This window comes from Stenotrophomonas maltophilia group sp. RNC7 (assembly GCF_030910085.1).
Lineage (GTDB): Bacteria > Pseudomonadota > Gammaproteobacteria > Xanthomonadales > Xanthomonadaceae > Stenotrophomonas > Stenotrophomonas sepilia.
This window is the reverse complement of sequence record NZ_JAVFVN010000740.1, coordinates 1-111163: the sequence shown is the minus strand read 5'-3', so window position 1 is coordinate 111163 and position 111163 is coordinate 1. Positions and strand designations below refer to the sequence as shown.

At 67.6% G+C, this 111163-nt stretch carries 105 protein-coding genes and 2 riboswitches (1 of these 107 cut by a window edge); of the genes, 45 read left to right on the top strand and 60 right to left on the bottom strand.

All coding sequences use genetic code 11. From position 1 onward, the window contains the following. The 3 genes from RCF13_RS16895 to dtd form a co-directional block, all read right to left on the bottom strand. A protein-coding gene (locus RCF13_RS16895) for a hypothetical protein (protein WP_134968291.1) crosses the window boundary here: on the bottom strand, window positions 1–292 show its 5' portion. Its footprint begins 20 nt before the window's first position; the window shows 292 of its 312 coding nt (coding positions 1–292); the start codon lies at window positions 290–292; its stop codon lies beyond the left edge, outside the window. A 265-nt stretch (window positions 293–557) separates the two neighbouring features. Beyond that, complete coding sequence (gene rpoD / locus RCF13_RS16890) at window positions 558–2411, bottom strand: RNA polymerase sigma factor RpoD (protein ID WP_005419586.1); 1854 nt, start codon at window positions 2409–2411, stop codon at window positions 558–560. 90 nt (window positions 2412–2501) lie between these two features. After that, on the bottom strand, window positions 2502–2942 hold the full coding sequence (gene dtd / locus RCF13_RS16885) for a D-aminoacyl-tRNA deacylase (protein ID WP_005419588.1): 441 nt from the start codon (window positions 2940–2942) through the stop codon (window positions 2502–2504). Window positions 2943–3003: 61 nt separating this feature from the next. Here dtd and RCF13_RS16880 point away from each other — a divergent pair, with 61 nt between their 5' ends. From RCF13_RS16880 to RCF13_RS16865, 4 genes are all read left to right on the top strand, one after another. Then, window positions 3004–3924: a lauroyl acyltransferase gene (locus RCF13_RS16880; RefSeq protein WP_134968290.1), complete on the top strand. Its 921-nt coding sequence runs from the start codon at window positions 3004–3006 to the stop codon at window positions 3922–3924. Window positions 3925–4011: 87 nt separating this feature from the next. Beyond that, complete coding sequence (ribA, locus tag RCF13_RS16875) at window positions 4012–5148, top strand: GTP cyclohydrolase II RibA (protein ID WP_065196859.1); 1137 nt, start codon at window positions 4012–4014, stop codon at window positions 5146–5148. A 72-nt stretch (window positions 5149–5220) separates the two neighbouring features. Next, complete coding sequence (locus RCF13_RS16870; protein ID WP_005419594.1) at window positions 5221–5721, top strand: PH domain-containing protein; 501 nt, start codon at window positions 5221–5223, stop codon at window positions 5719–5721. Continuing rightward, complete coding sequence (locus RCF13_RS16865; RefSeq protein WP_134969197.1) at window positions 5718–7256, top strand: PH domain-containing protein; 1539 nt, start codon at window positions 5718–5720, stop codon at window positions 7254–7256. The genes RCF13_RS16870 and RCF13_RS16865 overlap by 4 nt, the downstream gene beginning before the upstream one ends. 90 nt (window positions 7257–7346) lie before the next feature. Here the strand turns inward: RCF13_RS16865 and RCF13_RS16860 are convergent, their stop codons facing one another. Further along, window positions 7347–8405, bottom strand: a complete 1059-nt coding sequence (locus RCF13_RS16860) for a CDP-glycerol glycerophosphotransferase family protein (protein ID WP_061478125.1) — start codon at window positions 8403–8405, stop codon at window positions 7347–7349. Here RCF13_RS16860 and RCF13_RS16855 point away from each other — a divergent pair. Next, complete coding sequence (locus tag RCF13_RS16855) at window positions 8404–9210, top strand: glycosyltransferase family 2 protein (protein WP_061478126.1); 807 nt, start codon at window positions 8404–8406, stop codon at window positions 9208–9210. The genes RCF13_RS16860 and RCF13_RS16855 overlap by 2 nt on opposite strands. A 30-nt stretch (window positions 9211–9240) precedes the next feature. Here the strand turns inward: RCF13_RS16855 and RCF13_RS16850 are convergent, their stop codons facing one another. The 5 genes from RCF13_RS16850 to def form a co-directional block, all read right to left on the bottom strand. Beyond that, window positions 9241–10497, bottom strand: a complete 1257-nt coding sequence (locus RCF13_RS16850) for an O-antigen ligase (protein WP_061478127.1) — start codon at window positions 10495–10497, stop codon at window positions 9241–9243. Between the two features lie 152 nt (window positions 10498–10649). Beyond that, window positions 10650–12359, bottom strand: coding sequence for a glycosyltransferase family 39 protein (locus tag RCF13_RS16845; protein ID WP_134969198.1), 1710 nt, complete (start codon window positions 12357–12359; stop codon window positions 10650–10652). A gap of 22 nt (window positions 12360–12381) precedes the next feature. Next, on the bottom strand, window positions 12382–13713 hold the full coding sequence (gene rsmB / locus RCF13_RS16840; protein WP_061478129.1) for a 16S rRNA (cytosine(967)-C(5))-methyltransferase RsmB: 1332 nt from the start codon (window positions 13711–13713) through the stop codon (window positions 12382–12384). Between the two features lie 3 nt (window positions 13714–13716). Next, a complete protein-coding gene (fmt, locus tag RCF13_RS16835) occupies window positions 13717–14640 on the bottom strand; it encodes a methionyl-tRNA formyltransferase (RefSeq protein WP_134969449.1) in 924 nt (307 codons plus the stop codon). A 120-nt stretch (window positions 14641–14760) separates the two neighbouring features. Continuing rightward, complete coding sequence (gene def / locus RCF13_RS16830) at window positions 14761–15273, bottom strand: peptide deformylase (RefSeq protein WP_005419619.1); 513 nt, start codon at window positions 15271–15273, stop codon at window positions 14761–14763. Between the two features lie 126 nt (window positions 15274–15399). On the opposite strand from def, the gene RCF13_RS16825 reads away from it, so the two are divergent. From RCF13_RS16825 to RCF13_RS16785, 9 genes are all read left to right on the top strand, one after another. Then, window positions 15400–16530, top strand: a complete 1131-nt coding sequence (locus RCF13_RS16825) for a LysM peptidoglycan-binding domain-containing protein (protein ID WP_072167258.1) — start codon at window positions 15400–15402, stop codon at window positions 16528–16530. A gap of 110 nt (window positions 16531–16640) precedes the next feature. Next, window positions 16641–17768, top strand: a complete 1128-nt coding sequence (gene dprA / locus RCF13_RS16820) for a DNA-processing protein DprA (RefSeq protein WP_154351477.1) — start codon at window positions 16641–16643, stop codon at window positions 17766–17768. 43 nt (window positions 17769–17811) lie between these two features. After that, window positions 17812–18285, top strand: coding sequence for a DUF494 family protein (locus tag RCF13_RS16815; RefSeq protein ID WP_005419622.1), 474 nt, complete (start codon window positions 17812–17814; stop codon window positions 18283–18285). 39 nt (window positions 18286–18324) lie between these two features. Continuing rightward, window positions 18325–19083 (top strand): pilin, encoded by a 759-nt coding sequence (locus RCF13_RS16810; protein ID WP_134969339.1) that lies wholly within the window; start codon window positions 18325–18327, stop codon window positions 19081–19083. 49 nt (window positions 19084–19132) lie between these two features. Beyond that, entirely contained in the window at window positions 19133–20062 is a 930-nt protein-coding gene (locus tag RCF13_RS16805) for an RDD family protein (protein ID WP_308141354.1), read from the top strand. A gap of 193 nt (window positions 20063–20255) precedes the next feature. Beyond that, on the top strand, window positions 20256–22739 hold the full coding sequence (locus tag RCF13_RS16800; RefSeq protein WP_134969340.1) for a DNA topoisomerase I: 2484 nt from the start codon (window positions 20256–20258) through the stop codon (window positions 22737–22739). Window positions 22740–22837: 98 nt separating this feature from the next. Then, entirely contained in the window at window positions 22838–23428 is a 591-nt protein-coding gene (locus tag RCF13_RS16795; protein WP_005419629.1) for a Sua5/YciO/YrdC/YwlC family protein, read from the top strand. A 43-nt stretch (window positions 23429–23471) separates the two neighbouring features. Continuing rightward, complete coding sequence (locus tag RCF13_RS16790) at window positions 23472–24161, top strand: DUF4124 domain-containing protein (protein WP_111175349.1); 690 nt, start codon at window positions 23472–23474, stop codon at window positions 24159–24161. 34 nt (window positions 24162–24195) lie between these two features. Then, window positions 24196–24906, top strand: coding sequence for a hypothetical protein (locus RCF13_RS16785; protein ID WP_231352339.1), 711 nt, complete (start codon window positions 24196–24198; stop codon window positions 24904–24906). Between the two features lie 49 nt (window positions 24907–24955). Here RCF13_RS16785 and RCF13_RS16780 read toward each other — a convergent pair whose 3' ends face one another. Continuing rightward, window positions 24956–25732 (bottom strand): SDR family oxidoreductase, encoded by a 777-nt coding sequence (locus tag RCF13_RS16780; RefSeq protein ID WP_134969305.1) that lies wholly within the window; start codon window positions 25730–25732, stop codon window positions 24956–24958. A gap of 111 nt (window positions 25733–25843) precedes the next feature. On the opposite strand from RCF13_RS16780, the gene RCF13_RS16775 reads away from it, so the two are divergent. Then, window positions 25844–26056 carry a hypothetical protein gene (locus RCF13_RS16775; RefSeq protein WP_134969306.1) on the top strand — a complete coding sequence of 71 codons (213 nt, stop codon included), beginning with the start codon at window positions 25844–25846 and terminating at the stop codon, window positions 26054–26056. A 125-nt stretch (window positions 26057–26181) separates the two neighbouring features. Here RCF13_RS16775 and sppA read toward each other — a convergent pair whose 3' ends face one another. The 4 genes from sppA to RCF13_RS16755 all read right to left on the bottom strand — a co-directional run bounded on the left by sppA (window position 26182) and on the right by RCF13_RS16755 (window position 31376). Beyond that, window positions 26182–28104 carry a signal peptide peptidase SppA gene (gene sppA, locus RCF13_RS16770; RefSeq protein WP_061478137.1) on the bottom strand — a complete coding sequence of 641 codons (1923 nt, stop codon included), beginning with the start codon at window positions 28102–28104 and terminating at the stop codon, window positions 26182–26184. 115 nt (window positions 28105–28219) lie between these two features. Continuing rightward, complete coding sequence (locus tag RCF13_RS16765; protein ID WP_134969307.1) at window positions 28220–29584, bottom strand: MATE family efflux transporter; 1365 nt, start codon at window positions 29582–29584, stop codon at window positions 28220–28222. Window positions 29585–29791: 207 nt separating this feature from the next. After that, on the bottom strand, window positions 29792–30379 hold the full coding sequence (locus RCF13_RS16760; RefSeq protein ID WP_154351482.1) for a DUF3106 domain-containing protein: 588 nt from the start codon (window positions 30377–30379) through the stop codon (window positions 29792–29794). Continuing rightward, window positions 30372–31376, bottom strand: a complete 1005-nt coding sequence (locus RCF13_RS16755; protein ID WP_154351483.1) for a hypothetical protein — start codon at window positions 31374–31376, stop codon at window positions 30372–30374. The genes RCF13_RS16760 and RCF13_RS16755 overlap by 8 nt, the downstream gene beginning before the upstream one ends. Before the next feature lie 412 nt (window positions 31377–31788). Between RCF13_RS16755 and RCF13_RS16750 the strand changes: the two genes are divergently transcribed. Further along, window positions 31789–33966 carry a primosomal protein N' gene (locus tag RCF13_RS16750; protein ID WP_134968664.1) on the top strand — a complete coding sequence of 726 codons (2178 nt, stop codon included), beginning with the start codon at window positions 31789–31791 and terminating at the stop codon, window positions 33964–33966. 82 nt (window positions 33967–34048) lie between these two features. Here the strand turns inward: RCF13_RS16750 and RCF13_RS16745 are convergent, their stop codons facing one another. Together RCF13_RS16745 and RCF13_RS16740 are read right to left on the bottom strand one after the other, a co-directional pair. Continuing rightward, a complete protein-coding gene (locus tag RCF13_RS16745) occupies window positions 34049–34669 on the bottom strand; it encodes a glutathione S-transferase (protein WP_134968663.1) in 621 nt (206 codons plus the stop codon). Window positions 34670–34781: 112 nt separating this feature from the next. After that, entirely contained in the window at window positions 34782–35561 is a 780-nt protein-coding gene (locus tag RCF13_RS16740) for an NYN domain-containing protein (RefSeq protein ID WP_049470953.1), read from the bottom strand. A 122-nt stretch (window positions 35562–35683) separates the two neighbouring features. Here RCF13_RS16740 and RCF13_RS16735 point away from each other — a divergent pair, with 122 nt between their 5' ends. Next, complete coding sequence (locus RCF13_RS16735; protein ID WP_134968662.1) at window positions 35684–36964, top strand: NAD(P)/FAD-dependent oxidoreductase; 1281 nt, start codon at window positions 35684–35686, stop codon at window positions 36962–36964. 82 nt (window positions 36965–37046) lie between these two features. On the opposite strand, the gene RCF13_RS16730 is transcribed toward RCF13_RS16735, so the two are convergent. After that, on the bottom strand, window positions 37047–37478 hold the full coding sequence (locus RCF13_RS16730; RefSeq protein ID WP_061478141.1) for a nuclear transport factor 2 family protein: 432 nt from the start codon (window positions 37476–37478) through the stop codon (window positions 37047–37049). Window positions 37479–37630: 152 nt separating this feature from the next. Continuing rightward, on the bottom strand, window positions 37631–37906 hold the full coding sequence (locus RCF13_RS16725; protein WP_231352340.1) for a GIY-YIG nuclease family protein: 276 nt from the start codon (window positions 37904–37906) through the stop codon (window positions 37631–37633). A gap of 40 nt (window positions 37907–37946) precedes the next feature. Further along, window positions 37947–38036: riboswitch (glycine riboswitch) on the top strand. Between the two features lie 13 nt (window positions 38037–38049). Then, window positions 38050–38153: riboswitch (glycine riboswitch) on the top strand. 84 nt (window positions 38154–38237) lie between these two features. Between RCF13_RS16725 and RCF13_RS16720 the strand changes: the two genes are divergently transcribed. Both RCF13_RS16720 and RCF13_RS16715 read left to right on the top strand, forming a co-directional pair. Next, a complete protein-coding gene (locus tag RCF13_RS16720) occupies window positions 38238–38855 on the top strand; it encodes a trimeric intracellular cation channel family protein (protein WP_308141353.1) in 618 nt (205 codons plus the stop codon). Beyond that, a complete protein-coding gene (locus tag RCF13_RS16715) occupies window positions 38852–39001 on the top strand; it encodes a hypothetical protein (RefSeq protein ID WP_308141352.1) in 150 nt (49 codons plus the stop codon). The genes RCF13_RS16720 and RCF13_RS16715 overlap by 4 nt, the downstream gene beginning before the upstream one ends. A gap of 65 nt (window positions 39002–39066) precedes the next feature. Here the strand turns inward: RCF13_RS16715 and RCF13_RS16710 are convergent, their stop codons facing one another. From RCF13_RS16710 to RCF13_RS16685, 6 genes are all read right to left on the bottom strand, one after another. Then, a complete protein-coding gene (locus RCF13_RS16710; RefSeq protein ID WP_053443579.1) occupies window positions 39067–40140 on the bottom strand; it encodes a 3-deoxy-7-phosphoheptulonate synthase in 1074 nt (357 codons plus the stop codon). 295 nt (window positions 40141–40435) lie between these two features. Next, the gene (locus tag RCF13_RS16705) at window positions 40436–40693 is read right to left on the bottom strand and encodes a hypothetical protein (protein WP_005419663.1); all 258 of its coding nucleotides are present in this window, start codon (window positions 40691–40693) and stop codon (window positions 40436–40438) included. A gap of 185 nt (window positions 40694–40878) precedes the next feature. Then, window positions 40879–41619, bottom strand: coding sequence for a DNA alkylation repair protein (locus RCF13_RS16700; protein WP_134968659.1), 741 nt, complete (start codon window positions 41617–41619; stop codon window positions 40879–40881). Then, window positions 41616–42116 (bottom strand): MarR family transcriptional regulator, encoded by a 501-nt coding sequence (locus RCF13_RS16695; protein ID WP_134968658.1) that lies wholly within the window; start codon window positions 42114–42116, stop codon window positions 41616–41618. Before RCF13_RS16695 ends, RCF13_RS16700 begins: the two co-directional genes overlap by 4 nt. 71 nt (window positions 42117–42187) lie before the next feature. Then, complete coding sequence (locus tag RCF13_RS16690; RefSeq protein WP_231352342.1) at window positions 42188–43486, bottom strand: ATP-binding protein; 1299 nt, start codon at window positions 43484–43486, stop codon at window positions 42188–42190. Between the two features lie 32 nt (window positions 43487–43518). Then, window positions 43519–44226 (bottom strand): response regulator transcription factor, encoded by a 708-nt coding sequence (locus tag RCF13_RS16685; RefSeq protein ID WP_061478145.1) that lies wholly within the window; start codon window positions 44224–44226, stop codon window positions 43519–43521. Window positions 44227–44332: 106 nt separating this feature from the next. On the opposite strand from RCF13_RS16685, the gene RCF13_RS16680 reads away from it, so the two are divergent. Both RCF13_RS16680 and RCF13_RS16675 read left to right on the top strand, forming a co-directional pair. After that, window positions 44333–45256: an aspartyl protease family protein gene (locus RCF13_RS16680; protein ID WP_134968657.1), complete on the top strand. Its 924-nt coding sequence runs from the start codon at window positions 44333–44335 to the stop codon at window positions 45254–45256. Window positions 45257–45324: 68 nt separating this feature from the next. Next, window positions 45325–46485 (top strand): serine hydrolase domain-containing protein, encoded by a 1161-nt coding sequence (locus tag RCF13_RS16675; protein ID WP_061478147.1) that lies wholly within the window; start codon window positions 45325–45327, stop codon window positions 46483–46485. Window positions 46486–46556: 71 nt separating this feature from the next. Here the strand turns inward: RCF13_RS16675 and RCF13_RS16670 are convergent, their stop codons facing one another. The 3 genes from RCF13_RS16670 to RCF13_RS16660 form a co-directional block, all read right to left on the bottom strand. Beyond that, the gene (locus RCF13_RS16670) at window positions 46557–47168 is read right to left on the bottom strand and encodes a DUF6445 family protein (RefSeq protein ID WP_134969294.1); all 612 of its coding nucleotides are present in this window, start codon (window positions 47166–47168) and stop codon (window positions 46557–46559) included. Between the two features lie 137 nt (window positions 47169–47305). Beyond that, complete coding sequence (gene groL / locus RCF13_RS16665) at window positions 47306–48955, bottom strand: chaperonin GroEL (RefSeq protein WP_005411226.1); 1650 nt, start codon at window positions 48953–48955, stop codon at window positions 47306–47308. Window positions 48956–49036: 81 nt separating this feature from the next. Beyond that, the gene (locus RCF13_RS16660) at window positions 49037–49324 is read right to left on the bottom strand and encodes a co-chaperone GroES (protein WP_005411227.1); all 288 of its coding nucleotides are present in this window, start codon (window positions 49322–49324) and stop codon (window positions 49037–49039) included. Between the two features lie 311 nt (window positions 49325–49635). Here RCF13_RS16660 and RCF13_RS16655 point away from each other — a divergent pair, with 311 nt between their 5' ends. The 4 genes from RCF13_RS16655 (at window position 49636) to RCF13_RS16640 (ending at window position 54774) form a co-directional block, all read left to right on the top strand. Beyond that, the gene (locus RCF13_RS16655) at window positions 49636–51426 is read left to right on the top strand and encodes an endonuclease (protein ID WP_061478149.1); all 1791 of its coding nucleotides are present in this window, start codon (window positions 49636–49638) and stop codon (window positions 51424–51426) included. A 68-nt stretch (window positions 51427–51494) separates the two neighbouring features. After that, window positions 51495–51833, top strand: a complete 339-nt coding sequence (gene cutA / locus RCF13_RS16650; RefSeq protein ID WP_005419675.1) for a divalent-cation tolerance protein CutA — start codon at window positions 51495–51497, stop codon at window positions 51831–51833. After that, on the top strand, window positions 51830–54211 hold the full coding sequence (locus RCF13_RS16645; protein WP_231352343.1) for a protein-disulfide reductase DsbD: 2382 nt from the start codon (window positions 51830–51832) through the stop codon (window positions 54209–54211). Before cutA ends, RCF13_RS16645 begins: the two co-directional genes overlap by 4 nt. Continuing rightward, the gene (locus RCF13_RS16640; protein WP_134969249.1) at window positions 54208–54774 is read left to right on the top strand and encodes a TlpA disulfide reductase family protein; all 567 of its coding nucleotides are present in this window, start codon (window positions 54208–54210) and stop codon (window positions 54772–54774) included. The genes RCF13_RS16645 and RCF13_RS16640 overlap by 4 nt, the downstream gene beginning before the upstream one ends. A 99-nt stretch (window positions 54775–54873) precedes the next feature. Here RCF13_RS16640 and RCF13_RS16635 read toward each other — a convergent pair whose 3' ends face one another. Continuing rightward, a complete protein-coding gene (locus RCF13_RS16635; protein WP_134969248.1) occupies window positions 54874–55794 on the bottom strand; it encodes a helix-turn-helix domain-containing GNAT family N-acetyltransferase in 921 nt (306 codons plus the stop codon). Between the two features lie 280 nt (window positions 55795–56074). On the opposite strand from RCF13_RS16635, the gene RCF13_RS16630 reads away from it, so the two are divergent. Both RCF13_RS16630 and RCF13_RS16625 read left to right on the top strand, forming a co-directional pair. Beyond that, the gene (locus RCF13_RS16630; RefSeq protein WP_231352344.1) at window positions 56075–58633 is read left to right on the top strand and encodes a TonB-dependent receptor; all 2559 of its coding nucleotides are present in this window, start codon (window positions 56075–56077) and stop codon (window positions 58631–58633) included. A 205-nt stretch (window positions 58634–58838) separates the two neighbouring features. Then, window positions 58839–61361 (top strand): sulfite reductase flavoprotein subunit alpha, encoded by a 2523-nt coding sequence (locus RCF13_RS16625; protein ID WP_231352345.1) that lies wholly within the window; start codon window positions 58839–58841, stop codon window positions 61359–61361. 44 nt (window positions 61362–61405) lie between these two features. Here RCF13_RS16625 and RCF13_RS16620 read toward each other — a convergent pair whose 3' ends face one another. Further along, a complete protein-coding gene (locus tag RCF13_RS16620) occupies window positions 61406–63994 on the bottom strand; it encodes a methyl-accepting chemotaxis protein (protein ID WP_134969336.1) in 2589 nt (862 codons plus the stop codon). A gap of 202 nt (window positions 63995–64196) precedes the next feature. On the opposite strand from RCF13_RS16620, the gene RCF13_RS16615 reads away from it, so the two are divergent. Beyond that, on the top strand, window positions 64197–65036 hold the full coding sequence (locus tag RCF13_RS16615; protein WP_134969337.1) for an arylamine N-acetyltransferase: 840 nt from the start codon (window positions 64197–64199) through the stop codon (window positions 65034–65036). A 272-nt stretch (window positions 65037–65308) separates the two neighbouring features. Then, window positions 65309–66025, top strand: a complete 717-nt coding sequence (locus tag RCF13_RS16610) for an ABC transporter substrate-binding protein (RefSeq protein ID WP_231352346.1) — start codon at window positions 65309–65311, stop codon at window positions 66023–66025. Here the strand turns inward: RCF13_RS16610 and RCF13_RS16605 are convergent. Further along, window positions 66009–66920 (bottom strand): LysR substrate-binding domain-containing protein, encoded by a 912-nt coding sequence (locus RCF13_RS16605; protein WP_134969488.1) that lies wholly within the window; start codon window positions 66918–66920, stop codon window positions 66009–66011. The two genes, RCF13_RS16610 and RCF13_RS16605, sit on opposite strands and share 17 nt — an antisense overlap. Window positions 66921–67018: 98 nt before the next feature. Between RCF13_RS16605 and RCF13_RS16600 the strand changes: the two genes are divergently transcribed. Further along, window positions 67019–67162, top strand: a complete 144-nt coding sequence (locus RCF13_RS16600) for a hypothetical protein (RefSeq protein WP_181357937.1) — start codon at window positions 67019–67021, stop codon at window positions 67160–67162. A 7-nt stretch (window positions 67163–67169) separates the two neighbouring features. On the opposite strand, the gene RCF13_RS16595 is transcribed toward RCF13_RS16600, so the two are convergent. Then, window positions 67170–67736, bottom strand: a complete 567-nt coding sequence (locus RCF13_RS16595; protein ID WP_061478157.1) for a GIY-YIG nuclease family protein — start codon at window positions 67734–67736, stop codon at window positions 67170–67172. A 123-nt stretch (window positions 67737–67859) separates the two neighbouring features. Here RCF13_RS16595 and RCF13_RS16590 point away from each other — a divergent pair, with 123 nt between their 5' ends. Then, entirely contained in the window at window positions 67860–68642 is a 783-nt protein-coding gene (locus RCF13_RS16590; RefSeq protein ID WP_061478158.1) for a D-alanyl-D-alanine carboxypeptidase family protein, read from the top strand. A gap of 13 nt (window positions 68643–68655) precedes the next feature. Here RCF13_RS16590 and RCF13_RS16585 read toward each other — a convergent pair whose 3' ends face one another. After that, window positions 68656–69249 carry a TetR/AcrR family transcriptional regulator gene (locus RCF13_RS16585; protein WP_065178823.1) on the bottom strand — a complete coding sequence of 198 codons (594 nt, stop codon included), beginning with the start codon at window positions 69247–69249 and terminating at the stop codon, window positions 68656–68658. A gap of 16 nt (window positions 69250–69265) precedes the next feature. After that, window positions 69266–69862 carry an NAD(P)H-dependent oxidoreductase gene (locus RCF13_RS16580; RefSeq protein WP_134969474.1) on the bottom strand — a complete coding sequence of 199 codons (597 nt, stop codon included), beginning with the start codon at window positions 69860–69862 and terminating at the stop codon, window positions 69266–69268. 125 nt (window positions 69863–69987) lie between these two features. On the opposite strand from RCF13_RS16580, the gene RCF13_RS16575 reads away from it, so the two are divergent. Then, window positions 69988–70521: a hypothetical protein gene (locus tag RCF13_RS16575; RefSeq protein WP_005419691.1), complete on the top strand. Its 534-nt coding sequence runs from the start codon at window positions 69988–69990 to the stop codon at window positions 70519–70521. Between the two features lie 33 nt (window positions 70522–70554). Here the strand turns inward: RCF13_RS16575 and RCF13_RS16570 are convergent, their stop codons facing one another. Next, window positions 70555–71382: an isocitrate lyase/phosphoenolpyruvate mutase family protein gene (locus RCF13_RS16570; RefSeq protein ID WP_231352347.1), complete on the bottom strand. Its 828-nt coding sequence runs from the start codon at window positions 71380–71382 to the stop codon at window positions 70555–70557. Window positions 71383–71547: 165 nt separating this feature from the next. Between RCF13_RS16570 and RCF13_RS16565 the strand changes: the two genes are divergently transcribed. The 4 genes from RCF13_RS16565 (at window position 71548) to accC (ending at window position 74928) form a co-directional block, all read left to right on the top strand. Then, window positions 71548–72276 carry a DOPA 4,5-dioxygenase family protein gene (locus tag RCF13_RS16565; protein ID WP_231352348.1) on the top strand — a complete coding sequence of 243 codons (729 nt, stop codon included), beginning with the start codon at window positions 71548–71550 and terminating at the stop codon, window positions 72274–72276. Between the two features lie 291 nt (window positions 72277–72567). Beyond that, complete coding sequence (gene aroQ / locus RCF13_RS16560) at window positions 72568–73011, top strand: type II 3-dehydroquinate dehydratase (protein WP_065186305.1); 444 nt, start codon at window positions 72568–72570, stop codon at window positions 73009–73011. 59 nt (window positions 73012–73070) lie between these two features. Further along, window positions 73071–73550, top strand: a complete 480-nt coding sequence (accB, locus tag RCF13_RS16555) for an acetyl-CoA carboxylase biotin carboxyl carrier protein (protein ID WP_308141351.1) — start codon at window positions 73071–73073, stop codon at window positions 73548–73550. A gap of 10 nt (window positions 73551–73560) precedes the next feature. Beyond that, entirely contained in the window at window positions 73561–74928 is a 1368-nt protein-coding gene (gene accC / locus RCF13_RS16550) for an acetyl-CoA carboxylase biotin carboxylase subunit (protein ID WP_049412937.1), read from the top strand. 130 nt (window positions 74929–75058) lie between these two features. On the opposite strand, the gene RCF13_RS16545 is transcribed toward accC, so the two are convergent. Together RCF13_RS16545 and RCF13_RS16540 are read right to left on the bottom strand one after the other, a co-directional pair. Beyond that, window positions 75059–75433 (bottom strand): hypothetical protein, encoded by a 375-nt coding sequence (locus tag RCF13_RS16545; protein ID WP_134969409.1) that lies wholly within the window; start codon window positions 75431–75433, stop codon window positions 75059–75061. After that, the gene (locus RCF13_RS16540; RefSeq protein ID WP_231352349.1) at window positions 75430–76395 is read right to left on the bottom strand and encodes a hypothetical protein; all 966 of its coding nucleotides are present in this window, start codon (window positions 76393–76395) and stop codon (window positions 75430–75432) included. The genes RCF13_RS16545 and RCF13_RS16540 overlap by 4 nt, the downstream gene beginning before the upstream one ends. Before the next feature lie 164 nt (window positions 76396–76559). On the opposite strand from RCF13_RS16540, the gene prmA reads away from it, so the two are divergent. The 3 genes from prmA to fis all read left to right on the top strand — a co-directional run bounded on the left by prmA (window position 76560) and on the right by fis (window position 78681). After that, entirely contained in the window at window positions 76560–77480 is a 921-nt protein-coding gene (gene prmA / locus RCF13_RS16535; RefSeq protein ID WP_061478211.1) for a 50S ribosomal protein L11 methyltransferase, read from the top strand. Between the two features lie 42 nt (window positions 77481–77522). Continuing rightward, window positions 77523–78290 (top strand): DUF3426 domain-containing protein, encoded by a 768-nt coding sequence (locus RCF13_RS16530; RefSeq protein WP_134968895.1) that lies wholly within the window; start codon window positions 77523–77525, stop codon window positions 78288–78290. Between the two features lie 115 nt (window positions 78291–78405). Then, complete coding sequence (fis, locus tag RCF13_RS16525) at window positions 78406–78681, top strand: DNA-binding transcriptional regulator Fis (protein WP_005419706.1); 276 nt, start codon at window positions 78406–78408, stop codon at window positions 78679–78681. A 95-nt stretch (window positions 78682–78776) separates the two neighbouring features. Here the strand turns inward: fis and RCF13_RS16520 are convergent, their stop codons facing one another. The 6 genes from RCF13_RS16520 to RCF13_RS16495 are packed head-to-tail and all read right to left on the bottom strand — an operon-like array spanning window position 78777 to window position 84577. Continuing rightward, window positions 78777–79772, bottom strand: coding sequence for a phosphatidate cytidylyltransferase (locus tag RCF13_RS16520; RefSeq protein WP_308141350.1), 996 nt, complete (start codon window positions 79770–79772; stop codon window positions 78777–78779). After that, window positions 79769–80398: a lysophospholipid acyltransferase family protein gene (locus RCF13_RS16515; RefSeq protein WP_134968894.1), complete on the bottom strand. Its 630-nt coding sequence runs from the start codon at window positions 80396–80398 to the stop codon at window positions 79769–79771. The genes RCF13_RS16520 and RCF13_RS16515 overlap by 4 nt, the downstream gene beginning before the upstream one ends. Before the next feature lie 13 nt (window positions 80399–80411). Then, entirely contained in the window at window positions 80412–80849 is a 438-nt protein-coding gene (locus RCF13_RS16510; RefSeq protein WP_095378195.1) for a hypothetical protein, read from the bottom strand. Beyond that, window positions 80846–82174 carry a phosphatase PAP2/dual specificity phosphatase family protein gene (locus RCF13_RS16505; protein ID WP_134968893.1) on the bottom strand — a complete coding sequence of 443 codons (1329 nt, stop codon included), beginning with the start codon at window positions 82172–82174 and terminating at the stop codon, window positions 80846–80848. Before RCF13_RS16505 ends, RCF13_RS16510 begins: the two co-directional genes overlap by 4 nt. Next, complete coding sequence (locus RCF13_RS16500; RefSeq protein ID WP_134968892.1) at window positions 82174–83925, bottom strand: bifunctional alpha/beta hydrolase/class I SAM-dependent methyltransferase; 1752 nt, start codon at window positions 83923–83925, stop codon at window positions 82174–82176. Before RCF13_RS16500 ends, RCF13_RS16505 begins: the two co-directional genes overlap by 1 nt. A gap of 34 nt (window positions 83926–83959) precedes the next feature. Continuing rightward, on the bottom strand, window positions 83960–84577 hold the full coding sequence (locus tag RCF13_RS16495) for a CDP-alcohol phosphatidyltransferase family protein (protein WP_065178833.1): 618 nt from the start codon (window positions 84575–84577) through the stop codon (window positions 83960–83962). A 206-nt stretch (window positions 84578–84783) separates the two neighbouring features. On the opposite strand from RCF13_RS16495, the gene purH reads away from it, so the two are divergent. Both purH and purD read left to right on the top strand, forming a co-directional pair. Continuing rightward, entirely contained in the window at window positions 84784–86367 is a 1584-nt protein-coding gene (purH, locus tag RCF13_RS16490; protein WP_134968891.1) for a bifunctional phosphoribosylaminoimidazolecarboxamide formyltransferase/IMP cyclohydrolase, read from the top strand. A gap of 61 nt (window positions 86368–86428) precedes the next feature. Further along, the gene (purD, locus tag RCF13_RS16485) at window positions 86429–87712 is read left to right on the top strand and encodes a phosphoribosylamine--glycine ligase (protein ID WP_134968890.1); all 1284 of its coding nucleotides are present in this window, start codon (window positions 86429–86431) and stop codon (window positions 87710–87712) included. 76 nt (window positions 87713–87788) lie between these two features. Here purD and RCF13_RS16480 read toward each other — a convergent pair whose 3' ends face one another. The 9 genes from RCF13_RS16480 to rhlB all read right to left on the bottom strand — a co-directional run bounded on the left by RCF13_RS16480 (window position 87789) and on the right by rhlB (window position 95748). Beyond that, window positions 87789–88121, bottom strand: a complete 333-nt coding sequence (locus RCF13_RS16480) for a DNA-binding transcriptional regulator (RefSeq protein ID WP_019338970.1) — start codon at window positions 88119–88121, stop codon at window positions 87789–87791. After that, the gene (locus RCF13_RS16475; protein WP_043397589.1) at window positions 88105–88488 is read right to left on the bottom strand and encodes a type II toxin-antitoxin system RelE/ParE family toxin; all 384 of its coding nucleotides are present in this window, start codon (window positions 88486–88488) and stop codon (window positions 88105–88107) included. Before RCF13_RS16475 ends, RCF13_RS16480 begins: the two co-directional genes overlap by 17 nt. 175 nt (window positions 88489–88663) lie before the next feature. After that, window positions 88664–89539: an RNA polymerase sigma factor RpoH gene (rpoH, locus tag RCF13_RS16470; RefSeq protein ID WP_005411269.1), complete on the bottom strand. Its 876-nt coding sequence runs from the start codon at window positions 89537–89539 to the stop codon at window positions 88664–88666. Window positions 89540–89817: 278 nt separating this feature from the next. Then, the gene (gene ung / locus RCF13_RS16465) at window positions 89818–90531 is read right to left on the bottom strand and encodes a uracil-DNA glycosylase (protein ID WP_134968889.1); all 714 of its coding nucleotides are present in this window, start codon (window positions 90529–90531) and stop codon (window positions 89818–89820) included. Beyond that, window positions 90528–91370, bottom strand: coding sequence for a response regulator (locus tag RCF13_RS16460; protein ID WP_005411271.1), 843 nt, complete (start codon window positions 91368–91370; stop codon window positions 90528–90530). The genes ung and RCF13_RS16460 overlap by 4 nt, the downstream gene beginning before the upstream one ends. Before the next feature lie 7 nt (window positions 91371–91377). Then, a complete protein-coding gene (gene ftsX, locus RCF13_RS16455) occupies window positions 91378–92325 on the bottom strand; it encodes a permease-like cell division protein FtsX (protein WP_231352350.1) in 948 nt (315 codons plus the stop codon). A 3-nt stretch (window positions 92326–92328) separates the two neighbouring features. Further along, on the bottom strand, window positions 92329–93015 hold the full coding sequence (gene ftsE / locus RCF13_RS16450; RefSeq protein WP_005419728.1) for a cell division ATP-binding protein FtsE: 687 nt from the start codon (window positions 93013–93015) through the stop codon (window positions 92329–92331). 99 nt (window positions 93016–93114) lie between these two features. Next, window positions 93115–93858 carry a class I SAM-dependent methyltransferase gene (locus tag RCF13_RS16445; protein WP_231352351.1) on the bottom strand — a complete coding sequence of 248 codons (744 nt, stop codon included), beginning with the start codon at window positions 93856–93858 and terminating at the stop codon, window positions 93115–93117. Between the two features lie 165 nt (window positions 93859–94023). Next, window positions 94024–95748 carry an ATP-dependent RNA helicase RhlB gene (gene rhlB, locus RCF13_RS16440; protein WP_231352352.1) on the bottom strand — a complete coding sequence of 575 codons (1725 nt, stop codon included), beginning with the start codon at window positions 95746–95748 and terminating at the stop codon, window positions 94024–94026. 509 nt (window positions 95749–96257) lie between these two features. Between rhlB and trxA the strand changes: the two genes are divergently transcribed. The 3 genes from trxA (at window position 96258) to RCF13_RS16425 (ending at window position 100347) form a co-directional block, all read left to right on the top strand. Continuing rightward, complete coding sequence (trxA, locus tag RCF13_RS16435; protein WP_005411275.1) at window positions 96258–96587, top strand: thioredoxin; 330 nt, start codon at window positions 96258–96260, stop codon at window positions 96585–96587. Between the two features lie 228 nt (window positions 96588–96815). Continuing rightward, window positions 96816–98564: a transcription termination factor Rho gene (gene rho, locus RCF13_RS16430; protein WP_180868798.1), complete on the top strand. Its 1749-nt coding sequence runs from the start codon at window positions 96816–96818 to the stop codon at window positions 98562–98564. A 208-nt stretch (window positions 98565–98772) separates the two neighbouring features. Next, window positions 98773–100347: a sensor domain-containing diguanylate cyclase gene (locus tag RCF13_RS16425; protein ID WP_111178176.1), complete on the top strand. Its 1575-nt coding sequence runs from the start codon at window positions 98773–98775 to the stop codon at window positions 100345–100347. 39 nt (window positions 100348–100386) lie between these two features. On the opposite strand, the gene RCF13_RS16420 is transcribed toward RCF13_RS16425, so the two are convergent. Both RCF13_RS16420 and aceK read right to left on the bottom strand, forming a co-directional pair. After that, window positions 100387–101289 carry an energy transducer TonB gene (locus RCF13_RS16420; protein WP_134968348.1) on the bottom strand — a complete coding sequence of 301 codons (903 nt, stop codon included), beginning with the start codon at window positions 101287–101289 and terminating at the stop codon, window positions 100387–100389. Window positions 101290–101369: 80 nt separating this feature from the next. Continuing rightward, complete coding sequence (gene aceK / locus RCF13_RS16415) at window positions 101370–103100, bottom strand: bifunctional isocitrate dehydrogenase kinase/phosphatase (RefSeq protein ID WP_061478180.1); 1731 nt, start codon at window positions 103098–103100, stop codon at window positions 101370–101372. A gap of 243 nt (window positions 103101–103343) precedes the next feature. On the opposite strand from aceK, the gene RCF13_RS16410 reads away from it, so the two are divergent. Next, window positions 103344–104081 (top strand): KilA-N domain-containing protein, encoded by a 738-nt coding sequence (locus tag RCF13_RS16410; protein WP_231352353.1) that lies wholly within the window; start codon window positions 103344–103346, stop codon window positions 104079–104081. A gap of 75 nt (window positions 104082–104156) precedes the next feature. Here the strand turns inward: RCF13_RS16410 and RCF13_RS16405 are convergent, their stop codons facing one another. The 7 genes from RCF13_RS16405 to RCF13_RS16375 all read right to left on the bottom strand — a co-directional run bounded on the left by RCF13_RS16405 (window position 104157) and on the right by RCF13_RS16375 (window position 110784). After that, complete coding sequence (locus RCF13_RS16405; RefSeq protein ID WP_005419760.1) at window positions 104157–104516, bottom strand: hypothetical protein; 360 nt, start codon at window positions 104514–104516, stop codon at window positions 104157–104159. Between the two features lie 53 nt (window positions 104517–104569). After that, the gene (locus tag RCF13_RS16400; protein ID WP_005419762.1) at window positions 104570–104986 is read right to left on the bottom strand and encodes a roadblock/LC7 domain-containing protein; all 417 of its coding nucleotides are present in this window, start codon (window positions 104984–104986) and stop codon (window positions 104570–104572) included. Then, a complete protein-coding gene (locus tag RCF13_RS16395; protein WP_005419763.1) occupies window positions 104979–105527 on the bottom strand; it encodes a GTPase in 549 nt (182 codons plus the stop codon). The genes RCF13_RS16400 and RCF13_RS16395 overlap by 8 nt, the downstream gene beginning before the upstream one ends. Then, on the bottom strand, window positions 105520–106485 hold the full coding sequence (locus RCF13_RS16390; RefSeq protein WP_061478182.1) for a hypothetical protein: 966 nt from the start codon (window positions 106483–106485) through the stop codon (window positions 105520–105522). The genes RCF13_RS16395 and RCF13_RS16390 overlap by 8 nt, the downstream gene beginning before the upstream one ends. Before the next feature lie 309 nt (window positions 106486–106794). Further along, on the bottom strand, window positions 106795–109017 hold the full coding sequence (locus RCF13_RS16385; RefSeq protein ID WP_154351514.1) for an NADP-dependent isocitrate dehydrogenase: 2223 nt from the start codon (window positions 109015–109017) through the stop codon (window positions 106795–106797). 917 nt (window positions 109018–109934) lie between these two features. Further along, window positions 109935–110447, bottom strand: coding sequence for a hypothetical protein (locus RCF13_RS16380; protein ID WP_134968345.1), 513 nt, complete (start codon window positions 110445–110447; stop codon window positions 109935–109937). A gap of 43 nt (window positions 110448–110490) precedes the next feature. Beyond that, complete coding sequence (locus tag RCF13_RS16375) at window positions 110491–110784, bottom strand: LysM peptidoglycan-binding domain-containing protein (protein WP_049410686.1); 294 nt, start codon at window positions 110782–110784, stop codon at window positions 110491–110493. Between the last annotated feature and the right edge of the window lie 379 nt (window positions 110785–111163).

Below are 111163 nucleotides of genomic sequence, written 5' to 3'. Positions count from 1 at the left end.
CCTCACCAACACGCCCCAACCGCTTCTCCGCCACGTCCGCAAACCACATCTGCCGCCGCAGATGTGCCTGGAACAGCGCCACCGTCCTCCTGGCCTCTTCCAGTGCCTTCTGGTTGCCGCCGTCAAAGCCCTCGACCAGTTCCGCACCAGACAGCGTCAGCAACGCATACGTCGTGCGGCGGGCAAACCCCAGCCGATCCTCACGCTCATCCTGCATCACCTCATCCCAATCAAGCAGCGACGAAAAATCAGTCTGCCGGGAATCAGACAGATCGTGCTCCACATCATTCATGGCGTTACTCCGGATGCATGGCAAATCAGTGCCGCAGGCCGCATGTGATGTACGTGACCTGCTGCGCGCTTGCATCAGCGCCGATGGAGACCGGCCTGCCTACGCGATGTGTTGAGCATCTGCACGGTCAGCGTGCGGCCACCGCAGGAAGTAATCAAATGGCAGACGCGACATCGGCAGGATCCGAGCGGCATGGCCGGGAACGACCAAAGAAAAACCCCGCACCAGGCGGGGTCTCTCTCAACGCTTCAACAGCCGCTGGCTATCAATCGATATCCAGGAAGCTGCGCAGCTGCTCCGAACGGCTCGGGTGACGCAGCTTGCGCAGGGCCTTCGCTTCGATCTGGCGGATGCGCTCGCGGGTCACGTCGAACTGCTTGCCGACCTCTTCCAGCGTGTGGTCGGTGTTCATGTCAATGCCGAAGCGCATGCGCAGCACCTTGGCTTCCCTCGGGGTGAGGCCGGCCAGCACGTCGCGAACGGTTTCAGACAAGTTGATGTTGGTGGTGTTCTCGATCGGGGACTCCACGTTGGTGTCCTCGATGAAGTCGCCCAGATGGGAATCCTCGTCGTCGCCGATCGGGGTTTCCATCGAGATCGGCTCCTTGGCGATCTTCATCACCTTGCGGATCTTGTCTTCCGGCATGTCCATTTCCTTGGCCAGCTCCTCCGGCGTAGCCTCGCGGCCGTACTGCTGGAGCATCTGGCGGGAAATGCGGTTCAACTTGTTGATCGTCTCGATCATGTGCACCGGAATTCGGATGGTGCGCGCCTGGTCGGCGATCGAGCGGGTGATCGCCTGGCGGATCCACCAGGTGGCGTAGGTCGAGAACTTGTAGCCGCGGCGGTACTCGAACTTGTCCACGGCCTTCATCAGGCCGATGTTGCCTTCCTGGATCAGGTCGAGGAACTGCAGGCCACGGTTGGTGTACTTCTTGGCAATCGAGATCACCAGGCGCAGGTTGGCCTCGACCATTTCCTTCTTGGCCTTGCGTGCCTTGGCTTCACCGTAGGCCATGGCACGGCTGATTTCCTTCAGCTCTTCCAGGTCCAGCTGGGTCAGCTTCTCGATGTCGATCGTCGCCTGCTGTTCGGCGATGATCTGGTCCTTCACTTCGCGCAGGGCCGACGACCACTTCTGCTTGCGCTTCAGTGCGTCTTCCACCCACTCCAGGTTGGTCTGGTTGCCTTCCCAGGAACGGATGAAGTCCTTGCGCGGCATGCGCGCGGTGACGGTGGCCAGGTTCAGCACACGGCGCTCATGCGACTTGATGTCGGCCATGGTGTCGCGCAACTGCTTGGTCAGCACGTCGGTCAGCGGCAGCGGCAGCTTCAGGGTGACGAACACCGCCGACATCTCTTCGCGCAGGCGCGGCAGGTTCTTCTTGTCGCCCTTGGTCGCGGCCTTCTTGAAAGCGTTGAAGGCATCGCTCAGTGCCTGCATGCGCGCGGCGACTTCCTCCGGATCCGGACCGGTCGGTGCGGCTTCTTCATCGCCACCGTCGACATCGTCGTCCTCGTCCTCGTCGCCTTCGGCGTCCGCATCGGCGCTGTCATCGGCAACGACCGCCGGCGGTGCCGGCTCTTCGTCGACCAGGTCGTTGAAGCCGACGATCACTTCGGCCAGGCGCTTCTTGCCTTCCTTGTGGGCTTCGTAGTCGTTCAGCAGCGACTCGACCGAAACCGGGAACTGGCCCAGGGCCGCCTGGACCTGCGAAAGGCCTTCCTCGATGCGCTTGGCGATGGCGATTTCGCCTTCGCGGGTCAGCAGCTCGACGGTGCCCATTTCGCGCATGTACATGCGCACCGGGTCGGTGGTACGGCCACCTTCGGTGTCGAGCGCGCTCAGCGCGGCGGCAGCTTCTTCAGCCGCGGTGTCATCGACTTCGCGGTTGCCGGTGTTGCCATCGTTGAGAAGCAGGGTTTCCACATCCGGCGCAACTTCATGGACATCAATGCCCATGCCGTTGATCATGCCGATGATGTCTTCGATCTGTTCCGGGTCGACCATGTCGTCCGGCAGATGGTCATTGACTTCGGCGTAGGTCAGGTAGCCCTGTTCCAGGCCCTTGCTGATCAGTTGCTTGATTTCGGATTGGGCAGGACGTTCGTTGGCCATGTAGTGCTCGCGCCACCGGCTAGGGAGAAATAGGGAACGTAGCATTATACCAGCCCGGGGCCCCGCCTGCCGGGCGGTGGTCCCGCAGGCTCAGGGCCTGAGAAGGAAGGTCACGGGACCGTCATTGACCAGGCTGACGACCATATGGGCACCAAATCGGCCCGTTTCCACCCCGGGCGCGTGATTTTCACGACAGATCTCGACAAATCGATTGAACCCGCGTTCAGCCTCGTCCGGCGGTGCGGCGGTCGTGAAACTGGGGCGCATGCCCGAACGGGTATCGGCGGCCAGGGTGAACTGGCTGACCAGCAGCAGGCCGCCGCCGGTGTCGCGCAGCGACCGGTTCATCTTCCCGGCCTCGTCGGCGAATACCCGGTAGCCCAGCAGGCGCTCGGCCATCCGTCGCAACTGGGCCTCGGTATCGCCCGGTTCCATGCCGACCAGGGCCAGCAGGCCGGGGCCGATCTGCCCCACCACTTCCTGGTCGACATGGACGGCGGCCTGGCTGACGCGCTGGATCAGGACGAGCATCGTGGGCTTCCAATGAACAGGGCCGGCCACGATAGCAGCGCCCTTGGCTAAACTGGCGCCGATGAATCCGCAACGCAAAGCCCGGCTGGTCTACCGCGCCACCACTCTGTTCGCCCGCCTGCCCTGGCCAGTGCTGCGGGGGTTCGCGCATGCCCTGGCGTGGACGTGGGTCCGTCTCAACGCTCGCGAGAGCCGCGTCACCCGGCGCAACCTGGAACTGGCTTACCCGGAACTGGACGGTCCGGCGCGCGACCGCCTGCACCGCGAGCTGCTGCGCTCCACCGCCCTGCAGGCCATCGAGACGCTGCGGCTGTGGAGCCAGAGGCCGGCCGACAACCTGCGCCTGCACCTGAAGCAGCGCCACGGCGAAGCCCTGTACGACGCGGCGCTGGCCGGCGGGAAGGGCGTGATCGTGGCCGCACCCCACTTCGGCAACTGGGAGCTGCTGAACCAGTGGCTGGCCTCGCGCGGGCACATCGCCATCGTCTACAAGCCACCGGAGGACGAGGCCAGCGACGCCTTCCTGCAGCTGGTGCGGGGCGGCCAGAACGTGCAGCAGGTGCGCGCCGAGGGCCCCGCCGTGCGCCAGCTGTTCAAGGTGCTCAAGGACGGCGGTGCCACCGGCATCCTGCCCGACCAGCAACCCAAGGCCGGCGACGGCGTGTTCGTGCCGTTCTTCGGCGTGCAGGCACTGACCATGACCCTGGTCAACCGGCTGGCCGAGCGCACCGGCGCCACCGTGCTGTATGGCTGGTGCGAGCGCATCGGGCCGCACATGGAATTCGCCCTGCACATCGAGCCGACCGACCCCGCCGTGGCCGACCCGGACCCGCAGGTGGCGGCCACCGCGCTCAACGCCGGCATCGAGCGCATCGCCCGCCGCGACCCGACGCAGTACCAGTGGACCTACAAGCGCTATACGCTGCGGCCACCAGGCAGCGGCGAGGAAGACCCGTACGCGACCGAAGAGCATCCACACTGACGGTCGCATCACGCGGGCCCGTCCGGCCCCTGCGACCGGCGGCCGCACCACGTTGAATACGACGCCGTCGCCCCCATAGAGACTGCGATGTCCGCCTCCCCCGGTCCTGCCATGCCTGCTGCCTCTTCCCTGTTCGGCGACCCCGCCGCGATCCGCTGCGAACGCGCGGTGGCCGAACTGCGTGCCGGTCGCCCGGTACTGCTCCACGATGGCCAGGGCCAGCGCCTGGCGGTGATTGCACTGGACAGCGCCACTGCCAGCAGCTTTGCCACGTTCGCCGCTGCCGCGCGCGAGCGCCACTACCTGTTCCTGACCGCGACCCGCGCCCGCGTGCTCGGCGTGGAAGCACCGGAAGGCGCGCGCCTGCCGCTGGCCGGCATTGCCTTCGATACCCTGCCCTCGCTGGGTTACCTGCGCGAGCCCGGCCCCATGCCCGACGGCTGGGCGGCCGGCGACGCCTTCGATGCCGGCGCGGTGGAGCTGGCCCGCCTGGGCCTGCTGCTGCCGGCAATGGTCGCGGTGCGCCTGGACGTGGATGACCACACGTTCGACGGTGCCGCCGAGGTGGCCCTGTGCGACCTGGCCGAAGGCGCAGCACATGCGGCCCACGACTACGAACTGGTGGCGCGTTCGCCGGTACCGCTGCGCGACGTCGGCATGACCACCTTCGCGGTGTTCCGCGGCGGCGTGGCCCAGCGCGACCAGGTCGCGATCATCGTCGGCGAACCGGACCTGTCGTCGGTGGTACCGGTACGCGTGCACTCCTCGTGCCTGACCGGCGACCTGTTCGGCTCGCTCAAGTGCGACTGCGGCGACCAGCTGCGGCGCGGGCTGCGCAAGCTGAAGGAACTGGGCGGTGGCGTGCTGCTGTACCTGGACCAGGAAGGCCGCGGCACCGGCATCGCCGCCAAGATGCGCGCCTACGGCTACCAGCACGACGGCCTGGACACCATCGACGCCGATGCACAGCTGGGCTTCGGTGCCGACGAACGCCGCTACGGCAGTGCGGTGGCGATGCTGCATGGCCTGGGCATTTCGCGCGTGGCTCTGCTCAGCAACAACCCGACCAAGGCACAGCGCCTGCGCAATGCCGGCATCGAGGTGCTGGACTGCATTCCGGTCACCGGCGAGATCACCGCCGAAAACGAACACTACCTGCGCACCAAGGCCGATCGTGCTGGCCACCTGCTGGATGTCGATGCGCTGATCCAGGCTGCCCAGTAACACAGCCGACCTGCTACCGTCTGCGCGGTGCGGCCACCGCCGCCGCTCGCCCTGCCACCTGACGGAGCCCGCGTGACCGACGTCGCCCCCATCGCCCCGACCACCGAAGCCTGGCAATCGCTACCGCAACGTGCCGCCCGCCTGGCCGCACTGGAAGGCGCCTTCGGCGGACTGTTCGTGCCGGGTCTGCCACTGGCCGCAGCTGCCTGGTTCTTCGATCTGCCCGGCGGCCTGTGGACTGCCGCCCTGGGGCTGCTGATCGGCATCCTCTTCGGCGCCTGGCTCGGCCGCCGGCGACTGACCCGCACCCGCTGGCGCCTGGATGACCAGGGCCTGGGCCTGCGCCGCGACCTGATGTGGCAGCTGGAAACCCGGATTCCCATTTCGCGCGTACAGCACCTGGACCTGCGCCGGGGCCCGTTGGAGCGACGCGCCGGCCTGGCCACGCTGATCGTGCACACTGCCGGTACCCGCATGAGCGCGGTCACCGTCAACGGCCTGGATGAAGCCGACGCCGAGCGCCTGCGCGACACCCTCTCGCACCAGCTCGACCAGGACGCCGACGCCCTGTGAGCCTGCCGCCGCCCCTGCCCGCATCGCTGCCTGCCGGTGGCGAGGACCATCGCCTGCACCCGTGGTCGTGGTTGTTCGTGCTGCTGATGCAGCTGCGACACTACTTCCTGCCGCTGGTCGCGCTGCTGGTGTTCGGCCAGCGTGGCGAGCGCGACCCGATGTGGGCGCAGTTGATTCCACTGTCGGCGATCGCGGCACTGGTGCTGGTCTCGGTGCTGCAGTACCTCAGCTACCGCTACCGCATCGGCAGCGATGCCATCACCGTGCGCAGCGGGCTGCTGGCGCGCAACCGCCGCGAGATCCCGTTCGCCCGCATCCACAACGTGGAAGTGCGGCAGAACCCGTTGCACCGGCTGTTCGGTGTGGCCGAGCTGCGCCTGGAATCGGCCGGCGGCGTGCGGCCGGAAGCCGAGATGCGGGTACTGAGGCTGGACCAGGCGCTGGCGCTGGAACGGCTGGTGCGCCAGCGTGGGCAGGCACCGCAGCCCGCCGGCGCCGTTGCCACTCCCTCGATCACCGGGGCCGACACCGAACAGGTGCTGCTGCGCCTGTCGAGCTGGGACGTGGTGCGCATGGGCCTGCTCTCCAACCGCGGATGGGCACTGGCGATCGCCGCCTTCGGCGTGCTGTTCCAGACCGTGCCGCGGCCGGTGATGGACGCGGCCATCCAGCGTGGTGGCAGGGAGGCCTTCGGCTACGCAAGCCACCTGCATCCCGGCGTGGCCGGCGCCTTCCTGCTGCTGGCCGCAGCCCTGCTGCTGGGCTGGATGGCGCTGCGTGCGTTGTCGGTGGTGCTGACCCTGCTGCGCTATCACGGCTTCACTCTCAGCGAGCAGGATCGCCGGCTGACCGTCTCGGCTGGCCTGGTCAGCCGAACCCGCAGCAGTGTCGCGCGTCGCCGCATCCAGGCCTGGACGCTGTACGAGACCACCCTGCATCGCTGGTTCGGCCTGCGCCAGCTGCGCGTCGACAGTGCCGCCGGCGGCCCTTCGCGGGACCAGGACCGCGCTCTGCGCGAGCTGGCACCGCTGGCCCCGGCAATGCGCTGCGAGCAGCTGGTGCAGCACCTGTTGCCTCAACTGCAGTGGCCACCGGCGCAATGGCAGTCCATTCCGCAGCGTGGCTGGTGGCGGCTGTGCCTGGGCGCGCTGCTGCTGGTTCCCCTGCTGGCCGCCGCCGCGTACTGGCGCTGGGGATCATGGGGCCTGATCGTGCTGGCCTGGCTGCCGCTGGCGCTGCTGGTGGCCCACCGGCAGATGGCGCGCATGGGCTGGTATCTGGATGACCACTACGTCGCCGTGCGCGGCGGCTGGTGGAAGCGCTGGTGGCGCTGGGCCGAGCTGGACAAGGTGCAGGGCCTGCGCCTGCTGCGCTCGCCACTGGACAAGCTGCTGGGCACCAGCAGCCTGCAGCTGGATACCGCCGGCGCGCATGGCGATGTGGCATTGATCCTGCACTACCTGCCGCAGGCGCAGGCGCAACAGGTGATGGATCAACTGGCGGCCGCGCTGGCGCGGCGCAAGCTGCGCTGGTAGGCAGTGCCGGCCGCTGGCCGGCACTACCGCGGCCGGGGTCGCGCATCCACGCATGGCGTGGATCTACTTTGAGCCGAGCCCACGCTCGGCTTACCGCTGCGACGGCCCCCAATACCCCAGGTCCTTGCGGATCTGCAGGTCGCGCACCCAGCTGCCGAACGGCTTGCGCCGCAGCACGCCCATCTCGCCGGACAGGAAATCCTCGGTAGCCGCAATCACCCGTTCGCTGGACAGGCCATCGCGGTACGGATGGATGGCGTCGGCGTAGCGCACGATCTCCGCCTGCAGCGCGGCGTCGGGATGCAGCGCGCGCTGCAGCATCGCAGGCAGCTGCACCGGGTCATCGAAGTCGATCATGTGCGGCTTGGGCACCCGGTTGCGGAAGGTGACCACCGGCTTGTGCTGGACGATGAACTCCGAAACGATCGAGGACGTATCGGACACCAGCACATCGGCAGCGCGCTGTGCAGCCATCACCTGCTCAGGCTCGATGAAGCGCGCATTGGCACCGGCCAGCGCGCGGTAGCGTTCGAACAATTCCGGTGGGCACTTCGGGTGCAGGGTCAGCAGCCAGTAGCGGTTGCCCTCTGCGATGTCGGCAGCAATCTGCGCATGCAGGTGCGGGGCTGCGCTCAGGCGTTCGGTGAAGGTCGAACCGAACAGGATCACCGGGCGTCCTCCAGCGGCGGCGCGCAGCGCGGCGCTCTCGCCACCATCGTCGCGGAACAGCGGATCCAGCTTCGGCCAGCCGGTCTCGGCCACCGCGAAGTGGCCCTGCAGGGCCGCGATCTCACGAAACGGCCCGGTGGTGGCCGGCCCCTGCGTGCAGTACAGGTCGAACATGCCGCGCACCCGGAAGTGGCCGCGCGCACTGTCCCGCTTCTCCACGTTGAAGCCATGGAACAGCTGCACCTTGGCTCCCGAAAGGAAGGTCGGCACCCAGTTGGCGGCGCTGAACACCGCCCGCGGCCGCATTGCCAGCGCCTGCTTGAGGCCGATGTTGGGCACGCCCGGCAGCTGGCTGCCGGCCGCGCCGCCCTCGAACCAGGCCGCCACCTCCTGCCCGGAGACGTGCAAGGCCTGCGCCAACGGGGCGAGAATAGGCAGCGCATAGCGCTCCGTCGCAAACAACAGGTACCCGGCCATCATGTCCTCCACGACCGCTCCCATCGAACGGCCTCGCATCTCGGCCTGCATTATCGCGTTCAACGAGGCCGGCCGCATCGGCGACTGCCTGGCCTCGCTGGCCTTCTGCGATGAGATCGTCGTCGTGGACTCCTACTCCACCGATGCCACCGTGGCCATCGCCGAGGCCGCAGGCGCCCGCGTGCTGCAGCGCCCGTTCGACGGCTTCCGCAGCCAGAAGGCGTACTGCGTCGAGCAGGCCGGCCACGACTGGGTGCTGTGCCTGGACGCCGATGAGCGGATCAGCCCGGAACTGCGTGAGGCCATCGAACAGGCCCGCGACGGTGGCTTCGCTGGCCATGCCGGCTATCGCTTCGCACGCCTGTCGGAGTACTTCGGCAAGTTCCTGCGCCATGGCAATGCCTACCCGGACCGGGTGATGCGCCTGTTCGACCGCCGCCGTGGCGGCTGGCGCGGCAAGCGCGAGATCCATGAGGCCGCCAGCGTCGATGGCAGTGTCGGTACCCTGCGCGGCGACCTGGTCCACTACCCCTACCGCTCCTTGCAGCAGCAGCTGGCCAAGACCGAGAAGTACGCGCGGATGATGGCCGAGCACGAGTTCGCGCGCGGCAAGCGGGCCACCCTGGGCAAGCTGGTGCTGGCACCGGCCTGGCGGTTCTGGCGCGGCTTCGTGTTCCGTGGCGGCTTCCGCGACGGCTGGCATGGCCTGGTCTACGCCTACGTACGCGCCAACTACGTGCGGCAGAAGACCATCATGCTGTGGATGCTGGGCAACGGCCAGGCCGTAGCCGACCCGCCGAACCCCTGATCGCCGGGCCCTGCCCGGCGCGCCGATGCATCACGCCCCGGTGACTGCCCGGTGGCGCGCGCCTTCGACGATCGACAGGCCGGTCAGCAGGCCGACCAGGGTCACGTAGAAACTGGCCGTCATCTGGTGCGCGAACATCGACTGGGTCAGGCCGCACAGCGCATAGGTGATCACCAGCATGATGCCGGCTGCGGCCGGCCCCCGGAAGGTCGTCCGTCCGCTGCGGCGATGAAGCCGCACGAACACCCCTAGCGGGATGCCATACACCGCCAGCAACAGCAGCAGGCCCGGTACGCCCTGGGTCGCTGCCCATTCGGCAACATCGTTGTGCGCATGCCCCAGGTGGCAACGCATCTCTTCCGGATTCTCACGGCAGACCGGCACGCGCAGCATCGCGCTGTCGAAATGACCGATGCCAACGCCCACCAGCGGGTGATCGAGGAAGGTCTCCCAGGCCACCTGCAGGCGTTCCACGCGGGCACCGGCAGAAGAATCACTGTCACCCAGTTCCATCCGCTGCACGTCACTGTGAAGCTCGCTCAGGCGCACCTGGTGACGCAGCTCCGGTACCGACAGCAGCAGGGTCGCACCGATCGCCAACATGCCGGCCAGCACCGACAGGCGCGCCGCGCCGGTGCGCCAGCGCAGGCTCAGCGCCAGCACCACCAGCAGTGCCAGCAGGGCGGCAAACACGCCGCGGCTGCCGGTCAGCACGATGGTGCCGCAGCCGGCGGCCATGCCGAGGATCACCAGCGACCAGCGCCGCGACGGGCGACAGAACACCAGCAGCACCATCAACACCATCACGATGTCGGCCAGCACGATGGCGTTGGTGAACAACTCTGCGCGCGGGGCGCCACCCAGCACCTGCCACAGCGACATCGCGAAGGTGGCGAGCAGGCCGGTCAATGATCCGTACCAGAGCCACCGCAGGTTGGGACGCAGCGCGCAGACCCAGAGCGCGATCCACGGGATCACCACGAATCGCGAGCGGTTGTCGACGTCACGCAGGCCCTGCTCGAACAACACCACCGACAGTACGCCGAGCGCCAGCACCGCCAGCATCAGCCAGGCCAGCACTTTCACCGGCTGACCGGCCATGCCGCGCGCGCGCCACAGCAGCTCCGGCGCCAGCAGCGTGCTGAGCAGCAGCAGCAGGCCATACGGCAGCAGGTTGATCGGCACGGTCAGCACCAGTGCCGGCAGGCAGAACAGGCCCAGCTGGGCGAGCGCATGCGCGACCCCATGGCGCCCACCGGCGGGAACGCCCAGCGGGTTTCCGGCCAAGGGGTTCAGGTTGTCCGGTGAAGCTGGCACGTCGGGAAGTATCGCTGCAATCTGAGGGAAGAACGGGACGGGCCAACGCAGGCCGTCCCAGCCTGCTGTTTTACTGCCTTTGGGCCTGCTTGGGCAGACTGGACAAGCCGGAATCGTGGTGGCTAGTCATGTTCCTGCAAACGCCGTTCACGTTCGCGCTCCTCTGCAGTGACCACGCAGGGCACCTTCACCGCTGCTGCCGGCACCAGCCACCAGCGCCGCCGGTTGGCCACGCCGGCCAGTTCAGAACGGTTGCGGTCGACGCACGACAGCATCGCGTATTCGTGCACCAGCAACCAGCGGCGTCCGGGCGCCAGCCGCTGCCAGCGCGTGGCCGCAAACAGCTGCTCGTCCCAATCCGTCTCGAAACCGAAGGTCGCTGCGGGGCGGTCGGCCAACAGCAGATGCTGCTCCTTCCAGGCCACCAGCCCCAATTCGGCATCCGGTCCCAGACGGTCACCAACCGTGCGCATCAGGCCGCGGGCGGAACTGGAATCGTTCAGCAGCGGATAGCCGACCAGGCTGTACAGCACCCAGACCATCGCCAGGGTCGACACCAGCGCCAGATGCCGGCGACCGCCGCAGGCCAGCAGGCTCAATCCGCCCCACACGCCCATCGCCAGGATCGTCCAGGCCAGTGCGTCGACAGCGCCGGGCCCCAGCCCGCGGCTGTGGGTCAGGCGCAGCTCGAAGGCCGGGTCGCCCAGCACCGCCATCGCACCGGCCAGGGCCAGGCCCAGTGACAGCAGGCCGGTGAACACCCCCACCACGGCCTGCACATCGCGCCGCCTCAGCAATCCAGGCAACAGCGGCGCCAGCACCAGGCAGAACATCGGCAGCGCCGGCAGGATGTACACATCGCGCTTGCCGGCGGGAATCGAGAAGAACAGCACCACCATCAGCCACCAGGCCAGCGGCAGCAGGTAGCGCGGGTCGCGGCGGCGCAGCCGGCGGCGCCACGCCGGAATCGCCCAGGGCAGAGCCAGGAACGCCGGAATCCACATCAGCGGCATCGTCGCCAGGAAGTACCAGGCGGGCTGGTGATGGTCCCAGGAATGGGCGTAGCGCCGCGCCGTCTGCTGGAACAGGATGTCGTCCATGTAGGCCCGGTACTCGTCCGAGCCGGTGGCAAAGCCGGCCAGCAGCATCGGCGCCAGCCACAACGACACCGCCAGCAGGAAGGCCAGCGGCGCCAGCCAGAAGCGCGCATCGCGCGCATGCAGTCCCACCCGTGGCCACTGCAGCGCCGCGGCGATCGCCGCAGGCACGAGCATCAGCAGCGCCAGCATCCCCACGCCCTTGGTGATCACGCCGATGCCAGCAAAGAACCAGCCCAGCCACCACCAGCGCCAGCTGGGTCCCAGCAGAAGGTGGCGCAGCAGGCCGTAGTTGGCCAGGGTGATGAACAGCAGCAGCAGTGGGTCGATCTGCGCCTTCTTCGCCTGGAAGGTGAACTGCAGCGCGAACAGCAGCGCCCAGCCGGCGTACAGCCCCACCCGCCGCGTCCACAGGCGCCGCCCCAGGTCGACCACGCACCACAGCGTGCCCAGGGCCGCCAGCAGCGACGGCAGCAGGAAGGCCACGCGCCACTGCCCGACCAGGCTGTACAGCGTGGCCTGCCACCACATCAGCATCGGCGGCTTGTCCGAGTACAGCTCGGTGCCGCGATGCGGGAACAGCCACTGCCCGCTGTCGAACATCTGCTTGGCCACCAGCGCAAAGCGCGGTTCGTCCGACGGCCACGGATCACGAAGGCCCAGCCCGGCCCCCAGCACCAGCAGGGCCATCACCACGAACAACCACGTCTCGCGCGACGCGCGGGATTTCAGCATGGGACTCGGAACGTCAGCGGGGTCAGGCTGTTTTTAGCAGACGCGCGTAAAAGAAACCGTCAGCATCGTTGTCACCCGGCAGGCGCTGGCGCGCAATCCCCTCGCAATCGAGGCCGAATGTGTCATCCAGAGGCTGTGCCGCTGCGTCCGGATGCCACTTCAGGAAGGCTCGCACCTGATCGACGTTCTCGGCGCGCAGGATCGAACAGGTGGCGTACAGCAGCACGCCTCCCGGGCGCAGCATCGACCAGCAGGCCTCCAGCAGGCGGGCCTGCACGCCGACCAGCGCATCGATGTCCTCGGCGCGGCGGTGGAACATCACGTCCGGCTGGCGGCGGATCACGCCGGTGGCCGAGCACGGGGCATCGAGCAGGATGGCGTCGAACGGCGTGCCGTCCCACCAGGCCCCGGGATCGCTGGCATCGGCCACCCGGGTCTGCGCGCCCTCACCCACACCGGTGCGGGTGTAGGTATCGCGGGCGCGCGCGAGGCGACGCGCATCGATATCGAGCGCCAGCAGGCGCAGACTGGGGTCACGTTCCAGCAGGTGCGCCGACTTGCCACCGGGCGCCGCACAGGCGTCCAGCACGCGGGCGCCGGTCGCGGGCGCCAGCGCGTCGGCTGCGCATTGCGCCGACAGGTCCTGCACCGACAGTGCACCGTCGGCAAAACCCGGCAGCTGGTTCACCGCAACGGGGGCTGCCAGGCGCAATGCATCGGCGCAGAGCGCGCTGGGTTCGGCGGCAATGCCCGCCTCGGCCAGTGCCGCCAGTGCCTTGTCACGGCCACCGTGCTGGCGGTTGGCACGCAGCCACAACGGTGCCGGTTGCAGGCTGGCGCTGAAGATCGCCTCGGCCTGTGCCGGCCAATCGCGTTCCACCGCATCGGCCAGCCATTCCGGGAAGGCATCGCGCGCCGGCTGCTCCGGGAAACCTTCGCGCTGCGCGCGGCGCAGGATCGCATTGACCAGGCCGGCCTGGCGCTCACGGCCCAGCGCACGCGCGGCATCGACCGTGGCCGACAGCGCCGCATGCGCCGGCAGTTCCAGCACGTCCAGCTGGGCGAAGCCCACCATCAACAGGGTGCGCAGGTCGGCGTCGCGCGCCGACAGCGGCTTCTGCATCCACGACTGCAAGGCAGCGTCATAGGTACTGCGGCGACGCAGGACCGCAAAGCACAGCGCTTCCAGCAGGGCACGATCGCGGCTGTCGGCCAGCTTCGGCAGCGCCCAGGCCAGTTCGGCCTTCAATGAACGGCCACGGGTGAACACCTGTGCCAGCACACGCGCGGCCAGCATGCGCGTGGCCGCGCCCGGCGCCGCCTTGGCCACGGAGAAATCGTTCTGCTTCGACACCGCTTATGCTCCCACGCGCAGATCACGGCGGGCGTTGAGGTAGTCGGCGGCGGTGATCGCCTTGCCGCCTTCGCGCTGCAGCGTACGCAAGCGCAGTGCACCCTGCCCACAGGCGATGTCGATGCCATCGCGGCTGGCCGCCAGCACCGTGCCCGGCGCTTGGCCGTGGGCCGCATCCAGCGCCACCGCGCCATGGATGCGCACGCGTTCGCCAGCCAGCGTCGCTTCGGCGATCGGCCACGGATTGAAGGCACGCACGGTACGCGCCAGCACATCGGCGCCCTGCGCCCAGTCCAGACGGGCTTCGGCCTTGTCCAGCTTGTGCGCATAGGTCACGCCCTGCTCCGGCTGCGGCCGCGCGATCGGCTTGATGCCGGCCCGCAGCAGGCCCAGGCCGTCGGACAGGACCTGTGCACCCAGCTCGGCCAGCTTGTCATGCAGCTGGCCTCCGGTATCGGTGGCAGCGATCGGCAGTTCCTGGTGCAGCAGCACCGGGCCGGTATCCAGGCCCGCTTCCATCTGCATCAGGCACACACCGGTCTTTGCGTCACCGGCCTGGATCGCGCGCTGGATCGGCGCAGCACCGCGCCAGCGCGGCAGCAGAGAGGCATGCACGTTCCAGCAGCCGTGGGTCGGGATCGCCAGTACCGCCTTGGGCAGGATCAGGCCGTAGGCCACCACCACCATCAGGTCCGGCTGCAGGTCGCGCAGCTGCTGCTGGGCAGCCTCGTCCTTCAGTGATTCGGGCTGGTAGACCGGAATGCCACGGGCCACGGCCTCGAGCTTGACCGGCGACGGTGCCAGGCCACGGCCACGGCCGGCCGGCCGGTCAGGCTGGGTATAGACGGCCACGACCTCGTGGTGGCGCGCCGCGGCGCGCAGCGACGACACCGCGAATTCCGGCGTACCGGCAAAGACAATCCTCATGGCTACCCCACTTGCAGGATGGATTCGTGCAGGAAAGAAAACGGCGCCGTCGGCCGGCGCCGTGCAGCCCGCGCGCGTCGCGCAGGCACGGGCCACCCGAAGGGCGGCCCGGATGGGCGATCACGCCACGTGCTTGCGCTGCTTGGCCAGCTTCTTGCGGACCATCTCGCGCTTGAGCGGCGACAGGTAGTCAATGAACAGCTTGCCGTCCAGGTGGTCCATCTCATGCTGGATGCAGGTGGCCAGCACTTCACCGGCCTCCAGCTGCTGTTCCTGGCCGTTGCGGTCCAGGTACTTCACGGTGATGGTGTCGGCGCGGGTGACGTCGGCGAAGATGCCCGGGACCGACAGGCAGCCCTCCTGGTACACCCGGCCCCCGTCCCTGGCGACGATTTCCGGGTTGATGAACACATGCGGTTCATTCTTTTCTTCGCTGACATCGATGACCATGAAGCGCTTGTGCACGTCCACCTGGGTGGCCGCCAGGCCGATGCCCGGGGCGTCGTACATGGTCTGGAACATGTTGTCGATCAGTTCCTGGAAGGCCGGCGTGGTGACTTCGGCGGCGTCGATCAACGCAGCCTTGGTACGCAGGCGCGGATCGGGGAACTCGAGAATGGGGAGAAGGGCCATGGCTGTTTCCGGATAGGGGGCCGGCACGCCGGCATACGTCGCAGATTCTAGCTCCAACGCTTGCCTTGCGCCCCGGTTTCTGGACTATAGTGCGCGGACCTGTTGGGGAATCAGGGCTTCACACCTATGTTGCTTCGTTTTCGTACGGTCGTCGCCGCGGCGATGCTGACCGTGGCTGCCTATGCTACCGCCGTGGAAGTGAATGGCGGGCACCCGGACACCTATGTGGTCCGAAAAGGGGATACGTTGTGGGATATCGCCGCACGTTTCCTGCAGAAGCCTTGGCTGTGGCCGGAAATCTGGCAAGCCAATCCGCAGATCGCCAACCCGCACCTGATCTATCCAGGTGACGTGCTGAGCCTGGCCTACCTGGACCGGGTGACCGTATCCCAGGCCGGCCCGCGCCAGGAGGCCCCGATCGACGCCATTCCGCTGGCCCAGGTCGAGCCGTTCCTGAAGCAGCTGAGCGTTGTCGACAGCATCAAGCAGCTGCCCTACGTGGTCGGCCTGGAGGACAGCCGCCTGCGCGTGTCCGGCGGTGACACCGTCTATGTGCGCCTGGCCGATGCCCAGGTGGGCCAGCGCTGGGCCGTGGTACGCCCGACCGTGCGGTACGCCCAGCCCAAGCCGACCGAAGACCTGACCGCCAATGGCGACGTGACCCCGGGCAGCGGCAACCTGTGGAAGGCCTACAACGCGCCCAACGCCCGCCGTGGCGTGCTCGGCTACGAGCTGGCCCAGGTCGCTACCGGCACCATCACCCAGATTGCCGGCGGCAAGGTCGAGGCCTCCACGCTGGTGCTGGACAAGAACGACGGCGGCCGCGAAGTGCGCGCCGGTGACCGCCTGGTGCCGGTCGAAGCCAAGCCGTACGACCTGCAGTTCATCCCTCATGTACCCGCTGCCGGTGTCGAGGGTGTGGACGTGCGCGTGCTGGCCGTCACCGACATGTTCAATGCCGGTGGCCCGCGCGACGTGATCGCGATCTCGGCCGGCCGTGCCCAGGGCGTGGACAACGGTACCGTGTTCTCGCTGTGGCGCCCGGGCCGCCATGTGGCGCACCGCATGAAGTACCCGGGCTCCTCGCGCATGGACGACTCGCTCAGCACCGGCGCGGGCCGGGTCTCGTTGCCGGACGAGTATGCCGCGCACGCGATGGTGTTCCGTACCTTCGACAACGTCAGCTACGCGCTGGTGATGCAGGGCGTGAAGCCGGTGCAGGTGGGTTACAACGCGCTGCACCCGGACGCAAAGTAACCGTTGCCGGGCGTGCCGGCCGCTGCCCGGCAGGCGTCTGCGGGAAAACCTGACGATCACATGCGAAGGCGCCCTAGGGCGCCTTTGTTGCGTGCGGCCGATAGTGGGGGATGACCACGCATGCATATGAGGCGCTGCTGCGCCTGTTGATGGCGGGAGGCGCACTGGCGCCACGACGGGCCCTGCTGCAGGCCGCGGGCGGTGCGCAAGCCGCCATCGCGCAAGGCCCGGCGAACTGGCGCGCGCACGGCTGCACGCCGGAGCAATGCGCCGCGCTGGAACGTCCCGACGCCCGGGCGTGTGCATCCGCCCTGCGCTGGCTGGAACAGGACAACCATCACCTGCTGCCCTGCACCGATCCGGCCTTTCCACCCTCGTTGCTGGAGGTGCCCAACCCGCCGCTGGCGCTGTTCGTCGCCGGAGACCCCAGCCTGGCCTGGCGCCCGTCGGTGGCGCTGGTCGGCAGCCGTTCCCCCACCCCGGGCGGGCGCGCACTGGCCGCGCGTTTTGCCGGCTGCTTCGTCGAGGCGGGCCTGGCGGTGACCAGCGGCCTGGCCGCAGGCATCGATGCGGCTGCGCACCAGGCCACGCTGGAGGCCGGTGGCTGCACCGTGGCGGTGATCGGCACGGGCCCTGACCGCGCCTATCCGGACAGCCACGCCCGGCTGCAGGCGCGCATCGCCGCCGAGGGCGTGGTACTCAGTGAGTACCTGCCGGGTACGGCGGCCCGCCCAGGCCACTTCCCCGCGCGCAACCGGCTGGTAGCCGGGCTGGCGCTGGCCACCGTGGTGGTCGAGGCCGCGCAGCGTTCGGGCGCGCTGATCACCGCGCGCCTGGCCGCCGAGGCAGGCCGCGAGGTCTGTGCCCTGCCCGGGTCGGTGCTCAACCCGCGCGCGGCTGGCTGCCACCGCCTGATCCGCGAGGGCGCGGCGCTGGTCGAGCGCCCCGAGGAGGTTCTGGAACTGCTCGCCCCCGCCCTTCGCCAGCAACTGCCGGGCTTGCAATCGCGGCTGGCCACCCCCACTGAACAGGCACTGCCGGCCGTCCTGCCGGCGCGCTGGGCCGACGACCCTGACTACCAGTGCTTGTGGCGAGCCCTGGACCACAACCCAAGCGGTATGGATTCACTGATCACGCGCTGTGGATTGACGGCGTCCCAGGTGTCCTCCATGCTGCTGGCCATGGAACTGGCGGGAATCGTGGTGTGCGTACACGGCCGCTACTGTCGAACTCCCTAGTTTCTTCACCTCCACAGCGTCGCGCGACGCAGGCCGAGGGGCAATGAAAGAGAGCATCCTGGATGTACTGCTGTACCTGTTTGAACACTATTTCAGCGAAGATGCGGACCTGATCCGTGACCGCGATTCGCTGCAGAACGGCCTGATCCAGGCCGGTTTCAGCCCCACCGAGATCAACAAGGCGTTCGACTGGCTCGATGCCCTGGCCGCCCAGCGGCCGAGCGTGGCCCAGGCGAGGGTCGACGGCCCCGTGCGCATCTACCATGGCCCCGAGCTGGACAAGCTGGATGTGGAATGCCGCGGCTTCCTGCTGTACCTGGAACAGCACGGCATCCTCGACGCCGACCAGCGCGAGCTGGTGCTGGACCGGGCGATGGCCCTGGACCAGGACGAACTGGACCTGGACGACCTGAAATGGGTCGTGCTGATGGTGCTGTTCAACCAGCCCGGCTCCGAAGCGGCCTATGCCTGGATGGAGACGCAGATGTTCATGGACGAGCCAGAACCCCTTCACTGACCGTACACTTGGGGGCATAGCGCATTCAGGAGCGTCCCCGTGAGCGAGTGGTTCCATGCAGAAGGCAACCGGCAGCAAGGCCCGCTGCCGGCGGAACAGTTGGTCGAGTTGTTCCGAAACAACCAGATCTCCCTGGACACCCTGGTCTGGCGCGACGGCCTGCCGCAATGGCAGCCCTTGCGCACCGTTGTCGACGAGCTGGGCCTGATCGTGCCGGCGCTGGACGTTGCTGCGCCGGCCCAGCAACCCGAGCCGGAACCGGAACCGGTGGCCCCGCCTCCGCCGCAGCCGCCTGTACTGCCGCCGTCCACGCCCTATGCCACCCAGGCGGCGGCCGGGGTCCTGCCGCCGCCGAAGAAGAAGCTCTCCGGTTGCGCCCTGACCGCGATCATCGGCGGCGGCCTGCTGCTGGTACTGGTACCGATCATGGCCATCCTCGCGGCGATCGCGCTGCCCGCATACAGCGACTACACCGTGCGTGCCAGGATCGCGACCGCGGTCAATGCCCTGCAGCCGCTGAAACAGCAGGTGCAGCACTTCGCCGACGATGAAGGCCGCTGCCCCGGCGCCAACGATGCCGGTTTCCCGGCCCCGGGTGACTTCACCCAGGCCGGCCTGTCGGCGGTGAACATCGGCCGCTTCAACAACGGCCACTGTGGCATCGAAGCAACGCTGGCCGTGCCCGGCAAGAGCCTCGATGGCGACCTGCTGTGGCTGGAATATGATCGCGACAGCGGCCGCTGGGAATGCAGCGGTGAAAGCGACGACAAGTACCTGCCGACGTCATGCCGCGGCTGAGCCACGCGCACGGCAGCACCTCCAAGGACGATCCAACAGGGAACATGCAATGACTGAGTGGTACTACGCCGTAGGACAGCAACACCAGGGCCCGCTGTCGGTCCAGGAGATCCGCCAGCGCTTCCAGCGCGGCGAACTGAACCTGGACACCCTGGTCTGGCGCGAAGGCATGGCCCAGTGGGCTGCACTGCGCCAGGTGGTCGATGAACTGGGCCTGCAGACGCTGGCCGACGCCAGCACCGCCACTGCCAGTGGCGGCTTCGACCTGCGCAGCGACTACGCCGCCATCGACAACGGCACTGCGCCGCTGCCTGGCACGGGCGCGCTCAGCAGCTCGCCCTACAACGCCCCGGCCGCCGCCGCTGCCGGTGGCGCGCGGCCGGTGATCGGCGGCGAGGTGGTCTACGCCGGCTTCTGGAAGCGCGTCGCGGCCTACATGATCGACTACTTCGTGCTGGCCGTGCCGGGCGGCATCATCGGCGCCATCATCGGTGTGGTGCTTGGCGCCAGCATGGGCGCGGTGGGCAGTGGCGAAACCTCCATCGAAATCGTCGCGCAGCTGGCCAGCGCGCTGATCAACATGGCCATCGGCGTGGCCTACTACACCTGGTTCCATTCCTCGCAGGGCGGCGCCACGCTGGGCAAGATGGCGGTCGGCATCAAGGTCGTGCGCAGCAACGGTGACCGCCTGACCCGTGGCCGCGCCTTCGGTCGCTACTGGGCCATGCTGCTGAGCAGCTTCACCCTGGGCATCGGCTTCCTGATGGCCGCCTTCACCGAGCGCAAGCAGGGCCTGCACGACATGATCTGCGACACCCTGGTGGTCGACCGCTGGGCCTACACCGACCAGCCGCAGCTGCAGCGCCATGAGCTGGGTACGGTCACCATCGTGATCCTGGTGCTGACCGGCCTGCTGACGGTGGCGGGCCTGGTGCTGCTGGTGGCTGCGGTCGGCTTCATCGCCAAGATGGCCTCATGAACGGCCATCCTCACGTCTGGCTGCTTGACAGGGGCTGGCCGGGCGTGATTCCTCTAATAAGGTGAAACCTGAACGCCCGGCACACTACCGGGCGTTCAGCGTATTGATTTGTCCGTGGCCGCTTCACTAATGCGGCCGTTTGCTCCACCCTAGCGGCCCCTTCCCTGCGGCTCGCCCCACAGACACTGCTGCCATGCCCAAGCACCTGCTCATCGTCGAATCGCCGGCCAAGGCCAAGACGATCAACAAATACCTCGGCAAGGACTACACCGTCCTGGCCTCGTATGGGCATGTGCGTGACCTGATTCCGAAGGAAGGCGCGGTCGACCCGGACAACGGGTTCGCCATGCACTACGACGTGATCGACAAGAACGAAAAGCATGTCGATGCGATCGCCAAGGCCGCCAAGGGCGCCGACGACATCCTGCTGGCAACCGACCCGGATCGCGAGGGTGAAGCGATCAGCTGGCATATCGCCGAGATCCTGAAGGAGCGCGGGCTGGTCAAGGACAAGCCGATGCAGCGCGTGGTGTTCACCGAGATCACCCCGCGGGCCATCAAGGAAGCGATCAGCCAGCCGCGCGCGATCGCCAGCGACCTCGTCGACGCCCAGCAGGCCCGCCGCGCGCTGGACTACCTGGTCGGCTTCAACCTGTCGCCGGTGCTGTGGCGCAAGGTGCAGCGCGGCCTGTCCGCCGGCCGCGTGCAGAGCCCGGCGCTGCGCATGATCGTCGAGCGCGAGGAAGAGATCGAAGCCTTCATCGCCCGCGAGTACTGGTCGATCGCTGCCGAGTGCGCGCACCCGTCCCAGCACTTCAATGCCAAGCTGGTCAAGCTGGACGGGCAGAAGTTCGAGCAGTTCACCATCACCGATGGCGACACCGCTGAAGCGGCGCGCATGCGCATCCAGCAGGCCGCGCAGGGTTCGCTGCACGTCACCGACGTGGCCAGCAAGGAGCGCAAGCGCCGCCCGGCGCCGCCGTTCACCACCTCCACCCTGCAGCAGGAAGCCTCGCGCAAGCTCGGCTTCACCACCCGCAAGACCATGCAGGTGGCGCAGAAGCTGTATGAGGGCGTGGCCATCGGCGACGAAGGCACCGTCGGCCTGATTTCGTACATGCGTACCGACTCGGTGAACCTGTCGCAGGACGCGCTGGCGGAAATCCGCGACGTGATCGCCCGCGACTACGGCATCGCCTCGCTGCCGGACCAGCCCAACACCTACCAGACCAAGTCGAAGAACGCCCAGGAAGCGCACGAAGCGGTGCGCCCGACCTCGGCCCTGCGCACGCCGTCGCAGGTCGCCCGCTTCCTGACCGACGACGAGCGGCGCCTGTACGAGCTGATCTGGAAGCGTGCGGTGGCCTGCCAGATGATCCCGGCCACGCTCAACACCGTCAGCGTCGACCTGTCGGCCGGCAGCGAACACGTGTTCCGCGCCAGCGGCACCACCGTGGTCGTGCCCGGCTTCCTGGCCGTGTACGAGGAAGGCAAGGACAACAAGAGCGCCGAGGACGAAGATGAGGGCCGCAAGCTGCCCGCGATGAAGCCGGGCGACCGCATCCCGCTGGAACGCATCCTGGCCGAACAGCATTTCACCCAGCCACCGCCGCGCTACACCGAAGCGGCGCTGGTGAAGGCGCTGGAAGAGTACGGCATCGGCCGTCCTTCGACCTACGCCTCGATCATCCAGACCCTGCTGTTCCGCAAGTATGTGGAAATGGAAGGCCGCAGCTTCCGCCCGTCCGACGTGGGCCGCGCGGTGTCCAAGTTCCTGTCCAGCCACTTCACCCAGTACGTGGATTACGACTTCACCGCCAGGCTTGAGGACGAGCTCGATGCCGTCTCGCGCGGTGAGGAAGAATGGATTCCGCTGATGGCCCGTTTCTGGGAGCCGTTCAAGGAACTGGTCGAAGACAAGAAGGAATCGGTCGACCGCGCCGAGGCCAGTGGCGCGCGCGAGCTCGGCACCGACCCCAAGACCGGCAAGCCGGTCAGCGTGCGGCTGGGTCGTTTCGGGCCGTATGCTGCCATCGGCAGCACTGCCGAGGACGCCGAGGAAAAGCCGAAGTTCGCCTCGTTGCGCCCCGGCCAGTCGATGCACACCATCTCGTTGGAAGACGCGCTGGAACTGTTCCTGATGCCGCGCGCGCTGGGCGAGGACAATGGTGAGCCGGTCAGCGTCGGCATCGGCCGCTTCGGCCCGTTCGCCAAGCGCGGCAGCACCTACGCCTCGCTGAAGAAGGAAGATGACCCGTACACCATCGACCTGGCCCGCGCCGTATTCCTGATCGAAGAGAAGGAAGAGATCGCGCGCAACCGGATCATCAAGGAGTTCGAGGGCAGCGACATCCAGGTGCTGAACGGCCGCTTCGGCCCGTACATCAGCGATGGAAAGATGAACGGCAAGATCCCCAAGGATCGCGAGCCGGCCTCGCTGACCCTGGCCGAAGTGCAACAGCTGATGGAAGAAACCGGCAAGCCGGTGCGCAAGGGCTTCGGCGCCAAGAAAGCCGCCGCGAAGAAGGCGCCGGCCAAGAAGGCTGCAGTGAAGAAGGAAGCAGCGCCGAAGAAGGCAGCGGCCAGGAAAGCGCCGGCCAAGAAGGCGGTGAAGAAAGCTGCCGCAAAGAAGGCACCGGCGAAGAAGGCCGTCAAGAAGACCGCCGCAAAGAAGTAGATCCACACCGTGCGTGGATGAGGTGGCAAGGTGTGCGGACCAACGGTCCGCACCTACCGTCCGCGCCGACCACCCCTTCTGCACGCAGCGGAGGGATAATGGAGGCCCACGCCGGGCCGGTCGCCGTCATGAAAGAACTCACCCTGAACTCTGCTGTCGCCACGCTCCGCGCCGGTGGCGTGATCGCCTATCCCACAGAAGCGGTCTGGGGCCTGGGCTGCGATCCGTCACATGAAGCCGCGGTGCACGCGGTGCTGCGGCTGAAGCAGCGCCCGATCGAAAAGGGCATGATCCTGGTCGCCGCCGAACTGTCGCAGCTGGAGGGCTGGGTCCGCCTGCAGGCATTGCCCGACGCCCGCCAGCGCGCGGTGCTGGCCAGCTGGCCGGGCGCCAACACCTGGATCCTGCCGGCCGGTCCGCACGCGCAGCCCTGGGTCACCGGCGAACACAGCGGTATCGCGGTGCGCATCAGCGCCCACCCGCTGGTCGCCGCCCTGTGCCGCGCCTGGGGTGGCCCGCTGGTCTCCACCAGCGCCAACCTGGCCGGTGAACCACCGGCCCGCAGCCGTGCCGAGCTCGATCCGCGCCTGCTGCGCCTGCTCGATGGCCTCCTCGACGGCGAGACCGGCGGCCTGGCCCAGCCAACCCCGATCCGCGACGCGCTCAGCGGCAACGTACTGCGCTCCTGAACCGACGATTGCACTGCCGCGGACAATCACGCACCCTGCCGCCATGAACCTGCTGCGCACCGCCCTGGGCCTGTGCCTGTTGCTGCCATGGACCGCACCCGCCGCCGAGGACGTGCGCGTGTACCGCTGTGTCGCCAGCAACGGCGCCGTGGCCCTGCAGGACAAGCCATGCAGCAGTGGCCGGCAGGAAGTGCGTGACCTGCAGCGCCCGCGCGACCCGGCCCCCCGGGTGGTGCGCAGCGACGCGGCACCCGCCCGGCCGGACGAGGTTCCGGTGATGCGTGATCGTGAGGTCCGCCACGTCTACCTCCAGCCACCACAACCGTTGTACGAGTGCGTAAGCGACGACGGTCGCCGCTACACCAGCGACAACAACGAGGGCAATCCGCGCTGGGTGCCGTTGTGGACCAGCGTCTGGCTCCCGCACGGGCACCACGGCCCGGTCCATCCCGGCCCACGCCCGGCCTTCGGCACGCCGGTCGGCACCCCCATCGGTGAAGGAACCGGCTACCGGCCGCCAGCGGTAGGTGTCGGTGTACAGGTTCCGGCCGGCAGCGTGCTGGTCCGCGACAGCTGCCATGCGCTGCCGCCACAGGAAGTCTGCGCGCGCCTGCGCGACCGCCGCTGGGAACTGGACCGCCGCTACAACAGCGCGCTGCAGAGTGAACGCACCGCCATCAGCAACGAACAGCGTGGCATCGACGCGCGCCTGTCGCGCGACTGCGAACGCTGAGCGCAGCACCTGCCGTGGCATGTACGCTGTGCGCATGAAGAACCTGATCTGGCTGGCCCTGGGCCTGTTCGCCGGCAACGCAGTGGCCGACGACGGGGTGATCTACCGCTGCACCTCCAGCAACAGCGATGTGCCCACCCTGCAACGTACGCCCTGCCCTGCCGGCAGCAAGCAGCAGGTGGTGCGGATTCCGGCCGCTGCCAGTGCGTCGCCCACGCCGGCCCCTGTGCCGTCGCCACCCGCACCGGCGGCGGCGGGTATGCCGCCGGCTTCCGCGCCCAGCCCCCGCCGCCCCGGCGAAGGACGCACGATCATGGAAGCCGGCATGGTCGAACGCGAAGGCGGCGATCTGATACTCGACAGTGCATCGCTGCCACGCCAGGCCGATGCCGCGCCGGACAGCAATGCGCCGCCGAAGCCGCCGCTGCCGCCCATCTTCCAGTGCACCGACAGCCAGGGCGGTGGCTACCTGCACGAATACGAGGCTGCCCCCGGCCGCTGCGAACTGATGACCGTGCAGGGCCTGGGCGGCGCCACACCGGTCAACGCTGCAGGCTGCGAAGTGGTGCGCGACCGCTGCGAGGAACTGCCGGACGCGCAGCGCTGCAGCAGCTGGCAGCAACGCTTCCGCGACGCACGTGGCCGCGAGCGGTTCGCCTCGCCGGAGAACCGCGACAAGGCCCGGGGGGAACGCGAACGGTTGCAGGGCGTGCTGGAGGCCAGCAACTGCCCGGTACCGGGGTGACTGACATGCCGGCAGTGCCGGCCGCTGGCCGGCGCTACCCCTCGGAAGATCAGAACCCGTAGCGCAGGAAACCACCATCCACTGCGATGCACTCGCCGGTGACATAGCTGGCCGCCGGCAGGCACAGGAAGCCTACCGCGGCAGCCACTTCCTCCGGCTCGCCGATACGACGCATCGGCGTGCGGTTGATCACTTCCTCGTAGTAGTCCGGGTCCGACAACGGACCGGACGTGCGCCGCGTGCGGATGTACCAGGGCGCCACCGCGTTGACCCGGATGCCATCCTCCGCCCACTCGACGGCCAGGTTGCGGGTCATCTGGTGCATCGCGGCCTTGGTCATGCCATAGACCACGCCACTGCGTACGTGGGTCAGGCCGGATACGCTGCCGACGTTGACGATGGACGACGACGCATGCCGCGCCAACAGCGGATGCGCGTAGCGCGACAGCTCGAAGGCCGAGAACAGGTTGGTCTCGAAGATCTTGCGCCATTCGTCCTCGGAATACTCCGTGGCCGCCTTGGTGACGTTGCCACCGGCGTTGTTGACCAGGATGTGCAGGCCATCGCTGTGGTCCTCCACCCAGTCCAGGATCTGCCGGCGGTCCTCGTCATCGGAGACATCGGCAGCCAGGGCATGCACCTGGTGCTGCGGATAGACGTCCAGCAGTTCGTCGCGCGTCGTCTCCAGCATATCGATGTCACGGCCCACGATCATCAGGTCGGCGCCGAGGCCGGCCAGTTCGTGCGCGATGGCCAGGCCGATGCCGGCGCTGGCGCCCGTAATCAGGGCAGTCTGGCCGTCCAGGCGCCACCGTTGCTGGGTCATGTGTCCTCCGGGGCCGCGCCCGCTGTGTTTCGATGCCGCAAGGATACGCGCTCACGGCAGGGCGTTGCCGGAGATGCGACACTGCGCGAACGCCCACCGCGGAGTACCGCCATGCGCATCCTGATCCTGTCGTTGTCCCTGCTGGCCATCGTGCTGCTGGTGGCCTGCCAGCGTCCGCCGACGCCGAACCCGGAGAAGCCACCGGTACCCAAGGCGATGTCGCGTGCGATGCAGGAGCCACTGGACCGCGCCAAGGGCGCGCAGAAGGCCGTGGATGAAGCCGCCGCTCGCGAGCGCAAGGCCGAGGTCGACGCGGCGCAATGACGAGTGGCCTATGGGGTCAGAGCCCTTTGCGAAGCCAAGGGATCCGACCCCATGAACGAGAACGCCCGGCCAAGGCCGGGCGTTTCGCTGTCCAGTAGTTCCACGCCCTGCGTGGATGGCTTCCGTCAGAACCCGCAGAAGCAGTAAGCAAGCGCCTTCACCGGTGCGCCATTGCCCTTCTCGCGGGCCGCGTTCTCGACAAAGCGCAGCTGCGTATCCACTTCCGGCATCGTGCGTGCCAGCATCATCCGTGCCATGCCCGAATCGGACAGCATCCAGGCACCGGCGCGGCTGCCGGCGAAACCGCTGACGAACTGTGCGAACGGCGTGGCCGCCTTCTCGATGTAGCGCACGCGATAAGCGTCGGCCTTGCCCAGCTTGGCACGGCTGGCAGCGTCGGCCACGGCATCCTTCAGGCCACCGAAGGCATCGACCAGGCCCCGTTCCTTGGCCTGCGCACCGCTCCACACGCGGCCGCGAGCCACCTCGTCCACCGCCTCGACCGGCTTCTTGCGGGCGTCGGCGACGCGGCCGGTGAAGTCGGCGTAGCCCTTGTTGATCACCGACTGGATGACCTGGCCCACGGCCGGATCCATCGGGCGGGTGACATCGAATGCACCGGCGAAACGGGTGGTGCCGACACCATCGGTGTGCACGCCGATCTTGTCCAGCGCGCGGCTGAAGTTCGGCACCATGCCGAAGATGCCGATCGAACCGGTGATGGTCGACGGATCGGCGTAGATGCGATCGGCATTCATGCTGATCCAGTAGCCGCCGGAGGCAGCCAGGTCGCCCATCGACACCACCACCGGCTTGCCGGCGGCCTGCAGCGCCACCACTTCACGGCGGATCTGCTCGGAGGCGAACACCTCACCGCCCGGCGAATCGACGCGCAGCACCACGGCCTTCACGTTGTCGTCGTCGCGCGCGGCGCGCAACAGCGCTGAGGTCGACTCTCCGCCGATGCGGCCGGCCGGCAGGTCGCCACCGCTGATCTCGCCGGCAGCCACCACCACGGCCACCTGCGGACGCGAGTCCACCGGGTTGCGGCGCGCGTCGAGCAGGGCCAGGTAACGCCCGAAGTCGACGTTGCGGAAACCACCGTCGGCGTCTTCGTCGGCCACGCCGCGCTCGATCATCAGATCCTCGAACTCCTCGCGGGTCTTCAGCGCGGTCACCAGCTTCTGCTGCAGCGCGAACTTGGCCAGGTCGCCACCGGCGGCGGCAATGCCTTCCGGCAGCGTGTCGATGCCGGCAGCCAGCTGCGCCGGATCCAGGCGGCGCGCCTTGGCGATGTCGCCCAGATAGCGCTGCCACACATCGTTCATCCAGAACAGGTCGGCTTCCTTGGAGGCCGGCGACGCGGCGTCGAGCACGTACGGTTCGGCCGCGGACTTGTACTCGCCCACCTTGAACAGGTGCACGTCCACGCCCAGCTTGTCCTGCAGGCCGGTGCGGAAGTACTGGCGGTAGCGGCCGAGGCCTTCGAGCACGACCGAACCCATCGGGTCCAGGTAGACCTCGTCGGCCTGCGCGGCCAGCAGGTACTGCGACTGGCCCATGCTCTCGCTGTAGGCCACCAGCTGCTTGCCGGAGGCACGCAGATCCTGCAGCGCGGCGGCCACTTCGCGCAGCGAAGCGAAGCCGGACGGCTGCAGCTTGTCCAGCTCCAGCACCACGCGCTCGATCTTCTTGTCGTCCTTGGCCGACTCGATCACCCGCAGCAGATCGCGCAGCTGGATCTCTTCGGCACCGTTGTCACCCACTGCCTTGGCCAGTGCGCGGCTGACCGGATCGGCACTGAACTGCTCGACCAGGCGGCCCTCCGGCGCGATCACCAGGGTGGTGCGGTCCTGCAGCGACTTGCTGGCACCGGCGCCCATGCCGGCGGCGATGACGAACATCACCAGCAGCAGGAACAGCAGGCCGAAGAACACCAGGTTGAGGATCAACCGGCGGGTGAAGTTCATGACGTCCCACAGCCCGATGAAGAAACTGGCGACGGGGTTGCGACGCGCCGGGGGCAGCGGGGGCACGGGTTGATTCATGGAACGCTCCGGATGGCTTCTTGCCGTGGTACCAGCATAGCCGGTGCCGCGTGATGCGGCATCGGACACAAGTCAGGGGATCGCCCGCCATGGGTCGGCATGGCGGGCAGGAAGATCAGGACAGCGCGGACTGCCCGATGCGCTGGCTGCTGCGGCGCAGGCGCCAGCCCATCAGGATGGCAGCGGCGGTCAGGCCGACGATCAGGCCGATCCACATGCCCTGCGGGCCCATGCCCAGCCCCAGGCCGAGCCCGGCGCCGAGCGGCATGCCCAGGCCCCAGTACGCGAACATGGCGATGAACATCGGCACGCGGGTGTCCTTGAGGCCGCGCAGCGCGCCCGCCGACAGCACCTGGATGCCGTCCGGGAACTGGAAGGTGGCCGCGTACAGCAGCAGGGTCGAGGCCAGGCCGGCCACTGCCAGGTCGTTGGTGTACACACCGACGATGGCATCGTGGCCGAACAGCAGCACCGCCGCTGACAACGTCTGCGTGCCCATGATGATCGCGTAGCCGGCCCAGGCCGCACGCCGCACGCCGAAGCCGTCACCACGGCCGACCGCATGGCCGACGCGCACGGTGGTGGCCTCGGCCACGCCCATCGGGATCATGAAGCACAGCTGCGCGACGTTGATCGCGATCTGGTGTGCCGCCGCTTCATTGGCGCCCAGGCGGCCGATCAGCAAGGCGGTGACGATGAACAGGCCACCTTCCATCAACACGGTGATGCCGATCGGCAGGCCGGTACGCAGCAGCTCCCAGATCGCCTTCCAGCGCGGTCCCTCGAAGTGCGAGAACAGCTGCAGATGGGCGAAGCGCTTGGTCCGCCACAGATACAGGGCGAATGCGGTCGCCTGCAGCCACATCATCACCGCCGAAGCGATGCCCAGGCCCTCGGCCCCCAACTCCGGGAAGCCGAGCTTGCCATTGGCCAGCACGTAGCCCATCGGTGCCAGCACCAGCAGGCCACCGAAGCCGAGCAGCATGGTCGGCAGCGTCCAGTGCATGCCCTCGCTGAGATAGCGCATGCAGAAGTACAGGGTCAGCGCCGGGCCACCCCAGCGCACCGCATGCAGGAACGCGGTCGCCCCCGGCACGATGTCCGGCGCGATGCCGAAGGCCGGCAGCAGCGGCGGCACCACGGTGAGGAAGGTGAACATGATCAGCCCCAGCCCTAGCGCCAGCCACAGTGCCTGGCGGAACAGCGGGCCGATCTCGCGCTCGCGGCCGGCGCCGTGCAGCTGCGACACCGAAGCGGTGAGCGAGATCAGGGTGCCGATCGGAATCAGCATCGGCAGCCACAACAGCGCCGTACCGATGGTGACTGCGGCAAGGGTCGCCGTAGCGTGGTGGCCGGCAATCACGTTGTCGACGAAGGAGATCAGACCGGTGGACACATGGCCCAGCACGAGCGGCAGGGCGAGCAGACCGGTGGCGCCGACTTCCTTGCTGAAGCACGGCGTGGAGGTTGCAGTAGACATAAGGTGCTTGACGCGAACTGCGGTTGCGCGCGAAGGGCACAGGCACCGGGTTGCGGGCGCTCATCTTACGCGGGCGGCGCCTGCATTCCCATGACATGGCGTGAATGCTGGGTTTCAGCCGCCCCACACAAAAAAGGGGGCGGAGGGGATTAAGTCGTTTCAGGCCCGTCAGTGCCGGATGCGACTTAATCCCCTCCGTCCCCTTTTCTACTGGCCGGCCTGGCGCTTCAGCCAGCTGTCGCGCTCGGCGGCGGGCACGGCGAGGAAGGCGCTGCGTACCGTGTCGCGTTCCTGCGGCGGCGTGCGCTGCGCGACCAGGGCCAGCTGGGCCAGCTGCGCCGGGTTGAGTTGGCGCAGCACGGCCAGCGCGGTCTCGCGTTGCTCCGGTGGCACGAATCCGAACAGTCCGTGCAGCTTGGGGAATTCAAGGCCCAGCTGCGGGCCCAGCCGCCATCCGGCGCGGAACGCCTGATCCTGCGCCTGGAATTGCTGCCGCATGCGCTGCTGTTGATCGGCCGGCAGCGAATTGAAGCGCGCAGCCGCCTGACGGATGCGCTCGCGCTCTGCTTCCGGCAATGCGCGCCAGGCGGCGTAGTCGGCACGGCGCTGTCGCTGCTGCTGCGTATCCAGCTGAGCGAATTCGGCAGGTGCTGTTGCAGCAGCCGACGCCGGCGTGGCCGGCGAACTGCCCGGAACTGGTGGCGGCAACGGCACGCTCAACGGCTGCGGTGCGGCGGACAGCGACAGCGACAGCGGCAGGGCCAGCAGCAGGCTGGCGAGCACGGACTTATTCATCGGCGGCAGCAGTTTCCAGCGTGGCACTGGCCGGCTCCGGCCGGCTCGGCTTGGCTTGCGATTCATCCACCGGCAGCGGGCCGCCCGCGGCAGTCCACGCGTACAGGTCGGCATCGGCGACCAGCGGGTAGTCGCGGTCTGCCAGCATCGCTGCGTCATCATTGGCTTGCGCCTGGCCCGCGTGCGGTGCGGCGTCGACCCTGCTCGGTGGCAGGGCTTCCACGGTCACCGGACCGGCTTCGGCCACCACGCCCTCCGGCAAGGGTGCATCGCTGCCGAACGAATGTCCCTGCAGGTGGCGCCAACCCAGCGCCGCGGCCAGCAGTACCGCCACGGTCACCAGCAGGATCAGCGGACCGCGCCAGCGCGGCCTGGCATTCGCGCGGCGGCGCTTGGCGTTGGCGGCCGCACGCTCGTCGCGCTGCGGTGCGCGCCAGCTGGAGGCCGGTGCTTCATTGTGGGTGGTGGGTGCGGCCGGCTGCTGCAGTTGCTGCAGGCGCGCGGCCGGCAGGTCACGGACACGGGCCTGTACCTGCTCGGCCAACTGGCGCCAGGCCGCGGCATCGGGCCGGCCCTGGGCATCACGCGGGCAGGCATCGGCCAGCAGGTGCTGGTAGCCGGCCTCGTCCTGGTCGAGCACGCGCATGGCAATGCCCTCGTCGAGGCTGCCGCCCACCCGCAGCAGCAGCGCCAGTCGTGGAAGTGGCGGCATCGCGCCCAATGCGGCCAACGACGGCGCCCACTGCCCGCCCGCCGGCTCGCGCAGCGCCTGGCGCTGGCCCAGCAGGGTCCAGAAGCGGGTCGGCCATTGCGCCATCGGCAGGTCGCTGGCGACCGCCGCAAACGCGCGCATCACCGCCACCAGGGTCTGCTCGGCACGCGCGGCATCGCCGCACTGCAGTTCAGCCACCACCAGGGCGCGGCGCTCGACGCCACGCAGGAACGCCGACAGCGCGCCGGCCGCGGTCGAGGAAACAGGGGCGGGCACAGCCGTCATCGGTCACTCCAAAGGTCTGCCGGCATGATAGCGGCAGCCCATCGGCACCCGTAGGACTTGCGCCCACAGGCACTTCGTGCTGCAGGTTGTGCACAGCACCACGCTCCCCGCGCGGGAAACTGCGGCATGCAGCTGAATTCACTCTGTTTCAGCAATGTTTCACACTCAAGTTGTTGATTTTGAATGCCTTTTAAGTGTGGCGATTTTTTGACCAACCCAAGCGTGAGCTCGTCGCCATCGGCCTCCTGGGTTGCCGTCGACCGGTAACGCACAACGTTATCCACAGAACATGTGGATAAGACTGAATCTCCAATGGACACCGATATTTAGGTGACATTTATGATTCAACGGTCGTGCCCGGGCACCTCTGCCCCCTGCCATTCGCGCGCGCATGGCCCGTTACACTGGCCCGATGCTTTCGCCCATTCCGACCCTGCAGGTCGCCCTGCCCGTCCCCCTGCCCCGCCTGTTCGACTACCTGTCGCCGGAGGGCGATGGCCCCACGGCCGCGGTCGGCTGCCGCCTGAAGGTGCCGTTCGGCAACCGCGAGCTGGTCGGCGTGGTGGCAGGCCACGGCCAGACCGACGACGGCCAGGGACTGCGCCAGGCGCTGGCCTGGTGCGACCGGCAGCCGCTGCTGCAGGGCGAACTCTGGCAGAGCCTGCAGTGGCTGGCGCGCTACACCCATGCGCCACTGGGTGAGGTGCTGAGCACCGCCCTGCCCGGACCGCTGCGCCATGGCGAGGCCCTGCCCGACACCCACCACTGGGGTTGGCAGCTGACCACCGAAGGCCACGCCCAGCGCGAAAAGCTGCGCGCCGGCAGCCGTCCGCGGCAGCTGGCCGAGCTGCTGGCCGGAGCGATCGTGGATGAGGACGTGCTCGGCGAACGCATGGCCGACTGGCGCACCGCTGCACGCAGCCTGGCCAAGCGCGCGCTGGCCGAGCGCGTGGCGATGACGGTGGCACCGCAGCATGCGCAGCCGCTGCCCGGCCCCACGCTCAACCCGGACCAGGCCGGGGCGGTGGCTGCGATCAACGCTGCCGACGGCTTCCAGCCGTTCCTGCTGGACGGCGTGACCGGCAGCGGCAAGACCGAGGTCTACCTGCAGGCGATCATCCATTGCCTGGCGCAGGGCAGGCAGGCGCTGGTGCTGGTGCCGGAAATCGGCCTGACCCCGCAGACCCTGGCACGTTTCCGCGGCCGCCTCGGCATCGCCGTGCACGCCTTGCATTCGGGGTTGAACGACAACGAGCGCGCGCGCGTCTGGGCGGCCGCCTCACGTGGCGAAGCACGGGTCATCGTCGGCACCCGCTCGGCGGTGTTCACGCCATTGCCGCAGGCTGGCCTGCTGATCGTCGACGAGGAACACGACGGCAGCTACAAGCAACAGGACGGCATCCGTTACCACGCGCGCGATTTTGCCCTGGTCCGGGCCAAGGCACTGGGCATTCCGGTACTGCTCGGCAGCGCCACCCCTTCGCTGGAAACGCTGCACAACGCCTACGCAGGGCGCTACACGCACCTGCGCCTGAAGCAGCGCGCCGGCGATGCACGGCCACCGCGCGTGCGCATCCTCGATGTACGCAAGCGGCCGCTGCACGATGGCCTCTCGGCCGATGTGCTGGCCGGCATCGGCGAACACCTGCAGCGTGGCCAGCAGGTGCTGGTGTTCAAGAACCGCCGGGGCTACGCACCGGTGCTGCTGTGCCACGACTGCGGCTGGACCGCGCCGTGCCAGCGCTGCGATGCGCCGATGACCGTGCATGGCGGCGGCCGACGCCTGCAGTGCCACCACTGTGGCGCGCGCCAACCGGCGCCGTTGGCATGCCCGGCCTGCGGCAGCCTGGCGCTGCAGCCGCAGGGCATCGGCACCGAACGCCTGGAAGAACACCTCACCGCCGCCTTCGCCGATTTCCCGGTGGTGCGCATCGACCGTGGCACCACCTCACGCCGCGATGCGCTGGAACAGCAGCTGGCGAAACTGGGCGACCAGCCCGGCATCCTGGTCGGCACGCAGATCCTGGCCAAGGGCCATGACCTGCCGAAGCTGACCCTGGTGGTGGTGGTGGGCATCGACGAAGGCCTGTTCTCCTCCGACTTCCGCGCCAGCGAGAAGCTGGCGCAGCAGCTGATCCAGGTGGCCGGTCGCGCCGGGCGCGCACGTGACCCCGGCGAGGTCTGGCTGCAGACCCATCACCCGGGTCACCCGCTGCTGGAAACCCTGGTGAGCGGTGGCTACCACCCGTTCGCGCAGGCCGAGTTGAACCAGCGGCAAGCCGCAGGATTCCCGCCATTCGCGCACCTGGCGTTGATGCGTGCTGAAGCGCAGCAGGTGGAGCATGCCAATGCGTTCCTGCTGGCTGCGCGGCAGTTGCTGGGCGAGCAGAACGTGGTGGAGGCGTACGGCCCGATGCCGGCGCCGATGCCGCGGCGCGCGGGCTACCAGCGCACACAGCTGCTGCTGTCGGCGCCGCAGCGGCCACCCTTGCATGGCGTGCTCGCGCAGCTGGTGCCGCAGCTTTATGCGCTGCCGGAAGCACGCAAGGTGCGCTGGTCGCTGGATGTGGATCCAACGGACCTGTATTGATCCCGTAGAGCACTGCCGAGCATGGCTCGGCACTACCGTAGAGCCGAGCCATGCTCGGCTGCGTTTCAGTACCGGGCAGTGCTTACGTCAGCGGCGACATCACGCCGCGCTGGTAGGCCGGTCGCTCGCGCAGGCGCGCATACCAATCCGCCAGGTGCGGAAGCTCCGGTCGCTGGATCGGCAGTTCGAACCAGGCATAGACCAGCGAGCCCAGCGGGATGTCGCCCATCGCGAACGTCTCGCCCGACAGCCACGGCTGCCTGGCCAGGATGGCGTCGGCCATCGCCAGGTAGTCACCGGCGCGCACGATGGCGGCATTGATCCGCGCTTCATCGCGGTCGGCCGGCGCGGTGCGCATGATGCCCCAGACCAGGTCGCTGTACAGCGGCGCCATCCGCGAAGTGCTCCAGTCCATCCACTTCTCGGCCTGGGCGCGCTCCATCGGGTCTGCGGCGTACAGCGTGCCCAGCGCATAGCGCGCGCTCAGGTAGCGCACGATGGCGTTCGATTCCCACAGCGGCAGGCCGTGGTCTTCGATCACCGGCACCAGGCCGTTGGGATTCATCGCCTGGTACTCCGGCGTCTGCGTGCCGCCGTGGCTGCCGCCGACCTCGATGGATTCGTACGGCAGGCCGATTTCCTCGGCACACCACAGCACCTTGCGGACGTTGCTGGAATTGCGGCGGCCCCAGATCTTCAACATGCAGGTTTCCTTTGCTGGAGTTGCGAGCGGCAACGATACGCCTGATCGTTACGGGTGTGTGCGTGCCGGATGCGGGATCGGGCGCCTGCGCGCTGCCGGCCAGCGGCCGGCACTACCGGTTCTTTTTTGGCAGCGCGCGCACGTAGGACGACTTGCCATCCTTCTTCAGTTCGAACAGGCCGATCGCCGCCAGCAGGTCGCTGAGCTTGCCGTAGCCATAGTTGCGCGGATCGAACGAGGCCTGGTTGCCGATCTGGCTGCCGACCGGGCCGAGGTGCGACCAGCCATCCTCACCCTCGGCCGCGGACACCGCACGGCGCAGCATCTTCACCAGCCGGGTGTCACTGCGCATTTCCGCACCGCTCTTGCGCGGACGCGCATCGTCGTTGGCCACCGGCTCGTTCGAGGCCTGCTCGCTGGACGCCTGTTCGGCATCCGGCACGCTGGCATGGGTCTGGCCCAGTGCCTCCAGGTAGGTGAACTTCGAGCACGCATTGACGAATGGCTCGGGCGTCTTCTTCTCGCCGAAGCCATATACCTTCACGCCATCGGTCAGCAGGCGCATCACCATCGGGGTGAAGTCCGCATCGCTGGAGACGATGGCGAAGCCATCAAGGTTGCGCGCGTACAGCAGGTCCATGGCATCGATCACCATCGCCATGTCCGAAGCGTTCTTGCCCTTGCTGTAGGCGAACTGCTGGATCGGGCGGATCGCATACTCATGCAGCACCGCTTCCCACCCCTTCAATCGCGGGCTCTTCCAGTTGCCGTAGGCACGGCGCACGTTGGCCACGCCGTAGCGGGCGACTTCCGCCAGGACCTCGTCGATCTTCGAGGCCGGCGCATTGTCGGCGTCGATCAACAGGGCGATGCGCTTTTCCGGTTCGCTCATGGGCTCCTCACGGGCCGTTGCCTGAACCCGAGTATCGCCGATCCGGGCAGGCGCTGACGTGACAGGCGGCCGCCGTGCGAAGATGCCAGGCGCTTCCCCCGATGCCCCACTGGAGTGAGTCGATGAGTCGCGAACGCGTTCCCCACCTGGTCGTTGTCGGCGGCGGTTTTGCCGGTCTCTGGGCCACCCGTGCCCTGGCCCGCGAGCGCATACGCATCACCCTGGTCGATCGCCGCAACCATCACCTGTTCCAGCCGCTGCTGTACCAGGTGGCCACCGCCGGCCTGTCCGCGCCGGATATCGCCGCACCGCTGCGCCACATCCTCGGCCACCAGCGCAATGTGGAAGTCCGCCTCGGCGAAGTGGTGGCCATCGACAAGCAGGCGCGGCAGATCCGCATGGCCGATGGCAGCACGCTGGACTACGACAGCCTGCTGCTGGCCACCGGCGCCACCCACGCCTACTTCGGCAACGATCAGTGGGCCCATGATGCGCCCGGCCTGAAAACGCTGGACGATGCCATCGCGCTGCGCCGCAAGCTGCTGCTGGCGTTCGAACGCGCCGAGGCCGAACCGGACCCGGCGAAGAAGGCGGCGTGGCTGAGTTTCGCCATCGTCGGTGGTGGTCCCACCGGCGTCGAACTGGCCGGCACCCTGGCCGAGATCGCGCGCCACACGCTGCGCAACGAATTCCGCCACATCGACCCGGCCAGCGCCAGGGTGCGGCTGGTCGAGGCTGGGCCGCGCGTGCTGTCCTCGTTCCCGGATGTGCTTTCGCTGAAGGCGCGCCGCCAACTTGAAAAACTGGGCGTGGAAGTGCTGACCGGAACCCCGGTGAGCGACATCGACAGCCAGGGCTTCAAGCTCGGCGAACAGTTCATACCGGCGCGCACCGTGGTCTGGGCCGCCGGCGTGGCCGCTTCACCGCTGGCGCGCACGCTGGACGTGCCACTGGACCGCGCCGGACGCGTGCCGGTGCAACCGGACCTGACCCTGCCCGATCACCCGGAGCTGTTCGTGGCCGGCGACCTGGCCGCATTGAGCCAGGCCGACGGCAAGCCGGTTCCCGGTGTGGCACCGGCCGCCAAGCAGATGGGCAAGTACGTGGCCGAGGTGATCCGCGCACGGCTGCACGGCAAGCCCGAGCCCGGTCCGTTCAAGTACGCCGACTACGGCAACCTGGCCACCATCGGCCGCATGGCCGCGATCGTGCACCTGGGCCGGCTGCAGTTGTCTGGTGTGCTGGCGTGGTGGTTCTGGCTGGCCGCGCACGTGTTCTTCCTGATCGGCTTCCGCAACCGCATCGTGGTGCTGCTGAACTGGGCGGTCGCGTACTGGAGCTACCAGCGCAGTGCGCGCATCATCTTCGGTGATGACCAGGATGACCGGCGGCCGAGGCGCTAGGAGCGCACGCATGCTCCTGTAGCGCCGAGCCATGCTCGGCTGCACTTCGCGCGGATTGCAGAAGCCGAGCATGGGCTCGGCTCTACGGCGCCTTCGGTTTCGGGTACCACAACGCGTTGACGATGACCCAGCGCTGGTCGAAGCGCCCCATGTGGAAGTAATCGACGAACCACGGGGTCTCCAGCCGCACCGAGGCCGCGTTGCCGGTCACGTCCAGCACCGTGCAGCGACGATCCCATTGATCCTTCGGGGTCTTCAACGCGCCCTGCTTCGTCAGCGAGACCAGCTCTTCCTTCGACATCCGGCGCAGGCCCAGCCGTTCGTCGGGTGTATCGCCGAGCACAGCGCGCTTGGCCAGGTCCGGATGCAGGGAGCGGGCGACGCGCTGCGGGTCGGCCTCCAGCTGGCCATCGACGTAGTCGTGGCAGGTGGCTTCGATGGCCGCGATCGTGGTGGCGTCGGCAGTGGGGCTGGCTGCTGCAGAAAGCGCGAACAACAGGGCAACGGTGGACATCCGGGTCTCCAGCGCTGAGGGCTGGGCGATCATGGCATGGCCGGGTGCACCCCATCCACGCATGGCGTGGATCTACCGGCGATGTTGTAGAGCCGAGCCCATGCTCGGCTGATGCTTGTCGCCGAGTCCAGCAGCCGAGCGTGGGCTCGGCTCTACAGAAGGCCGGAATCCGGCGCCTGCAGCCAGGCCAGCTTGCGTTCGCGGGGCTGCTGCTTGAGTTGCCACTCGGCGCGTGAGGCGGCGGCCCGGTCCGGGTATTCGCGCACGGCCAGCACGCGCAGCGGTGGCCGGGCCCGGGTGTAGCGCGCGCCCTTGCCGGCCTGGTGGGCGGCGAAACGCGCGTCTACGTCGGTGCTGATGCCGGCGTAATAGCTGCCGTCGCGGCATTCGAGCAGGTACAGGAACCACGGGCGGAGGGACGGGACCATGCCTGGATTATGCCGTGCTGCACTGCAGCGGATATACTGGCGCCCGAATGCAGGAGAGTGGCGCCGCGCTGGCGCCCGCCGAAGGCGCAGGCTCCCATGATCGCTCAGGCCGGTGGGCTGGAATCCCACCAACCATGCATTCGACTCGCCGAGCTGGAGAGAGGTCACCGGGCACGCCCGGGACGACCCGCCGAAGGGGCACGTGGCCAACGCCGCTGAACTCTCAGGCAAAAGGACAGCGGGAGCGGCACCGGTCATCGTCATCCCGTCATTGCGCAGGCAGTGGCGGTAGTCGCGCATGGCCGGCCCCACCGCGCCCGGAGCCTGTTCCATGCTGCTGTCCATCATCTACCTGATTGCCATTTCCGCCGAAGCCATGACCGGTGCACTGTCTGCCGGCCACCGCCGCATGGACCTGTTCGGAGTGGTCATGATCGCCTGTGTCACTGCCCTCGGTGGTGGATCACTGCGCGACATCCTGCTCGGCCACTATCCGCTGGGCTGGGTGAAGCATCCCGAATACCTGGGGTTCACCGTATGCGCGGCGCTGATCGCCACCTGGGTGGCACGCTGGATGCACCACTTCCGCCGCACCTTCCTGGTGCTCGATGGCCTGGGCCTGATCGCCTTCACCCTGATCGGCTGCTCGATTGCGCGCGAAGCCGGCCATGCGATGCCGATCGTGCTGATCGCCGGCATGCTGACAGGCGCGTTCGGCGGCGTGCTGCGCGACATCCTCTGCAACGAGGTGCCGCTGATCTTCCAGAAGGAGCTGTACGCGATCATCGCGCTGCTGACCGGCGCGGCGTATCTGTTGCTGCTGCACTGGGGCGTGGCCGACGCCACCGCGATCCTGTGCTGCCTCGGCGGCGGCTTCGCGCTGCGCCTGATGGCGATCCACTACCGCTGGGAAATGCCGAAGTTCGTGTACCACGACGAAGTGCATTGAACGATAGCGTGTTCGCCGGGCATGGCCCGGCGCTACCCTTCGCGCCCTGCACCACCCCGGCGATGTACCTGGCGCTGTCGCTCATGCGCAGCGCCAGGCGCATCGCCGGTGCAGATGGGCCGGTCTCCAACTCCGGCCGGCCCTGATCGCGGCCGCACCCCCGCAGGCGCTGGCCGCCATCCACACACGTGCCGCCATCAGGCGGCTTCATTCACGCTGCTTCGGACACCTTCACTTCACGACGGGCACGCACGGCCGCAGCCAGTCGCTCCAGCACCGTCACGGTGGTGTCCCAGTCGATGCAGCCATCGGTGATGCTCTGCCCGTAGACCAGCGGCTGGCCTTCCACCAGTTCCTGGCGGCCACCGACCAGATGGCTCTCGATCATCACGCCCACGATGCGCTGCTCGCCGTCTTCCAGCTGAACGGCGATGTCGTCGATCACCTTCGGCTGGTTCTCGGGGTTCTTCAGGCTGTTGGCATGGCTGGCATCGATCATCAGGCGCGCCGGCAGCTTGGCCTTGGCCAGCACCTGGCAGGCCTCAGCCACGCTGCCAGCGTCGTAGTTCGGTTGCTTGCCACCGCGCAGGATCACATGGCAATCCGGGTTGCCGGTGGTCGACACGATGGCAGTGCCACCCTGCTTGGTGACCGACAGGAAATGATGCGGGTTGGATGCCGCACCCACTGCGTCGGCGGCGATCTTCACGTTGCCATCGGTGCCGTTCTTGAAACCGACGGGGCACGACAGCCCCGAAGCCAGCTCGCGATGCACCTGGCTTTCGGTGGTGCGTGCGCCGATCGCGCCCCATGCCACCAGGTCGGCGATGTACTGCGGCGAGATCACGTCGAGGAACTCGACACCGGCCGGCAGGCCGAGCTTGTTGATGTCGCGCAGGAGGCCACGTGCGATGCGCAGGCCCTTGTCGATCCTGAAGCTGCCATCCAGGTCCGGGTCGTTGATCAGGCCCTTCCAGCCCACCGTGGTGCGCGGCTTCTCGAAGTACACGCGCATGACGATTTCCAGCTCGCCAGCCAGCGCGTCGCGCAGCGGCTTCAGGCGCTGGGCGTACTCGATGGCGGCCTTCGGGTCGTGGATCGAGCATGGGCCGACCACCACTGCCAGGCGGTCGTCACGGCCATGCAGGATCTGGTGCAGGGCCGCGCGCGAGGCGCTGACGGTGTCGGAGGCTTCATCGTCACAGGGCAGCATCGCCAGCAGCTGGGCAGGCGGTGTCAGCGGTTCGATGGTGCGGATACGCAGGTCGTCGGTGTGCGGGGGCATTGCAGGAGATCTCCGGAACGTTGGGGGTCCCCAGCGTGGCGGCATGAAAAAAGCCGCCAGGTTCGCTGGCGGCTTTCGGGAATGCGTCTGAAGCTTTCTTCAGGGTGAGCGCAGTCCTTCCTCCGCCAGTGGCTTCGGAAAGTAATACCAGTAAAAGCGGGTGGCGGCTGCGTTCATGGGATCTATTGATAGCACAGCTTTTGCGCAGTGCAAAATGTTTCATCCGCAACTGGGCGCGCGGTTCAGTGATGCGCCTGACCGCGCAGCCCACGCGGTGGCCGCCGTGCAAGGTCGCTCATCTGCCATGCACTTCCACGTCCAGCAGCAGGCCTTCGTGGATGTCGGCCCAGCGCTCCAGCACGCGGTCCAGCTCCTGCCGGGCCTCGTCCAGCTGCTCGGGATTGAGCAGGGAACGGGTGGTGTAGAGATCGGACACCAGCCGGCGCAGTACCGCTTCCGGGATGGCCACCGAGGGCCCTTCCATCTGCGGCAGCTGCAGTGCCGGCGTATCGCCCTGCGGGCCGTACAGCGTTACCTGGAGCGTGCTCTGCATGATCAACTTCCCTGCGGATGGACATGGGCAATGTCCTGTTTACCGCGTCCGGGTGACAGACGCATGTGCCATGCGCCTCCGGAGGCGCTGTTACAAGGCGGCCAGAGCGGTGTAGAGCTCGATGAGGGTGTAGGACATGGAAGGCCTTCCTTGAGGTTGATGAGGTTGCCGGCCAGCGGCCGGCACTACCGCAACGAGCGCATGGCGCGTTTGCGGATGTAGGCATTGGCATCGCCAGGGTGCTGCTGTTGCCACCGCGTGCACAGCTCATGCAGCCACTGCGGCTGAGTCTTGCCGGCATCGTTGAGCCAGTTCCCGACCGAGTCCTGCACGTAGCGCTCCGGGTCGTTGGCCATTGCTTCCAGCATCGGCAACGCGAGTTCTGGATGCTGCTTGAACAGCGCGATATGCGTGGACCACACGCCTCGTGGGCGCAGCGCTTCGCAGGCGAAGCGGCGCAGGTAAGGCGATGCTTCCTGCGTCCACACCTGCAGGTACTCAAGCGCCTGCAACGGTGCGGCAACGATGTCGCTGCGCAGCGCCAGCCATGCCCATTCGCGCACGCCGAAGTGCGGGTCGTCAGCCAGCGGACGCATCGCCTGCAGCTTGGCCGGCAGCGCCGCGCCGGCATCGCTGCCAATCAGGTAGCAGGCCCAGCCACGCACGGTGTCTGATGCGTGTGCCTGCCAGTGCGCGGGATCACCCTGCCCGGCTTCGTGCAGCAACCGCGCCGCCAGCGCCATGCGCTGGGTGATGCCCTTGCCGGAGGCGTCGCGCATACGTTGCAGCGCTTCCGGCTCGAGCACAGGTGCCACCCCCTGCAACAGCGCGGCGAAATCCACTGCCAGGCATTCGGCCAGATGCGTGGCAGCGGCACCACCGCTGTTGAGTGCACGCAGCCGTTCCGCGGGAATGGGCGTGCTCATGCGGCGGCTTCCCGCCCGGTGTCCGTGTGCTGCCAGACCTTGTGCAGCAGCTGTGACAGCTGCCGCCGTTCATCAGCATCCAGGCCGTTGAACAGGCCGCTGATCCATTGTGTGTGCTGCTCGAACAGCGACTCGGCCAAACGCTTGCCCGGTGCGGTCAACACGATCTGCAGACGACGGCCATCCTCGTCATCGCTGCGACGCTGCAGCAGGCCTTCGCGCTGCAGGCCATCGAGCAGGCCGCTGATGGTGGCCCGGGTCACGCCAGCGCGCTCGGCCAGCGCGTGCGGCGCCAGTGCGCCGCCGGCCCCGTGCAGCAGGAACAGCACGATGAAGCGACCCTCGCTGAGCCCGTGCGGTGCCAACCGCGCAGCGCAGTCGCGATCGATCGACGAGGACAACGAGAGCAGCTGGAAGCACAGGCGCAGCTGCGCGATGTTGGCGTGGCCGCGCCGCTGCGCTTCCTCCAGCAACGCCTGATGCTTGGCTTCGATCATCCTTTCCTCACTGGCTGATTAGGCACCTAATCATATGGAAGAGTGGCCATTGGAAGCAAATCTGAGTTGACTCAGGAAGTGCGTCCCAGCAGCAGCCGCGCGATCAGCCCCCCGCCCTCGCGGTGCAACAGCTGAAGTTCGCCCGCGTGGCGCTTCGCCACGTTGGCAGCCACGGCCAGTCCAAGTCCGGCGCCCCCGGTGGCGCGGCTACGCGAGCCCTCGCTGCGCTGGAACGGTTGCAGCAGGCGTGCGCGATCGATCTCGGCGATGCCAGGGCCGCGGTCCATCACGTCCAGCTGCACTCCATCCCCCGCCATGGCGACCCACAGCTCCACGGCGCCCGCGTAGCGCTCGGCGTTGTCGATGAGATTGTCGACCGCGCGCCGGAGCAGCAGCGCATCGCCATGCCACGGCAACGTATCCGGGCCCTGAAGGGAAATGTCGACCCCGCGCAGCAGCGCCGCCTGCACGCAGTCCTCCAGCAGCGCTGAAAGATCCAGCATCCGCATCTGCAACGGCTGCAGCTCACCGCGTGCGTAGTCGAGCACCTGCTCGATCATCGTATCCATGCGCTCGATGTCTGCCACCATCCTGGCGGCCTGTGGCGCGGGAGCGAACTCCGCGCGCAGGCGCAGGCCGGTCAAGGGCGTGCGCAGGTCATGCGCCACGGCCGCCAGCATATGCGTCATGTCCCGTGCCTGGGCGCGCAGACGTTCGCGACCGGTGCTGATCGCTGTGGCCAGTACCTGCACTTCGCGTGGACCGTCATCAGGCAATGGCGTTTCGGCCTGCAGGTCGACCCGTGCGCTGGCTTCAGCCAGGCGTCGCAGCGGGCGCCCCAACCGGATCGCCGCCCACGCCGCCAGAGGGGCCAGCAGGATCGCACCGCCCAGCAGGGCGAGCATCACCTGGCGGCGCCAGGCCGCCAGGTCACTGTGGTCGCTGCCGACCACCCGCCATCGGCCATCGGCTTGCCGCATCCCCAGTTCGAACGGCGGCCACTGCATGGCGGTCAGCAACGCGGCCTGCGATTTCAGCACGCCAGCACGAGCGGAGGCGTCCAGTACCGCGCCACCCTCGATGACCTGCACATCGGGCGCCCTGCCCTGCCCCGTCCACACCAGGCGTACATTCCTGGCCGGCAGGTCCATCTGCAGCGCCGCCAACTGGGTGAGCCAGTTACTGGCGCTGCCCCGGGGTGGCGCGTCCTGCGTCGACATATGCAATCCCAGTGGCGCCGGCGCCTGTTCCCCACGCAGCACCTGCATCGCATGGTCCAGCCGCATCGGTGGCGGCGCGGGCCGGGGCATCCACCCCACTACCGCCACGCTGACCAGGGTTGCCAGCAGCAGGCTGGCCAAGGCCAGCATCGCGATCCAGCGGGTGGTTGACCACCGGCTGCTCACAACACCCCTACCTCCGCGTTGAAGCGGTACCCTTCGCCACGCAGTGTCTGCACAAGGGCTTCAGCGCCGGACGCGGCCTGCCCGAGCTTGCGGCGCAGGCGGCTGATCGCAAGGTCGACGGCACGGTCCACGCTGTCGCTGGCTTCTCCGCGACTCAACTGCAGCAGCTGTTCGCGCGCCAGCACCCGCCCGGGACGTTCAGCCAGTGCCAGCAGCAGGGAGAATTCGCCGCGACTCAGCACCAGTTCGGCGCCATCCGGCGCGAACAGGCGACGCTGGTCAGGCAGCAATCGCCAGCCATCAAACCGCAGCTCGCTGGCCACCTGTGCGCGCAGTTTGTCCTGCCTGCGCAGCAGCGCGCGTACCCGCGCCAACAGCTCGCGCGGGTCAAACGGCTTGGCCAGGTAGTCGTCCGCGCCCATCTCCAGGCCGATCACGCGATCCGGCGCGGCCCCCATCGCCGACAGCATCAGGATCGGGATCGCCCGCGCCTGCAGCCGGCGGCAAACCGACAGGCCATCCTCACCGGGCATCATCCAGTCGAGGATGATCAGGTCAGGACGTTCAACCTGCAGCAACACGTCCAGCGCTGTTGCATCCGCCGCCACACGCACCTGGTAGCCGTGCAGCAGCAGGTGGTCGGCGATGGCGTCGCGAATGCTGGCATCGTCATCGACGACGATGACGCGGATGGGAGTGTTCATTCGCCCAGTATCCCGCACCTGTGTATCAGGACGGTATCAACGCCGATATCGCGGTGATACGCCGCTGCGCGCCAATGGTCGCCCACGATCACTGCGGAGTCTCCCCTTGCGCCTGTTCCTGCTGCCCCTGTTCGCCATCCCCTTGCCGACGCTCGCCTCCGATGCCGCCGAGCACGTCCTGCCGATGTGGATGCAGGGCGGTCATCCGGCAGTGGCCGTCTCGCTGGACGGGCGTTCAGAGCCGCTGCGCTTCGTGGTCGACAGTGCCGCCGGGGCAACCCTGGTCGATGCACGCGTAGTGCGGCGCTATGGTTTGCAGGATGCGGAAGCGGCAATGTCGCAGGCCCAGGGCGCGAGCGCGAAGGCGGCGCGGTTGCAGCGCATGCGCAGCACAGCGTGGCAGCTGGGCAGTTGGCAATTGAAGGCCAGCGGCATGCAGGTCGACCTGTCATCGCTGGCGAAGGGCGATGATCCGGCCATTGACGGCTTGATCGGCAACGACCTGACCGGGCGCTGGGACACCCGTTGGGACTTCGGCCGCAATCAACTGGCGCTGTGGACACCCGGCGGCTTGGACCTGGAAGGACCGGGTTGCCAACCCAATGCGCTGCCCGGCCGCGATGACGGCCTGCGCCAGTTCGGCTTCATCACGCTTGCCTTGGGTACGCCCGGCGTGGACGCCATCGCCGTGGTCGACACCGGTGCCGCGCAGACCGTCCTCAACGCCGAAGCAGCCCGCGCACTGGGCCTGCGCACCGACGGCAGCGATGCTCGGGTGCGTGCACGTGAAGAGGGCACCGAGGGGCTGGGTGGCGGTGCACAGGCAACCTGGCTGTACACCCTGCCCGGCATGACCGGCGGCATCTGGCAGCACCCGCCGATGGAGGTCCGGATCAGCGAACTGCCGGTGTTCAGGGTGATCGGCCTGGAGGCGCGACCGGCCTTGATCCTCGGTGCCGACGCGATGCGCGGTGGCCAGGTGGACATCGGTGCGGGTGCCGCGCGGATCTGCCTGCGCCGACCCGGCTGACGTCCGGCGCATGACGGCGGGAGCTGGCAGGCGTAGCATCGCGCCACGTCCCGCCAGGAGTTCCACGCATGCGCCGTGCTGTCCTGCTGTTGCTGACGCTGCTCCCGCCGGCCGTGCTGGCCGCGCCGCCGCTACCCTCGCCCGCGCGCATCGATGCCGAAGCACAGCGGCTGATGCAGGCGGCGCATGCGCGCGGGATGGCGCTGGCGGTGATCGATGGCGGCAAGGTGGTACACGTGGCCGCCTACGGCGAACGCAACGCCGCAGGCGAGCCACTGCGCACCGATACCGTGATGTACGCCGCCTCGCTGACCAAGATGGCGTTCGGCCACCTGGTCGCACAGCTTGCCCAGGACGCACGGATCGAGCTGGACGCCAGCATCGCCACGGCGCTGGACAAGCCGCTGCCGGACTACCCGCCGGAGCCGAAGAAGTACGCCGACTACAGCGTACTGGCCGATGATGCGCGCTGGCGCCAGCTCACCCCGCGCCTGCTGCTCAACCATTCCAGTGGCTTCGCCAACTTCGGCTTTCTCGAACCCGATGGCCGCCTGAAGTTCCACTTCGATCCGGGCAGTCGTTATGGGTATTCCGGCGAAGGGCTGATCCTGTTGCAGTTCGTGATCGAGCGTGGACGGCTGGGCCAGGACGTGGGTGCATTGATGCAGCGGCAGGTATTCGACCGCTTCGGCATGGTCCGCACCAGCATGATGTGGCGTGAGGATTTCGCCGCCAACCTGGCCGATGGCTGGACAGCGGAAGGCACGGCCGAGCCGCACGATGAACGCAGCCGCGTGCGTGCGGCCGGTTCGATGGATACCACCATCGCCGACATGGCGCGCTTCGCCGCCGGCTATGTCCGCGGCGATGGGCTGTCGCCTGCAATGCGCAGGGAACTGGTGCGGCCGCAGCTGCCGATCACCACCGCCAGCCAGTTCCCCACGCTGCAGCCGGAGCTGCCCGTGGCGCAGCAACGCAAGGATCTGGCCGCGGGCCTGGGCGTGGTGACGTTCCGCGGCCCGCAGGGCGCAGGCTTCTACAAGGGCGGCCACGACGATGCGGTCGGCAACACGCTGGTGTGCATCGAACGGCACAAACGCTGCGTGGTGATTCTGGGCAACGATGTACGGGCGGAAGCTGCGTTCCCGGCACTGGTGGCATTCGTACTGGGCGATACCGGCGTGCCGTGGCAGTGGGAGTATGGCGCGGCGAAGGCATTCGTCGAATGAGGGTGCGATGACGCCTGCATGGCGAACGCGGCTGGGAGAGGAGCATCCACGCCATGCGTGGATGGCACTCCTCAGCGCGCCTGCTCGAAGAACATCAGGTATACCAGCCGGCCATTCTCCGGTCGATCACCGAACGCTGGCCCGGCGGTGTGCCAGAACCAGGGCCGCAGCAGCACCAGCCGGTTGAAGCGCATCGGAATGCGCATGGTCATTTCCCACTGGCTGTCGTCATTGCTGTCGCGCTCGATGATGTCGCGATGCATGTCGCCGCCGTTGGCGTAGCCCAATGCGGCCAGCTCCGCCGCGTCCAGGGCCATGCGCTCGGTGCCGGTACGGCGATGGCGGAAGAACTCGGTGCCGCCCTCGCAGTGCTCCGGTGCACTCAGGTAGAGAATGCCCGACCAGTGCGAGTGGTCGGCGTGCACCTTGGCGCGGCCGGTGTCGCCGGCGAGGGTAAGGCGGAACTTGCCGTGCGACTGCAGCGGGTTGACCGGCCGCAGCGGTTCGTTGACCAGTCGCGAGACCGCACCGGACAGTCCCTCCAACTCCAGCCGCTGCTGTGAATTGCGGCCGGGGAATGCGCCCTCCTGGACGGGATAGTCCAGGCCCAGTGCCGCCTGGCGCAACCCCTGCGCATCGGCGGGAGAAAGGAAGTCGTCAACGACGATGAACGAAGTAGGCATGGTTACCGAGCGTAGCGATGCACTGCGGCGACGGCAACCGGGCAACGAAAAACCCCGCCTTGCGGCGGGGTTCTTCTTTACATCACATCGGGAAGGCGTGCCGACCGAGGCCGGCAACGACCGCCGGAGGCGTGGACTTAGAAGTCCATGCCGCCCATGCCGCCCATGCCACCCATGCCACCAGCGCCGCCCATGGCCGGCTCGTCCTTCTTCGGAGCTTCGGCAACCATGGCTTCGGTGGTGATCATCAGGCCGGCGATCGAGGCCGCGTTCTGCAGGGCCGAACGGGTCACCTTGGTCGGGTCCAGGATGCCGAACTGCAGCATGTCGCCGAACTCGCCGGTGGCCGCGTTGTAGCCGAAGCTGCCGGTGCCTTCCTTGACCTTGTTGATGATGACCGACGGCTCGTCGCCAGCGTTGGCCACGATCTCGCGCAGCGGGGCTTCCATCGCACGCAGGGCGATCTGGATGCCGTGGTTCTGGTCTTCGTTGGCACCCTTCAGGCCGGCCAGCGCGGTGATCGCGCGGACCAGGGCAACGCCGCCGCCCGGGACCACGCCTTCTTCAACGGCTGCACGGGTGGCGTGCAGGGCGTCGTCGACGCGATCCTTCTTTTCCTTCATTTCGATTTCGGTCGAGGCGCCGACCTTGATCACGGCAACGCCGCCGGCCAGCTTGGCCACGCGTTCCTGCAACTTCTCGCGATCGTAATCCGAGGAGGTGTCCTGGATCTGGGTCTTGATCTGCGCCACGCGTGCATCAACGTTGGCCTTGTCGCCGACGCCGTCGATGATGGTGGTGTTCTCCTTGGAGACCTGCACCTTCTTGGCGCGGCCCAGGTCCTTGATGGTGGCCTTTTCCAGCGACAGGCCGACTTCTTCGGAGATCACGGTGCCGCCGGTCAGCACGGCCATGTCTTCCAGCATCGCCTTGCGACGGTCACCGAAGCCCGGGGCCTTGACGGCCACGACCTTGACGATGCCACGGATGGTGTTGACCACCAGGGTCGCCAGCGCTTCGCCTTCGACTTCTTCAGCGACGATCAGCAGCGGCTTGCCGGCCTTGGCGACGCCTTCCAGCACCGGCAGCAGGTCACGGACGTTGGAGATCTTCTTGTCGTGCAGCAGGATGAACGGATCATCCAGGTCAGCGGTCTGCGACTGCTGGTTGTTGATGAAGTACGGCGACAGGTAGCCGCGGTCGAACTGCATGCCCTTGACCACGTCCAGCTCGTTGTCCAGGCCCGAGCCTTCTTCAACGGTGATGACGCCTTCCTTGCCGACTTCCTTCATCGCGTCAGCGATGATCTGGCCGATCGACTCATCCGAGTTGGCCGAGATGGTACCGACCTGGGCGATCGCCTTGTCGTCGGCGGTCGGCTTGGAGATGTTCTTCAGCTCGGCGACGGCAGCCGAAACGGCCTTGTCGATACCGCGCTTGAGGTCCATCGGATTCATGCCGGCGGCAACGGCCTTGGCGCCTTCGCGGATCAGGGCCTGGGCCAGCACGGTGGCGGTGGTGGTGCCGTCGCCGGCATCGTCGTTGGTGCGCGAAGCAACTTCCTTCACCATCTGCGCACCCATGTTCTCGAACTTGTCAGCCAGTTCGATTTCCTTGGCGACGGAGACGCCGTCCTTGGTGATGGTCGGGGCGCCGAAGCTCTTTTCCAGCACGACGTTGCGGCCCTTCGGGCCCAGGGTGGCCTTGACGGCATTGGCGAGAACATTGACGCCGCGCACCATGCGCGAACGGGCGTCTTCACCGAAACGAATATCCTTGGCAGCCATTGCATTTACCTCATTGGTAGCGCCGGACGATGCCCGGCGGCTGGGAGTTTGGGATCAGGTTGAAACAGGTCGCGCCGGGGCTCAGCCGATGACGGCGAGCACGTCGTCTTCGCGCAGGACCTTGTATTCGACGCCTTCGCTCTTGTACGAGCTGCCGGCGTACTGGCCGTAGATGACCTTGTCGCCGACCTTCAGCGACGGCGCGCGCACGTTGCCGTTGTCCAGCGGCTTGCCCGGGCCGACGGCCACGACCTCACCCTTGGTGGACTTTTCCTTGGCCGAGTCGGGGATGACGATGCCACCGGCGGAGATTTCGTCGGCTTCGATCGGCTTGACCACAACGCGGTCGTGCAGCGGCTTGATGCTCATAGGAGACCTCTTAAGTGATTGATTGGTCTAAAAAAGTCCGGCGATGTTAGCACTCACCCCAGGCGAGTGCCAGAACCGCACGTGAAGAAACCCGACAACGTCGGGAGCAGGGCAGAGATGGAGCCCTGCCGCCCCCTTTCAAGGGCGGAATGAAAAAATTTTTTCGCCCGCGCGCCTCGGCCAGGGCGTCGGTCCAGATCAATTTCGGTGACAAGCGTCGCACTGTCAGATATCTGACGTTCATTTACGACAAAGTGTCACTGGATCGGCCTTAGGCTCGGTCAGGCATTCCCAATCACAAGGAGTAGTCGATGCGATTGCTGTCCCCGCTTGCCGCCGCCTGCCTGCTGGCGCTGGCCGCCGCGCCGGTCCAGGCCGAGGTCTTCATCAATGAACTGCACTACGACGACAGCACCGCCGCCGGTGACGTCGGCGAAGCGATCGAGGTCGTAGCCACTGCCGGTGAGGACCTGTCCGGTTACCGCCTGTACCTCTACAACGGCAGCAACCCGTCGGCCGCCACCGTCTACGCCAACAATCCGGTCCCGGCCGGCACCGCCGCCGGCTGCGGCAGCGCCACCATCGCCGTGGTCAACTACCCGACCAACGGCCTCCAGAATGGTCCGAACGACGGCATCGCCCTGGTCGATGCCAGCGGCAAGGTGGTCCAGTTCCTCAGCTACGAGGGCGCCATCACCGCCTCCGGTGGCCCTGCCGCCGGCATGACCAGCCAGAACATCCCGGTGGCCGAAAGCAACAGCACCGCGCCGGGCACCTCGCTGCAGCTGACCGGCAGCGGCAGCCAGTACGCCCACTTCACCTGGGCCGAATCGGCCGGGCAGACGTTCGGCAGCTGCAACAACGGCCAGACCTTCAGCGGCGGTGGCACGCCAGGCCCCAACACGCCGCCGTCAGTGTCCACCACCACCCCGGCGCAGGGCAGCAGCACCTTCCCCGCTGCCGCCGACCTGGAAGTGGTGTTCAGCGAGACGGTGAACCTGGCCAGTGGCGCCTTCGCCCTGAGCTGCGGCACCTCCGGCAGCGTGCCGCTGACCTTCCCGGCCAGCGGCCGCAGCGTGAAGCTGTCCACCAATACCGCGCTGGTGGCCGGTGAAGCCTGCCGCTTCGACATCCGCGCCGCGCGCATCACCGACCTGCAGGGCGCGCATCCGGCCGCCGACAGCCGCATCGCCTTCACCGTGGCCAGCACCGGCGGCAATCCGGACCCAGGCAACCCGGGCGTGCCGGCCGGCTACTACTCCAGGGTCAACACCAGCAGCCCCAGCCAGCTGCGCTGCTCGCTGCACGCCACCATCAAGGGCCATACCGCCTACCCGTACAGCGGCTCGGGCACCAGCACCTGGACCATCCTGGAAATTGCCGACGAGGATCCGAACAACCCGAACCGCATCCTCGATGCCTACCGCAACCGCAGCTACGCCAAGGTCAGTGATCGTGCGGGCACCGGCAGCGGCCTGACCTACAACCGCGAGCACACCTGGCCGAACTCGCTGGGCTTTGCCACCACCACCGGTGACAAGGGCCTGCCCTACGCGCCGTACACCGACACGCACATGCTGTACCTGACCGACGCGCAGTGGAACGCCGACCGTGGCAACAAGCCGTTCGCCAAGTGCGATGCCAGCTGCGGCGAGCGTGCCACCGAAGCCAACAATGGGCAGGGCGGCGGCAGCGGCGGCTACCCGGGCAATTCCAACTGGGTGCGCACGCCGGACGGCAACACCGGCACCTTCGAGGTGTGGGGCAAGCGCAAGGGCGACATGGCGCGTGCGGTGATGTACATGGCGATCCGCTATGAGGGTGGCAAGGATGCGGCCACCGGTCAGTCCGAGCCGGACCTGGAGCTGACCGACGACCGCAGCAAGATCGTCAAGACCAGCAGTTCGCCGGCCTACATGGGCCTGCTGTCGACGCTGATCGACTGGCACCTGTCCGATCCGCCGGATGATGCCGAGCGGGCCCGCAATGACGTGGTCTACAGCTTCCAGGGCAATCGCAACCCGTTCATCGACCACCCCGAGTGGGCGACCCCGGCCCTGTTCACCTCGGCCAAGCCAGCCACCTGCCAGCTGGCCAACTGACCGCGCAACGCAGCGGTCCACTGCCGCCGCCGGGCCCTGACCCGGCGGCGGCCCTATACTCGGCGGTCATGCCGACCGTCGATCCCGTCCTGCTGCTGTTGACCACCTGCCCGGACCGGGCCAGTGCCGAGCGCATTGCGCACGCGCTGGTCGGCGAGCGCCTGGCCGCGTGCGTGACCCGCCTTGATGGCGCGCAGTCCACCTACCGCTGGCAGGGCGAGGTGACCACAGATGCCGAGCTGCAGCTGCTGGTAAAGACCACCGCGAGCCGCGTCGATGACGCAATCGCGCGGATCGTCGAACTGCATCCGTATGAACTCCCGGAATGCATCGCGGTCGAAACCCGGGCCGGCCTGCCGGCGTATCTGGACTGGATCCGGGCACAGACCCGGGAGGACACTGATTGAAGACTCTGTTTGCGCGTGGCGCTGCCTTGTGCGCCCTGTTGTGGCTCTCGCTGCCGGCCTTGGCCCTGGATGAGAAGGACCTGCTGCCGGTGGACCAGGCGTTCGCGCTGACCGCCACGGCCCCCGAACGGGGCCAGGTGCAACTGCAGTTCAAGATCGCACCGGGCTACTACCTGTATCGCCACCGCACCAGCGTCAAGGCGGATCCGGCATTCAATGCCGGCACGCTGCAGATGCCCAAGGGTGACAGGCACCACGATGACTTCTTCGGCGAGGTCGAAACCTATCGGGAGCGCCTGCAGGCCACCCTGCCCGGCACGCCGACGGGCGCCGCCGGCACCATCAGCCTGGAAGTACGCTACCAGGGCTGCGCCGATGCCGGCGTCTGCTACCCGCCGCAGAAGCGCGTGGTGCAGGTCACCCTCCCGGGTGCCGGCGCGGCGGCGGCGGTGCCTGCCGCGCGTACCGGTGCCGCCAGTCCGTTCAACAACCCGCTGGCCGGTGCCGGCAACAGCGGTGGCCTGCGCCTGCCGGGCGCGGCCAACAACAGCCAGGCGCTGCCGCTGCCGTCGGAACAGGCGTTCGGCTTCGATGCCATCGCCAGCGACGGCAACACCCTGCTGCTGCGCTTCAGCCCGGCACCCGGCTACTACCTGTACCGCGACCGCACTTCGCTGAAGCTGGAAGGCAGCGCCGGCGTGCTCGCCGACAAGCCGCGCTGGCCGGCCGCGCAGTCGCATCGCGACGAGCACTTCGGCGATGTCTCGGTGTACTTCAACCAGGTGGAAGTGCCGCTGCCGCTGCGCCGCACCGTCACTGATGCGGTCGACAGCACCCTGGTGGTGACCTTCCAGGGCTGCCAGACCGATGGTATCTGCTACCCGCCGATGACCCGTCGGGTGAAGCTGTCGATTCCGGCCGGCAAGCTCAACGCCGGCACCGGCCAGGCGCCAGTGCGCGAGGAAGCCGTCAATGCGCTGCGCGCTGCCGGTACGCCGCGTGAATCCGCCAATGGCGTACCGCTGCGCCTGCTGCCGACCGTACCCAACGACGGCAACGCCACTCCCGCCGCCACGGGCGGCCAGGGCGCAGGCAACGCGTTCGCCACCGACGCGCGTGGTGACAATTCGCTGCGCACGCGTCCGCCGGCGACCACCCCGAACCCGGACCGTTCGTTCGTCTGGGTGCTGCTGCTGGCGCTGGCCGGTGGACTGGTGCTGAACCTGATGCCCTGCGTGCTGCCGATCCTGTCGCTGAAGGTGCTGAGCCTGGCGCAGAGCGGCGAAAGCCCGCAGCGCGCCCGCAGCCACGCGCTCTGGTACACGTTGGGCGTGCTGGTCGCGTTCGCCGTGATCGGCGCATTGATGGTCAGCCTGCGCGCGATCGGCAACGCCGTCGGCATCGGCTTCCAGTTGCAGCACCCGGGCGTTGTGGCGGCACTGGCCTACATCATGTTCGCGGTGGGCCTGAGCCTGTCCGGCGTGTTCACCCTCGGCGGCGGCATCGGCAACCTTGGCCAGTCGCTGGCCAGCCGCAGCGGACCGGCCGGTGACTTCTTCACCGGTGCGCTGGCCTGCGTGGTCGGCAGTGCCTGCGTCGGCCCGTTCATGGGCGGTGCGATCGCCTACGCCTTCATTGCCCCGCCGCTGAAGGCGATGACCGTGTTCCTGTTCCTCGGCCTGGGCCTGGCGCTGCCGTTCCTGCTGATCGGCTTCGTGCCAGCGCTGGCACGCCGCCTGCCCAAGCCCGGCCCGTGGATGGAAACGCTCAAGCACGTGCTGGCCTTCCCGATGTACGCCACTGCGCTGTGGCTGCTGTGGGTGCTGGGCAAGCAGCGCGGCGTGGACGGCATGGCGCTGGTGCTGGGCGGCCTGCTGCTGTTCGCGTTCGGCCTGTGGCTGTTTGAACGCAACCGCTGGACCGGCTCGCGTGCGGGGACCCTGCTCGGCGTGCTGCTGGCGATCGGTGCGCTGGTTCCGGCCTGGGGCGTGACCCAGCTGGCACCGCCGGCGAGGGCCGCACAGGCCGCCAGCGACAACGTGGTCGAGTATTCGCCGCAGCTGCTGGACCGCCTGCGCGCCGACAACCGCGTGGTGTTCGTCAACATGACCGCCGACTGGTGCGTGAGCTGCAAGGCCAACGAACGTGCGGTGCTGTCACGGCCGGAGTTCAAGGAACTGCTCAAGCGCACCAATGCGGTGTACATGCGCGGTGACTACACCAACGTCGACCCGCAGATCACCACGTTCCTGGAAGAGCACAAGGCGGTGGGCGTACCGCTGTACGTGGTGTACGGCCCCGGCGCGCCGCCGACCGTGCTGCCGACCCTGCTGACCCAGGCGGTGGTCGAGGAAGCGCTGCTGCGCACCGCACGATGAAGTGGCAACGGCCAGCGCTGCTGTGGACAGCGGTGCTGGCCGCCGGCCTCGGCCTGTGGGCCGGGCATCGATTGGCACCCGGCCCATCATCACCTGCCGCGCCAGCGACGGCTTCCAGGGCGACGGCCATGAAGCCCACGCTGCAGGTGGGCGATCAGTTGCCCGCGCTGACACTGCCTGACCTGGCGGGTCAGCCATTGGTCCTGCGCGATCGCTTCGCCGGCCGGCCGCTGCTGATCAACGTCTGGGCCAGCTGGTGTGCGCCCTGCGTGGAAGAGATGCCCGAACTGGCGCGCTTCGCCGGTGCCCAGGGCGACAACGGTGTGCAGGTGCTGGGTCTGGCGCTGGACACCACGGACGACGTGCGCGGTTTCCTGCAGCAGGTGCCGGTGGACTACCCGATCGTGATCGAGACACCGGGCCCGCGCGATGCCAGCGTGCAGCTCGGTAACGCGCAAGGCCTGCTGCCCTACAGCGTGTTGTTCGATGCGCAGGGGCGAATGGTAAAAGCGAAGCTGGGACCGTTCGCCCACGGCGAGATCGAGGCATGGGCCGCCCCATAGGCCTGCGTCGGCGGTGCAGGTGCCACTCAACGACCTGCTGGAGAACGTCCTGCGCCGGCAGCATGCGGGTCCAGGCAGCATGCGCTGCGGCCGATCGCATCAGACCAGCGGGCGCGCCCACAGCTGGGACACCTGCGGCTGGCCGAACAGCTGTTCGTTCTGCTCTGCTATCAACTCGAAACCGGCCCGTTCGTACAGGCCGCGCGCTTCGGTGAGCGCGGCATTGGTCCACAGCACCATGCGCTTGTAGCCCACCGCGCGCGCGAAACTCATCGCCTCCTCCACCAGCCGCTGCCCGATGCCCCGCCTGCGCGCACTGGCATCGACGTGCAGCAGCCGCAGCTTGGCATTGTGCGCGTCGTGCCGGACCACGAACACCGAGCCCACCGCGGTGCCATCCAGTTCGGCGATCCAGCAGCGCTCGGTCTGCGGGTCATGCTCGCGCAGGTAGCGGGTGACGATGTCGGCCACCAGCGCTTCAAACTCCGCGTTCCACCCGAATTCGCGTGCATACAGCGCGCCGTGCTTCTGGATCACCCAGCCCATGTCGCCGGGGCGGGGATCGCGCAGCACGCAACCCGACGATGCACCTCCCAGCAGCGCCTGGATGTGTCCCATCGCCTCCAGAAGGCGCTGGCATCCCGCTTCACTGATATCTCCCAGCATGGCACCGATGCTTTCGCTGGACGCTGCATCCAGCTGTGCGAAGGCGGCCCGGCCCGCCTCGGTCAACACCAGCCGGTTCGCGCGCGCGTCCATCACCGATGGCTCGCGTTGAACCAGACCGCGCGCCTGCAGCCCGCTCAACAGCCGGCTGAGGTAGCCCGCGTTGAGGTCCAGCTGATGGCCCAGCTGCGCAGCTGTGATGCCCTGGCCCGTCGCCAGTTCGAACAGCACCCGCGCTTCGGTGAGGGTGAAGTCGCTGTGCAGCAACCGCTCCTCGAGCACGGCGATCCTGCGGGTGTAGAAGCGGTTGAAGGCTCGGACCTGTGCAACGGGATCGGCAATGAGCGTAGACACGGGACATTCCTGATGGTTGCCTGAAGCACATACTACGTGCTTTCAGCATACATATGAGACTGTTCTGCGATCCATTCCGCGAGTTTGCACCTTAAATCGAAAGATCCGTTGCGGTACGGTTTACGTTCTGTTAATTCTACGTTTAGCGACCAGGGCCCTGGCTGCAAGGAGAACCAACAGGATGAACCACTGACCGACAAACCACTCAAATCGACTGCAGGGTGCATGCATGAAACACGGAATTCGCAGAAGTGTTCGGGCTCCAGACGCAATCACGCCCTTGGCATCCGCAGTAATGGTGGCCCTCGCCACCGCGCTGCTGTCCACCAGCCCCGCTGCATGGGCGCAGGACAGCAGCACATCGACGACGCCCGACGCGGCCACCACCCTGGATACCGTTTCGGTGCTGGGCAGCCGCACCAAACCGCGCACGGTGTCGTCGTCGGCGGTGCCGATCGACATCATCAGCGGTGAAGAGTTCCGCAACCAGGGCGCGACCGACGCCCTCGACCAGCTCAAGGTGCTGGTGCCTTCCTTCAACGTCAGCACGATCCCCATCGACGATGCGGCCAGCCTGGTGCGTCCGGCCAACCTGCGTGGCCTGCCGCCGGACAACACCCTGCTGCTGGTCAACGGCAAGCGTTTCCACCGCTCGGCGGTGATCACCTTCCTCGGCCATGGCCTCTCCGATGGTGCGCAGGGCCCTGACCTTTCGGTGTTCCCGTCACTGGCACTGGAGCAGGTCGACGTCCTGCGCGACGGTGCCGCCGCGCAGTATGGATCGGACGCCATCGCCGGCGTGCTCAACTTCGGCCTGAAGAAGCTGCGCGAAGGCGGTACTGCCGAGGTCTTCGCCGGGCAGTACTACAAGGGCGACGGGCTTACCACCCAGTACTCGGCGCAGATCGGCCTTCCGCTGACCGAGCACGGTTTCGCCACCCTGACGGCTGAGTGGCGCAAGGCCGACGACACTTCGCGCAGCGTGCAGCGCGATGATGCCGCCGCGGTGGCGGCGGCCGGCTACCCCGGGGTGAACGACCCGGCGCAGATCTGGGGATCGCCGAAGGTGGACGACGACCTCAAGCTGGTCGCCAACCTCGGCTACAACACCGAAAACGTGGAGTTCTACCTGTTCGGCAACTATGCCAAGCGCAAGGTGGACGGCGGGTTCTACTACCGCGACCCCACCGCGCGTTCGGGCGTGTACTCCAATGATGGGGGGGAGACGCTGCTGGTGGGCAACCTGACCGGCGTGGGCAGCTGCCCTTCCATCGCCCTGCGCGACGGCGCCGGCAGCCTGCTGCCCTACAGCACCGTAAGTGGCGCCGTGGGTGCGCTGCCGGCCAACTGCTTCACCTTCCTCTCCAGTCTGCCCGGTGGCTTCACCCCACGCTTCGGCGGCGAACTGGAGGACGCTTCGGTGTTCGCTGGCGCCAAGGGCACGTGGGGCCAGTGGTACTGGGACGTAAGCGGCTCATGGGGCCGCAACGATATTGAATTCACCATCTACAACACCGTCAACGCGTCGCTCGGGCCTGACCAGCCGGCCGGGTTGCTGTTCCGACCCGGCGGTAACACCCAGACCGAAAAGAACCTCAACGTGGACGTAAGCCGGGACATACCGGCCAGCTTCAGCAGCCAGCCGCTGCGCCTGGCGATGGGCGCCGAATGGCGCGAGGAGAGCTTCAGGATCAGCCCCGGTGATGGCCCATCCACCGCCATCGGCCCGCTGACCGAACAGGGCTTCGCGCTTGGCTCCAACGGTTTCAATGGTTTCAGCACGCGCACCGCCGGCACCTTTGATCGCCGCAACTGGGCGGCCTATGCCGACCTGGAAGCCCAGCTCACCGACAAGCTGCTGCTGGCCGGTGCGCTGCGCTACGAGGACTACGATTCGTTCGGCAGCACCACTACCGGCAAGTTCACCGCGCGTTTCGACTTCAACGAGCACTTCGCCCTGCGCGGTGCCTACAACACCGGCTTCCGCGCACCGACTCCCGGCCAAGCCAACGTCAGCCAGATCAGCACCGTGTTCGGCGGCACCGCGCTGGAGGACATTGCCACGCTTCCGCCCACCAACCCGATCGCGCAACTGAAGGGCGCCCAGCCGCTCAGTCCGGAAGAGTCCAGGAATGTGTCACTGGGAGCGGTGTGGACCGCGGGCGACTGGCTGATCACCCTGGACGGCTACCAGATCAAGGTGGAAGACCGCATCGCGTTGAGCACCAGCTTTGCGGTCACCCCGGAAGAGCGCGCGGCGCTGGTGGCCGGCGGCAATGCGGAGGCCGCCTCCATTTCGCAGGTGACCTACTTCGGCAACGCCTTCGATACCACCACGACCGGCGTGGATCTGGTGACCAGCTTCAAGAGCGATCACTTCGGCGGGGTAACCACCTACTCGCTTGCCGCCAACTGGAACCGCACCAGGGTGGATCGCTACGACACCGACTTCATCGACGAAGCCCGCGTCTACAAGCTGGAGAAATCGCTGCCCAGGACCAAGGGCTACTTCAGCATCCACCACCAGCGGCAGATCTTCCATGCCAACCTGCGCTTCAATTACTACAGCAGCTGGTACGAAGACCATCTGGACAGCGGCGTGATCTCCGCCGAGGACGGGGGCCTGCCGATCTACGACGGCAGCGCGCTGATCGTGGATGCAGAGGTGGGCTGGAAGTTCGATTCGGGCCTGTATTTCAGCCTCGGCGCGCAGAACCTGTTCGACCGCACGCCGGCCGACAACCCCTGGAGCGGGGTGGCCGGCGCGCAGTACCCCGTGCACTCGCCCTATGGATTCAACGGCGGCTTCTATTACGCGCGGGTAGGCTGGAAGTTCTGAGCCCTGCGTGAAGACCCGGGACGACAGCCAGGGAAGGCTGCGTCTCTGCGTCCAAGTACACCGCGACGGGGGCAGAGGCCAGGCACAGCCCGGCCTCTGTCCAACGGCTTGACCGCAGCCAACGCGCCACGGAGAATTCCGCGACTAATTCTCATTTGCTGTTGCGCAGGATGCGGGCGGCAGCCTCCCGGGCCCTCCTTCTTCGATGTTCAAGAACGTCCTGTTCCAACTGCACTGGCTGCTGGGCATCACCGCAGGTGCCGTCCTGGCCGTGATGGGCCTCAGTGGCGCCACGCTGTCCTTCGAGGACGAACTGCTGCGCGCCGCCAATCCCGGCTTTGCCGAGATCGCCGAGCACCATGCCGACGGGCAGCCTCCCCTTGCACTCAGTGAACTGGTGCCGCTGCTCCAGGCCGGCAGCGAACGCCCCCTGCAACGCCTGCGTATCGATGCCACCGGACAGCGGCCGTCGGTGGCGCGCTTTGCCGGTGGCAGGGAACACTGGGTGTACTTCGACCCGTACAGCGGTGAGCGCTTCAGCGCCCTGCGCGGCCAGGCGTTCTTCGACTTCGTCGAGGACCTGCATCGCCACCTTGCCGCGGGCGAACGCGGCAAGTGGATCACCGGCAGCTGTGCCATCGCCCTGCTGTTCTTCACCCTGTCCGGCCTCTACCTGCGCTGGCCACGACGCTGGTGGCACTGGCGCAGCTGGCTGGCAGTGGAGTGGAAACGCAGCGGGCGCGGCTTCCTGTGGAGCCTGCACTCGGTAGTCGGCACCTGGGTGCTGCTGATCTACCTGATGAGTGCGCTGACCGGCCTGTGGTGGTCGTTCGACGGGTATCGCAGCGCGGCCAGCACGCTGCTGGGCGTCCCACCGGCGGCCAAGCACCAGGTTGCCACCGATGCGTCGCTGGACCTGCACCGCATTGAAGCCACGCTGTACGCGCTGCCGGGCGTGCGCGCCGGCTTCATTGACCTGCGCCTGCCGGAGAAGCCCGGACAGGCACTGAATGTTCGGGTGATGGCCGGTGATCCGTCGCAGCGCGGCGGCCACCACGATCGTGCGCATGACCTGCTGCAGCTCGATCCGGCCAGCGGTGCCGTTCTCGATGCCCGTCCGTACGCACGCCAGGGCGCGGGCGGACAGTTGGCCACCAGTGTGTTCGCGTTGCATTCGGGCAGCTACTTCGGTGTGCCCGGCCGCGTGGTGGTGATGCTCAGCAGCCTGGGCATGAGCCTGTTCTTCATCACCGGCTGGATGCTGTACCTGGACCGCCGCCGCAGCCAGCGTGCCGCGCGCGGGCTGCGCCAGGCGCTACCGATGCCGGCCAGCGATGCCGGCAACGCAGCGTGGCTGGTGGTGCATGCCAGCCAGAGCGGACTGGGCGAACAGCTGGCGTGGCGCGCGGCGGCACAGCTGCAGGCGGCCGGCCATGCGGTGCGGGTGCTGCCGCTGGCGCGCATCGATGCCGCGCTCCTGCTGCATGCATCGAGCGCGCTGTTCGTGCTGAGCACCTTCGGCGACGGCGAGCCGCCCGATGCCGCCCGGCGCGCAGCGCGGCAGTTGCTGGCACAAGCGCTGGACCTTTCGGGCCTGCAGTTCGGCCTGCTCGCGCTGGGTGACCGCCAGTACCCGCACTACTGCGGCTTCGGCCGCCGGGTCGATGGCTGGTTGATCGGAAACGGCGCGCGTGCACTGTTCGAGCGCGTCGACGTCGATGCCGCCTCGGTCCCGGCGCTGCGCCGGTGGCAGCAGGAGCTGGGTGCGCTCACCGGCATCGTCACCGATGACAGCGTGCTGCCTGCGGCTACGCAGATGCATGAGTGGCGCCTGCTCGGCCGCGACCGCCTCAACCCTGGCAGCGTCGGCGGAGCCATCTGGCGTATCCGTCTTGCCGCACCGGCCGACGTGCAGTGGCAGGCGGGTGACATCCTGCACATCGCGCCCCGCCACAATGCCCAGCACGCCGGTGCCGTGCTGAAGGCGCATGGGCTGGATCCGCTGCAGCCACTGCTGGTCGATGGCCATCCGCGCACGCTGCTGGCGCTGGCCAGTGAACGCGAGCTGCCCGAGGCCGATGCTGCGCTGGCGGTGCAGGATGCCTGCCTGTGGCTGGCCGGGCTGCCGCTGCTGCCCAGTCGCGAGTATTCGATCGCCTCCTGCACGGATGATGGCGTGGTGGAGCTGGTGGTGCGGCTGGTGCATGACGCCTCCGGTCGAGCCGGGTTGGGCTCGGGCTGGCTGTCGTTGCATGCGCCGATCGATGCCGGCATCGTCGCCCGCGTGCATCGCAATCCCGGTTTCCATCGCGTCATTGGCGCGCCGATGGTGCTGATCGGCAACGGCACCGGCATCGCCGGGCTGCGCAGCCTGTTGCGCGAAGCCGCCCGTGCAGGCGAACACGGGCACTGGCTGTTGTTCGGCGAACGCCAGCGTGCGCACGATTTCCTGTTCGCCGACGAGATCGAAGCGTGGCAGGCCGATGGCCATCTCGCCCGGTTGGACCTGGCGTTCTCGCGCGATGGCGACGGCGGTTATGTGCAGGATCGCCTGCAGGCGGCCACCGGAACGCTGCGCGACTGGATGCAGCGCGGTGCGGTGATCCATGTCTGCGGGTCGTTGCAGGGCATGGCCGAAGGCGTGGACCAGGTGCTGCGAACCGCGCTGGGAGATGAAGCGGTGGAAACGCTGCTGGAAAGCGGGCGCTACCGCCGCGACGTGTATTGATTCCTGCCGCCGAACGCTGGTGTGAGCCGAGCATGGGCTCGGCTCTACAGTGTTCCTGCAACCGATGTAGCGCCGAGCCTACGCTCGGCTGACCAGGCCGCCGCGGCGCGCGCCTGCGGCATCGACTGCAAACGGAATGCGCCCACCGCTTCGGCCAGGGCACGCACCTGGACCTGCATCTGCGCCGTGGAGGCACCGGCCTCTTCCACCAGGCTGGCGTTACGTTGGGTGCTGGCTTCCATCTGCACGATGGTCTGGTTCACCTGTGCGATGCCGGCATGCTGGTCGTGCGACGCACTGCGGATAGCCGCCAGCAGGTCGGCCAGCTGCTGCACGCTGCCGACGATTTCGCCCATCGTGGTGCCGGCCTGTTCGGCCTGCTGGTTGCCCTGTCCCACACGCGCCACCGAATCCTCGATCAGGCCCTTGATCTGCTTGGCCGCCTCTGCGCTGCGTTGTGCAAGCAGGCGCACTTCCGCGGCCACCACGGCGAAACTGCGGCCCTGCTCACCGGCACGCGCCGCTTCCACCGCCGCATTCAGCGCCAGGATGTTGGTCTGGAAGGCGATGCCGTCGATCAGCTGGGTAATGTCGCCGATCCGCCGCGATGCCTCGCTGATGCCCTGCATGGTCGCCACCACTTGGCCGACAGCCTCGCCGCCGCGCTGCGCCACCGCTGCCGCACCCTTGACCAGCGCGTCGGCACGGCCTGCGGCATCAGCATTGCGACCGACCGTATCGGTCAGTTCGTGCATGGAAGCGGCGGTCTCTTCCAGGTTGGCGGCCTGCTGCTCGGTGCGCTGTGACAGATCTTGATGACCGGCAACGATCTCGCCAACGCCGGTATCGAGACTGGAGGTGGCGTGCTGGATGCGGGTGACGATGCGGCCCAGCTGCGCGACCGTCGCGTTGGCATCATCGCGCATGCGCGCGAACACGCCCTGCAGCTCACCCTCCATGCGCACGCTGAGGTCACCACGAGCCAGCGCGGCCAACAATGCCTGCAGGTCGCCGAGGTTGGTTTCAAACGTCGCCAGCAGGCGGTTGATGCTGGTCGACAACGTGCGCACGAAGCCCTGCTTGCCCTCCAGCGCGATGCGACCGTGCAGGTCACCGTGTGCTGCAGCATCGACCAGCGCAGCGACCTCGGTTTCCAGCAGGGTCTCCAGCGCTCGACTGCGCCATTCCACCGCTACGCCGAGGAATTGCCCGTCATCGATGACGGGGTTGGCAATCAGCTGGTAACGCGTGCCGGCATGGCCGATCTCGCGCTCTTCGCGCTGGCGCACGCCGGCCAGGCTGGCCAACGCCGGATGCAGGCGTACCGCGTCGCTGCCCACCAGCGCCTCGTTCCGCAGGTCAAGCAGCTGCAGCAGTGCCGGGTTGGCGTAGGCGACCTGCCCTTCCGCATCGATCACCATCAAGCCGGTCTGCGCACTGTCCAATGCCTGGCGCACCCGGGTGTTGCCGCGCGCCACGGCACGCTCGGTCTCGATACGCGCGCGCAGGCGCTGCTGCATGTCGACCAGGCGCTGGGCCAGCTGGCCGATCTCGTCGTTGGCGTTGTAGACGCGCAGGGTGGTGTCCAGGCGGTCGTCGGCGATGTCGCTGGCGAAGTGCAGGGTGTCCTGGATCGGCTGGCGCACTGCACGCAGCACCAGCACGAGGCTGGTGATCAGCACACCGGCGACCAGCAGCACGGTCAATGCAAACAGCACGCTCATCGTGCGCGCACCAGCCTGCTGGCGGGCCTGGGCACGGGCCAGTGCCGCGGCCTGTGCCTGCTGGAATGCGGCCAGCGCAGGCGCTACGCCCGCAGCGGTATCCAGCAGCGACTGCGCTTCCACATCCAGGCCGACACGGGCAGCGGTATACCCCAGCAATGCGGCCTGATACGCCTCCATTCCGGTGCGCAGGGTGTCCTGCGCATCCGCGGGCAGGCCCGCCAGCGCGAGATCGAACGGCAGCTTTTCTTCGCTGGCGCGGTCGGCGTGGGTGGAATCACCGTCGAGCAGCAGCAGTGCCTCCTGCCGCCGCATCTTCTGCAGGGACAACGCCAGCGCATCCCGCTGCTGCGCATCCACCTGCCCCTGCAGCGTGTCTGCAGCCTGTTGCAGCTGCGCGGCGAGGCCGGCCTCACCACGGCCCATCTCGTCGACCCGTTCGAACAGGGCGGCCACACCCTGCGAGAACGCGCCTGCAGCTTCGGTCAACGCCTGCAGGGCCTTGCGCCGGCCTGCATCCATCGGCATCGTGCGCAGCGCCCGCAGATCGTCCTGCAGCGCCTTTTGCGTGGCCAGCAGCTGCGCGCGGTCGGCATCATCGAAACTGCGTGCATACTGGATCTGCAGGCGGCGCGCTTCGGCCACCCGCGTGGCCAGGCGCGCGGCGAGGTCACTGCCGCGCTGGTAGCTTGCCTGGCTGCGCGCAGCCTGCGTGCTGGCATGCCCGGTCCAGGCGTAGACGGCTGCGATTGCGACCAGTCCCAGGCCACAGACCCACAAGGTCGCCTTGAGCTTGTTGGCTACGCTCAGCCGATGCGGTTGCAGCCACAGCAGCAGGCCGGAGGACGCCGGGCGCAGCGCCGCAAGCCGCGTGCGCAGGGACCGGAGGTGGGAGACAACGGCCGACATGACAGACTCCAGGCAGAAGGACGCACCTGTATCGGCCGGATTCAAGGCAACTTTAGAACTTTCGTCGTCCTGGCCCAGCGGTGACGGGCGGACGCGGCCTTTGTACCGGGTGCAGGCGACGCTGGCGTGACACGACCAGCACCCTTGACCTCAACCCCGGTTGGGGGAGCACAGTGGACCTCCCCTCCCGCCCGGTGCCGCCATGACGACGCTCGATGTCCCTCGCTACCTGCAGCGCCTGCAGCTGGATGCGCCGCCACCGCGGACCCTGGCCGGCCTGACCCTGCTGCAGCAGCGCCACAACGCACTGCTGCCGTTCGAGACCCTCAGCTGCCTGCTGCGCGATGAGGTACCGATCGACCTGGACAGCGTGCAGCGCAAGCTGCTGGACGAGCGCCGTGGCGGCTACTGCTTCGAACTCAATGGCGGCCTGCTGGCGCTGCTGCAGGCGCTGGGCTTCGATGCGCAGCCATTGAGCGCGCGCGTGCTGCTGGCTGCCCATGACGGCGAACTGACCGCACGGACCCACCTGCTGCTGCGCGTGCAGGTGGACGGCGATGACTGGCTGGTGGATGCCGGTTTCGGCAGCCTGACCCCGACCGTGCCGCTGCGGCTGAATGATCCGCAGCCGCAGGCCACGCCTCACGAGCGGTACCTGCTGCAGCGCCTGCCCGGCGAGGGGGATTTCGTGCTGTACGCCGAATCCGGTGACGGCTGGCGGGCGATGTACCGTTTCGACCTGCACGTGCCCGCACCGATCGACAACGTGGTGGGCAACTGGTACGTGTGCACCCATCCCGACTCCAGCTTCCCCGGCCAGCTGCGCGCGTCGCTGACCGGGCCAGATTGGCGACGCACCATCGGCAGCGGCAACTACACCGAGTACCGCCCCGGCCAGGCACCGGACAAGCGTCCGCTGCACGATGTTGCCGACGTGCGCGACGTGCTGCAGCAACGCTTTGGCATGCAGTTGCCCGAAGACCCGCGGCTCGATCCGGCGATCAACGACTGGCTGCAGCGCTCACGCGCCGCGACCTTGTAGAGCCGAGCCCATGCCCGGCTGAGCTTGGGCGGCTGGGTCAACAGCAGCCGAGCATGGGCTCGGCTCTACGGAACCGCGCGCGCCTGCAACGCAATCCGGTTGCCTTCACTGTCGCAGATCCCGGCCACGTTCCAGGCTCACCTCCAAGTCCATGCCCACACCTGCGGCCTCGTCGGCAAACGGAAGGTAGGCCATCCTGCAGTCGTGCAGCATGACACCCCTTGCAGGGCAGTGCTGGCATGCTGGGTGCCCCTTTCCTCGCGGAGTCCTGCATGTCCCTGGCCGATCACCAAAGTGCGCTGGCACCGCAGGGCTTCCTGCGCGTGGCGATCAACCTGGGCAACCCGGTGCTGGCGCAGGGCGATGCGCACTCGCCGCGCGGACCGTCGGTGGAGCTGGCCGCGACATTGGCGCAGCGCCTGGGTGTGCAGGCACGCTTCACCTGTCACGATGCCGCAGCCTCGGTGGTCGCTGCGGCAGGCGAAGACGGCTGGGATCTGGCCTTCCTGGCCATCGATCCGGCACGCGCCGACCGCATCGCCTTCAGTGCTCCGTACGTGGAGATCGAAGGCACCTATCTGGTGCGCGAGGACAGTCCCGCGCAGCAGGTGACCGACCTCGACCGCGAGGGGCTGCGCATCGCGGTGGGCCGCGGTGCAGCCTACGATCTGTTTCTCAACCGCGAACTGCGCCACGCCACGATCGAACGGGCCGAGTCGTCGGCGGCTGCGATCACCCTGTTCGATCTGCAGCGCCTGGATGCCGCCGCCGGCGTGCGCCAGCCGCTGCAAGCATGGGCGCGGGCGCATCCCGGCCACCGCGTGCTGGCCGACCGTTTCACCGCGATCCAGCAGGCGGTGGCGGCGCCGGCATCCCGCCCCGCCGACGCGCTGCAGGCGCTGTTCGAGGAAGTGGAGGCGATCAAGGCCGGCTCGCTGCTGGAGGAGGCGTTCGCGCGCGCCGGGCAGGCGGTCACGCTGGTGCGATGAGTGTAGCGTCCGCCATGTGCCGCACGTGTTCGGCAGCCTGCGCGTGCAGCCAGTCGCGGAAGGCAAGAAAGCCGCGGTGGCGGGCCGAACGCTGCGGGTAGACCAGCCAATGCGGCCAGGCGGTTTTCAGGCGCAGGTTGGACAGCGCAACCAGTTGGCCGGAATCCAGCAACAAGCGCGCCCGCGTCACCCGCCCCAGCGCCACGCCCACCCCGTCCAGCGCCGCACGGTGGTGTGCCTCCGAATCATCCAGCACCGCTATGAAGCGCGACGGCGGGGTCTGCCCGCTCAACGCGAACCAGGCCCCCCACGCACCATCGGGGTCCCCCAGCAGTGGCCACTGGTTCAGTGGCACCCGGTCGATCCCTCCCATGCGTTCGATCAGCGCCGGGCTCGCCATCGGCAGCAGCCACTCGTCGAACAGCGGCTCAACCACCAGGCCCGGCCACTGCCCGCTGCCCAGCCGCAGCGCGGCGTCGAACTGGCGCTGCCGCTCGAAATCAATCAGGCGCTCACTCGACTGCAGGTTGATCTCGATCTGTGGGTGCTCAGCCACGAAATGACCCAGGCGCGGCACCAGCCACGCCGACGCCATCGACGGCACCGCACTGATCGTCAGCACGTGCTCGGCGCGGGCCGCATAGGGCTGGAAGGCTTCGTTGATCGCATCCAGATGCGGGCCGACCTGGTCGAGCAGGCGCTGCCCCTCCAGGGTGAGGGCGACGCCACGCGGTTGGCGGACCAGCAGTGGCTGCCCGAGCCGCTCTTCCAGCTGGCGCATCTGATGGCTGAGCGCACTGACGGTCAGATTCATCGACGCCGCTGCCCGTGACAGGTTGCCCAGCCGCGCGGCGGCCACGAAACCCTGCAGGGCATGAAGGGGCGGACGGGACATCAGGCTTGAATTCCTCTCAAGGCATGCTTGCGGAAATGTCGCTTTTTGCCCGCCCATGCTGCCCGTATCGTGCAATCCACTCAAGTGGAGGCACGCTCATGAACATCTTCGGCAGCCTGTTGTTCCTGCACGGCCATGTGGCCAACACCGAGCTGGCACGCCAGCTGGCCAGCCCGTCCACCGCCGCCCCTGCGTGCGCGGCGCAACCGGCCACGCCGGTTCAGCAGCCGGGGACCCGTTGAACGCGGCTCAACCTGTGTACCAGCGTTGGACGTATTCAGGCAGCCAGGGCATTGGATCGATATCCAGTGCCCGGCAACCGTCGAGCGTGTCACGCAACACGCCCTCACCGGGGCCACCGGGAATCCGCAGGCCTTCCTCTTCCGGAAGCTGCACCACGGCCCAGTCGTGCAGCCGGTCCATGCGCAGGCGCATCGCCGCCTGCAGCCATGCCTTCAGCGGATAACAGCGATAGCCTTGTTCAGCCAACGCAGCAATTGCGAGCGACAAGGCCTGGTTGGCACCACGTACCCATTCAGTACGACCCCCAGCCTTGTGCTGGATCGTCATCGGTGCCGGTGCGCGGTGCGCCTTGAACGGCGAACGCAGCTGCAGCTCCAGATCACGTGCATCACGCTCGCCCTCCGCTTCCACCAGCGCACCGGCATCGAGGTCGAAGAACTCGAACCAGCGCCGATGCAATGCGCTGATGCGTCCGAGCGGATCACGTGAAAAGCCGATCTTCGCGTAGTCCTCCCACGCACACGGGAAGACGTAGGTAAAGACACGACCGTCGATGCGGATATCCGATTGCATGTGCGCAGGCTGCCTCCACCTCAGCCCGGGCGCAACCGTGCACGCTGCAGCGCTCCGGCAGTGCGGCTTCGTGCAGCCGGCACGAACTATTCTTGCTGACTGTCGCTGCCATCTCCGCCCGCCATGCCGTCTGCTGCGCCCGCCCCCCTACCGATTTCGTCCATCACCCTGGAAGCGGCAACCTCTGCGGTGATCCACCAGCACAACGCTGAAACCGCGCGGCAACCGGCATCGCTGACCAAGCTGATGACCGCCTACGCCGCCTATGCGTGCGTCGAAGAGAACGGACGCTCGTGGGACGACCCGGTCACCATCGCCGCCGACGATGTGCATGCCGTGGCCGATGATGAAACGCACATGGGCCTGGTGCCCGGCGAGACAATCACCCTGGCGCGCCTGCTGGAAGGGTTGATGGTGGTGTCCGGCAATGACGCTGCATTGGCGATCGCGCGCCACCTGGACGGATCGCAGGCCGCATTCCTGGAACGCATGAACCGGCACGCACGCCAGCTCGGGCTGCGCAGCACCTGGTTTGCCAGCGTGTCCGGCATCACCACACCGCACCATGTCTCCAGCGCGCGCGACATGGCGGTGCTGGCCGCCCGCCTGTTGAACGATCATCCGCAGATCCTGGCGATCAGCGCGCAGCGCGCGTTCGCCCATGGCAGCTTCAACCGCAGCAACCAGAACGCCCTGCTCGGCGAAGACGGCGTGGACGGCTTGAAGACCGGCTACACCCAGGCCGCAGGCTTCTGCCTGGCCGCCACCGCGTGCCGGCCAGTACCCGGGCGGGACCAGCCGGTACGGCTGATCACCGTGGTGTTGGGCTCTGCAAGCCGCGACGCGCGCGACGCACTGGTGCGCGACCAGTTGGCCGCGGGATTCGCCGCCCTGGCCGGCGGCTGACCGCTCGTGCGGCTCAGCGCCGCTTGACCGTCGCCACGATCAGCCGCTGCAGCTCGGCCACGGCACCGGCCTTGTCCAGCGCGCCGGCAGCCACGCCCTCTGAAAGGGCTTCAGCCGCACCGAGAATGGCCCAGCGCCCGGCCAGCGACACCGTGCCGTCGGCGGCGAACGGGCCCAGCCAGACCTGGCAGTTGTCGATGAAATCCTGCTGGTAGCGCCGCCGCACCTCATGCAGTTCCGGCGCCCCCACCAGCGCGGCGAGGATGCCTTGCACTTCACTGCCCTGGCTGAGGACGCAGTCGATGTAGCCGGAGGCGATGGCCGCCGCCCGATCGACCAGTTGCGCCCGGGCGCGACCGATGCGCTCGTGGAAGACCACGGTCTGGCGTCCGTCATAGTCATCGTAGAGCGCCGCCAGCAAGCCATTGCGGGTCACGAAGTGATCATAGGCCACAGGCTTGGTCACGCCCGCCGCTTCGGCCAGCCGCCCCAGCGTCAACGCGCCGGTACCTTCTTCGCGGACCAGTGCCCAGGCCACATCCAGCAACTGGCGGGTGCGTTGCTCCCGGGTCATTCGGCGGCGCGTGGGGGTGGCGTTGGCGGGCATCGGCGGAGCACGGCGATCAGCGCATCGGAACACCGATTTTACGGCCGATCGTCAGCGCGGTCTGCAGATGCGCTTGAGCGGCACCGGTATCGGCGTCCAACAGCAGGTGGGACGACAGCACGCGTGCGCCGCAATAGTCGAAGATGCCCATGTCGATCTGCGTCCTCATTGCCGCGTCGTAGCCACGACGTTCGACCATGGCTGCGTCGGCGCCGCCCAAGCCGACCAGATGCACATTCAGGCGCTGCAGCTTCTTCACCAGCCTGCCCTGCGCATCCTGTGCGTAGGCCCAGTCGTTGGTGAACACACGGTCGATCCAGCCTTTCAGCAGCGCCGGGAACGACCACCAGTACAACGGGAACACCAGCACCAGCGTATCGGTGGCATCCAGCCGCGCGTGCTCGGCAGCGACATCGGCGGGTACCGCGCCGGTGCTGCGGAACAACGCCTGGTCCTGCGGGTTGAAGCGCGGATCGAAGCCTTCGGCCATCAGGTCGGCATAGGCCACGGTGTTGCCGGTGTCGGCCGCGGCAATGGCATCACCGATGCGACGCGCCATCGCGTGGGTCAGCGAACCGGGCTCAGGGTGGGCGATGACAATGAGGCTGTGCATGGGGATCTCCAGGAATCGTTACTTACCAATGGTAAGTAACGATTCCGGGGAAACCAGCGCCACCGGTGGGACGCTGTTTTCGCGTCCAACGTATAGTGCAGCGATGCCCTGTGGGACATCCGGACATGGATCGACGCCTGCCCCTGACGATACTGACGCTGCTGCTGTCGCTGTTGCTGCCATCCGCCTTCGCGGGTGAACTCAGTCCCAGTGACGCGAAGGCCCTGCGCGAAGATGTGCGCGCCCTGATGACTGCCTACGCCCGCGGGGATGCGGACTTCCTCATCGAGCGCACGCATCCCAGCCTCAAGCGGCTGGCCGGCGGCGATGAGGCCTTCCAGGCGATCACCCGCGATGCGTTGAAGAAGCAGCACAGCGGCGGCGTGGTGGTCATCAGCGAGGACGTCGGTGTGCCGACCCGGACCTATGCGGCCGGGGAGGAAGAAGTCTGCTTCGTGCCACGCCAATCCCTGGTGCGGGTGCGTGAAACCCCGATGCGCAGCACCACGTTCATGGTGGCCGTGCGCCGCATTGGCGGTTCCGGCTGGACGTATCTGGACGGCACGGGGCTGCAGGACAATCCGCGCCTGCTTCGCCAACTGCTGCCAGCGCTGGAACCCGGCGTGATCCTGCCCAAGCGGGAGATCGAGGCGTTGTAGTCGCCGGCCCTTCCCGCCATGCAGGGCGCGGGGCTACTGGAACAACGCGTTCAAGGCAGCCCCGGGCGCCGCCTGCTGCAGACCATCGAAGCGTCCGTCCTGCACGATCGGCTGGGTCGCCTGCATCAGTCCACCCCACGCGGCACGCGCCAGCGCACCGCCCAGGCTGACCCGGCGAACGCCAAGTGCGGCGATGTCCTGCAGGCTCAGTGCTGTGGGGCCAGCGACCAGCAGGTTCACCGGCTTGGAGCCCGCGGCGGCGACCACCGCACTGATCTGCTTGCGCGTACTGATGCCCGGTGCGTACAGCACATCGGCTCCGGCCTCGGCGTAGGCACGCAGGCGCCGCAGGGTATCCTGCAGATCCGGTACGCCCACGAAGAAGTTCTCCGCTCGCCCGACCAGCAGCACGTCGCCGCCCGCGCGGTCGATGGCCGCACGCGCCGCGCGCAGTCGCTCGACCGCCTGCTCGATGGGCCTCAGTGGTGCATCGGCCAGGCCGCTGGCGTCCTCGATCGACAACGCCGCAATGCCGGTATCGAGCGCCGCGGCCACCGCCTCCTCCACCGCCTGTGGCGTAGCGCCGAAACCATCACCGAAGTCGGCATTCAATGGCAACGGAGTCGCCGCCGCCATCAGTCGCAGGTGCTCCAGCGTGGCCTGCAGCGATACCGCGCCGTCCGGCCGCCCCTCACTCCAGGCGCAGCCGGCACTGGTCGTGGCCAAGGCCTGGAAGCCCTGCCGTTGCAGATAGCGCGCACTGCCGACGTCCCACGGATTGGGCAGCACGAAGCATCCCGCTGCATGCAACTGGCGGAAGCTGGCGCGCTTGCGCAGGGTGTCGGCATCAGGCGAGGCCATGGCGGGCTCCGGGGCGGCAGACCTGCACCCTAGCCCGCCGTTCGGTCGCGCTCAAGGCGACGAAGGCAGCCGTGCATGAAGTGATGCCGGCTGCTTATTGGACGCCACCGGCAGCCGTGCCCGAGCGTGAACGCCTGCCCCCACAATGCCGCCACGGAGCCCCTCATGCACCCGGACCCGCAGCCCCTCATCGACGCGGGCGACGATGACGCCCACTGGGCCGACCTGCTTTCGCCCGCCCGCCGGCGCCTGATCGCGTCGGCCGGCCTGGCAGCCGGCGGCCTGGCCAGCGCGTCCACCGCCACCGCCGCCGCGCGCGTCGGCAGCGCCGTGAACACCACCGAGCCCGGGCGACCCGGCTTCCGCGCCATCGTTCCGCCAGCGTCCAAGGGCCGCAGCCCCTGGGGCCAGGCCACGGCCAGCGAACCGACCCCGCGCCCGGTCAGCGTGCGCCCCGGCGAGGCCACGTTGCCCACCGCCCCGCGCGCCTACACCGACATCAAGAGCTACCACGCCCATATCTATTTCGATGAGGACAGCTTCGAGAAGGCAGCCCTGCTGCGGCGCTGGGCCGCCGAGCGCTTCCCGGTGGAGCTGGGCAACTGGAACCTGGAGCCGCGTGGCCCGCACGTCACCCCCTCTTTCTACTTCGGCTTCACCAACGACCTGCTGCCGGTGCTGGTGCCCTGGCTGCAGCTCAACAGCCTGGGCCTGACCATCCTGATCCACCCCAATACCGGCGATGGCCGCGCCGATCACCTGTACTACGCGTTGTGGGTGAACCGCGCGCAGCCGGTGAACGCCTACAACTGGCCGGCGCCGCAACCGGGGGAACAGGAGCCGTTGGAGGAGGTATTCCCGAACGTGGTGCCGACGGTATCGTTGGAGACCTGAGCGATCAGCAGAAAGGCAACTCCCAGGTAAGGGCACAGCGGCTGCGCCCTACGCCTCCTCATCCACACAGGTGTGGCTGTGCCGATGAGCGGCCCGGGCGTGATCGTCGGCCTACGTGCTCGCATCCACCGCAAGCACGCCGTTCAGCGCGCCTTGATCCAGCGCCCGCCGTACGGCGACAAGCCTTGCGGCGAATTTCAAACGTACGATTGAAACGCTGCAAACTTCGCCGAACTGGACAGCATCCGCCGGTTCCGCCAGACTGCCGCCCTTTCCCGTCTTCCGGATCCCATGGCGAAGCTGCTGGTCCTGCACGGCCCCAACCTCAACCTGCTCGGCACCCGCGAGCCGGAGGTGTACGGCCACACCACGCTGGCCGACATCGACCAGGCCCTGGCCGCGCAGGCATCCGCTGCCGGGCACGCCGTGGAGAGCCTGCAGTCCAACGCCGAGCATGTGCTGGTCGACCGCGTGCAGGCTGCGCGCAACGACGGAACCGCTTTCATCCTGATCAACCCCGCCGCCTTCACCCACACCTCGGTGGCCCTGCGCGATGCGCTGGCAGCGGTGGCGGTGCCGTTCATCGAGATCCACCTGTCCAACCCGCATACCCGCGAACCGTTCCGCCAGCACAGCTACTTCAGCGACAAGGCGGTGGGCGTGGTGTGCGGCTTCGGTGCCGACAGCTACCGCTACGCGATGGACGCGGCGCTGCTGCGCGTATCCGCCACCTGATTGTCGACCCGGGCGCCCACGGCGCTCTCCTCACCTAGATAGAAACCAAAGAGGCCCTCATGGATCTGCGCAAAATCAAGAAGCTGATCGACCTGCTGGAAGAGTCGAACCTGGCTGAAATCGAAATCAAGGAAGGCGAAGAGTCGGTGCGCCTGTCGCGCGCTCCGGTCACTGGTTATGCCGCGCCGGTCGCAGCTCCGGTGTACGCCGCCCCGGCGGCGCCGGCGGCGCAGGCGATGCCGATGCAGTCGCCGACCGAAGCGTCCACCGGCGGCACCGCCAAGCCGGGCCCGGCGCTGCCGGAAGGCCATGTGCTGCGCTCGCCGATGGTCGGCACGTTCTATGCCTCGTCCGCCCCGGACAAGCCGGCCTTCGTCACCGTGGGCCAGCAGGTTAAGGAAGGCGAAACCCTGGCCATCATCGAAGCGATGAAGATGTTCAATCCGATCGAAGCCGACACGTCCGGCACCATCGTCGCCATCCTCGGCGAGAACGGCCAGCCGGTGGAGTTCGACCAGCCGCTGTTCGTGATCGGCTGAGGGGCGCGCCATGCTCGACAAAGTCGTCATCGCCAACCGAGGGGAGATCGCGCTGCGCATCCTGCGCGCGTGCCACACCCTCGGCATCCGCACGGTGGCCGTGCATTCCACGGTCGACCGCAACCTCAAGCACGTGGCCATGGCCGACGAGTCGGTCTGCATCGGTCCGGCGCCGTCGCCGCAGAGCTACCTCAACATCCCGGCACTGATCGCCGCCGCTGAAGTCACCGACGCCCAGGCCATCCACCCGGGCTACGGCTTCCTGTCGGAGAACGCCGACTTCGCCGAGCGCGTGGAAGAGTCGGGCTTCATCTTCATCGGCCCCAAGGCTGACACCATCCGCATGATGGGTGACAAGGTCGAAGCCATCCGCGCGATGAAGGCCGCCGGCGTGCCGTGCGTGCCCGGCTCGGGCGGCCCGCTGGGCGAGGACATCGTCGCCAACACCAAGATCGCCCGTGAGATCGGTTATCCGGTCATCATCAAGGCGGCCGGCGGTGGCGGTGGCCGTGGCATGCGCGTCGTGCACGCCGAAGCCTCGCTCAAGACCTCGATCGAAACCACCAAGAGCGAGGCCAAGGCCGCGTTCGGCAATGGCGAGGTCTACATGGAGAAGTTCCTGGAGAACCCGCGCCACGTGGAGATCCAGGTGCTGGCCGACGGCCAGGGCAACGCCATCCACCTCGGCGAACGCGACTGCTCGATGCAGCGCCGCCACCAGAAGGTGGTGGAAGAAGCACCGGCACCGGGCATCACCGCCGAACAGCGCGAGCAGATCGGCAAGGTATGCACCGAAGCCTGCATCCGCATCGGCTACCGTGGCGCGGGCACGTTCGAGTTCCTGTACGAGGACGGCCGCTTCTACTTCATCGAAATGAACACCCGCATCCAGGTGGAACATCCGGTCACCGAAATGGTCACCGGCATCGACCTGGTGGCCGAGCAGCTGAAGATCGCCGCTGGCCAGAAGCTGTCGATCAAGCAGAGTGACGTGGTACTGACCGGCCATGCCATCGAGTGCCGCATCAACGCCGAAGATGCTGAGACCTTCGTGCCGAGCCCGGGCACCATCACCGGCTTCCATCCGCCGGGCGGCCCCGGCGTGCGCGTGGATACCCACATCTACAGTGGCTATCGCGTGCCGTCCAACTACGACTCGATGATCGGCAAGCTGATCGTGCACGGCCCGGACCGCGAAACCGCCATCGCCCGCATGCGGGTGGCGCTGAGCGAGATGGTGGTCGATGGCATCAAGACCAACATCGCCCTGCAGCAGCGGATCATGCGCGACAAGGGCTTCCAGGCCGGTGGACAGAACATCCACTACCTGGAAAAGCGCCTTGCCGAGCGCAAGAACAAGCCGATCGCGCTGACCTGATCGTCACCCGATGCTGGACATGGAAAGGGCGGGGATATCCCCGCCCTTTTTTTGTTGCTGTAGAGCCGAGCCCATGCTCGGCTTGCTGGAAAGCTCAGCCGAGCGTGGGCTCGGCTCTACAGCCGGCGCATCAGCGCTTGTCGGCCACGTCGGCCGGAATCTGCGAATTGGCCAGCGGCCGCACGCCATTGGGCGAGGTCGGATCGACGATCACCATGGTCTCGGTCGAGCCATCCGGCCACACTACCTGGAAGGTGCTGCCAGCCGGCAGTGAAGCGAACGGCATGCCCGTCTGCGCGCGATAGACCGCAGCGACCTGGCTGGCGCCGGCGCGGCGCACGTCTTCCTGCGCCTTCACCGTGGTCAGTTCCACCTTCGACAGATGCCGGTACCGATCCTCGTAGGTATCGATCATCAGCAGGCCGACCGCACCGGCAGAGTAGGCCACGAACAGCACCACCCAGAACCAGAACTTGACCCCATGCAGGAATCGACGGTAATTCATCGCCCGTCCCTCTTTCCAATCAATCGCTTGATCCATTCCTTCATTTTCCCAGCACCTTGCCGCGATACCGCAGCGTCATACACGAAATCCCGGAAATCCTGCGCTCCATCCTGCGAACAGATCCCTCCGTTCGCACAAAAACTGTTGACCAGCACGCTGTCCGCTCCACACGGTAGACCGAGTTCGCAGGCCGCAAGCCGCCATGCAAGCTCACTGAGCTGTTCGCCCGCCACCAGGCCGTCGAGTGCGCTGTCACCGGCGGCACGCACGCCCATGCCCGGCGCGATCGCCATATAGGCCTCCGGGTCACGCGAAGTGCGCACGCGCTCGACCAGGTCGCGGCGGTACTCGGCACTGTCATGCAACGGCTCACCCTCGGCGAACAACGATGCTTCTGCGGCGAGGTTGCCCTGCGCGGCCGCCTTGCGGCGTTCGGCCAGCACCAGCGCAGCGCCCAGCTTGTCGCCCGGAACGAAGCCGCCACACCGCTGCGCCACGCGCTCGCGGGCCTCGATCATCGCCGGCGCCACGGTCAGGCCCAACCCGCTCAACACGTTGTTGTCCAAGCGGTAGCCACCCGGATCGAGTGCGTACTGCGCGCAATAGTCATACACGCGGCTGAGCATCCAGCGCGCTTCATGGTTACCTGTATCGGCCTGCACGCGCAGTCGCTGGGCGTAGGCGTACAGATCGCTGGCGTCTTCGATGTCGGCGCGGAGGTCCAGCGGCAGGCCCGACGGCAGCGTGTTGCCGCGCTCGACGGTGGCCAGCCGGCGCGCCAGGGCTTCCGGCACCACCGGCAACGCCGCTCCGCTGTCGCGGCTGGCCACGACGGTCGGCAGGTCCGGCGACGGTGGTGCCACGCCCGTCGCATGGCCGCTGGCCCGGTACCCGGCCACGCCCAGCACGGCCACCGCCGGCAGCACGAGCAACCAGGTTTTCAGGGTCGGGGCGAAAGCCATCGGCGGCGGTGAGCGTTCACGGCGCACAGGAAAGTGCCGAGTTTAGCAAGGCCCGGCAGACCTGTCTGAACTGCCCCCGTTCATCTCATGGTGGCATCTCACGCGATACGGAGACGCTCCGATGGTCTAGCATGGCCCCCTTTCCCGTGATTGCCCCCACCGCCATGCCGTTCCTGGAACTGACCCTGCGCTGCACCGAAGCCACCCAGCCCCGCTATGAAAATGCACTGGAGGACGTCGGCGCACTGGCCGTGACCCTGCTCGATGCCGAAGCCGACACCAGCAACGAACAGGCCATCCTCGAACCCGGCGTGGGTGAAACGCCGCTGTGGGACACCCTGGTGCTGAGCGCACTGTTCCCCGCCGACAGCAATGCGCTTTTGCTGCTGGCCGCGCTGGAATCGTTCGATCCGGAACTGGACTGGAGCAACGGCAGTTTCCGCGCCGTCGAGGATGAAGACTGGGAACGCGCCTGGCTGGACCAGTTCCAGCCGATGGATTTCGGCAGCCGTACCTGGATCGTGCCGTGGAACCATGAACTGCCGGACGCCGCGCAGGCCGCCGATGCCGCCGTGGTGCGGCTGGACCCGGGCCTGGCCTTCGGCTCGGGCACCCACCCGACCACCGCCCTGTGCCTGCGCTGGCTGGACCAGCTGGCCGTGGACGGCCAGTTGCAGGGCCAGCGCGTGCTCGACTTCGGCTGCGGCTCGGGCATCCTCGCCCTGGCCGCGCTGAAGCTGGGTGCCGCCGAAGCGGTCGGCGTGGACAACGATCCACAGGCGCTGGTCGCCACCGCCGACAATGCCGAGCGCAACGGCGAGCAGGCGCGCATGCACGTGTACCTGCCGCAGGACGAACCGGTCGCCACCTACCCTATCGTGGTCGCCAACATCCTTGCCTCGGCACTGGACGCGTTGGCCGAGCTGCTGGCCGCGCGCGTCGCTGCCGGCGGCCGCATCGCCCTGTCCGGCATCCTGCATGGCCAGGAAGGCGAACTGCTGCAGCGCTACGCCGCGTGGTTCGACGACCTGCAGGCGACCCAGGATGGCGACTGGATGCGCATCACCGGCGTACGCCGCGCCTGATCGTGATTGAATGACCGCTGGATCCGAGCCCGCACCCTGAGCATGTCCGAGCCGAACCCGCCGCGCCGCCCCTTGGCCACCTTCCTGCGCCCCGCGTCGGAAGGCGAGGCTGCACCTGCGACCGATTCACGCACGCCCGACCCGGCGATGCAGGACATCCCGCCAGCCCAAGCCCGCGCCCCCCTCGAAGCGGCGCTGCCACCGATGGCGGAAACGCGACAGAGCGATGACATCGTCAACCTCGACGAAGCGGCCCTGATCGAACCCGTCCTTGCCGTTCCGGCCCCGCAGGCCGTGGCTGGGGATGCACCCAGTTTCCTGGGCACCTCGCGGCCACGCGCACTGCCGACGCCACGCTGGCACTGGGGGCTGGTCGCCGGACTGGCACTGCTGCTGGTCCTGCAGAGCGTGCTGGCCGATCGTGCGCGACTGGCCGCCGACGCCGGCAACCGCGCCTGGCTGGGCGCACTGTGCGGCGTATTGCGCTGCAGCCTGCCGGCCTGGCATGAACCCACCGCGTTCACCATGACCAGCCGCGAGATCCGCCCCCTGCCAGGCCAGGCCGGCGTACTGCAGGTGCAGGCCAGCATCCGCAACGATGCACGCTGGGCACAGGCCTGGCCGGATCTGCGCCTGTCGCTGTCCGATGCCGATGGCCGGGTGATCGGCAGCGGCGTGTTCGTACCGGCGCAGTACCTCGGCGAGAACCCCGGCGCGGCCGTGCTGGAACCGGGCCAGAGTGCACGCATTGCGTTCCGCGTGCAGGAACCCGCCGCATCCACCGTCGCATTCACCTTCGACTTCCTCTGAGCAGGATAGAGGCGACCAGCCGTGGCAGGTCGGGCACGCTCGCGCTAGACTGGCCGCCACCACCTCGTCCGGCCGCGCGCTCCGCGCGCACGGGCCAACCGAATCGGGAACCCCCTTGAACGCTGTCCTCTCTCGTCCTGACAACAGTCGTGGCGCTCCCCGGCCACCGCTGCGTGAACACGTCGCCCAGTCCGTGCGCCGCTACCTGCGTGACCTTGATGGCTGCGACGCGGACGATGTCTACGAGATCGTGCTGCGTGAGATGGAAATCCCGCTGTTCGTGGAAGTGCTCAACCACTGCGAAGGCAACCAGAGCCGCGCCGCAGCGATGCTGGGCATCCACCGCGCCACCCTGCGCAAGAAGCTGAAGGAATACGGCATCAGCGCGTAAGCGCGCGTGGGTAGTGCCGGCCGCTGGCCGGCAACCCCATGAACGATGGCAGGACCGGTAGATCCACGCCATGCGTGGATCGAAGCCCGGCAGAATCAGCCGCCTCCGCCCGCCTTCCAGTAGTACCTCACCACATGGAAGAACACGGGCGCGGCGAAGCACACCGAATCCAGCCGGTCGAGCATGCCGCCATGGCCCTCGATCATGTGGCCCCAGTCCTTGATGCCACGGTCGCGCTTGATCGCCGACATCACCAGGCCGCCCCAGAACCCCATCAGGTTGATCAGCAGCGACAGGCCGAACGCCTGCAGCGGCGTGAACGGGGTGATCCACCACAGCGCCGCTCCCAGCGCGCTGGCACTCAGCACGCCGCCCACGAAGCCCTCCACCGTCTTCGACGGCGACAGCTTCGGGGCGATCAGGTGCCGGCCCAGCAGCTTGCCCCAGATGTACTGCAGCACATCCGAGGACTGCACCACGATCACCAGGAAGGCAAACAGCAGCACGTTGCGCGCCGGGTCATGCCCGGGCACATGCAGGTTGAGCAGCAGCGGCACATGCGAGATGCAGAACACGCAGATCATCAGCCCCCACTGCACCTTCGCCGTCCGCTCCAGGTAGTGCGTGGTGTCACCACCGATGGTGGACAGGATCGGCAGGAACAGGAACGCATAGACCGGGATCAGCAGCGTGTACATGCCGTACCAGTCGATCCACACCAGGTAGTACTGCCACGGCAGCACGATGTAGAACGCGGCCAGCAGCGCGTAGTAGTCACCCGAGCGGGTCGGTGCCAGAGTGATGAACTCGCGCAGCGCGAACAGCGAGATGATCGCAAACAGTACGATCACCCCGGCGCGACCGAAGAACAGCGCCAGCCCGACCACGATCGCCATCACCCACCAGGCGCGGATGCGCGACACCAGGTTGGCGATCACCGCACTGGGCTGCCCACGCTGCCGCCAGCGCAGGGTCTCGGCCACCAGCGTGGCCAGCACCAGCACCGCGCCGACGCCGGCAAACAGCAGGTCGGTCTGCTGGCCCACGCTGCGCGCGGCCAGGTCACCGGACACGTCCATCAGATAGCTCATGCGCGCCCTCCATTCGGCGCCAGGTCCAGCAGCGCCTGCCGGCTGCGGGCCAGGAATGCGGCCTTGTCCTCGTCGGCCTGCAGCCGCAGCGGCGTGCCGAACGTAGCCGTGCACAGCAGCGGCAGCGGCAGGAACCGGCCCTTCGGCATCACCCGCTTCAGGTTGTCGATCCACACCGGCACGAACTCCAGCTCCGGCCGTTGCCGCGCCAGGTGGTAGATGCCGCTCTTGAACGGCAGCAGCGGCTCATCGCCCACATTGCGCGTGCCTTCCGGGAACAGGATCAGCGAGCACTCTTCGTCCACCGCATCGCGCAGCACCTGCAACGGGTCCTGCTGGCGATGCCCGGCCTCACGCTCTACCAGTACACCGTTCAACACCGCATCGATCAGGTAGCGGCGCAGGCCGTCGCGCTGCCAGTATTCGGCGGCGGCCACCGGGCGTACCTGTCGCCGCAGCGCGGGCGGCATCGACGACCAGATCAGCACGAAGTCACCATGGCTGGCGTGGTTGCCGTAGTACACGCGGCGCTCGCTGGACGGCGCACAGCCGATCCACAGCGCACGGGCGCCGGTCACCACGTGGATCGCGCCACTGCAGGCGCGTGCAATCAGTTCGGCGAACATCGGCCCCTCCCGTTCACGTCTGCGGCCACACTACGGCCAGCACCAGTAGTGCGGCCTGCACTGCTGTCAGCAGGTACTGGCGCAGCAGCAGCCGGCGCATGCCGGCCCAACGCACGTCCCAGCCGCGCAGCGGCGCATCGGCCGGTGTGCGGCGCAGGCCACTGTCCTGCAGCAGCTGGTCGGTACGGCGTGCAGCGGCTTCGCCGTCCAGGCCTTCATCGCGCAACAGCTGCAGCAGGCTCGCGTCCAGCCCGACCCGCCATGCATGGTAGGCCTGCATGAGCCCAGCGCCCACACTGAGCAGCAACAGCCCGGCGGCGATCATCGCCAGCCCCGGTTCGATGCCCAGCAGCAGCAGCGCCACCAGCAGCAGCCCCAGTGACAGCAGCGCGGGCCAGCGTCCCTGGCGCAGCAGCAGCTGCATGGTCGCCAGATCGGGAACGGCACTCATGCGCGTCCTCCAGCCGCTGCGGTGATGGCTTGCAGATGCTCCGGGCCCAGCACGATGCCGGGGCGTGCCGCACGCACGATGGCGACCGCCGCCTCGACTTCCGCGGCACGGCCCGTGCGCAGCAGCCACGTCGCCACGCTGGCGGCACTGCGTGAGTAACCCAATGCGCAGCACACCAGCAGCGGCCCCTGTACCCGCAGCCGTTCGATGGCCTCGGCCGCCTCGCGCAACTGGTGCGGCGTGGGCACCACCAGATCCAGCATCGGCACGCTGGCATACGCCGCGCCCGGCGCGCGGCAGGACAGCTCGGCGCAGGCATCGACCACGCCCACCAAAGGTGCCGGCAATACCGTGCAGGGAATCCGGCCCAGCCACACGCCGTCCAGCACCGGCACCGGCTGCGGCGCATGCCGTGTCCACAGCCGCGAGTTGATCCAGGCGGCGCCCAGGTACGGTGCCAGGAGCCAGCGTGCCGCCATGCTCAAGCGACCATCGGCGCGCTTCTGGAACACCGCCGTACCCAGACCGGCATAGGCCAGCGCCACCAGCAGCAGCGACACCACCGGCCACAGCAACCACAACGCCGTACCCCGCAGCAGGACCGCCGGCACCAGCAGCACAGCGGCCCCCAGCAGGTACAGCGCAGCCAATCGCCACCGCTTGGCATGCCGCGCGATGCGCCAGGCCCGCAGCGGTGGCGTGCCCTGCTCCGGCCACAACCACACGCACAGCCAGCCGGCCAGCAGGCCGGTCGGGATGTCGATGAAATGATGCTGGAACGTGGTCAGCACCGAGACACCGATCAGCAGCGCCCACACATGCAGGACCCAGCGCCAGGCACCGTGCAGGTACTGCGCGAACTTCACCCACAGCACGATCAGCAGCACGATGTGCAGCGATGGCGCCTGGTTGAACGGCTTGTCGAAACCCAGCAGCACATCGAACAGCCAGCCGAACACGCCGCCGATCTCCGGCCGCTCGAAACTGAAGCGCAGCGGCCACAGCAGGAAACAGGTCACCGCGATCAGCTGTGCACTGAACAGCCGCAATGCGTGCCGGTCCAGTTCGAGGCGCTGCCGGCACAGGAAGAACGAGATTGCGTAGAACAGGTCGATCGACCAGTACGGCACGATCGTCCATGGCACGAACGGAATCTGCGTTTCCCAGCCGAACGCCATCACCGGCAGTTCGGCGTGGCGGCCGGCCATCCAGTTGGCGAAGCCGTAGCTGGCAAAGAAGAACGGGCCCAGCAGGGCCAGCCACAGCAGCGCGCGCCGCCAGGGGCGCCCCGCCGTGGCAAGCGGAGTTGCAGCCAGCGTCGCCATCACGCGGTCCGGCGTGCCAGCGACACAGTGAAGATGCCGAAGTCATCGATGCGCTGCGCCACTTTCTCGAACCCGGCCAGGCGCACCAGTTCATCCATTTCCTGCTGGGTGCGGCGGCGCATCACCCACGCAGCGCCACCACGATGACTGGTCAGCGCGCGGGCGATGAACTCCAGCTGCGGGTGCCAGGGCTGGCCGGTGTAGGCCAGGTAGCCACCCACCGGCACCGTTGCGGCGATGCCCTGCAGCGAGCGCAGCACGGCGTCGTTGTCGGGGAACAGTTCGTACAGCCCCGATACCACCGCCAGTGTCGGCGCCGGGTCGACCTGCGCCAGCTGCACCGGATCGAACGCATCGCCCTGCTCGAAACGGGCGATGTCGGACGCACCGAGGCGCTCGATCAACGCCTGGCCCTGGGTCACGTTCAGACCGCTGAAGTCGCGCAGCACGATGCGCTCGGCGCGTTGCTCGCCCTGGCCCAGCGCTTCCAGTACATAACGGCCATGGCCAGCGGCCACGTCCAGCACGCGCACCGGCATGCCCTGCCCACGCAGGCGCTGGGCGGCATCGCGCAGCAGTTCCTGCAGGTGCCGACCGCGAATGCGGATGCCGCGCCAGCCGATCGCATCCAGGTAGTTGCGGTCGACCAGGCGACCCAACGGGCCTTTGCCACGTGCTTCGTCGCGATAGATGTAGTCCAGCGTGCTGCCCGAATCGAAACCGGTCTGCAGGCCCAGTGCAATGCCTTCGGACAGTCTGCCGCCAAAGCGCAGGCCACCGCGCACCACGCGCCAGCGAAGATCGGCCAGGCTGTTGCGCTCGGGCGGCCAGGCCAGGATTTCAGACTCTTCAAATGTCGGCCCATGGCGGTGCGCATCGCGGCGCGACAACTCGCGCAACGGCTCGGCGAATCGCGCCTGGATGAAGCTGCGGATGCGCGCCAGTGCCGGTGCCCGATCACGCTCGCCCAGCGTGTCGTGGAAGAAGCCCGGCAGATGCACGCGCTCCTTGATCGGGCTGGACAGGCGCTCGTAGAAGCGGTCCTGCGGGCCACGGTGCACGACGAAGTCCGAGCCGGACACCAGCAGCTGCACCGGCACGCTGATCGCCTGCGCATCGGCGACGATGCGATCGGCCGCCTCGTACAGGCCCAGCAGCACCCGCACCGAGATTGGCCGGGTGATCAGCGGATCGGTGCGGTAGCTTTCCACCCGCGCCGGATCGTGGGTCAGCCATTGCGGCTTGACGTAACTGTTGACGAAGAAGTTGCCGCGCAGCTTCTGCATCAAGGCCAGGCCCGGGCGTGCGAACGGCACGTACAGCTTCACCTTGAACGCCGGCGAGGCCATCACCAGCGCGCGCAGACGTGGCGCGTAGTCGTGCACCCAGGTGGCGGCGACCACGGCACCCACGCTCTGCGCGATCACCACGATGTCTTCCACCGCGATCCCATGCTCGGCGCCGATGTGGGCGATGAAGCTGTCCAGATCGCGCACCAGCGCCGGAAAGCCCGGTGCATCGCCACGCGCGCCCGGCGAACGGCCATTGCCGCGCGCATCCCAGGCGAAGAAGGCGGTGTCAGGCAGGTCCAGCTCATCGACCAGATGGGTAACACGCCCGGAGTGCTCGTGCCCGCGGTGCAGCAGCACGATGGCCCGGGTGGCCGGGGTGGCGGTGGTGCCGGCCCAGTACCGGTAGAACAGCGGTACCTGGTCGAAGCTGTGGAATTCCCGTTCCTGCGCCTGACGCATGCAATCTCCTGATTGTCTTTTTCTATCTGCTTGATTAATTTGGCGAAACTGCGGTTTCCCGCAGTCCGCGACGGACCCGGTTGATCATCGTCAGCACGCACAGCACCGCCATGGCCGCGGCCACGCCCGTGACCGTCAACGCGCCAACCCACTCAAACGCCAGCAGCAGGCCCAGCGCACCGATCACGAAGGCGCGGTCGCTCTTGCCCATCGGGCCGTCATAGCGGCGGCTGGCGCCGACCATCAGCCCCAGCACGCCGGCGTATTCGCTCAGCGCCGCGGTCCAGGCCAGCAGCCACAGCGGCTCCGGGCGCACGCCCGGCACGCTGAGCAGGCTCAGGTACAGCGCCGCATCGGCGATCACATCGCACAATTCGTTCAGATAGGCACCCAGCCGCGACTGCTGGCCGAATTCGCGGGCCAGCATGCCGTCCACGGCGTTGAGCGCCATGCGCAGCAGCATCCACAGCGGCAGCAGCAGGTACAGCCATGGCTGGGCCGGTGCGCAGCACCAGACGGCGCCGGCCACCAGCAGCGAGACCACGGCAGCGGCCACGGTCACCGCATTGGCGGTGATCCCCATGCGGTACAGGCCGCGTACGGCCGGACGCAGGAGGTCCTGAAAACGTCCTTTCAATGCATAGATCGACACGATCCGAACCCGCTGATCCTTGGCAGTTCCCGCACAGCCTACCCGATTGGGGCCGCGCGCCCCATCGAATTGATTGCGGCCCCCCCGGCCAGACGGTGCTGAAGGCGGCCACAGGCCATCGGTGCGGGTTGATTACCACCACCAGCGCCCGCCACCGGCCCCCACCGCCTACAATATCGGCCCCGCTCCGCTGCCGATTCCGTCCCATGACTGCTGATCTGTTGCCCGTCCGCCGGGCCCTCCTCTCCGTTTCCGACAAGACCGGTCTGGTCGAGCTGGCCACCGCGCTGGCGGCACGCGGCGTGGAGCTGCTGTCCACCGGCGGCACCGCCAAGGCGATCCGCGAGGCGGGCCTGGCCGTGAAGGACGTGGCCGAGGTCACCGGTTTCCCGGAAATGATGGACGGCCGGGTCAAGACCCTGCACCCGATGGTGCACGGCGGCCTGCTGGGCCGCTCCGGCCTGGATGACGCGGTGATGGCCGAGCACGGCATCGGCGCCATCGACCTGCTGGTGCTGAACCTGTACCCGTTCGAATCGGTCACCGCCAAGGCCGACTGCACCCTGGCCGACGCGGTCGAGAACATCGACATCGGCGGCCCGGCCATGCTGCGTTCGGCGGCCAAGAACTTCGCCCGCGTGGCAGTGGCCACCGACCCGTCGCAGTACCCCGAGCTGCTGGCCTCGCTGGAGGCCAACAACGGCCAGCTGACGGCTGCCACCCGCTTCGCGTTCTCGGTGGCCGCGTTCAACCGCGTCGCCCAGTACGATGCGGCGATCAGCAACTACCTGTCGGCGGTCACCGCCACCGACGCCGCCGTGCCGGCCCGTGCCGAATACCCGGCGCAGATGAACTCCACCTTCGTGAAGGTGATGGACCTGCGCTACGGCGAGAACCCGCACCAGAGCGGCGCGTTCTACCGCGACCTGTACCCGGTCCCGGGCACGCTGGCCACCTTCCAGCAGCTGCAGGGCAAGGAGCTGAGCTACAACAACCTGGCCGATGCCGATGCGGCGTGGGAATGCGTGCGCCAGTTCGATGCGCCGGCCTGCGTCATCGTCAAGCACGCCAACCCGTGCGGCGTGGCCGTCGGTGCCGGCAACGGCGACGCCTACGAGCTGGCCTACGCCACCGACCCGACCAGCGCCTTCGGCGGCATCATCGCCTTCAACACGCCGCTGGACGCCGCCACCGCCAAGGTGATCCTGGACCGCCAGTTCGTGGAAGTGCTGATTGCCCCGGACTACGAGCCGGCCGCGCTGGAGTACGCGCAGAAGAAGGCCAACGTACGCGTGCTGCGCATCCCGCATGGCGACGGCCTGAACAACTTCGACAGCAAGCGCGTCGGCTCGGGCCTGCTGCTGCAGTCGTCGGACAACCGCGGCATGACCCGCGACGAGCTGAAGGTGGTCAGCAAGCTGGCGCCGACCGACAAGCAGTTCAGCGACCTGCTGTTTGCCTGGAAGGTGGCCAAGTTCGTGAAGTCCAACGCGATCGTCTATGCCAAGGACAACCGCACCATCGGTGTCGGCGCCGGCCAGATGAGCCGCGTGTACTCGGCCCGCATCGCCGGCATCAAGGCCGCCGACGCGAACCTGGTGGTCGAGGGTTCGGTGATGGCCTCCGATGCGTTCTTCCCGTTCCGCGACGGCATCGATGCCGCCGCTGCCGCCGGCATCAAGGCGGTCATCCAGCCGGGCGGTTCGATGCGCGATGCCGAAGTGATCGCCGCCGCCGACGAACATGGCCTGGCCATGGTGTTCACCGGCGTGCGCCACTTCCGCCACTGATCCGCATCACCAAGCCGGGCCCTGCCCGGCTTTTCTTTTCCGTATCCGAGAACCCTGTCCCATGAAGATCCTCGTCATCGGCTCCGGCGGCCGCGAACACGCCCTGGCATGGAAGCTGGCCCAGTCCTCCCGTGTCACCGACGTGATCGTGGCGCCCGGCAACGCCGGTACCGCCAGCGAAGACAAGTGCCGCAACGTGGCGGTGAAGGTGACCGATATCGACGGCCTGCTGGCGCTGGCCCAGGCCGAAGGCGTGGCGTTGACCGTGGTCGGCCCGGAAGTACCGCTGGTGGCCGGCGTGGTCGACCGCTTCCGCGCCGCCGGCCTGCGCATCTTCGGGCCGACCGCCGCCGCCGCGCAGCTGGAAGGCAGCAAGGCCTACGCCAAGGATTTCCTGGCCCGCCACAACATCCCCACCGCGTTCTATGCCGTGCACACCGACGTGGACGCTGCCCTGGCCTACATCCGCGAGAAGGGCGCACCGATCGTGGTCAAGGCCGATGGCCTGGCCGCCGGCAAGGGCGTGATCGTCGCAATGACGTTGGCCGAGGCCGAAGACGCGGTGCGTGACATGCTCTCCGGCAACGCGTTCGGCGATGCCGGCGCCCGCGTGGTGATCGAGGAATTCCTCGATGGCGAGGAAGCCAGCTTCATTTCGATGGTGGACGGCGTGCATGCGCTGCCGATGGCCACCTCGCAGGACCACAAGCGCGTCGGCGACGGCGACACCGGCCCCAACACGGGTGGCATGGGCGCGTACTCGCCGGCGCCGGTAGTGACGCCGGAGGTGCATGCACGCGTGATGCGCGAAGTGGTGAACCCGACCGTGCAGGGCATGATCGCCGACGGCATCCCGTTCACCGGTTTCCTCTACGCGGGCCTGATGATCGACGCCAGCGGCGCGCCGAAGGTGATCGAATTCAACGTGCGCTTCGGCGACCCGGAAACCCAGCCGGTGATGTTGCGCCTGCAGTCGGATCTGGTCGAGCTGGTGGAAGCCGCCATCGATGGCCGCCTGGAGCAGGTGCAGGCGCAGTGGGACGCACGCCCGTCGCTGGGCGTGGTGCTGGCCGCGAAGCCCTACCCGGAAGCGCCGATCACCGGTGACGTGATTTCCGGCCTGGACGACGTGCCGGCCAGTGCCAAGGTGTTCCATGCGGGGACTGCATTGGACGCGCAGGGCCAGGTGGTCAGCGCCGGCGGCCGCGTGCTGTGCGTGGCGGCGCTGGGTGACAGCGTGCGCGACGCGCAGGCCAACGCCTATGCCGGCGTGGCCAAGGTGACCTGGGCCAACGAATTCCACCGCAACGACATTGGTTGGCGCGCGATCGCACGCGAGGGGTGAGGCTCCCCCGCTCCCATGCATGGCGCGGATTGAATACCACGGTAAAGCAAAGGCCCGGCATTGCCGGGCCTTTGCTCTACAGGACTGCTTCGAGACCCTTCCGATCAATCAGGTTAAGCAACTTCAGTGACGGTCCGCTGGGTTTCTTTTCGCCCTGCTCCCAGCTGCGTACGGTGGAAACGCTGGTATTGAGAACCCCCGCAAAGACCGGCTGACTGAGCTGCAGTGACGTACGCAGGGCACGGATCTGGGCACTGCTGTACTCAGGGACCGGCTCAAGGCAAAGTGCTTCGTAGCTGCTCAACCGACGTTTATCGATGAAGCCATGCGCGTGCAGACTCACAGCAGCATCATGCACCGCTTCAAGAAGCGCACTTTTCGCGCGCCGTCGCTCAGGGGTCTTCGTCATGGCCGATCTCCTGTAGATCCCCGTACTCCACGGCGCGATTCAGCTGCGCCGTACTCATTCTCAGGAACTCCGATGCGTACAACTGCAGCGCATCCCGTTCCGCATTCGTGATCGCAGCACGTTCATTCTTCTCGTAGCCGAAAAGGAAGAACCAATGCCCGCCTCGCTGTGTGGCGACGATGATTCGAACGCTCCCACGCTTTCCTCGCCCCGGCAACGGAACGCGCTTCTTGAAGATTCCGCCGCCAAGATCAGCATCCACCAGACCCGCTTCCATTTCACGTACCGACCGGTAAAGCGCAGCGTCGGACAGGGTGGTCCTACGCATACTGCGATTGAAACTTCGTGTGCGGAAGACGCGTGGCATGATCATACCGTGCCACTGCGTGGTACGGCGTGAACATCAGCATCCAGCACATGGCCCGGTCGGCACAATCACCGCTCTGGCGTCAGAGTAGAGCCACGCCATGCGTGGCTAAGCCCCACAAACGAAAAAGGCCCGGCAGTGCCGGGCCTTTTCATTGCTTCAACGCCATCCCGCCTTACGCGGTGAACAGCGCCTTCATCTTCTTCAGCGCGTTCGCCTCGACCTGGCGGATGCGCTCGGCGGACACGCCATACTCGTCGGCCAGCTCCTGCAGCGTCACCTTGCTGTCGGCATCCAGCCAGCGACGACGGATGATGTCGCGCGAACGCGCATCCAGTTCGGCCAGGCCTTCGCGCAGCAGCTGCATCTGGTTGTCTTCGCTGTCCTCGCGCTCGTAGGCCATCGACGGGTCTTCGTCATCGGCGACCAGGAACGCAGCCGGCGACGGCGGAGCGTGCTCGTTGTCCTCGTCGGTCGGCGCATCGAAACCGATATCGCGACCGGACAGGCGCGACTCCATTTCCATGACCTCGCGCTCGGACACGTTCAGGTCCTTGGCCACCGCGCTCACTTCCGCCGCGTTCATCCAGCCCAGGCGCGTCTTCGACTTGCGCAGGTTGAAGAACAGCTTGCGCTGCGCCTTGGTGGTGGCGACCTTCACGATGCGCCAGTTCTTCAGGATGAACTCGTGCATTTCGGCACGGATCCAGTGCACGGCGAAGGAGACCAGGCGCACGCCCATGTCCGGGTCGAAGCGCTTGACCGCCTTCATCAGGCCGATATTGCCTTCCTGGATCAGGTCGCCCAGCGCGAGGCCGTAGCCGTTGTAGCCGCGGGCCACGTGCACCACGAAGCGCAGGTGCGAATGCACCAGCTCGCGGGCGGCGTCCAGATCGTTGCCGTCGCGGAAGCGACGGGCCAGGTCCTGTTCGTCATCGACCGACAGCACCGGGATCTGGTGCACGGCACCGATATAGGCGTCCAGCGAACCGAGCGCACTGGGAATCGGGAGATTGTTTGCCACAAGGGCAGTAGAGGTGTTCTGGCTCATAGGCACCCATCTTAGCAGTCCGGGATTTGGACTGCTAAAGGAGGAAAAAGTTCCAGCATCCTATTGATGCAACACTGGTCCCAAACAGAGCCCTACCGTAGCGCGATTTGATGACAGTGGCGAGCACGCTTTTCGGGATTCACAATCCCTTGGAATTCAAGCAATTACCCGGCGGAAACCGGCCGATTTCAGTCAAGCGGAGCTGAACGGGCCGTTCTGAAGGCCCATTCAGCGCCGAAGACGTTGCCCGGTGTTCAGGCCCGGCAGCCCGCCGGTGCTCAAAGCGCCGAACGCGGCGGCAGCGACCAGTCGATCGGGGCCTGGGCGCGACGCTGCAGGTACTCGTTGGCCATCGAGAAATGCCGGCAGCCGAGGAAGCCACGATGGGCCGACAGCGGCGACGGGTGCGGCGACTTCAGCACGCGATGGCGTCGGGTGTCGATGACCTTGCCCTTCTGCTGCGCATAGGCGCCCCACAGCATGAACACCAGGCCTTCGCGTTCGCGGTTGAGCACGTCCACCACGTGATCGGTGAAGCCCTCCCAGCCACGTCCCTGGTGGGCACCAGCCTTGCCCTCTTCCACCGTCAGCACGGCATTGAGCAGCAGCACCCCACGTTGCGCCCACGGAATCAGGCAGCCGTGGTCCGGGCGCGGGATGCCGAGATCGCTCTCGATCTCCTTGTAGATGTTCAGCAGCGACGGCGGCACCGGCACGCCCGGCGGCACCGAGAAACTCAGGCCATGCGCCTGGCCGCGGCCGTGGTACGGGTCCTGCCCGAGGATCACCACCTTCACCTGCTCGAACGGCGTGGCGTCGAACGCGGCGAAGATCTGCGGGCCGGGCGGGAACACCGCCGCGCCACTGGCCTTGCGCTGGCGCAGGAAGCTGGACAGCTCGCGCATCTGCGGCTGCAGCAGGTAATCGCCGACATGCTGCTTCCAGCTCGGTTCCAGCTGGATCGTCGGGGTGTCGGCTACTTCATCCATCATCGGATCAGGGGTCCATCGTTCAATCGGGCCAGGCGCAGCTGGAACAGCACCTTGGTGACCAGCAGCCGCTCTTCGATCGGCTTGAGCACCAGGTCGTTGGCACCGGACTGCAGCAGCCCGGTCTGGTTGTGCGGGTTGCCGTCACCGGTCATCACCAGCACCGGCAGGCGGCGCTTGCCGTAACCGAAGTCCACGCGCACGCGCTGCACCACGTCGCGCCCGCTCAGTTCACCCTTCAGGGTGACATCGGTCAGCACCAGGTCGATGCGGTGGCGGCTGCGGCCCAGCGACTCGGCAGTGAGCAGGGTGAATGCCTCTTCGGCGCTGACCACGTGCAGTACGTTCAACTGCTGCCGCTCAAGCATGCGCTTGGTGGCCTCGGCCACCACCCGGCTGTCCTCGATGTAGAGGATGGTGGCACCGGGGATGGTCTGCGGCTGCACATAGCCACGGATGAAGGTCGCCAGTGCCTCATGGCCCAGCGCCTTGTCGAAATAGTCGGTGACGTACTCGGTGAAGCGACGCTGCTCCAGGTGCTGCTGGGCATCGCCGGACACAACGATCACCGGCACATAGGCCTGGCCGGCGGCTTCGCGCACCATCCGCGCCAGCGCCAGGCCGTCGCCATCGCGCAGGGTCAGCGAGGTCGTCACCAAGTCCACCGGGCCCTGCGCCAGCGCCTGCTGCGCATCCTCGATGCTGTCGCAGCCGATCACCTCCACGCCCGGCAGGTCACGCTGCAGGACATCGGCGATCAGCTTGCGGACCAGCTTCGAACCATCGACCACCATCACCCGCGTCGCGGGCCCTTCAAGGTGCTTCAGCGCTTGCGGTTGCATGCCGGTCTCAGGTGTCGGTCGGACGGGTCTGGCGGAGGAAGTGGCCGGTCACCAGCCAGGCGCCCAGCCAGCCCAGCAGCAGCGTGCCGACCAGGACCAGGCCGCCGTGCAGCAGGTCCAGGCCATGCAGCACGAACGGGCTGCCGTAGCTGCGCGAGAGTTCGGCCAGCGGCACGCGCAGGGCGGCACCGGCGGCGCCGATCAGGGCCAGCGCTACCGCGCCGGCGCCCAGCCCGTACCACGCGCCCAGGTACAGGAACGGGCGGCGGATGAAGCCATCGCTCGCGCCGAGCAGCTGCAGCACGCCGATCTCTTCGCGACGGGCCTGGATATCAAGGCGCACGGTGTTGCCGACCACCAGCGCGGCAGCCACGCCGAGCAGCACCGACAGCACCTGCACCAGGCGTGCACCGAACGCCAGCCAGGCGTCCAGGCGCTGGCGCCACAGCGCATCGTGCTGCACCAGATCGGCCTCGGGCAGGCTTTCCAGCGCGCGTGCCAGGCGTGCGTCATCCTTGCCCTGGCCCGGGGTGATCACCAGCAGCGAGGGCAACGGATTGTCGTTGAGCGCATCGATCGCCTCACCGAGGCCGGCATCGCGCAGTTCCTGCAGGCCCTGCTCGGGTGTGCGCACATTCACCTCGGCCACGTCATCGCGGTCGCGCAGCTGGCCGGCCAGGCGAAGCGCACCGGGACCATCGACGTTGCCCTTCAGGAACACGTTGATGTCGCGCGACTGCTGCACGCTGCCGGCGAACTGCTTGAGGTTGTCCAGCGCGATCGACAGCCCCAGCGGCAACGCCAGCGCCAGCGCCATGACCATCACGGTCAGCAGGGTCGCCCACGGCTTGCGGCAGGCGCGGCCCAGGCTGAACACCACGCTGTGCACGTGGTGCTGGAACCAGACGCCCACGCGCGACGGGGCGGCGGCTTCGCTGTTTTCGTTCTTCGCCATCGGTTACTCCGCCAGGTCCTGCGGCGAGATGTCATCCACCAGCCGGCCGTGGTCGAGGATCAATACGCGCTTGCGCATGCGGCGCAGCAGCGGCAGGTCGTGGCTGACCACCAGCACGCTGGTGCCGCGCGAGGGCAGCTCGGCGAACAGGGCCATGATCTCCGCTGCCAGGGTCGGGTCGAGGTTGCCGGTCGGCTCATCGGCCACCAGCAGCTTGGGCTCGCCGACGATGGCGCGGGCGATGCCGACGCGCTGCTGCTCGCCGGCCGACAACTGCGAGGGCAGTGCCTTCTCACGATGGCCCAGGCCCATGCGTTCGAGCACTGAACGCACGCGCTTGTTGATGTCGCCACGGCGGGTACCACGCAGGATCAGCGGCAGCGCCACGTTCTCGGCAATCGAGCGGTCCATCAGCAGGCGGTGGTCCTGGTAGACCGCCCCCACTGCGCGCCGATGGCGCGGCACATCGCCGCCGCGCACCTTCAGCAGGTTGCGCTCGTCGAACACCACCGCGCCGCGGCTTGGCCGCTCGTCGAGGTGGATCAACTTGAGCAGCGTACTTTTACCCGCACCGGAATGGCCGGTGACGAACAGCATCTCGCCCGGCGCGACCTCGAAGCTGACATCGGTCAGTGCCTCGTGGCCACCGGCGTACTGTTTGCTGACATTGTCGAAGCGCAGGACACTCATGCCCCGATTATGCAGGACCGGCGCGACGGATCGGTAGCGCCGGGCCATGCCCGGCGGAATCTTCGATCCGCCGCTACGTCCGCCCGACCTGCGCTGGCGCTACCCCTCCCTGCGGGCGTGCAGTACCACCAGCGCGTTGTTGTCCCGGTATTCATCCCAGAAGCCGGGAGGCCGGCCCCGGCACTCCGCCGCTGTCGGCGCCGGCACCCGCCACTGCAGCCCGGGCAGCCCCGCGCGGGCTGCCGCCTGCTCATGCTGGTCCGCACGCCATTGATGGTCGGTGACGCGTGCCACGGCTGCATCGGCGAACTCCACCTCTACCAGGTGATGGTCATTCCGGGCCTGCTGCCGGACGATGCGCGCGCCGTAACGCGAAAAGTCACCGTTGGCCAGCCGGAAGGCAGGATGGGTGACGATGCCCAGCAGCCGACCGCCCGGTTTGAGCACGCTCGCTGCTGCCCGGTACATGCGCTCCAGTTCCTGCAGCGTATCGGCATGGTTGAACAGCCAGACCGCCACGGCAATATCAAAACGGGCTGGCAGGTCCAGCCGGGTCGCATCGCCGTGCAGGAACTGCATGGCGTCACCACCCTGCGCCGAAAGCTGGCGCGCCTGTTCGATCATCGCTGCGGACAGATCGACGCCGAGGGCGCTTCGTGCACCGTGAAGCAGAAGGTGACGGCCGAAGTCACCGGAGCCGCAGGCCAGGTCGATGACATCCCGCCCCTGCAATGGACCGGCCAGCTCCAGCAGCGTCCGGCGTTCCAGCGGACGGGACGCAGAGGCCGCCACGTGCTGTGCGTAGTGCAGATCGAATGTGTCGTAACAGGGTACGGATGCCATCGCGTGACTCCTCCGGATGCAGGAGGAGTCAGCTTGGCTGCAGGCCGGCAGGCGCGGCCAGAGTCAGACGCGACAGGGTTTCCTGGCCGGCGACTGCGCTGCATGCCGGCCAGCGGCCGGCACTACCCTTCAAAGCCACCCGACCAACGGCCGGGTGCTACCGGATCAGCTGCCCGACAGCATCCGGCGGATCTTGCGGCCGATGCGGGTCAGGAACGAATCACCGGTATCAGCGGCGGTACGCACCGGCTTGGCCACCACCTGCACCGGGGTCACCGGGCTCGCGCCGTTGCCGGCGTGGGCCTGCACGCCCTCGGCACCCTCGACCGGACGGCCGTGGCGACGACGACGGCGCTTGCGCGGCTTGTGCTCGCCATCCACCGCACCTTCCGGCGCACCTTCGGCACGCGGCGGGCGCGGCGGGCGCGGAGCCTGGGCGACAGCGGCTTCAGCACCTTCCACCGGGGCAGTTGCGGCCTGCTCGCCTTCCACGCGCGGCTTGCGCGGGCCGCGCGAACGGCGTTCGCCGCTGCGCTCGCCGTCACGGCCACCACGACCACCACCACTGCCGGAACGACCGCCACTGCGGCCACCGCCCCGACGCTCTTCCTCGGCGGCGCGGGCTTCGCGCGCTTCACGGAAGATCTGGCCGACGCTTTCGTTGTCCTCGCCTTCCTCGCCTGCAGCCGGGGCCGGGCGTTCCGGGCGCGGCAGCGGGGTCAGCAGTTCCTTGGTGACCGGCTCGGAGGGAATCTTCTGCTCGATGTAGGCCTCGATGTCCGGCAGGCCCATCGCGTAGCGTTCGCAGGCGAAGCTGATCGCATCACCCTCTTCGCCCAGGCGCGCGGTACGGCCGATGCGGTGCACGTAGTCTTCGGCATCGAACGGCAGGTCGTAGTTGTAGACGTACTTGATGCCGTCGATGTGCAGGCCGCGCGCGGCGACGTCGGTGGCCACCAGGATTTCCAGCTGGCCCTTCTGGAAGCGGTTGAGCAGGCTCTCGCGCTTCTTCTGCGGCACGTCGCCGGACAGCACGCCGACGCGATAGCCGGCCTTTTCCAGCGAGCGGGCAACGCGCTCGACGAACACCTTGGTGTTGACGAACACCATGGTCCGCGCGCCTTCGCTGCGCGACAGCAGGCCCAGCAGCAGCGGGATCTTCTCGTCGTCGGCCGGGAAGTAGATGCGCTGGCGCACGCGGGCAGCGGTGATGGTCTCGGCTTCGACCACCAGCTTCTGCGGCTCGTTCATGTGCTCGTAGGCCAGCTCCAGCACGCGATGGCTGAGGGTGGCGCTGAACAGCAGGGTCTGGCGGATGGTGCGTTCCGGCATGCGGCGCAGCAGGAAGCGGATGTCCTTGATGAAGCCCAGATCGAACATGCGGTCGGCTTCGTCCAGCACGCAGATCTCGCAGGCATGCAGCGAAACCACCTTGTGCTGCTTGACGTAGTCGATCAGGCGGCCCGGGGTGGCGATGATCACGTCCACGCCCTGCTGCAGCAGCTCGCGCTGCTTGTCGTAATCCACGCCACCGTAGACCAGCGCGAAACGCAGGCCCAGGTCGGAACCGAACTTCACCGCATCCTTGTGGATCTGGATGGCCAGTTCGCGGGTCGGGGCGAGGATCAGGGCGCGGGGGTCTTCCGGCTTGCGGTCGGCCAGCGCCGGACGGGTCAGCAGGCGGTTCACGACAGCGACCAGGAAGGCCAGGGTCTTGCCGGTACCGGTCTGGGCCTGGCCGGCAACATCACCACCGGGCAGCGCGACCGGCAGGGTCAGCGCCTGGATCGGGGTGCAGCGGGTGAATCCGGCTCCTTCAAGGCCGGCCTGCAGGGCCGGGTGCAGCTCGAAGGAGGAGAAGGTCAAATCGGTCAGCGGTTTGTCGCTCATGAGTCCGTCTTGGTATGGCCGCCGGCCCTTGGGGCGGCTGGCACTTCAGCGTCTAGGGGAACCGTCGCAAACTGCGGCCCCTGCGGCGGGTTGGCAGGCCGGGACCCCTCGGTCCGTGCGCCGCACAATGTCCCAGTTTACCGCACTCGGGCAGGCAAACCGGAATGCCGCGTCTCACGGCATCCAGAGACGCCACCTTCACCCAGCCACACAGGACTTGAACGGCCTGCACGGGGGCGCTGGTGTCGCCCACTGCCAGCCCCATCTTCAGGAAGACAGTGAAATCCGACACATACCGGCCATCGAAGCGATCACGATACGCTGGGTTCCAGACGGCGCCTGTCCCTGCCCCGCGATAGGGGTACACTGCCGGCCGTGAGCGTCCAGGCATCCCGCCGAACGCACCGCGGCAGTGCGCCGCGAGGCAACGACGAGGGTCGCGCCACCGGGCAAGGCCCAGTTCACCCACCTCCGGCATGGCCGGGTGCAATCCAAGACGAGAAACCAAGATGAGCGACAAGGTTGTACATGTCGGCGACGCCGACTTTGATAGCGCAGTGCTGAATTCCAAGGAACCGGTGCTGGTCGATTTCTGGGCCGAGTGGTGTGGCCCCTGCAAGATGATCGCCCCGGCGCTGGACGAGCTGGCCGATGCCTACCAGGGCCGCGCCAAGATCGCCAAGGTCAACGTTGACCACAACCGTGCGCTGGCCGCGAAGTACCACGTGCGTTCGATTCCGTACCTGGTCGTGTTCAAGGATGGCGAGAAGGTCGGCGAGCAGATCGGTGCGGTGGGCAAGGCCCAGCTGGCCGGCCTGCTGGACAAGGCCCTGGCCTGATCCTGCCGGTCTCCGGCAGCCGCCGAGCGCGGCTGCCGGCGGGCGCACCACGCCCATGATGAATGCTGTTCCCGGCGACCCTTGCATGGCGCCGCAGGCCGATGATAGTGTCGGCATATCCGGCCGCGTTCGCGTGCCGCACCCTCTGGACGCAGTTTCTTCCAGACCCATTCCCAACGTTCGCCGCCCCAGCCGGGCGCTCGCACCGTCAAGCGAGGAATAACGCTCTTGTCCGATAACACTTCCGAAACCGGCAGCGCTGATGCGCCCGCCGAAAAGCGCGTGCGCAAGCCCCGCGTGAGCAAGGCCGCCGCCCCGGCAGCCGCAGAAACCAGCGCCGCTCCGGCGCAGCCGACCCTGCCGCTGGCCGCCGCGCCCGAAGCACCGGCGCCGGCCGCAGCACCTGCGCCGAGCGCGCCCGCCGCCGAGGCCCCCGCCAGCAGTGGCGGTGGCGAGGGTGGCGAGGGCCGCGAATCCGGCCAGCCGCGGCAGCAGAATCACCAGGGGGGGGGCCAGAACCAGGGCCAGAACCCGTACAACCAGAGCGGCCAGCAGGGCCAGGGGCAAGGTCAGGGCAACCGCCGCGACCGCTTCCGCAACCGCCGCGACCGTGACCGCAACAACCGCTTCCGCGACGATGGCATGTCCAATGACGGCGGCGAACAGCAGCCGTTCGTGCCGCGCCCGCACGCCAACGTGCCCGAGGGCTTCCCGGTCTACTCGCTGAGCGACCTCAAGCGCATGCCGGCACAGAAGCTGCTGGAAATCGCCGAACAGCTGCAGATCTCCGAAGGCGTGGCCCGTGCCCGCAAGCAGGACGTGATCTTCGCCCTGCTGAAGGTGCTGACCCGCCACGGTGACGGCGTCGCCGCCGATGGTGTGCTGGAAATCCTGCCGGATGGCTTCGGTTTCCTGCGCGCGGCCGAAGCCAGCTACCTGGCCGGCCCGGACGACACCTACATCTCGCCCAGCCAGATCCGCCGCTTCAACCTGCGCACCGGCGACCACATCTCCGGCCGCATCCGCTTCCCGAAGGACGGCGAGCGCTACTTCGCGCTGAACATCGTCGACACCATCAACGGCGAGCCGATCGAAGCGTCGAAGAACAAGGTGCTGTTCGAGAACCTGACCGCCCTGTTCCCGCGCCGCCGCTTCACCCTGGAGCGTGGCAACGGTTCGTCGGAAGACATCACCGGCCGCATCCTCGACCTGATGGCGCCGCAGGGCAAGGGCCAGCGCTCGCTCATCGTGTCGCAGCCCAAGGCCGGCAAGACGATGATGATGCAGCAGGTCGCCACCGCCATCACCACCAACCATCCGGACGTGCACCTGATCGTGCTGCTGATCGACGAGCGCCCGGAAGAAGTGACCGAAATGCAGCGCACCGTGCGCGGCGAGGTCATCAGCTCGACCTTCGACGAGCCGGCCGCGCGCCACGTGCAGGTGGCCGAAATGGTCATCGAGCGCGCCAAGCGCCTGGTCGAGCACAAGAAGGATGTGGTGATCCTGCTCGACTCGATCACCCGCCTGGCCCGCGCCTACAACAACGTGGTGCCGAGCTCGGGCAAGGTGCTGACCGGTGGTGTGGACGCCAACGCCCTGCACCGCCCGAAGCGCTTCTTCGGTGCCGCGCGCAACGTGGAAGAAGGCGGCAGCCTGACCATCATCGCCACCGCGCTGGTCGACACCGGCTCGAAGATGGACGAGGTGATCTACGAAGAGTTCAAGGGCACCGGCAACAGCGAAGTGCACCTGAGCCGTCGCATCGCTGAAAAGCGCGTGTTCCCGGCCATCGACATCAACCGTTCCGGTACCCGCCGCGAAGACCTGCTGATCGAACCGGAACTGCTGCAGAAGATCTGGATCCTGCGCAAGCTGCTGCATCCGATGGATGAAATGGCCGCGATGGAATTCCTGCTGGACAAGATGAAGAACACCAAGTCCAACGACGAGTTCTTCGGTTCGATGAAGCGCTGATCCGCGCCATTGCATCGAAAAGAACCTGCCGCCCGCTGCGGCAGGTTTTTTTTTGCCTGCAGGGCGACCCACTTCACTTTGCCGCCGCCGACTTTTGGCGATAATCCGCCCGATACCCTGCCCGGCCCTGCGGGCGTGGCCACCGATTCCGCTGTCGCCCCTTCCGGAGAACCGGTCGGGTCCAGCCTCCTGCCGGATCCGTCGACGCATGCGAACGCTGTCTCCCCGCCTCAACCTGGGCAAGCTGATCCTCGCCCTGGCCCTGCTCAGCGCCATCATCGCCCTGGCCAATACCCTGCTGGCCAGTTACCGCGTGCAGCGCGACCAGCTGGTTGGCAACACCCTGGAGGCCAACCGCGTCTATGCCACCAAGCTGGCCGAGACCACCCAGAACTTCCTGCTGGCCGCGCAGCAGGAGCTGGCCTACGCCGCCACCCGGCTCGGCCAGAGCAACCTCGATCCGGCACAGGCGCAGGATGAGGCCAGCCGCCTGCAGCTGCAGACCAACAGCTTCAACTCCTCGCTGGTGGTGGATGCCGACGGCCTGGTGATCGCCACCTCGCCGCAGACCCTGCAGCTGCAGGGCGAGATCCTGCACAGCGCCGGCAACAACGCCGCACTGGCCGCGCGCCAGCCGATGATCAGCGATCCCTACCAGTCGACCACCGGCAAGCTGCTGGTCTCGCTGTCGCACCCGATCTTCGATCGCCAGGGCCGCTATCGCGGCTACGTCAGCGGCACCCTGTACCTGCGCCAGCGCAGTGCGCTGCACACGCTGCTGGGCAAGCACTACTACCGCGACGGCTCGTACCTGTACGTGGTGGACCGCAATGGCCGCCTGCTGTACCACGCCGATGGCAAGCGGGTCGGCGACTACGTGGTCGGCAACCCGGCGGTGAAGGCAGTCGTGCGCGGTGAACGCGGTGCGCAGCAGGTCCGCAACAACCTGGGCGTGTCGATGCTGGCCGGCTATGCGCCGGTACCGGCCACCGGCTGGGGCATCATCGCCCAGCGGCCGACCGAGGCCACGCTGCAGCCATTGTCGCGGTTGATGACCGCGGTGATCTGGAATGCGATCCCGCTCGGCCTGCTGTCACTGCTGGTCACCTGGTGGTTCGCCCGTCGCATCTCGATGCCGCTGTGGCAGCTGGCGCGGAACGTGCAGGGTGGCGAGGACACCGGCAACGCGATCAGCCACGTCAGCGGCATCCGCGCGTGGTACTTCGAGGTGGCCCAGCTCAAGCAGGCGGTGCTGCACAGCTTCAACGCGCTGCAGGACCGCATCGGCACGCTCAGCCGCGCCAACCGTACCGATCCGCTGACCGGCCTGCTCAATCGCCGCGGCCTGCAGCAGGCGCTGGATGCATTGCAGGTGCAGGGCATTCCGTTCGCGATCCTGGCGCTGGACATCGATCGCTTCAAATCGATCAACGACAGCCACGGCCACGACGTCGGCGACGCCGCCATCGTCCATATCGCCGACCAGATGCGCCGCTACTCGCGCGACAGCGACATCCTCTGCCGTGCCGGTGGCGAGGAATTCCTGCTGCTGTTGCCGGGCATCAGCACCGACTCTGCGCGCCAGGCCGGCGAGCGCCTGCGCCAGCACATCGCCGATCATCCGTTCGAGCCGGTCGGCACCATCACCGTGTCACTGGGCGTGGCCCACTTCCCCAGCTTCCATGTCGATGCCGAGCAGGCGCTGCGGCTGGCCGACAAGGCCCTGTACATGGCCAAGGAACAGGGCCGCAACCGGGTGGTGGTCTACCCGTACGCGGACTGAAAAGCGGCCGGCCTGGCCGACCGCTTCACCGCGCCGGGCTCAGCGCTGCGCCAACGGTGTCAGCAGGCGCAGGCCGCGCTGGGTGCCATCGACCATGTACACGCCCCCGGCCGGCAGCAGATCACTGCCCGCCTGTTCGACGGCATCCGGCTTGCGCCACGGTGCGGCCTGGCACGGGCCGGGGATGAAGGCACGCCAGCGGCCATAGCGTTCCGGTTGGGCATTGCCGTTGCTGCCGGTGTCGCTGTTCAGGGCGAAGTTCACCAACACGCGCACGGTCCAGAAGTCGCGCGTGCTGTTCTCGCCGGTGGTCGGCGGGACGAAGGTCCACTTGCGCGCGCCGCTGATGCTGGCCTTGGCGAGCAGGTCGCGCATCTTGGCCAGGGTCCGCTCCGGCGCGACCACGGTCATGTTCACCTGTTCGGCAATGACGTCGGCCACGGTCCCATCGCGGGCTACCTTGACCAGCAACAGCACATCACCCTGCCCACCACTGCGGAAGACATCCTCGGGGTAGCGCGGTGGCGGCATGCTCTTCCGGGTCACCGAATCGGTAGCCTTCGGGTCATACTCACTGAAGTCGACACTGGTCATGCTGACCTGGTAGCTGCCGTCCTCCTGCTGCTTGCCACGCAGGCGCACCCGCAGTGGTGCGTGGACCGCCACCGGCTTGCCATCGCGCAGCGTCGGCTCGAACTGCCAGCCACGGATGGTGCCCTCCACGAATGAGGCGATACCCGGTGCGAGCATCGCCTGCTGGTCCAGGACCAGCGCGCTGACCGAACCATCGGCCGCCACGTCGATACTGCCCGACAGCGCCATGCTCATCTCGGCGGTGGCACGCACGGCGCGCGCGTTCTGGGCGACGGCATCGGCTGGCAGCAGGGGGGCACCGGCGGAGAACGCCAGGGCCAGGGCAAGGAACAGGGGGGAACGCATCATTGCCGGATCCGTGGTGATGAAGTGAGCACCGAGCGTACCGCAGTCCAGACCGGACCGGCACGCGCTTCACGCCACGCCGTTCAGGCCAGGCGATGGGCCGCCGCGTAGGGCGGCGTATCCGGATAATCACCTGCGGCGAAGCGCACCTGCAGGCCCTGCCACCACGCAGGATCGAACAGGTGCCGGTAGTGTTCCCGCACTGCCGCCAGTTCGCTGGCGGGCAGGCCCATGAACGGGCCGAAGCGCTCGGGAAACACGTCGCGTGGACCGACATGGAACCAGGGTTCATCGGCCATGGCTTCCTCCGGCGTACGCGGCTGCGGCCAGGCGCGGAACACGCAGTCGCTGACCAGGCACAGCTCGTCGTAGTCGTAGAAGACTGCCCGGCCATGCCGCGATACGCCGAAGTTCTTCGGCAGCATGTCGCCGGGGAAGATGTTGTTGCGCGCCATGTCGGTGATCGCCTGCGCATAGTCGAGTACCGCTGCGCGCACCGCCTCGCCCCCCTGCTCGCGCAGGTACAGGTTCAATGGACGGAAACGACGCTGTACGTAGCACAGTGCGACTTCCACATGGTCGCCATCGACCCGCACGGTCTGCGCGCATTGCTGCAGCAGCTCCTCCAGCAAGGCCGGTGCGAAGCGGTCGCGCGGGAAGCGCAGGTGGCGATACGGCTGCGCATCGAGCAGGCGGCCGACGCGGTCGAGGTTGAACACCAGCGCGTACTTCTCTTCCACCTGCTGCCGCGACATCGCCTTGGGCCAGGCGAAGCGGTCGCGGATCAGCTTGAACACCAGCGGATAGCTGGGCAGGGTGAACACTGCCATGACCATGCCAGGTGTGCCTTCGGCGGGCACCAGCCGCTCCTGCGGATGTTCGTTGAAGTGGCGGAAGAAGGTCCGGTAGCGCTCGGTCTTGCCTTGCTTGGCACGGCCCAGAACGGTGTAGATCTCATCGATGGGCTTGCCTGGCAGCAGGCTGCGCAGGAACACCACCGCATCGCCCACCGTGGCAAGGTCGGCCTGGAAATAGCTGCGCGACACGCCGAACAGGTGGGCGACGTCGCGGCGCCGGGTGAGCACCGCGTCGGCACGTAGTCCACGCTCATCGTTGACCAGCGCGATCACGCAGGGTGAGAAGCGGTGCTCGCCGAACACGCGGCCCACCAGGTAGGCACGGCGCTCGCGATAGAACACGGTGTCCAGCAGCTCGATGCTGCGCACCGGCGTATCGCCCCAGTGGGCCAGATCATCCTGCAGGCGCACGGCGATGGCCGCCGCGCAGCGCAACTGGTGCGCATACGGAATGTCGAAGCGGTAATCGGCCAACACGCGCTGCAGGGCCTCCACCGGCCGCGTCGGTGAAACCGCGTAGGTATGCCGCGCGACCGGATGGGTGATCGCATCGGACGGCTCGACGTCAAAGGCGATGAACTCCAGCGCCGGGTCCACGCCACGGGTGGAGAACAAGCGCCGCGACAGGGTGTTGTAGAACGTCTTGTACAGTTCGGCGTCGATCAGCCCCCGCAGCAATGCGCTGTAGCGTGCATGCACCTGCAGCCACAGTGCGCGCTCCCCGATTGCTTCGCCGGCAAGGCGCCGCAGTGCATCCATCTGTTCGGCAATGCACAGGTCGTACAGCGCGATGCGCTCGACTGCATCCCGGCGCGCGCCCGCCCAGTCGCGCTGCTCGAAACGCTGCCGCGCGCGGGCGGTGATCGCCGCAAAGCGGGCGTGGTACTGCTCGAAGCCAGCGTGGATGGCACCAGCGATGCGCGACGCCAGCTCGGCATCGATATCAGGCTCGGACATGCAGGACTCAGCCGGGAGGACCGGCTTCACCATACGCTGGCGTGGGGTGGCTTGTGTAGGGCCGAGCCCATGCTCGGCTTGGTTCACCGCAATCTGCCCGAAGAACAGCCAAGCGTCGGCTTGGCTCTACAGGAACAGCGTCGCTACGCGCCGCAACAAACGCAACGATTCCTACAGACCCGGTGCCCTTCTGCTGCCTACCCTTTCAGGCCCAACCACGGCACGAGGTGACGCATGCAGCAAATGACCTTTATCCCACGCGTGGAGGAAGGCAACGTGATCCCGCAGCGTGCCCGCGATGGCTACATCAGCGCAACCGCCCTCTGCCAGTCCGTCAACAAGCGCTGGTCCGATTACCGGGCGCTGAAATCGACGGAGGAGTTCCTGCAGGAGCTTACCGTCCAGACCGGTTTGGCCGAGCATGAACTGATCCACGTGGTCTCCGGCGGGAATCCGACCATGCAGGGCACCTGGATCCATCCCTATCTGGCCATCAACCTCGGCCAGTGGCTGTCGCGCAAGTTCGCAGTGAAGGTCTCGCAGTGGGTGGTGGAATGGCAGCAGGGTCGCGCCAATGCGTTGCTCCCCGTACACATCGATCGCTACATGCAGAACCGTGCGAAGGTGCCGTATACCCATTTTTCGATGCTCAACGAGCTGACATTGAACCTGATCGCACCGCTGGAGCAGGCAGGCTATACGCTCCCGCAGGCGCTGGTGCCGGACATCTCCGAAGGCCGCCTGTTCTGCAAATGGCTGAGGGATCATCGCGGCGTCAACACCAACGCACTGCCCACGTATGACCACGCCTACCCGGACGGCCGGACGGTGCAGGCCAAGCTGTATCCCAACGAGTTCTACGAGGATTTCCGCCGCCATTTCAACGAAGTGTGGCTGCCCCAGAAGGCGCACACGTACTTCGCCAAGCGCGACAGCGAAGCGCTTTCGTTCGTGACCACGCTGCTGCTTCCACCGCAGTGAAAGCAGCGCCGAACGCACTCGGCTGCTTCGGCTGAAAGCAGCCGAGCATGGCTCGACTCTACCGAAGCCAATGGCTCAGATCGCCAGTTCGGCCTCTACGTCCTGCACCTTGCGTCGGGCCAGTGCAAGGTTGGACTTGGTCCGGTCCAGCACGATGTAGAAGAACAGTCCCTTTTTCTTCGCGACCGGTCGCATGATGTGGTACGCCTTGCCCAGCGAGATCAGGATATCCTCGATGCTGTCATTGAGGTTCAACGAGGCAGCGGTCTTCATCTTGGCCCGGATCACTTCGGTGTTGCCGGCGGCGGCCACTTCCATGTCCATGCCGGCACCGGCTTCGCCCAGCAGCATGCCGCTTTCGTAGTCGACCAGCGCCACTGCCTGCGCGCCGTCGATGCCCATCAGTGCGTTCAACGATTCATTCAATCCAGCCACGTCGCACCCCTTGTCGATGTTGGTTCGAGCCCCTCGTTCCCCTGCGGCCGGGCTCACGATCCGCCGAGTTCGGCCAGGATCGCCTGGCCACATTCCCTGCTCTGCCACAGCACCTGCCCGATTACGCTGCGCTGGTCGCAGGCCGCCATCAGCAGCAGCGGCGCACGCCCTTCGGCCTGGATTGCCAGCATCAGCACCTTCCCGCCCATCGCTTCCAGCATCAGCGTCTGCAGATCGCCCAGCACCAGTTCGCGCCCCACCGCTGCGGCCAACGCCAGCATCGCGCTGGTCATCGCCGCCAGCCGTTCGCCACGCCCTTCGGCACCGGCGCTGACCAAGGCAAAGCCATCGACGCTGGCCAGCACCACCGTGCGCACGCCTTCCACCCGCTGCTGCAGGTCCTGCAGCAGCGGCTGCAGGCGCTCACGCTGGCCCGCATCGGGCAGTACCGCCATCTGCCCGTCACCCATACGCGGCCACCAGTGCGTGCGCTTCCATTTCGCTCATCAGTACATCCATCAGCAGCAGTCCCTGTTCGCGGTCACGGGCATCGACGGCCAGCAACGGCAGCGGCTGGTCGTCGAGGCAGGCGTGCGTGGCCCAGTCATCCAGCGCCGCCTGTGGTGCCTGGTCCAGGTGGGTGACGGCCACGACCAGTGCCAGGGATGATGCGAACGGCTGCAGCACCTGCAGGTAGTCCTGCAGCTCGCTGGCAATGCCGGCGCGACGTGCGTCCAGCAGCAGCACCGCGCCCCGTGCCCCCTGCAGCAGGATCGGCCACAGGAAATCGAAACGCTGCTGGCCGGGCGTTCCGTACAGACGCAGGCGTTCTCCGTTGGGCAGGTCGATGTCTGCATAGTCCAGCGCGACGGTGGTGGAGGCCTTGTCGGCACCGAGGCGATCACTGTTGGCCACATCGGTGTCGACTACCGCGCCGGCCGCGATGCTGCGTACCAGCGTCGACTTGCCGCTGCCCATGCCGCCCAGCACCACCACCTTGTGCTCACGCATTGCGCTCACTCCCGCGCAGGTGCCGCCACAGGCGGGCAAGCAGTCCGTTGTCGGTGCGGGTGCCACCGGTCGCCATCATCGGCGCCGCCGGGGCGGCCTGCAGCTGCGCGTAGCCACACAGGTAGGCCGCGTGGATGAAATCGCGAACGGCCGCCGCCGGCAGCTCAAGCAGCATCGCGCATTCTTCAACCGTGCACGCGCGCTTGAGCAGCAACGAGCACAGGCGGAATCCATCGTGGTCGTGTCCCAGTACGCGGAAATCCGGCCAGCGCAGCAGCTTCACCGAAGCCCCGCGCAGGCGTTCGTCCAGTGCCTGCCAGTGGCGGCTGCGTTGCGCCCATTGCCACAACAGCGGCCGCAGCGGCTGGCGTGGTCGCTCACCAGCCAGCGCCTGCAGGCGCATTGGCGTCAGTGCATCCAGCTGCAGGCGTTCGAAAGCATCGGCCAGGCGCTCCACCACTGCGCTCGCAGGTTCCTGCAACAGCACGGCCTGGTCGTGCTCCAGATCCATCAATAGCAAAGGTTCGCCCGCATCACTCAACAGTGCCTGGCCATGGCGCAGCGGCAACCGCTCGCGCAGCAGGCGGGTAATGGCGTGTGCGCCATCGGCCAGACGTATCAGCGCGGGTGCGGGCATGGCCAGGGGCTCCGGTGCCAACTGCATGCGACGCAGCGCGCGGCCGATGGCACCGTCGTCGAGCACATCCTGGTGTCCGTCGCCGTCGCGCAGTTGGCCGCCGTTGTCCTCGATCCAGCATTGCAGGCGCGGTCGCTGCTGGCGCATGCGCTGGGCCGCGTTGCGCAGTGCCGGGGTATCGCGGATGACCAGCAGGTCGCAGTCGTCCAGGTCCTGGCTGCGCCGGACGTGGCCGTCCGGCAGTGCCGACGCCAGGCGCAGCCGTTGCAGCAGGGCCTGCTCGCCCTGGATATCGGTTCCCACCACCAGCACGCGTGCCATCCGTGTTCCCCGGGCGACCACCTCCCCGGTGGTCTCGCGTCGCCAAGGCTAGGATATTGCCGACGAAGACCGTCGTGATCGACTGCTCAGATTGAAGGCGCTTGCACACCCCCTTCTGCCGGTTCTGCGACAGCCATCGCGGGCAAGTTTCATGCCCCGTTGACGGCAGTCCGACAGCTGACGGATGTCACGGTTTTCATCGCCAGGGGTCGGATCCCTTTTGCCATGCAAAAGGGATCTGACCCCGGAGCCAAAAAAGAAACCCGCGCCGAAGCGCGGGTTCCAGTGTCACCACCGAACGGCGCAGGATCAGCCGCGCAGCTGCTCCAGCGCGGCGTTGAAGGTCGCGCTCGGGCGCATCGCCTTGCTGGCCTTGGCCAGGTCCGGGCGGTAGTAGCCACCGATGTCCACGGCCTTGCCCTGCACCGCGATCAGCTCGTCGACGATCTTCTGCTCGTTGTCGGTCAGCGCCTTGGCCAGCGGTGCGAAGCGTGCCTTCAGCGCGGCATCCTCGTCCTGCGCGGCCAGGGCCTGCGCCCAGTACAGGGCGATGTAGAAGTGGCTGCCACGGTTGTCGATGCCACCCAGCTTGCGCGACGGCGACTTGTCGTTGTCCAGGAACTGGCCGTTGGCTTCGTCCAGCGCCTTGGCCAGCACGCGGGCGGCGGCGTTGTCATAGCGGTTGCCCAGGTGTTCCAGCGACGCGGCCAGGGCCAGGAACTCACCCAGCGAATCCCAGCGCAGGTAGTCCTCTTCGACGAACTGCTGCACGTGCTTCGGGGCCGAACCACCGGCGCCGGTCTCGAACAGGCCACCACCGGCCATCAGCGGCACGATCGACAGCATCTTGGCGCTGGTGCCCAGCTCCATGATCGGGAACAGGTCGGTCAGGTAGTCGCGCAGCACGTTGCCGGTCACCGAGATGGTGTCCTCGCCCTTGCGGATGCGGTCCAGCGAGAACGCGGTCGCTTCCACCGGCGGCAGGATGCGGATGTCCAGGCCGTTGGTGTCGTGGTCCTTCAGATACTGCTCGACCTTGGCGATGACCTGCGCGTCGTGGGCGCGGGCGGCATCCAGCCAGAACACGGCCGGGGTGCTGCTTAGGCGGGCACGCTCGACGGCCAGCTTGACCCAGTCCTGGATCGGCGCGTCCTTGGTCTGGCACATGCGCCAGATGTCACCGGCTTCCACGGCGTGCTCGAACACCACGGTGCCGGCATCGTCGGTGACCTTGACCACGCCATCGGCAGCGATCTGGAAGGTCTTGTCGTGCGAGCCGTACTCCTCGGCCTTCTGTGCCATCAGGCCGACGTTGGGCACCGAACCCATGGTGGCCGGGTCGAAGGCGCCGTGCGCCTTGCAGTCGTCGATGACGGCCTGGTACACGCCGGCGTAGCAGCGGTCCGGAATGACGGCCTTGGTGTCCTGCAGCTTGCCTTCGGCGTTCCACATCTTGCCGGAGTCGCGGATCATCGCCGGCATCGAGGCGTCGACGATGACGTCGCTCGGCACGTGCAGGTTGGTGATGCCCTTGTCCGAGTTGACCATGGCCACGCCCGGGCGCTGTGCGTACTCGGCAGCCAGGTCGGCTTCGATCGCAGCACGGGTGGCTTCCGGCAGCGACGGCAGGCGCGCAGCCAGGTCACCGATGCCGTTGTTGGCGTCGAAACCGGCCTGCTTGAGCACGTCGGCGTGCTTGGCCAGCACGTCCTTGTAGAACTCATTGACCGCCACGCCGAACATGATCGGGTCGGAGACCTTCATCATGGTCGCCTTCAGGTGCAGCGAGAACAGCACGCCCTGAGCCTTGGCATCGGCAATCTGCTCGCCGATGAACGCGGCCAGTGCCTTGCGGCTCATCACGGCGGCGTCGACGATCTCGCCGGCCTTGACCGCGGTCTTTTCCTTCAGCACGACGGCGCTGCCGTCCTTGCCGTGGAAGGTGATCTTCAGCGAACCGGCGTTGACCAGGGTGGCCGACTTTTCGCTGCCGTAGAAATCGCCGGCGGCCATGTGCGCCACGTGCGACTTCGAATCGGCCGACCAGGCGCCCATGCGGTGCGGGTGCTTGCGCGCGTAGTTCTTCACCGACAGCGGTGCACGGCGGTCGGAGTTGCCTTCGCGCAGCACCGGGTTCACCGCGCTGCCCTTGACCTTGTCGTAGCGCGCCTTGTAGTCGCGCTGCTGGTCGTCGGCCGGGGTTTCCGGGTAATCCGGCAGCGGGTAGCCCTGGTCCTGCAGTTCCTTGATGGCCGCCTTCAGCTGCGGCACCGAGGCGGAAATGTTCGGCAGCTTGATGATGTTGGCGTCCGGGGTGGTCGCCAGCTGGCCCAGCTCGGCCAGGTCGTCGCTGACCTTCTGCGCGTCGGACAGCAGTTCCGGGAACTGCGACAGGATGCGGCCGGACAGCGAGATGTCACGGGTTTCCACCACGATGCCGGCCGTGGCGGTGTAGGCGTCAACGATCGGCAGCAGCGACTGGGTGGCCAGGAACGGTGCTTCGTCGGTCAGCGTGTAGAGGATCTTGGACATGGGGGACTTGGACTCTGTAGCAATGCTCAGGGGAAGGCCGGCGCCAGCGCCGGGCCACGTGCAACCGTGTCGCGCGCGAGGCGGGGCCCCACGCTTTCCCCCGTCGCCGTCAGGGTGGGCGCGCGGCGGGGAAAACCCCTGCATTGTCGCGTTTTCAGTCGCGCGGGGCAAAGCCACGCCATACGCGGCGGTACTGGACCGCTGTGTTTCGTCGTTGGCTCGCTTCCGGTCTGGAAGCTGAGGCTTGATGGCTAATTCGACTTCCCGCTCGTTGAGGCACGCATGACCCACTCCGACAATCCCTGCCCCCACTCGGCACGCCTTGGACAGATCAATGTCTGCGAGCGCTTGCTTTGCTGGAAGTTGCAGATTCGGAATCCCCCAACGACGGCGGCCAGGCTGGCGAGTTCATCTGCTGTCGCTGCAGAGCCTCGGATGTGCAGCGAGCCGGCGCCAGATGATCCGGGTCGAACGTAGACGTCGTACCGGGTGGAAGGTCCTTCCGCCCTTGCATACCCCGACACGACATATCCGCCATCCGTGAAGCGCAGATCCGGCGTGCTTCCTGGCACAGGCTTTTCGGGGGCATCGCCCTCGTAGATCAAGGCGACTTCCCTACCATCACGCCTGATGCGGTGCAGACCAAAGTCAACAGGTGCCTCGTAGGTCACGGACATGCCTGTCGGCACCCGCACACAGGCGCCGTATAAGAAGTGGTCGCAACTGTAGCTCAAGAGATTCGCGGGTCCCATTGCGAGCGTGAGCGCAATCCAGCTGAGCATCCTATCCCCTACCTGGCCGTGTTCCGTTCAGCGTATACCGGCAGCCCCCTCCCCAAGCGGGCATCGCCAATAAAAAAGGACGCAGCCTCGCGGCTGCGTCCATCGTGAGCCCTGCCGGGAGAGAGTCGGCTGGACTTACTTGACCTCGAACTCCTGCGGCGTTCCGGCCGCCTTGCCATCGACGGTGACTTCGGCGCGGTACTTGCCGGCCGGCCAGCCCTTTGCATTCTTGAAGGTGACGTTGGTGGTTTCCGCACCGCTGGTGTTCAGCGTGGCATTCTGTTCGCCGGCCACCTGGCCGTCCTGGTAGGTCAGCTTCGCGCCAACGGTGACGTTGTTGGCAGCACCGTCGGTCTTGACCGAGACGATGATGTCGTCCTTCGGCGCGAACAAAGCCGTCGTCGCAACCGTCTTGTCGGCGGCGGCGGTCTTGCCGACCGTGACCGACGAGACGCTGACAGCAGCGGCTTCGGCCATCGGCGGCGGCGCGCCGGTCATCGGGGCCGGTGCTGCCGGTTCGGCCGGAGCAGTCGCTGCCGGAGCGGCATTGTTGTCGGTCGACTCTTCTTTCTTCTTGCAACCGACCAGGGCGACGCTGCCCAGCAGGGCGGCGATCAGGGCGGTCTGGAGCGGGGTGGTCTTGATCATTCGGGGTTCCTCCCAGGGATTGTTGGACGGCACTCTGGCCGGCTTACTTCGGCGGCAGTTTCAGGGTCTGGCCCGGGAAGATCTTGTCCGGGTCATCAAGCACATCGCGGTTGGCTTCGAAGATCTTCTTCCAGGCATTGGCGTCGCCCAGATGCTGCTTGGCGATCTTCGACAGCGAGTCACCCTTCTGCACGGTATAGGTGCCGCCGCTGACAACGTCTGCGGTGCTGTCCACCGAAGCGCTGACGCCGGAGAAGTCCGCCTTCGGTGCCTGTTCGGCGGTACTGTCGACGCTGCTGCTGACGCCGGAGAAATCGGCTTTCTTCTCGGTACTCATCCACAACTCCCGTCTGCATGACTACGTGGTTCGCACGGTGCCATGGAGGTTGTTAAATGGGGATGGTGCAGATGTGAAGCCGCCCCCGGGGGCGGCTGAACAATCGGGAGAGAAGGTGTCCGGTCGTGGGGGGGGGGGGGCGGGGGGGGCGGGGGCGCCCCGACCCCGGCGGGTGGGGGGCCGCGCGCCGCCCCCCCCCCAAGCCCCCGCCGGGCCGGACCCCCCAGCCGCGCCGGCGGGCGCCCCGCCCCGCGGGGGGCGGAAAACGCGGGGGGGGGGGCGCGGGGGGGGGGCGCCGCCGCCCCCCAACACCGGCGCCCGGGGTGCCCGCGCCCCCCCGCCCGGCCGCCCCCACGACCGGACACCTTCTCTCCCGATT

What these genes read in the sequence shown, in the direction of transcription:
- RCF13_RS16510 (WP_095378195.1), bottom strand. Translation starts at nt 80,849, where the DNA reads ATGAGTGCCGTTCCCGATCTGGCGACCATGCAGCTGCTGCTGCGCCAG.
- RCF13_RS16390 (WP_061478182.1), bottom strand. Translation starts at nt 106,485, where the DNA reads ATGGCACGCGTGCTGGTGGTGGGAACCGATATCCAGGGCGAGCAGGCC.
- groL (WP_005411226.1), bottom strand. Translation starts at nt 48,955, where the DNA reads ATGGCTGCCAAGGATATTCGTTTCGGTGAAGACGCCCGTTCGCGCATG.
- RCF13_RS16605 (WP_134969488.1), bottom strand. Translation starts at nt 66,920, where the DNA reads ATGTCCCGTCCGCCCCTTCATGCCCTGCAGGGTTTCGTGGCCGCCGCG.
- RCF13_RS16685 (WP_061478145.1), bottom strand. Translation starts at nt 44,226, where the DNA reads ATGAACACTCCCATCCGCGTCATCGTCGTCGATGACGATGCCAGCATT.
- RCF13_RS16475 (WP_043397589.1), bottom strand. Translation starts at nt 88,488, where the DNA reads ATGCCACGCGTCTTCCGCACACGAAGTTTCAATCGCAGTATGCGTAGG.
- RCF13_RS16795 (WP_005419629.1), top strand. Translation starts at nt 22,838, where the DNA reads ATGGAGGCCCACGCCGGGCCGGTCGCCGTCATGAAAGAACTCACCCTG.
- RCF13_RS16800 (WP_134969340.1), top strand. Translation starts at nt 20,256, where the DNA reads ATGCCCAAGCACCTGCTCATCGTCGAATCGCCGGCCAAGGCCAAGACG.
- ung (WP_134968889.1), bottom strand. Translation starts at nt 90,531, where the DNA reads ATGATGGATGAAGTAGCCGACACCCCGACGATCCAGCTGGAACCGAGC.
- RCF13_RS16460 (WP_005411271.1), bottom strand. Translation starts at nt 91,370, where the DNA reads ATGCAACCGCAAGCGCTGAAGCACCTTGAAGGGCCCGCGACGCGGGTG.
- ribA (WP_065196859.1), top strand. Translation starts at nt 4,012, where the DNA reads ATGTCCGCCTCCCCCGGTCCTGCCATGCCTGCTGCCTCTTCCCTGTTC.
- RCF13_RS16595 (WP_061478157.1), bottom strand. Translation starts at nt 67,736, where the DNA reads ATGCAATCGGATATCCGCATCGACGGTCGTGTCTTTACCTACGTCTTC.
- RCF13_RS16695 (WP_134968658.1), bottom strand. Translation starts at nt 42,116, where the DNA reads ATGATCGAAGCCAAGCATCAGGCGTTGCTGGAGGAAGCGCAGCGGCGC.
- RCF13_RS16540 (WP_231352349.1), bottom strand. Translation starts at nt 76,395, where the DNA reads ATGGCTTTCGCCCCGACCCTGAAAACCTGGTTGCTCGTGCTGCCGGCG.
- accC (WP_049412937.1), top strand. Translation starts at nt 73,561, where the DNA reads ATGCTCGACAAAGTCGTCATCGCCAACCGAGGGGAGATCGCGCTGCGC.
- accB (WP_308141351.1), top strand. Translation starts at nt 73,071, where the DNA reads ATGGATCTGCGCAAAATCAAGAAGCTGATCGACCTGCTGGAAGAGTCG.
- dprA (WP_154351477.1), top strand. Translation starts at nt 16,641, where the DNA reads ATGACCACGCATGCATATGAGGCGCTGCTGCGCCTGTTGATGGCGGGA.
- RCF13_RS16375 (WP_049410686.1), bottom strand. Translation starts at nt 110,784, where the DNA reads ATGAGTACCGAGAAGAAAGCCGATTTCTCCGGCGTCAGCAGCAGCGTC.
- prmA (WP_061478211.1), top strand. Translation starts at nt 76,560, where the DNA reads ATGCCGTTCCTGGAACTGACCCTGCGCTGCACCGAAGCCACCCAGCCC.
- RCF13_RS16530 (WP_134968895.1), top strand. Translation starts at nt 77,523, where the DNA reads ATGTCCGAGCCGAACCCGCCGCGCCGCCCCTTGGCCACCTTCCTGCGC.
- RCF13_RS16545 (WP_134969409.1), bottom strand. Translation starts at nt 75,433, where the DNA reads ATGAATTACCGTCGATTCCTGCATGGGGTCAAGTTCTGGTTCTGGGTG.
- RCF13_RS16700 (WP_134968659.1), bottom strand. Translation starts at nt 41,619, where the DNA reads ATGAGCACGCCCATTCCCGCGGAACGGCTGCGTGCACTCAACAGCGGT.
- RCF13_RS16765 (WP_134969307.1), bottom strand. Translation starts at nt 29,584, where the DNA reads ATGTCTACTGCAACCTCCACGCCGTGCTTCAGCAAGGAAGTCGGCGCC.
- RCF13_RS16420 (WP_134968348.1), bottom strand. Translation starts at nt 101,289, where the DNA reads ATGATGCGTTCCCCCCTGTTCCTTGCCCTGGCCCTGGCGTTCTCCGCC.
- RCF13_RS16825 (WP_072167258.1), top strand. Translation starts at nt 15,400, where the DNA reads ATGTTGCTTCGTTTTCGTACGGTCGTCGCCGCGGCGATGCTGACCGTG.
- RCF13_RS16805 (WP_308141354.1), top strand. Translation starts at nt 19,133, where the DNA reads ATGACTGAGTGGTACTACGCCGTAGGACAGCAACACCAGGGCCCGCTG.
- purH (WP_134968891.1), top strand. Translation starts at nt 84,784, where the DNA reads ATGACTGCTGATCTGTTGCCCGTCCGCCGGGCCCTCCTCTCCGTTTCC.
- RCF13_RS16615 (WP_134969337.1), top strand. Translation starts at nt 64,197, where the DNA reads ATGACGACGCTCGATGTCCCTCGCTACCTGCAGCGCCTGCAGCTGGAT.
- RCF13_RS16395 (WP_005419763.1), bottom strand. Translation starts at nt 105,527, where the DNA reads ATGCGTGAGCACAAGGTGGTGGTGCTGGGCGGCATGGGCAGCGGCAAG.
- ftsE (WP_005419728.1), bottom strand. Translation starts at nt 93,015, where the DNA reads ATGAGTGTCCTGCGCTTCGACAATGTCAGCAAACAGTACGCCGGTGGC.
- RCF13_RS16815 (WP_005419622.1), top strand. Translation starts at nt 17,812, where the DNA reads ATGAAAGAGAGCATCCTGGATGTACTGCTGTACCTGTTTGAACACTAT.
- RCF13_RS16625 (WP_231352345.1), top strand. Translation starts at nt 58,839, where the DNA reads ATGTTCAAGAACGTCCTGTTCCAACTGCACTGGCTGCTGGGCATCACC.
- RCF13_RS16570 (WP_231352347.1), bottom strand. Translation starts at nt 71,382, where the DNA reads ATGGCCTCGCCTGATGCCGACACCCTGCGCAAGCGCGCCAGCTTCCGC.
- RCF13_RS16690 (WP_231352342.1), bottom strand. Translation starts at nt 43,486, where the DNA reads ATGCTGGCCTTGGCCAGCCTGCTGCTGGCAACCCTGGTCAGCGTGGCG.
- RCF13_RS16675 (WP_061478147.1), top strand. Translation starts at nt 45,325, where the DNA reads ATGCGCCGTGCTGTCCTGCTGTTGCTGACGCTGCTCCCGCCGGCCGTG.
- RCF13_RS16705 (WP_005419663.1), bottom strand. Translation starts at nt 40,693, where the DNA reads ATGCAGAGCACGCTCCAGGTAACGCTGTACGGCCCGCAGGGCGATACG.
- RCF13_RS16505 (WP_134968893.1), bottom strand. Translation starts at nt 82,174, where the DNA reads ATGGCGACGCTGGCTGCAACTCCGCTTGCCACGGCGGGGCGCCCCTGG.
- aceK (WP_061478180.1), bottom strand. Translation starts at nt 103,100, where the DNA reads ATGTCCGAGCCTGATATCGATGCCGAGCTGGCGTCGCGCATCGCTGGT.
- RCF13_RS16855 (WP_061478126.1), top strand. Translation starts at nt 8,404, where the DNA reads ATGTCCTCCACGACCGCTCCCATCGAACGGCCTCGCATCTCGGCCTGC.
- RCF13_RS16500 (WP_134968892.1), bottom strand. Translation starts at nt 83,925, where the DNA reads ATGCGTCAGGCGCAGGAACGGGAATTCCACAGCTTCGACCAGGTACCG.
- RCF13_RS16385 (WP_154351514.1), bottom strand. Translation starts at nt 109,017, where the DNA reads ATGTCCAAGATCCTCTACACGCTGACCGACGAAGCACCGTTCCTGGCC.
- RCF13_RS16600 (WP_181357937.1), top strand. Translation starts at nt 67,019, where the DNA reads ATGAACATCTTCGGCAGCCTGTTGTTCCTGCACGGCCATGTGGCCAAC.
- RCF13_RS16760 (WP_154351482.1), bottom strand. Translation starts at nt 30,379, where the DNA reads ATGAATAAGTCCGTGCTCGCCAGCCTGCTGCTGGCCCTGCCGCTGTCG.
- RCF13_RS16565 (WP_231352348.1), top strand. Translation starts at nt 71,548, where the DNA reads ATGCACCCGGACCCGCAGCCCCTCATCGACGCGGGCGACGATGACGCC.
- dtd (WP_005419588.1), bottom strand. Translation starts at nt 2,942, where the DNA reads ATGCTCGTCCTGATCCAGCGCGTCAGCCAGGCCGCCGTCCATGTCGAC.
- RCF13_RS16735 (WP_134968662.1), top strand. Translation starts at nt 35,684, where the DNA reads ATGAGTCGCGAACGCGTTCCCCACCTGGTCGTTGTCGGCGGCGGTTTT.
- RCF13_RS16520 (WP_308141350.1), bottom strand. Translation starts at nt 79,772, where the DNA reads ATGAGCTATCTGATGGACGTGTCCGGTGACCTGGCCGCGCGCAGCGTG.
- RCF13_RS16655 (WP_061478149.1), top strand. Translation starts at nt 49,636, where the DNA reads ATGCGATTGCTGTCCCCGCTTGCCGCCGCCTGCCTGCTGGCGCTGGCC.
- RCF13_RS16585 (WP_065178823.1), bottom strand. Translation starts at nt 69,249, where the DNA reads ATGCCCGCCAACGCCACCCCCACGCGCCGCCGAATGACCCGGGAGCAA.
- RCF13_RS16710 (WP_053443579.1), bottom strand. Translation starts at nt 40,140, where the DNA reads ATGCCCCCGCACACCGACGACCTGCGTATCCGCACCATCGAACCGCTG.
- RCF13_RS16400 (WP_005419762.1), bottom strand. Translation starts at nt 104,986, where the DNA reads ATGGGTGACGGGCAGATGGCGGTACTGCCCGATGCGGGCCAGCGTGAG.
- rpoD (WP_005419586.1), bottom strand. Translation starts at nt 2,411, where the DNA reads ATGGCCAACGAACGTCCTGCCCAATCCGAAATCAAGCAACTGATCAGC.
- RCF13_RS16580 (WP_134969474.1), bottom strand. Translation starts at nt 69,862, where the DNA reads ATGCACAGCCTCATTGTCATCGCCCACCCTGAGCCCGGTTCGCTGACC.
- RCF13_RS16880 (WP_134968290.1), top strand. Translation starts at nt 3,004, where the DNA reads ATGAATCCGCAACGCAAAGCCCGGCTGGTCTACCGCGCCACCACTCTG.
- RCF13_RS16725 (WP_231352340.1), bottom strand. Translation starts at nt 37,906, where the DNA reads ATGGTCCCGTCCCTCCGCCCGTGGTTCCTGTACCTGCTCGAATGCCGC.
- RCF13_RS16780 (WP_134969305.1), bottom strand. Translation starts at nt 25,732, where the DNA reads ATGACCCAGCAACGGTGGCGCCTGGACGGCCAGACTGCCCTGATTACG.
- RCF13_RS16785 (WP_231352339.1), top strand. Translation starts at nt 24,196, where the DNA reads ATGAAGAACCTGATCTGGCTGGCCCTGGGCCTGTTCGCCGGCAACGCA.
- RCF13_RS16670 (WP_134969294.1), bottom strand. Translation starts at nt 47,168, where the DNA reads ATGCCTACTTCGTTCATCGTCGTTGACGACTTCCTTTCTCCCGCCGAT.
- rhlB (WP_231352352.1), bottom strand. Translation starts at nt 95,748, where the DNA reads ATGAGCGACAAACCGCTGACCGATTTGACCTTCTCCTCCTTCGAGCTG.
- RCF13_RS16730 (WP_061478141.1), bottom strand. Translation starts at nt 37,478, where the DNA reads ATGTCCACCGTTGCCCTGTTGTTCGCGCTTTCTGCAGCAGCCAGCCCC.
- RCF13_RS16610 (WP_231352346.1), top strand. Translation starts at nt 65,309, where the DNA reads ATGTCCCTGGCCGATCACCAAAGTGCGCTGGCACCGCAGGGCTTCCTG.
- RCF13_RS16745 (WP_134968663.1), bottom strand. Translation starts at nt 34,669, where the DNA reads ATGTTGAAGATCTGGGGCCGCCGCAATTCCAGCAACGTCCGCAAGGTG.
- aroQ (WP_065186305.1), top strand. Translation starts at nt 72,568, where the DNA reads ATGGCGAAGCTGCTGGTCCTGCACGGCCCCAACCTCAACCTGCTCGGC.
- RCF13_RS16380 (WP_134968345.1), bottom strand. Translation starts at nt 110,447, where the DNA reads ATGATCAAGACCACCCCGCTCCAGACCGCCCTGATCGCCGCCCTGCTG.
- RCF13_RS16750 (WP_134968664.1), top strand. Translation starts at nt 31,789, where the DNA reads ATGCTTTCGCCCATTCCGACCCTGCAGGTCGCCCTGCCCGTCCCCCTG.
- RCF13_RS16790 (WP_111175349.1), top strand. Translation starts at nt 23,472, where the DNA reads ATGAACCTGCTGCGCACCGCCCTGGGCCTGTGCCTGTTGCTGCCATGG.
- RCF13_RS16720 (WP_308141353.1), top strand. Translation starts at nt 38,238, where the DNA reads ATGCTGCTGTCCATCATCTACCTGATTGCCATTTCCGCCGAAGCCATG.
- purD (WP_134968890.1), top strand. Translation starts at nt 86,429, where the DNA reads ATGAAGATCCTCGTCATCGGCTCCGGCGGCCGCGAACACGCCCTGGCA.
- RCF13_RS16480 (WP_019338970.1), bottom strand. Translation starts at nt 88,121, where the DNA reads ATGACGAAGACCCCTGAGCGACGGCGCGCGAAAAGTGCGCTTCTTGAA.
- rpoH (WP_005411269.1), bottom strand. Translation starts at nt 89,539, where the DNA reads ATGAGCCAGAACACCTCTACTGCCCTTGTGGCAAACAATCTCCCGATT.
- RCF13_RS16425 (WP_111178176.1), top strand. Translation starts at nt 98,773, where the DNA reads ATGCGAACGCTGTCTCCCCGCCTCAACCTGGGCAAGCTGATCCTCGCC.
- RCF13_RS16775 (WP_134969306.1), top strand. Translation starts at nt 25,844, where the DNA reads ATGCGCATCCTGATCCTGTCGTTGTCCCTGCTGGCCATCGTGCTGCTG.
- RCF13_RS16620 (WP_134969336.1), bottom strand. Translation starts at nt 63,994, where the DNA reads ATGTCGGCCGTTGTCTCCCACCTCCGGTCCCTGCGCACGCGGCTTGCG.
- RCF13_RS16755 (WP_154351483.1), bottom strand. Translation starts at nt 31,376, where the DNA reads ATGACGGCTGTGCCCGCCCCTGTTTCCTCGACCGCGGCCGGCGCGCTG.
- RCF13_RS16515 (WP_134968894.1), bottom strand. Translation starts at nt 80,398, where the DNA reads ATGTTCGCCGAACTGATTGCACGCGCCTGCAGTGGCGCGATCCACGTG.
- RCF13_RS16660 (WP_005411227.1), bottom strand. Translation starts at nt 49,324, where the DNA reads ATGAGCATCAAGCCGCTGCACGACCGCGTTGTGGTCAAGCCGATCGAA.
- sppA (WP_061478137.1), bottom strand. Translation starts at nt 28,104, where the DNA reads ATGAATCAACCCGTGCCCCCGCTGCCCCCGGCGCGTCGCAACCCCGTC.
- RCF13_RS16575 (WP_005419691.1), top strand. Translation starts at nt 69,988, where the DNA reads ATGGATCGACGCCTGCCCCTGACGATACTGACGCTGCTGCTGTCGCTG.
- ftsX (WP_231352350.1), bottom strand. Translation starts at nt 92,325, where the DNA reads ATGGCGAAGAACGAAAACAGCGAAGCCGCCGCCCCGTCGCGCGTGGGC.
- def (WP_005419619.1), bottom strand. Translation starts at nt 15,273, where the DNA reads ATGGCCCTTCTCCCCATTCTCGAGTTCCCCGATCCGCGCCTGCGTACC.
- RCF13_RS16590 (WP_061478158.1), top strand. Translation starts at nt 67,860, where the DNA reads ATGCCGTCTGCTGCGCCCGCCCCCCTACCGATTTCGTCCATCACCCTG.
- fmt (WP_134969449.1), bottom strand. Translation starts at nt 14,640, where the DNA reads ATGAGGATTGTCTTTGCCGGTACGCCGGAATTCGCGGTGTCGTCGCTG.
- cutA (WP_005419675.1), top strand. Translation starts at nt 51,495, where the DNA reads ATGCCGACCGTCGATCCCGTCCTGCTGCTGTTGACCACCTGCCCGGAC.
- RCF13_RS16640 (WP_134969249.1), top strand. Translation starts at nt 54,208, where the DNA reads ATGAAGTGGCAACGGCCAGCGCTGCTGTGGACAGCGGTGCTGGCCGCC.
- RCF13_RS16860 (WP_061478125.1), bottom strand. Translation starts at nt 8,405, where the DNA reads ATGATGGCCGGGTACCTGTTGTTTGCGACGGAGCGCTATGCGCTGCCT.
- RCF13_RS16845 (WP_134969198.1), bottom strand. Translation starts at nt 12,359, where the DNA reads ATGCTGAAATCCCGCGCGTCGCGCGAGACGTGGTTGTTCGTGGTGATG.
- RCF13_RS16445 (WP_231352351.1), bottom strand. Translation starts at nt 93,858, where the DNA reads ATGGCATCCGTACCCTGTTACGACACATTCGATCTGCACTACGCACAG.
- trxA (WP_005411275.1), top strand. Translation starts at nt 96,258, where the DNA reads ATGAGCGACAAGGTTGTACATGTCGGCGACGCCGACTTTGATAGCGCA.
- RCF13_RS16410 (WP_231352353.1), top strand. Translation starts at nt 103,344, where the DNA reads ATGACCTTTATCCCACGCGTGGAGGAAGGCAACGTGATCCCGCAGCGT.
- RCF13_RS16740 (WP_049470953.1), bottom strand. Translation starts at nt 35,561, where the DNA reads ATGAGCGAACCGGAAAAGCGCATCGCCCTGTTGATCGACGCCGACAAT.